This window comes from Streptomyces sp. NPDC020490, assembly GCF_044335305.1.
Classification (GTDB): Bacteria; Actinomycetota; Actinomycetes; order Streptomycetales; family Streptomycetaceae; genus Streptomyces.
Genome location: NZ_JBIRUY010000021.1, coordinates 1 through 112,727, shown reverse-complemented (window position 1 = coordinate 112,727; position 112,727 = coordinate 1). Strand labels below are relative to the sequence as shown.

Sequence of the window (112,727 nt, the reverse complement as noted above, 5' to 3'; positions counted from 1 at the left end):
GCAGGCTGGCCTACGACGACGACCCGGCCGGCTTCGCCGCGCGCTGGGCCGGCGAGGAGGCCGCCGTACGGCAGCGGATCACGGCAGCGCGGGAGTTGCTGCCGCAGGTGCGGCTGGGCGACGGGGCGCTGCGTCAGATCGCAGTGGTGTGCAGCGCGTTCGAGGTGGATGGGATGCGGGCCGACATCGTGATGGCGCGCACGGCGACCGCGCTGGCCGCGTGGGCCGGGCGGACCGACGTGCTCGCCGAGGACGTGCGGCAGGCGGCGCTGCTGGCGCTGCCGCACCGGCGCAGGCGCAATCCCTTTGACGCGCCCGGGTTGGACGAGAACAAGCTCGACGAGACGCTGGAGGAGTTCTCCCGCGACGACGATCCGGACCCCGACTCCGACCCCGACCCGGGCCCGGACGGCGGCGGCCCGGACGGGGGCGGCGGGCAGCCGGCGCCGGACGCCGGGCCGCAGGGCGGGGACACGGGCGCGCGCCCGGAGGCCGGGGAGGGCGGCGAGCCGCAGGCCTCGGGGGCCTCGGAGCAGGCCCCCGCGCGGGCCGCCGAGCCGTTCCGCGCCAAGGTGCTGAGCGTGCCGGGGATCGGTGAGGGCGCCGCCGGGCGGCGTTCGCGGGCACGGACCGAGCACGGGCGGACCACAGGGGCGCGGCGGCCGCAGGGGGCGCTGACGAAGCTGCACCTGGCGGCGACCGTGCAGGCGGCCGCCCCGCACCAGCGGGCGCGCGGGCGGTCCGGGCGCGGGCTGGTCGTGCGCCGGGACGATCTGCGGCAGGCGACGCGTGAGGGGCGTGAGGGCAACCTCGTGCTGTTCGTGGTCGACGCCTCCGGTTCCATGGCGGCGCGGCAGCGGATGAGCGCCGTGAAGGGCGCCGTGCTGTCGCTGCTGCTGGACGCCTACCAGCGGCGGGACAAGGTGGGTCTGGTGACCTTCCGCGGGTCGGCCGCGGAGGTGGCGCTGCCGCCCACGTCGTCGGTGGACGCGGCGGCGGCCCGGCTGGAGTCGCTGCCGACGGGTGGCCGTACGCCGCTCGCGGCGGGGCTGCTGAGGGCGCACGAGGTGCTGCGGGTGGAGAAGCTGCGGGATCCCGCGCGGCGGGCGCTCGTGGTGGTGGTGACCGACGGACGGGCCACCGGAGGCCCGGAGCCGGTGGCGCTCGCCGGGCGGGCGGCGCGGCTGTTCGCCGCCGACGGGGTCGCTTCGGTGGTCGTCGACTGCGAGTCGGGGCCGGTGCGGCTGGGGCTCGCCGGGCGGCTCGCCGATGAGCTGGGGGGTGCCGCGGTGACGCTGGACGAGTTGCGGGCCGACTCGATCGCCGGGCTGGTCAGGGACGTTCAGGGCAACAGGAGGGCCGCGTAATGCCGCAGGGACAGCCGAGTGTCATCCCCGACGACGGACTGACGACCCGTCAGCGGCGCAACCGGCCGCTGGTGGTCGTGCACACCGGCATCGGCAAGGGCAAGTCGACGGCCGCGTTCGGGCTCGCGCTGCGGGCCTGGAACCAGGGGTGGCCGATCGGGGTGTTCCAGTTCGTGAAGTCGGCCAAGTGGAAGGTCGGCGAGGAGAACGCGCTGCGCGTGCTCGGCGCTTCCGGCGAGGGCGGGACCGTCGCCTGGCACAAGATGGGCGAGGGCTGGTCCTGGGTCCAGCGCGACGCGCAGATGGACAACGAGGAGAAGGCCCGCGAGGGCTGGGAGCAGGTCAAGCGGGACCTGGCCGCCGAGACGTACAAGCTGTACGTGCTCGACGAGTTCGCGTACCCGATGCACTGGGGGTGGGTCGACACCGACGAGGTGGTGGAGGTGCTGCGCGGCCGGCCCGGCACCCAGCACGTCGTGATCACCGGGCGGAACGCGCCGGAGAAGCTGGTGGACCTCGCCGACCTCGTCACCGACATGTCGAAGGTGAAGCACCCCATGGACGTGGGCCAGAAGGGCCAGCGGGGCATCGAGTGGTGACATCCTCGTCCGTGCCCTCGTCCGTGCCCCGGCTGGTCGTCGCCGCGCCGTCCTCCGGCAGCGGCAAGACCACCGTCGCCACGGGGCTGATGGCCGCGTTCGCCGCGCGGGGGCTCGCCGTGTCCCCGCACAAGGTCGGACCCGACTACATCGACCCCGGGTACCACGCGCTCGCCACCGGGCGCGTGGGGCGCAACCTCGACGCCTACCTGTGCGGGCCGGAGCTGGTCGGCCCGCTGTTCGCGCACGGTGCGCGCGGGTGCGACATCGCCGTCGTCGAGGGTGTGATGGGCCTGTACGACGGGGCCGCGGGCGAGGGTGAGCTGGCGTCCACCGCGCAGGTGGCGAAGGTGCTGCGGGCGCCGGTGGTGCTGGTCGTGGACGCGTCGTCGCAGTCCCGGTCGGTGGCGGCGCTGGTGCACGGGTTCGCCTCCTGGGACCCGGAGGTGCGCGTCGGGGGCGTGATCCTGAACAAGGTGGCCTCCGACCGGCACGAGGAACTGCTGCGGGACGCGATGGACTCGGCCGGGGTGCCGGTGCTGGGGGTGCTGCGGCGGGCGGCGCAGGTGGAGACGCCGTCGCGGCATCTGGGGCTGGTGCCGGTCGCCGAACGGCAGACGGCGGCGGTGCAGGCCGTCGCGGCGATGGGCGCGCAGGTCGCCGACGGATGCGACCTTCAGGCGCTGCTGGCGCTGGCGCGCGGTGCGGGAGCGCTGTCGTGTGCGGCGTGGGACGCGGCCGAGGTGCTGGGCGCCGCGTCCCCGGATCCGCGTCGGTCCGCAGGGCCTCGCCCTCGGACGCCGGTCGGGCAGGCCGGCGCCGGACCGGGGCGCGGGGCCCCCGTGGTCGCCGTCGCCGGCGGTCCCGCCTTCACGTTCTCCTACGCCGAGCACACCGAACTGCTGACCGCGGCCGGCGCCGACGTCGTGCCCTTCGATCCGCTGCACGACGAGCGGCTGCCGGACGGCACGAGCGGGCTGGTCATCGGCGGCGGCTTCCCGGAGGTGTACGCCGAGGGGCTGTCCGCCAACGAGCCGCTGCGCAAGGCGGTGGCGGACCTCGCCCTGGGCGGCGCGCCCGTCGCCGCCGAGTGCGCCGGGCTGCTGTACCTGTGCCGGGAGCTGGACGGGCAGCCCATGTGCGGGGTGCTGGACGCGACCGCCCGGATGAGCGAGCGGCTCACCCTGGGCTACCGGGACGCCGTGGCCGTCGGCGACAGTGTGCTCGCCGTCGCGGGGACGCGGATGCGCGGGCACGAGTTCCACCGCACGGTCGTCGAACCCGGCGCGGGGGCGGCTCCCGCCTGGGGTGTGCGCGCCCCCGTCCGGCGGGTCGAAGGTTTTGTACAGCGAGGTGTGCACGCGAGTTATCTGCACACGCACTGGGCGGCCGAGCCCGGTGTCGCCCGTAGGTTCGTGGAGAGGTGCCGGACGTCATGAGCAGGCTGATCGGGGTCGGGGTCGGGCCGGGCGACCCGGAGCTGGTGACCGTCAAGGGCGTCAACGCGCTGCGCGCCGCCGACGTGGTGGTCGTGCCGGTGATGGACACCCTGGAGCGCGGGCGCGCCGAGGCGACCGTGCTGCACTACGTGCCCGCGGAGAAGATCGTCCGGGTGGTGTTCGCGCTGAACGAGCGGACCGACCGGGCGCGGCGCGAGGCCGCCTGGGACGTGGCCGGCGAGCGGGTCGCCCAGCTGCTGCGGGAGAGCGGCCGCGTCGCCTTCGCGACCATCGGCGATCCCAACGTGTACTCGACGTTCACCTACCTCGCGCAGACCGTGGCCGAGCTGGTGCCTGGCACCGTCGTGGAGACCGTGCCGGGGATCACCGCCATGCAGGACCTGGCGGCCCGGTCGGGCGCCGTGCTCACCGAGGGGACCGAGCCGCTGACGCTGGTGCCCGTCACGGCCGGGAGCGCCGTGCTCAAGGAAGCGCTGAGCGGGCCGGGCACGGTCGTCGCCTACAAGTTCGGGCGGCAGGCCCGTGAGGTCGCCGAGGCGCTGCGGGAGACCGGGCGGATCGGTGATGCCGTGTGGGGTTCGGCGCTCGGTCTGGAGAGCGAGTCGATCCGGCCGGCCGCCGAGCTCGACGGCGGTGAGCTGCCGTACCTGTCGACGCTGATCGCGCCGCCGCGGCGCGACGGCGGGCGGGGCGGCAAGCTGTGAGATCCCCCGGATCACGCAGTTCACGCAGTTCACGCGGCGATGCCGACCACCAGCCAGATGAACGCCGCGCCCGCGACCGTGCACAGCACGGTCGAGCGGGCGGGGTGCTCGTGGTGCGCCTCGGGGAGGATCTCGGCCGCCGCGAGGTAGAGCAGTACGCCGCCGAAGAGGCCGAGGTAGCCGCCGAGCAGCGTCTCGGGGATGGTGAGGAAGGCGGTGGAGGCCGCGCCGGCGACGGGCGCCGCCGCGTCCGCGAACAGCATGGTCAGGGCCTTGCGGCGGGCGTTGCCGTACAGGCTGGTGATCGTGTACGTGTTGAAGCCGTCGGCGAAGTCGTGGGCGATGACGGCGAGCGCGACGGCCAGGCCCATGCCGCCGCCGACCTGGAAGGCCGCGCCGATCGCCAGGCCGTCCATGGCGCTGTGGCCGACCATCGCCGCGGCCGCGGTCAGGCCCACCTCGGGCGTCCGGTGGGCGTGCTCCTCGGCGCCGTGCGCGGCCTTGCGCGTGGCCAGCAGGCGTTCCACGAGGTGGGCCAGCAGGAACCCGGCGACGAACAGCAGCAGGGCCGCCGGGACGCCGAACACCTCCCGGTCCGCCGCCCTCAGCGCCTCCGGCAGCAGGTCCAGGCCGACCACGCCGAGCATCAGGCCCCCGGCCAGGCCCAGCACCAGGTGGCGACGGTCGGTCACGCGCTGTGCCGTCCATCCGCCGACCAGCGTCATCAGGAACGCGCCGAGCGCGACGAAGACCGCCATGGGGCCTTGTTATCCGATCGGCGCCCCTTCGCGCACATCCGACGACCGATCACGTACTGAATGCCTGATTCCTGAATGCCTGATTCCTGTAGGAGAGGACCGATCCCCATGGCCGATGCCCCCGCCGGCAAGGTGACCTTCGTCGGTGCCGGCCCCGGCGCCGCCGACCTGCTGACGTTCCGTGCCGCGCGCGCCATCGCCGAGGCCGACGTCGTGATCTGGGCGGCCAGCCTGGTGCAGGCGGAGGTCCTCGGGCACGCGCGCGAGGACGCGGAGATCCTCGACTCGGCGACGATGTCGCTGGAGGACGTCGTCGCCGTCTACGAGCGCGCCCACCGGGACGGGCTGCGGGTCGCCCGCATCCACTCCGGCGACCCGGCGCTGTGGGGTGGCACCCAGGAACAGCTCGACCGGTGCGCCCGGATCGGCATCGCGACGGAGGTCGTGCCCGGGGTGTCGGCGTTCTCCGCGGTCGCCGCGCTCGCGCAGCGGGAGCTGACCATCCCGGAGGTCGCCCAGTCCGTCGTGCTCACCCGGCTGGGCGGCGGCAAGACGCCGATGCCGCCCGGCGAGGAGGTGCGCGAGTTCGCGCGGCACGGCACCACGATGGCGGTCTTCCTGTCGGCGGCGCGCAGCGGGCAGCTGGTACGGGAGCTGCTGGAGGGCGGATACCCCACCGACACGCCCGTCGTCGTCGCCTACCAGGCGACCTGGCCGGAGGAACTGCTCGTGCGGTGCACGATCGGCACGCTGGAGGAGACGGTCAAGGAGCACAAGCTCTGGAAGCACACCCTGTTCCTGGTCGGCCCGGCCCTCGACGCGCACGGCACGCGCTCGCACCTGTACCACCCCGGTCACTTCCACGGCTTCCGCAAGGCCGACCCGGAGGCCCGCAAGGCCCTGCGCGCGCGGGGTGCGAGCACGTGATCACCGTCGTCGGCACGGGGACCGGGGCGCCGGTGCCGCCGGACGTGCTGGCCGGGGCCCGGCTGGTGGTCGGCGGGCGGCGGCATCTGGAGTCCGCGCCGGTGCCAGCCGGCGCCGAGCAGGTGGTGCTCGGTCCGCTGGCGCCGGCCATGGATGCCGTCGAACGGCAGCTGGGCGAGGGCGGCCGGGTCGTCGTGCTGGCCTCCGGCGATCCCGGGTTCTTCGGGATCGTGCGGGCGCTGGCCGAACGGTTCGGGGCGGAGCGGCTGGACGTGCGGGCCGGGGTGTCCTCGGTCGCCGCCGCGTTCGCCCGCGTCGGGCTGCCGTGGGACGACGCCGTGGTGGTCTCCGCGCACGGGCGGGCGCTGCGGACGGCGGTCAACGTGTGCCGGGCGCGGCCGAAGGTCGCCGTGCTGACGGGGCCGGGCAGCGGGCCCGCGGAGCTGGGGGCCGCGCTGCGGTCCGAGCCGCGGGTCCTCGTGGTGGCGTCGGCGCTCGGCTCCGCGGAGGAGCGGGTGGAGCGGGTGACGCCCGCCGAGGCCGCCGCCCGGGACTGGGGCGACGCGGTCAGTGTGGTGCTGTGCCTGGACGAGGCGCGGGCGCTCGGCGGGGTGCGCACGGTCGCCGGGGCGCCGGCCGGGCCCGCCGGGTGGGCGCTGGAGGAGTCCGCGTTCGCCCACCGCGACTCGATGATCACCAAGTTCGAGGTGCGGGCGCTGGCGCTGGCCCGGCTCGGGCCCCGGCTCGGCGACCTGGTCTGGGACGTCGGCGCGGGCTCCGGCTCGGTGGCGGTGGAGTGCGCGCGGCTCGGCGCGGCCGTCACCGCGGTCGAGAAGACCCGGGACGGCGTCGAGCGGATCCGCGCCAATGCGGCCGCGCACGGCGTGGACGTACGGGCCGTGCACGGGTCGGCGCCCGGCGTGCTGGACGGCCTCGATTCCCCGCACGACCCCGACGCCGTGTTCGTCGGCGGCGGCGGGCGGGACCTGCCCGCCGTGGTCACCGCGTGCGCGCGGCGCGCCCGGCGGACGGTGGTGGTGGCGATGGCCGCGCTCGACCGGGTGCCGGCCGCCCGCGAGGCGCTCACCGGCGCCGGGCTCGACTGCGACGGGGTGCTGTTGCAGTCGTCGCGGCTGGCGCCGCTGCCGGGGGATGTGACCCGGCTGGCGGCGGCCAATCCCGTGTTCCTGCTGTGGGGTGTCAGAACCCCGTTCTCTCGTGAAGGAGTTGCTCTGTGATCGGCCTCATTTCCGCCACCGCGGCGGGGGCGGCGGCACGCGACCGGCTGGCCGCGGCGTGGCCGGACCGCACGCGCGTGTACGAGGGTCCCGTCGGGGACGCCGTACGGGCCGCGTTCGCGGAGTGCGAGCAGCTCGTGTGCTTCCTCGCCACGGGCGCCGTGGTGCGGCTGGTGGCGCCGCTGCTGGACGACAAGCGGACCGACCCGGGCGTGGTGTGCGTCGACGAGGGCGGCCGGTTCGCCGTGCCGCTGGTCGGCGGCCACGGCGGCGGCGCCAACGAACTCGCCCGAGCGGTCGGGGAGTTGCTGGGCGCCGAGCCGGTGGTGACGACGGCGACGGACGCGGTGGGGCTGCCGGGCCTCGACACGCTCGGCCTGCCCTGCGAGGGCGCCGTGGCGGCGGTCTCCCGCGCCCTGCTCGACGGCGAGCCGGTCGTGCTGGAGGCGGAGGTGCCGTGGCCGCTGCCCGCGCTGCCGACGGCGGCGCACGGCTCGTACACCGTCCGGCTGACGGACCGGGCCGTGTCGGCGGGCGAGCGTGAGGTGCTGCTGCGGCCGCCGTCCCTGGTGGTCGGCGTGGGCGCGTCGAAGGGCGCACCGGCCGAGGAGGTGCTCGGGCTGGTCGAGGAGGCGCTGCGGGAGGCGGGGCTGTCCGCGCGCAGCGTCGCGGAACTCGCCACCGTCGACGCGAAGGCCGGCGAACCCGGCATCGTCGCGGCGGCCGGACGGCTCGGGGTGCCGCTGGTGACGTACCCCGCCGGGGAGCTGGCGGCCGTCGACGTGCCCAACCCGTCCGCCGCGCCGCTGGCCGCCGTCGGCACGCCGTCCGTCGCGGAGGCGGCGGCCCTGCTGGGGGGCGGTGAACTCCTCGTCCCCAAGCGGAAGTCGGCGATGGCGACGTGTGCCGTGGTACGGCGTCCGGGACGCGGCCGGCTCGCGGTGGTCGGGCTCGGTCCCGGCGCCCGGGACCTGCTCACCCCGCGCGCGAAGGCCGAACTGCGGCGCGCGTCGGTGCTCGTCGGGCTCGACCAGTACGTCGACCAGATCCGCGACCTGTTGCGGCCCGGCACCCGGATCCTGGCGTCCGGGCTCGGCGCCGAGGAGGAGCGGGCCCGCACGGCCGTCGCCGAGGCCCGCGAGGGGCGGGCCGTCGCGCTGATCGGCAGCGGGGACGCCGGCGTGTACGCCATGGCCTCCCCCGCGCTCGCCGAGGCGTCCGACGACATCGACGTGGTCGGTGTGCCGGGGGTGACGGCGGCGCTGGCGGCCGCGGCGATCCTGGGCGCGCCGCTCGGCCACGACCACGTGTCGATCAGCCTGTCCGACCTGCACACGCCGTGGGAGGTCATCGAGCGGCGGGTGCGCGCGGCGGCCGAGGCGGACCTCGTGGTCACCTTCTACAACCCCCGTTCCCGCGGCCGTGACTGGCAGTTGCCGAAGGCGCTGGCGATCCTCTCCGGACACCGGGAGCCGGCCACCCCGGTGGGCGTCGTGCGCAACGCCTCCCGGCCGGACGAGGCCGGCCGGGTGACCACGCTGGCCGGACTGGACCCGGCGACGGTCGACATGATGACGGTCGTGACCGTGGGCAACACCGCGACCCGTGAGATCGCCGGGCGCATGGTGACGCCGCGCGGCTACCGCTGGCAGGAGGAGGCGCAGTGAACCGGGCGACCCGGGTGGTGCACCCCATCGAGCAGGAGTCCTTCCGGCGGCTGCGCGCCCGTCTGGACACCTCGCACTTCCCGCCGCTGACCCGGGCGGTCGTGGAGCGGGTGATCCACTCCGCGGCCGACCTCGACTACGCGGCCGACCTCGTGATGGACGAGGACGAACTGACCGCGGCGCACGCCGCGCTGCACGCCGGGGCGCCCGTCGTGGTGGACGTGGAGATGGTCGCGGCCGGGATCACCCGGCGGGAGACCGTCTGCCGGCTGAAGGACGCGAAGGCCGGCGAGGGGCTGACGCGTTCGGCGCACGCGGTGCGGCTGGCCTACGAGCAGGTCGGCCCGGGGGCCCTGTGGGTGATCGGCTGCGCGCCGACCGCCCTGGAGGAACTGCTGACGCTGGACGCGTCCCCCGCGCTCGTCATCGGCCTGCCCGTCGGCTTCGTCGGCGCGGCCGAGTCCAAGGCCGCGCTGCGCGCGAGCGGGCTGCCCGCCGTGAGCAACGTGTCCGAGAAGGGCGGGTCGGCGGTCGCCGCGGCCGCGCTGAACGCCCTGCTGTACCAACCCGTTCCGCTTTCCGAGGAGACATCGTGACCACCCCGCCGCCCGCCCTGCTCATCGCCGGACACGGCACCCGGGACGACGCCGGTGCCGAGGCGTTCCGTGACTTCGTGCGGCAGTTGGGCCGCCGCCACCCCGAACTGCCCGTCGCCGGCGGCTTCATCGAGCTGTCCCCGCCGCCGCTCGGCGACGCGGTCGCCGAGCTGGTGGAGCGGGGCGTGCGCCGCTTCGCCGCCGTGCCGCTGATGCTGGTGTCCGCCGGGCACGCCAAGGGCGACATCCCGGCGGCGCTGGCCCGCGAGAAGGAACGGCACCCGGGGATCTCGTACACCTACGGCCGTCCGCTGGGCCCGCACCCGGCGCTGCTGAACGTGCTGGAGCGCCGGCTGGAGGAGGCGCTGGGCGCGGCCGGGGACCCGTCCGGCGACCACCCGTCCGGCGACCGGTCGGACGTGACGGTGCTGCTGGTCGGGCGCGGCTCGACCGACCCCGACGCGAACGCCGAGGTGTTCAAGGCGGCGCGGCTGCTGTGGGAGGGCCGCGGGTACGCCGGGGTGGAGACGGCGTTCGTGTCGCTGGCCGCGCCGGACGTGCCGAGCGGCCTCGACCGGTGCGCGAAACTGGGCGCGCGGCGGATCGTCGTGCTGCCGTACTTCCTGTTCACGGGGATCCTGCCGGACCGGGTGCGGCAGCAGACCGAGCAGTGGGCGGCCGCGCACCCGGAGCTGGAGGTGCGTTCGGCGGACGTCATCGGCCCCGAACCGGAGCTGCTCGACCTGGTGATGGAGCGGTACGAGGAGGCCGTCAAGGGCGATCTGCGGATGAACTGCGACAGTTGCGTGTACCGCATCGCGCTGCCCGGCTTCGAGGACAAGGTGGGCGCGCCGCAGCAGCCGCACTTCCACCCGGACGACGACGGCCACCATCACCACCACGGGCACCACCACGGCGGACACGCCCATGCCCACTGAGGACGCCGCCGGACCGGACCTGCGCCACCACGGGGACGCCGAGGTCCGCGACGACGGCTCGGCGCTGGTGGACCTGGCCGTGAACGTCCGGACCGGCACGCCGCCCGTCTGGCTGCGCGAGCACATCGCCCGGTCCCTGGACGGGCTGGCCGCCTATCCCGACGGGCGGGCCGCGCGGGCGGCGGTGGCGGCGCGGCACGGACTGCCGCCGGACCGGGTGCTGCTGACGGCCGGCGCGGCGGAGGCGTTCGTGCTGCTGGCGCGGGCACTGAAGGTGCGCCGGCCGGTGGTGGTGCATCCGCAGTTCACGGAGCCGGAGGCGGCGCTGCGGGACGCGGGCCACACGGTCGACCGGGTGCTGCTGCGGGCGGCGGACGGGTTCCGGCTGGACGCCGGCGCGGTTCCGGAGGACGCCGACCTGGTGGTGATCGGCAACCCGACGAACCCGACGTCGGTGCTGCACCCGGCCGGGTCGGTCGCCGCGCTCGCCCGTCCCGGGCGGACGCTGGTGGTGGACGAGGCGTTCATGGACGCGGTGCCGGGCGAGCGGGAGGCCCTGGCCGGGCGGACCGACGTGCCGGGGCTCGTCGTGCTGCGGAGCCTGACGAAGACGTGGGGTCTTGCGGGGCTGCGGATCGGGTACGTGCTGGCCGCCCCGGAGACCGTCGCCGAGCTGGAGCGCGCCCAGCCGCTGTGGCCGGTGTCCACGCCCGCGCTGGCCGCCGCCGAGGCCTGCGTCGGGCCGCGGGCGCTGGCGGAGGCGGCCCACGCGGCACACCGCGTCGCCGCCGACCGGGCCCATCTGGTGGCGGGGCTCCGCGCGTTCGCCTCGCGGGGACTGCGGGTGGCGGAGCCCGCCGAGGGCCCCTTCGTCCTGATCCGGCTGCCCCACGCCACCGAGGTGCGCCGACGGCTGCGCGAGCTGGGGTTCGCGGTGCGGCGCGGGGACACGTTCCCCGGGCTGGGCGACCAGTGGCTGCGGCTGGCGGTGCGGGACCGGCCGACGACCGACTCGTTCCTGCGAGCCCTGGAACGGGCGTTGCAGCGGGGCCTGTAACGAGCCCTGTGACGGACACCCCGGAACCGGGCGGCGACGCGGGAGGCCGGGGCGGCAGGCGCGCCGCCGACCGCGTGACGGCGCCCCTCCGGGCCGGGACCTCACGGACCCCGGGAGGGCCGGCTCGCACGCCGCCCGGCCGCCGTCACCCCGTCCGGGCAGGGTGACCGCCCCGCCCACGGCACCACCACGCGGCCCCGGGAAGCACGCACCCCCGGCCCCCTCCCGGCCGGCGCACCCGTACCCGCACCCGCACCCGCACCCGACACCACCGGAGCGGTCCGCTCCCGCGCCCGGCCACACGCCCCGGCCCGGGAAGCCGGGCCCGCCCCCCGGCCCAGGGCATCGGGCCCGCGCCCGCCGCCCGCGCCCCCGCGGGTCCCGGGGCGGTCAGCTCCTGCGTCGGCAGGCCAGTGCGAGGGCGCCGCCGCCCGCCGCGACCAGGACGAGCGCGCCGCCCGCGACGTACGGGGTCGCCGAACTGCCGCCGGTCTCGGCCAGCCCCGCCTCCTTGGCGGGCGCGCCCTGCGGCCTGATGTCACCGGCCGGGTCCGCGCTCTGGCGTGCGGGCGCGGGCGGGGCCTCGCAGGTCGCCTCCGCCAGGGTGAGCGTGCCCTCCACCTCGGCGACGTTGAGCTTCAGCGGGTTGACGGAGACCTTCAGCCGGAGGGCGGTCGCGGCCGCCGTGCGCGAGGTGGTCCGCTTCTGCGACAGGTCCAGGCGCACCTCGCCGACGCCGGGCACCTCGACGTTCGTCGGACCGGCGGGGGTGAGCGTGACCTTCTTGCCGAGGACCGTGACCGAGCCGAGCAGGCTCGCGGAGGCGATCGGCGCCTTCCCGGCCTCGCAGGTCGCCTTCGCGGTGACCTGCCGCACCTCGACGAGTGAGAGCAGCGGCAGGCCGGGCACGTGCAGCCTGGCGTGGGCGAGGGTGGTGGAGCCCTCGGCCCGGCCGGCGGTGACCGTCGCCTGCGCGTCCGCCACCTCCGCGCTCAGCACGCTGAACGGCTTCCCGCCGTTCACACCGTCCAGCCGGGCGGTCAGCGCGGTCTTCCGGGCGCTCTGCGGCGCCTCGACCTGGTTGAGGGAGACCGTGAGCGGGACGTGAACGGTCTTGTCGAGCAGGCCGACGTCGAGCCCGGTGCGCAGGACGACGGCGCTCGCGCGGCCGTGGTCGGCGGTCGCGTGGGCAGGGCCGGAGCCGGCCAGGGCCGCGGGACCGGCGGCCAGGGCGGTGACCGCCGTGACGGTGGCGAGCCGGCGCGCGGGCATGCGGAAGCTGTTGCCGTTCAAGGTGGTGGGACCCCCAGAAGAGACGAGCTCGGGACCCGGCAAGAATTACGCTCGTCGGGGTGAACTGGCTTCCCTACGGCACCAGTTCACCCCAACGAGCGTTCCCCGTGAACGCTTTCGATTACGGCCGGGACTCCCCCGCGGCCGGGCAGGGCGCTCAGCCGACGACCCGCCCCTCCAGCACCACCCGCCGCGGGGCCGCCAGCACGCGCACGTCCGCCCGTGGGTCGGCCTCGTACACCACGAGGTCGGCCGGCGCGCCCTCCTCCAGGCCGGGACGCCCGAGCCAGGCGCGCGCGCCCCAGGTCGTCGCGGACAGGGCCTGTACGGCCGGGATGCCGGCGGTGACCAGTTCCGCCACCTCGCCCGCCACCAGGCCGTGGGCGAGGTGACCGCCGGCGTCGGTGCCGACGTAGACGGGGATGCCGGCGTCGTAGGCGCCGCGCACCGTGTCGTAGCGGCGTTCGTACAGCCGGCGCATGTGGGCCGACCACTGCGGGTACCTCGCCTCGCCGCCCGCGGCGAGTTGCGGGAACGTCGCGATGTTGACCAGCGTCGGGACGATGGCGACGCCCCGCTCGGCGAACAGCGGGATCAGGTCGTCGGTGAGGCCGGTGGCGTGCTCGATGCAGTCGATGCCCGCCTCGACCAGGTCGCGCAGGGAGTTCTCGGCGAAGCAGTGGGCGGTGACGCGGGCGCCGAGCCGGTGGGCCTCGGCGATGGCGGCCCGGGCCGCGTCGGCCGGCCAGCTCGGGGCCAGGTCGCCGAGGTCGCGGTCGATCCAGTCGCCGACCAGCTTCACCCAGCCGTCGCCGCGGCGCGCCTCCCGCGCGACATGGGCGACCAGGTCGTCGGGCTCGATCTCCCAGGCGTAGCCGCGCATGTAGCGGCGGGTGCGGGCGATGTGCCGGCCCGCCCGGATGATCTTCGGGAGGTCGTCGCGGTCGTCGATCCAGCGGGTGTCGGAGGGCGAGCCGGCGTCGCGGATCAGCAGGGTGCCCGCGTCCCGGTCGGTCAGGGCCTGCTTCTCGGCCACGTCCTCGTCGACCGGGCCGTGCGGGCCGAGCCCGACGTGGCAGTGCGCGTCGACGAGGCCGGGCAGGGCCCAGCCCTCGACGCTGCGGACGTCGCGCGCCCCGGCGGGACGGTCGTAGGAGATCCGCCCGCCGACGACCCACAGCTCGTCGCGGACGTCGTCGGGCCCGGCCAGGACCCGGCCCTTCACGTGCAGCACCGCCTGATCGCTCATGCACGGCACTCTAGTGACCGGTCATCCGCCCGCACCCGCCTGGTCCGGGGTTCCCTCCTCCACGTCCGCCATCGCCGGGTCCAGCAGGCGGGAGAGGAAGTGGCGGGTGCGGTCGTGGCGGGGGCTGCCGATGACCTGGCCCGGCGTGCCGTCCTCGACGATCACGCCGCCGTCCATGAAGACGACCCGGTCGGCGACCTCGCGGGCGAAGGTCATCTCGTGGGTGACGACCATCATGGTCATGCCCTCGTCGGCGAGCATGCGCATCACCGCGAGCACGTCCCCGACCAGCTCGGGGTCGAGCGCCGAGGTCGGCTCGTCGAACAGCATCACCTCCGGTCCCATCGACAGCGCGCGGGCGATGGCCACGCGCTGCTGCTGGCCGCCGGAGAGGGAGGCGGGGTAGGCGCCGGCCTTCTCCGACAGGCCCACCCGCCGGAGGTTCTCGGCGGCCACCCGCGCGGCCGTGGCCTTGTCCCGCCGCAGCACCCGGCGCTGCGGCAGGGTGAGGTTCTCCGTGACGGTGAGGTGCGGGAAGAGGTTGAACTGCTGGAAGACCATGCCGATACGGCGGCGTGCGGCGTCGATGTCGACGTCGGGGTCGGTGAGTTCGACGCCGCCGACGAAGACCTGGCCGCGGGTGGGCTCCTCCAGCAGGTTGACGCAGCGCAGCAGGGTCGACTTGCCGGAGCCGGACGGTCCGATGACGCACACCACCTCGCCCCGGGCGATCTCCAGGTCGATGCCGCGCAGCACCTCGTTGTCGCCGAAGGACTTGTGCAGCCCCTGGAGGCGGATCTCTGCGGTACTGCTCACTTGACGGCCTCCTGGGCCTTCGCCTCCAGGCGGCGGACGACGAAGCCGAGCGGGATGGTCACCAGCAGGTAGCACAGGCCGGCGACGAGGATCGGCGTGGAGTTGGCGGTCGTACTGGCCAGGTCGCGGCCGTACTTGGACAGTTCGCGCTCCTCCAGGGTGACGCCGAGGAACAGCACCAGCGAGGAGTCCTTGAACAGCAGCACCAGTTCGTTGGTCAGCGGCGGGATGATGATGCGGAACGCCTGCGGGACGATGACGGAGACCATGGCCCGGGCGGGCGAGAAGCCCAGCGAACGGGCCGCCTCCATCTGGCCCTTGGGCACCGCCTGGATGCCCGCGCGGATCGTCTCGGCCATGTACGCGGCGGCCACCAGGCCCAGCGCGAGGGCGACCTTGCCGTACGTGCCGCCGACGATCTCCGTGCCGGGGAAGGCCAGCGGCACGGCGACGCCGATGAAGATGAAGATCAGCAGCGCGGGCAGGCCGCGGAAGATCTCGATGTAGACGCCGGCCAGCCAGCGGTAGGGGCCGACCGACGACAGCCGCATCAGCGCGACGACCATGCCGAGGGCCAGCCCGACGACGAAGCCGGACACCGTGTACAGGACGGTGTTCTTCAGCGCCAGCGTGATGATCTCGGGGAACATCTGCCGCGCGATGTCCTGCTGCGCGAACTGGTTGCGCAGCCGTCCCCAGTCGGCCGAGGCCGCGAAGGCGGCCACGGCGGCGACGAAGACGACGTACTGCGCACCGCGCGACAGACGGCGCTTCTGCCTCCGGGTCAGCCCCTTCCTGCGGGGCGGGGCCGGGGTGCGGAGGTCCGTGCCGGTCATGAGGCGGAGGGCGACGCGGCGGACGCGTCGTAGGGGCCGATCCACTTCTCGTACAGCTTCTTGTACGTGCCGTCGGCCTTCGCGTCCTCGATCGCCTTGTTGACGGCGGCGAGGAGCTTCGTGTTGCCCTTCTTCACCGTGAAGCCGTACTGCTCGCCGGTGTTGAGGTTGTCGACGACCTCGAAGGCGGCGGCGTTGGCCTTGTCCTTCAGCCAGCCCTGCACGACGGGGTAGTCGATGATGACGGCCTTGACCTGCCCGGTGCGCAGGCCGTTGAGGACGGCGTCGGAGGACTCGAAGGAGACCGGGTCGAAGCCCTTGCTCTTGGCGTAGTCCTCGCCGGTGGTCTGCGCCTGGGCGCCGAGCTTGACGCCCTTGGCCTTGACGTCGGCGAGCGAGCGGACGCCGCTGCCGCGGGCGGCGAGGACGGCCTGGGTGGCGTCGAAGTAGGGATCGGAGAAGTCGACGTTCTTCTTGCGCTCCTCGGTGATGGTCATGCCGGCCGCGGCCAGGTCGCACTGGCCGGAGTTGAGGAACGCGCCGGTCTTGAAGTTCTCGAACGGCGTGTCGACGATCTGCTGCTTCACGCCCAGGTCCTCGGCGACCAGGTCGACGAGGGAGACGTCGAAGCCCTGCACCTTGCCGTCGATCTCCGACTGGAACGGCGGGTACGGCAGGTGGGTGCAGGTGGTGAGCTGTCCGGCCTTCACCAGTTCGACCCCGCCGGCCGCGGTCCTGCCGCCGCTGCCGCCGCTGTCGCTCGAGGTGCAGCCGGCCACGAGGACCAGCCCGGCCGTCGCGGTGGTGGCGGCCAGAACGCGGATCCGGCGCCCGGGGACGGTGTTCACGGGGGACCTCCTGTGGGTGAACTGTGGGTTCCGATTATAAGGAGATCTTTGAGTATCTCAAATCAAATCCATGGTCGCGGGGCCATCCGGCCTAGGAAGTGCCGGTCAGGGGCGGTGCGGAGGCACCGATTACCCTCGACTTCGTCCACCGCGTCCGCCCCGTCGGCGAGAAGAGAGCACTGCCGTGACCCACCCCTTTCTGGACCTCGCGCCGCTGAGCGCCGCACGTTTCGCCTCCATCGAGGACCGCGTGGCACGGCTGCTCGGCACCGGCCAGGACGTCGTGATCACGCAGGGCGAGGCCCTGCTGCCCCTGGAGGGCGCGATCCGCGCGACGGCGGGGCCGGGGACGACCGCGCTGAACGTCATCACCGGCCCGTACGGGCAGACCTTCGGCGACTGGCTGCGGGACTGCGGCGCCACGGTCGTCGACCTGGCGGTGCCCTTCCACACGGCCGTGCACGCCGAGCAGGTCCGGGAGGCCTTCGAGGCGCATCCGGAGATCGACTTCGTGTCCCTGGTGCACGCGGAGGCGGCGACCGGCAACACCAACCCGGTCGCGGAGATCGGCGAGGTGGTGCGGGAGCGGGGCGCGCTGTTCTACCTGGACGCCGTCGCGTCGGTCGGCGCGGAGCCGGTGCTGCCGGACGCTTGGGGCGTGGACCTGTGCGTCATCGGGGCGCAGAAGGCGATGGGCGGGCCGGCCGGCGTCTCGGCGGTGTCGGTGAGCGCGCGGGCGTGGGCGCGGATGGCCGCGAACCCGCGGGCCCCGCGCCGGTCGTACCTGTCACTGCTGGACTGGAAGGAGCGCTGGATCGACGGCGGGCGCAAGGCGCTGCTGCACGCCCCGGCGCAGCTGGAGATGCTCGCGCTGGAGGCGTGCCTGGAGCGGATCGAGGCGTCGGGCCTGGAGACGGTGACGGCCCGGCACGCGTCGGCCGCCGCCGCGGCCCGGGCGGGCGCCCTCGCGATGGGCGGCGGGCTCGAGCCGTACGTGCACCAGGCCCGGGAGGCGGCGCCGGTCGCCACCACGCTGCGGGCGCCCGCGGAGACGGTCGCCTCGGAGCTGGTGGCGCGCGCCCTGGAGACCGACCCCGCGCTGCCGCTGGCCGCGGGCGGGGGCGCGCTGGCCAAGGAGATGATCCGGGTCAACCACTACGGGCCGGACGCGTCCGTGGCGACGGTACGGCGCTGTCTGGCGGCGCTCGGCACCGCGCTGGCGGAGCGGGGCCTGCCGGTGGACACGGAGGCGGCGGACCGGGCGGCGCAGGGTGCGGTATCGCGTCAGCAGGATCAGCAGCACCTAATTCAGGGATAATTCACGAGTTTATCCGGGAGCAGTTTCCCTTCGTCTTCTGCCCGCTTTCTTTCGGCCTAAACGCGAAGATTCCGCGAACGCCGACCGGCGTGATCCGAGCAGATTCCGTGGGGGTCGCATGGGTGTGACGCGTTACACAACCCGACCGATTTGTCACTGTTCATGGCGATCAAAACGGTGCATTCAGGGCGACTCCCCCGCAGCCGCACGCGCCGCGCGCGATAACACAGGACCCCTGCGCAGGTAACCCCCTCGCGCGATGCATTTTTGGAATTCCCTCGGTAAGTTCAATTTGCATGACTGCCGCACAAGCAGAACTGCAAATAGACCGTCCGTCGGTCACGGACGGCGCCGCGCTGTGGCGTATCGCGAAGGATTCGAAGACCCTCGACGTCAACTCGTCCTACAGCTATCTGCTGTGGTGCCGTGACTTCGCCGGCACCACGGCCGTGGCCCGCGACGAGCACGGGGAACCGGTCGGCTTCGTCACCGGCTACGTACGGCCGGACCGTCCGCGCACCCTGCTGGTCTGGCAGGTGGCGGTGGACGAGGCGTACCGCGGGCGGGGGCTCGCGGCCGCGCTGCTCGACGCCCTGGCGGCGCGGGCCGTCACGGAGCACGGGCTGACCGCGCTCGAGACGACCATCACCCCGGGCAACACCGCCTCCGAGCGCCTGTTCGCCTCGTTCGCCGAGCGGCACGGCGCACGGGTGGAGCGCGAGGTGCTGTTCGGCGCGGACCTGTTCCCCGACGGTCCGCACGAGGCCGAGGTCCTCCACCGCATCGGCCCCCTCTCCCACTGACGCCGCCACTCCCCCGCACCCCCGCACCCCCACGCCCCCACGCCCCCACGCCCCCAGCACTCCCGCACACACTCCCCACGCACTCCCCCCACGCCACGAGGAGCGATTCGCCGTGACCATCACCCAGCCCGACCTGAGCGTCTTCGAGACCGTCGAGTCCGAGGTGCGCAGCTACTGCCGCGGCTGGCCCACCGTCTTCGACCGCGCGCAGGGCAGCCGCATGTACGACGAGGACGGCCACGAGTACCTGGACTTCTTCGCCGGCGCCGGCTCGCTGAACTACGGGCACAACAACCCGGTCCTGAAACGGGCGCTGATCGACTACCTGGAGCGCGACGGCGTCACCCACGGGCTCGACATGTCGACCACCGCCAAGCGCGCCTTCCTGGAGTCCTTCCAGAACCTGGTGCTCAGGCCGCGCGACCTGCCGTACAAGGTCATGTTCCCGGGGCCGACCGGCACCAACGCCGTGGAGTCGGCGCTGAAGCTGGCGCGGAAGGTGAAGGGCCGCGAGGCGATCGTGTCGTTCACCAACGCCTTCCACGGCATGTCGCTGGGCTCGCTCGCGGTCACCGGGAACGCCTTCAAGCGGGCCGGGGCCGGCGTCCCGCTGGTGCACGGCACGCCGATGCCGTTCGACAACTACTTCGACGGGCAGGTCCCGGACTTCCTGTGGTTCGAGCGGCTGCTGGAGGACCAGGGCTCCGGGCTCGACAAGCCCGCCGCGGTCATCGTCGAGACCGTGCAGGGCGAGGGCGGCATCAACGTCGCGCGCCCCGAGTGGCTGCGCGCGCTCGCCGGGCTGTGCGAGCGGCAGGACATGCTGCTGATCGTCGACGACATCCAGATGGGCTGCGGCCGCACCGGCGCCTTCTTCTCCTTCGAGGAGGCGGGGATCGTGCCGGACGTCGTCACCGTGTCCAAGTCGATCAGCGGCTACGGCCTGCCGATGTCGCTGTGCCTGTTCAAGCCGGAGCTGGACATCTGGGAGCCGGGCGAGCACAACGGCACCTTCCGCGGCAACAACCCCGCGTTCGTGACGGCCACCGCCGCCCTGGAGGCGTACTGGGCGGACGGCTCCGCGATGGAGAAGCAGACCCGGACCCGCGGCGAACAGGTCGAGCGGGGACTGATCGCCGTCGCCGAGGAGAACCTCGCCGACGTCAAGGAGTACCGGGGCCGCGGGCTGGTGTGGGGCCTGGAGTTGCACGACAAGGGGCGCGCGGAGAAGGTCGCGCGGCGCGCGTTCGAACTCGGGCTGCTGATCGAGACGTCCGGCCCGGAGAGCGAGGTCGTCAAGCTGCTCCCGGCGCTCACCGTCAGCCCCGACGAACTGGACGAGGGCCTGAGCGTCCTCGCCCGGTCGGTCCGCGAGACCGCCTGACCGTCCGGCCCGTTCCGGCCGTTCCGACCGTTCCGGTCACCCACCTAGGAGGCATCGCAGCACCGTGATCGTCCGTTCGTTCAAGGACATCGAAGGCACCGACCGGCATGTGAGGGCCGCGTCCGGCACCTGGGAGAGCAAGCGCATCGTCCTCGCCAGGGAGAGGGTCGGCTTCTCCCTGCACGAGACGATCCTGTACGCCGGGACCGAGACGTCGATGTGGTACGCCAACCACATCGAGGCCGTCGTCTGCACCAGGGGCGAGGCCGAACTCACCGACCACGAGACCGGGAGGACGTACACGATCACTCCCGGCACCATGTACCTCCTCGACGGCCACGAGCGGCACACGCTGAAGGTCAGGGAGGACTTCCACTGCCTCTGCGTGTTCGACCCGCCCGTCACCGGCCGGGAGGACCACGACGAGAACGGCGTGTACCCGCTGCTCACCGAGCCCGAGGAGGTGTGAGGAGCCATGACCACCGCCACCGTGAAGGACCTCTACCCGACGCGCGGCACCGGCGAGGTGACCGTCCCGCGCCAGGACCCGGTCGTCTGGGGCTCCCCGGACACGCCGGGGCCGATCTCCACCACCGACCTCCAGGAGTACGAACGCGACGGCTTCCTCACCGTCGACCGGCTCATCACCCCGGACGAGGTGGAGGTCTGCCGGCGTGAGCTGGAGCGGCTGGTCTCCGACCCGGCGGTGCGCGCCGACGAGCGGTCCGTCGTCGAGCCGAGGTCGAAGGAGATCCGGTCCGTCTTCGAAGTGCACCGGATCAGCGAGGTGTTCGCGAACCTGGTGCGCGACGAGCGGGTCGTCGGGCGGGCGCGGCAGATCCTCGGCTCGGACGTGTACGTCCACCAGTCGCGGATCAACGTCAAGCCCGGTTTCGGGGCGAGCGGCTTCTACTGGCACTCGGACTTCGAGACCTGGCACGCCGAGGACGGCCTGCCGAACATGCGGACGGTGTCGGTCTCGATCGCGCTGACCGAGAACCACGACACCAACGGCGGGCTCATGATCATGCCGGGCTCGCACAGGACGTTCCTGGGCTGTGCCGGGGCCACGCCCGAGGACAACTACAGGAAGTCGCTGCGGATGCAGGACGCGGGCACGCCGTCCGACGAGGCACTGACCGCGCTGGCCTCGCGGTACGGCATCCGGCTGTTCACCGGCACGGCGGGCTCGGCGACCTGGTTCGACTGCAACTGCATGCACGGGTCCGGCGACAACATCACGCCGTTCCCGCGCAGCAACGTCTTCATCGTGTTCAACAGCGTGGAGAACGCGGCCGTCGAGCCGTTCGCGGCGCCCGTGCGGCGGCCGGAGTTCATCGGCGCGCGGGACTTCACACCCGTGAGGTGACCCGCACACCGGTGAGGTGACCCGCACACCGGTGAGGTGCCCCGCCCCCGCGCCGCCGGCACCCCCGCCGCCGCGGCCGGTCAGCCGGACAGGACGTCCAGCAGCCGGTCGACGTCGGCGGGGGTGTTGTACAGGTGGAAGGAGGCCCGCAGGTTGCCCGCGCGGTCGGAGACCTCGATGCCCGCGTCGCTCAACCCGGGCTGCCGGTGGCCGAGTCCGGGCACCGACACGATCGCCGAGCCGGGCGCCGGGAGCGGTTCGTGGCCCAGTGCGGCCAGTCCCGCGCGGAAGCGGTCGGCGAGGGCGAGGTCGTGGGCGCGTACGGTGTCCACGCCGAGTTCCTCGATCAGCTCCAGGGAGCGGCGCAGCCCGGCGAACGTGAACAGGGCCGGGCTGAGGTCGAACCGCCGTGCGGAGCGGGCGAGTTCGGTCACCGGCCCGTAGCAGCTCTGCCAGGGTTCCTCGCCCGCGACCCATCCGGCCAGGACCGGCGTCAGCCCGCCGAAGTCCTCCGGGACGACGAGGAAGGCCGCCCCGTGCGGGCCGAGCAGCCACTTGTAGGAGACCGTGGCCGCGAAGTCGTGGGCGCCGGCCTCCACCGGAAGCCAGCCGGCGGTCTGGGAGAAGTCGACGTACGTACGGGCCCCGTGCCGCCGGGCCGCCTCGCGCAGCGCGGGCAGGTCGGCGACCCGGCCGTCGGCGGACTGGGCGGCGCTGACCGCGACGAGCGCGGTGCCCGGCCGGACGGACTCGGCGATCCGCTCCAGCGGGACGGTGCGCACCTTCAGGTCGCCGCGCACGTGGAACGGGTTCAGCACGGAGGTGAAGTCGTCCTCGGCGGTGAGGACTTCGGCGCCGGCCGGCAGCGACGCGGCGATCACCCCGGTGTGCGCGGCCACCGACGCCCCGGCCGCCACCCGGCCGGCCGGGACACCGGCCAGCCGGGCGAAGGCGGCGCGGGCCCCCTCCACGTCCGCGTGCAGCGGGCCCAGCGGCCGGCCCTCGGCGCGCAGCAGCGCCGCCTCGTGCAGCGCGGCCACGGTACGGGCGGGCAGCAGTCCGTTGCTCGCGGTGTTCAGGTAGGTGTTCTTCGGGGCGAACTCGGAACGGACGAGGCTCTCGAAGGTCTCCATGGGTCCACTCTGAGCCCCGCGCAGCCCGCCGTCCATGGCGGTTTTCCGTGTGACCGCCCCAAGCGGTGCTTATGAATGCGCTCCGGCCTGCGTCTTTTCGTGCTCGGCCCAGGCCTGGGCCAGCGCCTGCGCGAAGACCTCGGCGGGCTGGGCGCCGGAGACGCCGTACCGCCGGTCGAGGACGAAGAAGGGGACGCCGGTCGCGCCGAGCTGCGCGGCCTCGCGCTCGTCGGCGCGGACGGCGTCGGCGTAGGCGTCCGGGTCGGCGAGCACCCGGCGGGCGTAGCCGGCGTCCAGACCGGCGGCGACGGCGAGTTCCACCAGCCGCTCGTCGTCGGCGTAGACGGAGCGCTCCTCGGCGAAGTTGGCGGTGTAGAGGATCTGCAGCAGTTCGCCCTGCCTGCCGTGCTCCTCGGCGAGGTGCAGCAGGCGGTGCATGTCGAAGGTGCTGCCGTGGTCGCGGCCCCGGGTGCGGTAGGCCAGGCCCTCGGCGGCGGCCTGTGCGGCCAGGTTCTCCTCACCGGCCTGCGCCTGCGCCTCGCTCATGCCGTACTTCTTCGTCAGCATCGTGAGAACGGGCTGGACGTCGTCCTTGGCGCGGCCCGGGTCCAGTTCGAAGGACCGGTGCACCACTTCGACCCGGTCGCGGTGCGGGAAGTCCGCGAGCGCCCTCTCGAAGCGGGCCTTGCCCACGTAGCACCAGGGGCAGGCGATGTCGCTCCAGATCTCGACGCGCATGGTTCGGCTTCCTGTCGGTTCGCACGGTACGGAGACTCCCTCCGCCGCATGCGTGAACGTTCAACCAGCCGAGGTCATTCCCCGGCCACGGTGAGGCGCAGGAGCAGGTGGTGGTCGTCCTCGGCCGGGGGCTGCCGGGGGTCCGGGGCCCAGCCCCGGCCGGCGTAGAAGGCCTGGGCGCGCAGGTTGCCGACGTGCACGGCGAGCACGGCCGTCCGTCTGCCGTCGGCCTGCCACTCCTCGACGCAGGCCCTGTGCAGGGCGGTTCCGACGCCCCGGCCCCAGTGGCCGGGGTCGGTGTGCAGCTGCAGCAGCTCGACGGGCTCCGCGGACGCGCCCTGCGGGGTGCGGAAGGAGGCGATGCCCACCAGGCGGCCGTCGAGCACCGCGCACAGCACGCGGCGGTCGGCGCGCCCGATGGCCTCCGCCCACCTGGCGGGCCAGTCGGTTCCGTCGTCGGGCAGGCCGTCCGGGTAGTAGGTCGACCGGGCGCGGGCGTGCAGCGCGGCGACGGCGGCGGCCTCGGCGGGCAGGGCGGTCCTGACCACCGGGGGGTCGACGGTCCGGTGTGTTCTGGTCACGCAGCGGAGGACGTGCCCGGCGCGAGCGCGGTTCCCTGCCGGACCGGGCGCGGCAGTTCCCCGGCGCGTTCGCCGCGCCGGCGCGGCAGCCGCTGCGGGGGCTGCCCCGCCCCCGGCGTGGCGGCGGGTGAGGGTGCGCAGGGAGACGCCCGCGTGCCGGGGCGGTGAGGGTGCGCGGCTTGCCGAGGTGGCGCGTGGCCCAGCCGCGGGGGCCGCGCGAGCGGTGCCCGCCCGGGCGGCAGCGGGGTGTGGGTGAACCGGGTCTGCCCCCGGGGCGTACTGGCGCCATGAGGGCCGGGCGCGCGGCCTCCCGGCGACCGCGACGGCGTGGTCGCCGGGAGGCGGCTGAGCCCGGGGGCCGGCGCAGCATTGCCGGCGGTGACCGGGACGCTCAGCTTCCGTCCCGCAGGTCGCGCGGCCAGCTGGGCCGGAACTCTATGTGGTCGTAGGTCACCACGCAGCCCTCGCCCATCGGCGACTGCGCCAGGAAGCCGACCAGGGCCGCGCCCGTCTCCTTCTCGCCGCCCAGCGTGAACAGCCGGACGAAGGTCCAGCGTTCGCCGTCGCGGGAGGCGTGGAAGGCGAGCGCGCGGCCGGTGCGGCTCACCCGGAGCCACACCGAACTGCCGTGCACGGTGAAGGAGTTCGCGTCGTCGGAGTGGCCGCGGGTGACCACCGTGCACACCGTGGGCACGTCCGGGGAGTACTCCAGGCAGAGCTTGGCCCAGGCCCGTTCGCCGACGTGGACGTAGAGCGCGCCCGCGTCGAAGGCGCCGGCGAAGCCGACCGTGACCCGCGCGATCAGCTGGAAGTCGCCCTCCGGCGCCCCGAGCAGCCGGGGCGCGTCGGAGGCGGGGTCCAGCGCCTCGCCGGTGGGCGGTACGAACCGGTCCTGCCGGGCACCGGCCCAGCCGGTGAGGACCCCGTCCTCGTAGGACCAGTGGCCGTCGGGGCCGTAGGTGCGCAGCGGGAAGGGCAGGGGCGGCAGTTCGACGTCCATCCGGCGAGTGTGCCAGGCGGGTGACGGCGCGGGCCCGGCGGGGGTGCTCAGTGCTCGAGGCGGCCGTTGAAGCGGCGGGGCAGGCCCAGCGGGTTGTCGTCCCGCAGCTCCGGCGGCAGCAGCGCCTCGGGAGCGCCCTGGTAGGCCACCGGCCGCATCCACCGCTCGATGGCCGTGCCACCCACGGACGTCGACGTGGAGGTCGTCGCCGGGTAGGGGCCGCCGTGGTGCTGGGCCGGGGCGACCGCGACTCCGGTCGGCCACCCGTTGACCAGCACCCGGCCCGCGATCGGCGTCAGCTCCGCCAGGATCTCCGCGCCGCGTCCCTCGCCCGCGGCCTCCTCGGCGGACAGGTGGACGGTGGCGGTGAGGTTGCCGGGCAGCCGCGACAGCACCTCGCGCACGTCGGCCTCGTCCTCGTAGCGGGCCACCACGGTGACCGGTCCGAAGCACTCCTCCAGGAGCACGTCGTAGGCGCCCTCCTCGGCCAGCTTGTCCGCCGACACCACCAGGAAGCCCGCGCTCACGGTGTGCTCGCTGCCCGCGCCGGGCGTCACCGGGGACTCCACCTCGGGCAGCGCGCTGCGCTCGGCGATGCCGGCGAGGAAGTTGTCCCGCATCCGGTGGTCGAGGAGGACACCGGCGTCGGTGTCGCTCACGGCGTCGGTGAGCGACTTCAGGAATCGGTCGCCCGCCGCGCCGGACGGCGCCAGCACCAGACCCGGCTTGACGCAGAACTGCCCGACGCCGAGTGTCATCGACCCGGCGAGGCCCGCGCCGATGGCCTCCGCCCGCTCGGCCGCGGCGGCCTCGGTGACGACGACCGGGTTCAGCGAGCCCAGCTCGCCGTGGAACGGGATCGGCACCGGCCGCGCCGCCGCCGCGTCGAACAGCGCCCGGCCGCCCCGGACGGAGCCGGTGAAGCCCGCGGCGGCCACCAGCGGGTGCTTGACCAGCTCGACGCCCGCCTCGAAGCCGTGCACCAGGCCGAGCACCCCGTCCGGGATGCCGTGCGCGGCGGCCGCCCGGCGCAGCACCTTGGCGACCAGCTCGGACAGGGCGGGGTGGTCCGGGTGGGCCTTGACGACGACCGGGCAGCCGGCCGCGAGGGCGCTCGCGGTGTCGCCGCCGGCGACGGAGAAGGCGAAGGGGAAGTTGGACGCGGAGTAGACCGCGACGACGCCGAGCGGCACCTTGTAGCGGCGCAGGTCGGGGATCGGCGGGGTGGCGGTGTCGTCGGGGTGGTTGATGATCACGTCGAGGAAGGCGCCCTCGTCGACGATGTCCGCGAAGGCCCTCAGCTGGTAGCAGGTGCGGGCGAGTTCGCCGGTGAGCCGGACCGGGCCGAGCGCGCTCTCGGCGTCGGCGGTCTCCACGAGCCCGTCCTTGGCCGCCTCCAGCTGCTCGGCGGCGGTGCGCAGGAAGGCGGAGCGCACGGCGCGGTCGGCGAGGGCCCCGCGGGCGGCGTGCGCGGCGCGGACGGCGGCGTCCACCTCCTGGGCTGTGGCCTCCACCGCAACCTGCTCGCGCTGCTTCCCGGTACGGGGGTCGACACTCCAGACTGGTGCTGCTGCCACCGCGGTCCCTCCACGTATCTCCTGCGCCGTATCGCCGCAGTTTCTGGGTCATCCACCAGGGTGTTCGATATGCTGAACGGTGTCTCTGATGATGAATGGCTGTTGGAGACTATAGCTTCACAGTTCCGTCCGACGAAGGGGTAGAGGGCGATGGCGGCAGGCGAGACAGGCGGCGGCGGATCGCAGGTCAAGTCCGCGGTGCGGACCGTTGAATTGCTCGAGTACTTCGCCGGCCGCCCCGGCATGCACTCCCTCGCCTCGGTCCAGGAGGCCGTCGGCTACCCCAAGTCCAGCCTGTACATGCTGCTGCGCACGCTCGTGGAGCTGGGCTGGGTGGAGACGGACGCGACGGGCACGCGGTACGGGATCGGGGTGCGGGCGCTGCTCGTCGGCACGTCGTACATCGACGGCGACGAGGTGGTCGCGGTGGCCCGGCCGACGCTGGACCGGCTGTCGGACGACACCACGGAGACCATCCACCTCGCCCGCCTGGACGGCACCAACGTCGTCTACCTCGCCACCCGCCAGTCGCAGCACTACCTGCGCCCCTTCACCCGGGTCGGCCGCCGGCTGCCCGCCCACTCCACCTCCCTCGGCAAGGCGCTGCTGAGCACGTACACCGACGAGCAGGTCCGCAAGCTGCTCCCGGAGACGCTGCCCGCCCTCACCGAGCACACCATCACGGACCGCGAGCAGCTCATCGAGGAGCTGCACCAGGTCCGCGAGCAGGGCTTCGCGGTGGACCGCGAGGAGAACACGCTGGGGCTGCGCTGCTTCGGCGTGGCGATCCCGTACCGCACCCCGGCCCGGGACGCGATCAGCTGCTCGGTGCCGGTGGCGCGGCTGACCCCCGCGCACGAACAGATGGTGAAGGACGCGCTGTTCGACGCGCGCGACCGGCTGACCCTGGCGACCCGGAGGCTTTGAGGGATGGACGTCGTACTGCGCGAGGTGCACGACAGCGACCTGCCGGTGTTCTTCCGGCAGATGAACGACCCGGAGGCGCTGCGCATGGCGGCCTTCACCGCGAAGGACCCCGCCGACCGGGCCGCGTTCGACGACCGGTGGCGGCGGATCCGGGCCTCGGACGCCGTCACCCGGACCATCCTGGCCGACGGTGACGTGGTGGGCAGCGCGGCGGTGTACGGGGAGCCGGGCGAGCGCGAGGTGACGTACTGGGTGGACCGGGCCTACTGGGGGCGGGGCGTGGCCACGGCGGCGCTGCGCGCACTGCTGGCCGAGGTGCCGGAGCGCCCGCTGTACGCCCGCGCGGCGGCGGACAACACCGGCTCGCGGCGGGTGCTGGAGAAGTGCGGCTTCCGCGAGACGGCCCGGGCGACCGGGTACGCGCCGGCCCGCGGCGAGGAGATCGACGAGGTCGTGCTGAACCTGCCGGGGTGAGCACCGCCCGGCCCGCGCCGGCCCCGGCGTTCGCGGACGCCGGGGCGGCGGGCGTCACTTCACGCCGAGGATCTGCTCCACCGGGTCGATCGCGAAGTACACCAGGAACAGCGCCGAGACGCCCCACAGCAGCGGGTGCACCTCCCTGGCCTTGCCGAGGACCGACTTGATGACGACGTAGGCGAGGAAGCCCGCTCCGATGCCGTCCGTGATCGAGTACGTGAACGGCATCGCGGCGATGGTGAGGAACGCCGGGATGGCGATCTCGTACCTGTCCCACTCGATGTGCTTGACGTGGGTCATCATCAGGAAGCCCACCGCGATCAGGGCGGGCGCCGCCGCCTGCAGCGGGACGATGGTCAGCAGCGGGGTGAGGAACAGCGCCAGCCCGAACAGGCCGCCGGTGACCAGGTTGGCCAGCCCGGTGCGCGCGCCCTCGCCGACCCCGGCCGCCGACTCGATGTAGGCGGTGTTGGAGGAGGCCGAGCCCATGCCGCCGGCGACCGCGGCGGCGCCGTCGATGAACAGCACGCGGCCGATCCCGGGCACCTGACCCCGGTCGTCGAGCAGTCCGGCCTCGGCGCTGATGCCGACGATGGTGCCCATGGCGTCGAAGAAGTCCGACAGGACCAGGGTGAAGACCAGCAGGACGGCGGTGAGGACGCCGGCCTCCGCGAAGCCGCCGAACAGGCTGAAGTGGCCGACGAGTCCGAAGTCGGGGGCGTCCACGATCCGGTCCGGAACCTTGGGCGTGGTCAGGCCCCAGCTCTTGATGTCGGCGACGGCGTCGATGACGATCGCGACGACCGTCATGGTGACGATGCTGATCAGGATCGCGCCCTTCACCTTGCGGGCGAGCAGCGCGATGGTGAGCAGCACGCCGACGCAGAACACCAGCACCGGCCAGCCGGTGAGCCGGCCGACCGCGCCCAGCTGCACCGGCACGGTCGTGTTCGCGGCGTCCGGGATGCGGCTGACGAACCCGGCGTCGACGAAGCCGATGAAGGCGATGAACAGGCCGATGCCGACGCCGATGGCCTGCTTGAGCTGCTGCGGGATGGCGTTCATGATGGCCTCGCGCAGGCCGGTGAGCACCAGCACGCAGATCAGCACGCCCTCCAGGACCACCAGGCCCATCGCGTCGTCCCAGCTCATCAGCGGGGCCAGCTGGAAGGCGACGACGGCGTTGAGGCCGAGCCCGGCGGCGATGGCGAGCGGGAGGTTGCCGCCGACGCCCATGATCACCGTCATCACGCAGGCCACCAGGGCGGTGGCGGTGACGAGTTGGCCGGTGTCGAGCGAGTGGCCGAACTTGTCCTTGGCGCTGCCCAGGATGATGGGATTCAGGACAAGGATGTAGGCCATGGTGAAGAACGTGGCGAAGCCGCCGCGTATCTCCCTGCCGAAGGTGGACCCCCGTTCGGAGATCTTGAAGAACCGGTCCAGGCCGTTCGCCGGGGGTGGCGCGGCGTCGGACCGGTCGGCCGCCTTCTGGGTCTCGGACATGCGGGTGCTCCCTGCCTGCTGGTGATCGATGCGGATGCTGGCTGGATTGTTCCCGCGGTGAGGCGGTTTCAGGTTTTCACCGTGTTACGGAATCAGCCGGTCCGTCAGACTCTGTTCGAAGGCGCGTACGAGCGCCATGATCAGCCGCTGCTACGCTTCCGGATCCCGCCGGGCCTTCCCCGGATCCACACACGTCTTTCGCAGGACACGCGCAGAGAGGTCGCCCGTGGGCACTGTCGTCGACGACGCAGCCTCGGTGGAGTTCCATGCCTTCTTCGAACGGCACTACGCCGAACTCGCCCGTCTCGCCCACCTGCTGACCGGCGAGGCGGACGCCGCCGACGACCTGGCGGCGGACGCGCTGCTCGCGCTGTGGCACCGCTGGGACCGGGTCCGCGAGGCCGACCACCCGGTGGCCTACGCCCGCGGGGTGGTCGCCAACCTGGCGCGCACCCGCATCCGCAGCGCCGTCCGCGAACGCCGACGGATCTCCCTGTTCTGGTCGCAGCGCGAGGAGAAGACGGAGAACCCCGACGTCGCGGGCGTGGTCGACGTGCAGGAGGCCCTGCGCAGGCTGCCGTTCCGCAAACGGGCGTGCGTGGTGCTGCGGCACGCGTTCGACCTGTCGGAGAAGGACACCGCTCTCGCCCTGGGAGTGTCCGTGGGTACCGTGAAGAGCCAGACGTCCAAAGGCATGGCCGAACTGCAGAAGCTGCTCGGCTCCCGGGGCGATCCACAGAAGGTGCACGCGGCGATGGTGCGCGGCGGCGAGAGCGGAGGACGGACCCGATGAGGCAGCAGGACGTGCACGTGGAGCTGCGCGCCCGGCTGCACGAGGCGGCCGAGGCGCACCAGCCGGACCGGGCCCGCATCCTGGCCCGCGTCGAGCGGGGCATGAGCGAACACGGCCGCACCGGCCACCGGGCGGTCCGGCCGCCGGTGTGGAGCTGGGCGCGCGTGGTGGGCGCCACCGCCGCGGTCGCGGGCATGCTCGCGGTCGGCGGCTACGCGGTGGCGTCCGCCGTGAAGGACGACACGCCCGCGCCGCAGACGGTCGCCGTCTCGCCGACCCCGACCCCGTCGCCCGACGCGACGAGCCGCGCGCCGCTGCCGCCCGTGGACCCGACGCCGAGCGGGGCACCGCCGTCCCGCACGCCGAGCGCGTCCCCCTCCGGCAGGCCCTCCGCGTCCGCCTCCGCGCTGCCGTCCGCCGGCACCGAGTCGGACGGCCCGCTGTGGTCCGACGGCTCGGTGGACCCGCACAGCAACGACTTCTGGGCGCAGAGCGATGTCACCCTGAAGACCACCCGGGAACTGACCGCGCTCACCGTGCAGTTGAAGGTCGCACAGACCGGCGGGGTGTCCTCGGCGGGCGCCTGGCGGTCCCTGCCGGAGCAGGACTTCACCCTCACCGTCGACGAGCGGGGCGGCTTCCTCGTCTACACCTGGGTGCTCAAGGAGGGCCGTACGGTCCCCAAGGGCGAGTGGGTGTTCGCCGGGCAGTACGACCACGCGCGCGGCGGCCGGGACGCCAAGGACGACGGCTACACGATCCGGGGCACGGCCGACGGCCGGCAGCGCACGGTGGGCGGCGGTTTCGCGGCCCACACGGACGGCGAGGGCGACTCGTAGAAAAATCTTCCCGACGCGGCAACCCTTTCCGTGCGGGCGGCGACCAGGAAGCGCAAGGTCCCCCTCTCACGCAAGGATTGGCATGACTGCACGAGCAGAACAGCGCGTCCGCCACCGCCGCCGGGTCACCAGGCGGCGGGCCGTGATCAGCGGTGCCGCCGCGTTCGGCATCACCGGCGCGGCGATCGTCACCACGACGCTGCTGTCCTCCGCCGGCGCCGCGACCGCCTGGCCGACGGCCACCGGCAGCAAGGCCGTGTCCTCGACGATCGAGGTGTCGGGCACGTACGACGGCGCGCTGAAGAAGTTCTACGGTTCCGGCGCTCTCGGCACCTCCGGCCAGGACGAGGACCAGGGACCGATCTTCGAGCTCGCCGACGGCGCCACGCTGAAGAACGTCATCATCGGCACCCCCGCCGCGGACGGCGTCCACTGCCTGGGCAGCTGCACGCTGCAGAACGTGTGGTGGCTGGACGTCGGCGAGGACGCGGCCTCCTTCAAGGGCAAGTCGTCCTCGGCCGTCTACAAGGTGACCGGCGGCGGCGCGAAGAACGCCGACGACAAGGTGCTGCAGTTCAACGGCGCGGGCAAGCTGACCGTGACCGGCTTCCAGGTGGAGAACTTCGGCAAGCTGGTGCGCTCCTGCGGCAACTGCAAGACGCAGTACAAGCGGACCGTCGTGCTCAGCGACATCGACGTCACCGCGCCCGGCGAGGCGATCGTCGGCGTCAACTCCAACTACGGCGACACCGCCACGCTGTCGAAGATCCGCATCCACGGCGACAGCAGGAAGAAGATCAAGACCTGCGTCCGCTTCAAGGGCAACAACACCGGCAAGGAGCCGGCCGAGCTCGGCACCGGCGCGGACGGGACGACGTGCAAGTTCTCGTCGTCCGACATCACATACGACTGATCGGGGACAACCACACGCCCGTTTCGGACGTCTCTTCCAGTGTGGTGCCGCATGGACCTGCCGGCCTGAGCCCCCCTCGGCCGGCGGAAGGAACGCCCCGCCGGTGACGACCGGCGGGGCGTTCGCCTGTCGGCGCCCGGCCGCGGGCGGTCAGTCCATGGTCGCGCCGATCGTGGCGGACCCGGTCGTCAGGAAGGCGGTCGCCGGCAGTGACCCGTCCGATGCCCGGGCGCCGTAGGCGGTCGTCGCGTCCGTCGACCTGAACGACAAGGTGGCCACCCCGCTGTCCCAGTTGTTCGCCGCGGACGCCGTCGACGGGCCCAGCTTCGCCGGGCCGCCCTTGTCGCCCACCGCCAGGTTCCGGGCGAGCCGCGCCCTGCCCGTGGCGAACCAGAAGCCGGCCTCGGCGTTGGCGTAGGCGGTGTTGCGGTTCAGCGCGATCGCGCCGGTGTTGGAGTTCTCGGTGAAGCCGTTGCCGGTGTTGTCCCAGGCCGCGTCGTCGTTGACGAGGTGCGCGACCGCGACGCCCCCGCCGCCCAGCTTGAAACCGTTGCCGTTGCCCTCGAAGGCGGAGTCGTTCCAGCGGTTCCCGCCGTTGCCGAAGGCCCAGGAGTGCTCGACGGTGACCGGCGAGGAGAACTGCCAGAGGTCGAGCCCGTCGTCGGAGTTGTCGAACAGACGGGCGCCGGTGATCCTGTTGCCGGTGCCCGAGCCGAACTTGACGGCGATGCCGTCGGCGTTCCGACCGTGGCCGCCGACGTCGTAGTTGCCGTGACTGTCCAGGTTCCGCACGAGGTTGTCCACGGTGCCGTCCCCGCGCAGGGTGAACCCGGAGTCGCCGTTGTTCGCGGTGACGAGGTTGTCGAAGATCCCGCCGGTGGAGGAGGTGACGACGAAGCCCTGGGCCGGGGAGTTCTGGAAGGTGAGGTTCCGCACGGTCCAGTAGCTGCCGTGGACGGCGGCGAGCCAGGACCCGTCGGGCAGCCTGGAGCCGTCGATCTTCACCTTCTCGCCGCCGTACGCCTTCAGCGTGATCCGGTGCGCCGCGGTGCCGCCGGCCGTGGACCTGAGGGTGGCCGTCGGGTGGTACGTGCCGGCGCGCACCTGGATGACGGTGCCGGCGGCCGCGTTCCTGACGGCCGACTCCAACTGGGCGGTGGTGGACACGGTGACCGTCCTGGTGGCGGCCTGGGCGCCGCCGCCCGACAGGCCGAGGTGGACGCCGCCGGCTCCCGCGGCGAGGGCCACCGTCGCCGCGATCGAGAGGGTGCGCGTCCTGCGGTGGCGTCCGGTGCTGTGACGCACTGGGCGCTCCTTTCCTTGGGGGAGGTTACGCGTCCCAGTCGCCGCCGTGGCCGCGGGAGGTTGCCGGGGCCGTCCGGAAACGCACGGCGGGGCCGGTCCGCACCGGTTCGTCCACCGGTGCGGACCGGCCCCGCTCCACGAGGACCGGCCGGAGCCGTCAGCTGACGAAGTACGTGGGGTTCGGCAGCTTGTACGTCCTGTCGGCGTAGCCGCCGTCGAGGTCGGAGTACTGGTCGCCGAAGTTGGCGATGATCTCGTACCCGAGGTCGTCCTCGATGTGCTTGCGGGTGCCGGACTTGTACTGGACCGTCGTGCAGGTCCAGGTGCCCGGGGTGGCGCAGGCGCTCAGGTAGGACGGCGGGTTGGCCTTGTCCTTGAGGAACACGTGCGCGGTGTCGAGGTTCACGTCCGCGCCGACCTTCTTCAGGTTCTCGACGGCGGCGGAGCGCTGGGCCTCGCTCAGACCCGAGTTGTAGAAGACCTCGACGCCCTTGGCCTCGGCGTACTGGACCAGCTCGGGGCTGCCGAAGACGGCCGGGCGGTCGGCCCGGTTGACGTAGTCGGCCCACGAGGCGGAGTTGTAGGTGTAGTTGTAGCGCTTCTCGTAGTCGAGGCTGAGCAGCAGCGTGTCGTCGATGTCGAAGACGACCGCGGGCTTCTCGTGCTGGTGGCGGGCCTTGCGGGCGGCCTGGTCGATGTACTTCCGGGCGGCCGCGTCGATGCGCGCCAGGTCCTCGGCGTACGGGCTGTCCGCGGACGCCTGGTAGACGCCGTTCGCGTCGAGCGTGGTGCCGTAGTAGGTGTCGATGTCCTTCACCAGGAGCCCGATGTTGTAGGGCTCGTGCGTGGAGTTGGCCGTGGACTGGCCGGCGGTGGCCGCGCCGGCGCCGTAGAGGGCGGCGCCGGTCAGGGCGCACGCCGCGGCGACGGCCGCGATACGCAGTGGCTTATGCATGACAGGTTTTCTACGCGCGTCACCACGGTGGGCGCGAGACCCGTTGCCCGATCGAGACTCTTCCACGGGCAAAAAACGGGTCAAGCGCCCCGGACGGCGTCCTTCCGGTGGGCGGCGGGATCAGTTCATGGTCGCGCCGATGGTGGTGCTGCCCGTGGTGAGGAAGGTGGTGACGGGCAACGAGCCGTCCGACTGGCGGGAGTTGTACGTCGTCGAGGCGTCGGTCGACCTGAACGCCGGGGTGGCGGTCCCGGAGTCCCAGTTGTTGCCGGCCGAGACCACCGAGGAGCCCTTGCCGACCAGGCCGCTGCCGTTGCTCACGGCGAGGTTCTTGCCGAGCCGGGCCGAGCTCGTCGCGAAGTAGTAGCCCCACTTGCCGTTGGCGTAGGCGGTGGTGCGGTTGATGACGATGGCGCCGGTGTTGGAGTTCTCGGTGAAGCCGTTGCCGGTGTTGCCCCAGGCGGCGGAGTTGTTGACGACGTGGGCGACCGTGACGCCGTTGCCGCCCAGCTTGTAGCCGTTGCCGTTGCCCTGGAAGGCGGAGTCGCCCCAGCGGTTGACGCCGTTGCCGAAGGACCAGGTGTGCTCGATGGTGACGGGCGAGGAGAAGGACCAGAGGTCGATGCCGTCGTCCGAGTTGTTGTAGAGGCGGGCGCCGGTGACCAGGTTGCCGGTGCCGGAGCCGAACTTGATGGCTACCCCGTCGGCGTTCTGGCCGTGGGTGGCGGCGTCGTAGTTGCCGTAACTGTCGAGGTTCTTCACGGTGTTGTTCACCGTGCCGTCGCCGGTGAGGGTGAAGCCGGAGTCGCCGCCGTTGATGGTCTTGATGTTGTTCCAGTTGGTGCCGGTGCAGGACTGGCAGACGACCGCGCTGTCCGGGGAGTTCTGGAAGGTGATGTTGGAGACGTTCCAGTAGTCGGCGGTCAGCTTGAAGATCCAGGAGCCGGAGGGGAGAGACGACCCGTCGATCTTCACGGTCTCCGAGCCGTACGCGGTCAGCGTGACGGGCGCGGAGGAGGTGCCGTTGGCGGTGGACTGCAGGGTGGCCGTCGGGTAGTAGGTGCCGCCGCGGACCTGGATGACCGTGCCGGCGGTGGCGTTCTTGATGGCGTTGGACAGGTCGGTGGAGTTGCTGACGACGACGGTGGCCGCCTGCGCCTGGGTGGGCAGGGCGGCGAGCGAGGCGCCCAGCGCCAGGGCGGACAGGGCGGTGAGAGCGGTACGACGGGACATGGAGTGCGGGTCCTTTCGTCGTGCGGGGACGGTGGGGGGAGAGCAGAGGACGATCACCGGGCGGTCACAGGACGCGGTCCAGCCAGGCGAAGACCTCGTCCTGCATGCGGTCGACGAAGACATGGCCGAGGTCGGGCCAGGTCTTCAGGTGCAACCGCTCCTCGGCGTGGCGGGAACGCCAGACGGTGCGCAGCCTGTCGTGGGCGGCGCGGACGCCGTCGGCGGGGAACAGCGGGTCCAGCCCGCCGTCGAAGAACAGCATCGGCCTGGGTGCGGCGATGCTCGCCACGTCGGGGAAGTCGAGGAACCGGGGAAGCCCGGGGTGCAGCATGTAGTAGGAGGACTGCCCGCGCAGGGTGTTGTTGCCGGGGACCATCATCTCCTTCAGCCCGGTCATCCAGCAGACGGCGGCCGCGGCGGCGACGTCGTCGCTGAGCACGGCGGTCTGCCAGGCACGGAAGGCGCCCATGGAGAATCCGACGGCCGCGGTCCGCCGCCGGTCCACCCGCTCCAGGCTCGCGAGGAAGCCGGCGGCGCGGGCGTCCTCGCGGGCCATGAGACCGGCCAGCGAGGAGCCGAGGTTGAAGAAGTTGCTCGCCAGCGCCTGCTGCTGGTCGTAGCCGAGCGGTCCGCGGTCGCCCCAGCCGAGGGCGTCGGCGACGAGCACGACGTAGCCGCGCCGGGCCAGCTCGTCGCCGACGAACCGGCCGCTGAAGTACTTGTCGGCCCACCCCTGCGCGGACGCGAGCCGGGTGTCGTCGTACCAGGGCCGGACCAGTTTCTCCTTGCCGATGTCGAACTTCGCCCCGTGGTCGTGCAGCAGCAGGACGGCCGGGAAGGGGCCGGCGCCGTGCGGGGTGAGCAGGAGGGCGCGGACGCGCTCGTAGCGGGTGAGGGAGAGGGTGACCGACTCCCCGGTGTACCCGTCGCCCTCGCGGCGGTCGGCGAACCGCGGGTCGTACGGGGTGTGTTCGTCCCGGCCGACGATCAGCAGTTCCTCGACCTTGGCGCGGGCGGCGCGGCGCCAGGCGCGGAAGTCGCGGACCGGTGAGGTGCCCCAGGCGAGCGGGAAGGTCAGTTCCCGCGTCAGCAGGGGGTGGAAGTCGGGCAGCGACCCGTCCGTGACGGCCGCCCGCGCCGGTCCGCCGGCCCCCGCCGCGAGCAGCGCCGCGCCCGTGCCGGTGACGAACGCCCGCCGCCCCAGCGCGTCATGGCCGGTCATACGGCCTCCAGTCGCCGAGGTACGTCCGCCGGGTGTGCCCGGCGGCCTCCTCGCCGGTCAGCTGCGGCCGGTTCTCCGGCACGGAGACCACCGCGCCCGGACCGGAGTTGGCGTACTCGCGAAAGCGCATGGACTGCCAGGGGTAGGCGTCGCGCATGTTGGTGTACGGGGCGACGGCGTCGATCCCCGGCCCCAGCCAGGTGTCCCGCACGACCAGCGAGGGCCGGGCGGTGGTCTCGTACGACGGCACCCACGGCCGGGCGATCTTGTACGCGCCGTCCTCCGCGCCGGAGGTCACCCGCCCGCGCACGGCCAGGAAGCCGTGCGGATTGGCGCGGGCGGTGGAGGGGGCGAAGACCATGCCCTTGGGGACGAAGTCCACGTCCCGCCGGAGCGTGTGGAAGCGGCACTCCTCGAACACCGCCGTCGCCCGGCCGAAGACGAAGTCGACGTCCCCCTCGATGTGGCAGCGGCGGAAGTACATCCGGTCGAAGGCGTCGAGCGCGGTCGTGTCGGCGAAGAGGGTGTCCTGGTGGGCGAGCAGGCGGACGTTGTCGAAGTGGGTGCGGTCACCGGTGACGTACGCGGCGACGGCCTGCGTGCCGGTGATGTCGGGGTGGTCGGCGCGCAGCCAGTCGTTGGCCAGGGTGAGGTCGCGGACGGTCAGTCCGGCCGCCGCGGAGGTGAAGGTGGCGGAGCCGGCGGTGCCGTAGGTGGTGCCGTCGGGTTTCTTGGTGCCGTTGGCGCGGTCGAAGACGACGACCGTGTCGCGCGGGTCGCGAGTGGCGCCGCGGATCGTCAGCCCGGCCTTGTCGGCGGGGACCTGGACGACCTCGCGATAGGTCCCCGGGTGCACGACGATCGTCCGGTCCGGTCCGTCCACCGCGTCCACGGCCGCCTGCAGCGAGTCGCCGGGGCGGACGTGCAGGACACGGCGGTCACCGGTGAGGGCGGGACCGGCGGCGAGGGCGGGACCGGCGGCGAGGGCGGGACCGGCGGCGAGGGCGGGACCGGCGGCGAGGGAGGCCGGCACGCCGGCCAGGGCCGCCAGCAGAGTGCGGCGGCGCACGTCAGCAGCCCTCCCGCCACGGCGTCCAGTCGCCGAGGTAAGCCGCGCGGGTCGCCGACTCGGCTTGTTCGTCGGTGAGTTGAGGACGGGCGGCGGGGTCGGTGATCTCGGCGCCGGGGCCGGTGTTGCGGTACTCGGCGAACCGCTGGTTCTGCCACGGGTAGGCGTCCGACATGTTGGTGTAGGGCGCGACCGCGTCGATGCCGGCGCCGAGGAAGGTGTCCCGGACGGTGAGCATCGGGTGGGCGGTGGGGTCGGAGCCGGGCACCCAGGGGCGGGCCAGCTTGTAGAAGCCGTCCGGGGCCTCGCTGCTCACACGGCCCCGGGTCACCAGGTAGCCGCGCGGGTTGGCGGCCGCCGTGGAGGGCGCGAAGACGAAGCCGTACGGGGCGGCGGCCAGGTCGGTGCGGTTCAGGGTGCGGAAGTGGCAGTGGTCGTAGACGGCGGTGGCCCGGCCGAAGACGAAGTCGACGTCGCCCTCGACGTAGCAGTGCGCGTAGTACTGGCGGGCGAAGGCGGTGAGGGCCATGGAGTCGGCGTACAGGGTGTCCTGGTGGCCGAGGAACCGGCAGTGCGAGAAAGCGCTGCGGTCGCCCTGCACCTTGACGGCCACCGCCTGGGTGCCGGTGATGTCCGGGTGGTCGGCGCGCAGCCAGTCGTTGGCGAAGGTGATCCAGCGGGCGGTGAAGCCGTCCGCCTGGAGGGTCGTGGTGGCCGAGCCGGTGGTGCCGTAGGTGCCGCCGCCGGGCTTGGGCGTGCCGCCCGCGCGGTCGAAGACGATCACGACGTCGCGGGGGTCCTCGGAGGCGCCGATCCAGGTGGCCTCGGTGCGGGTGGCGTCGAGCACGACGGTCTCGCGGTAGGTGCCGGGCGCGATGACCAGCGTCCGGCCGCTGCCGGTGGCGGCGGTCACCGCGGCCTGGACGGAGGTGAAGTCGCCGCGGCCGTACGGGTCGACGTACAGGGTCAGGGGCGTCAGACGGCGGTCCGGCGCACCGTAGCGGCCGAACGGGCGGGTGCCGCCCGCGGCCCGCGCGGGGACCGACGCGAGACCGAGCGCGGCGGCCGCCCCGGCGCCCGCGGCGAGGAAACGCCTTCTGGACGGCATGGACAGCGGGAGACGGACATGGGGCGAGGGCATGCGGGTGCTCCTTCGCGGTGCGGCTCAGGGGGGAGGGGCGGGCCGGGGCCGGATGCGGCGGGTCAGCCGAGACGGCCGGCGCCCGCGCAGTGGTCGACGATGCCCGGGACCGCCTTCGGCGGGTCGATCCTGGTGCGCAGGGTCGGCGTCCAGCCGGCGCCGGACTGGAGGGTCTCGGCGGGGATCTCGGCGTTGTGGACGGCGATCAGGTCGGTGAGCGTGCCGTTGACGTAGTTGTCGGCGGCGGTGACCGGCGCCTCCTTCCACTTCTTCAGCACCTTGGCGGCGCTGACCCCGGCGGGCAGCGTGAAGGCGTTGTGCTCGGCGACGAGCTGGGACTCCATGCCGATGCCGTAGCTGTAGGAGTAGTCGTCGCCCCCGACGAAGTGGTTGTTGTAGGAGTCGACCTGGCCGAAGCGGACCCGGGGGGCGCGCTCGACGAGGTTCGAGAACAGGTTGTGGTGGAGGGTGACCTTCAGGTGGCCGCGGTCGACGGCGGCCGTGGCGGCGCTGTCGCTGTTGCCGATCAGGATCGTCTTGTCGTGGTCGGCGAAGACGTTCCAGGAGGCGGTCACGTAGTCGGCGCCCTTGACGATGTCGAGTTCGCCGTCGTGCTGTTCGAAGATCCGGCCGTAGTAGTACGGCAGGGTGCTGTCGGGGTGCTCGCCGTCGGTGAAGGTGTTGTGGTCCATCCACACGTGCGTGGAGCCGTAGACCACCGCGCTGTCGTACTCGGAGTTCCAGTTGCCGTCGGCGGTGTCGGTCGGGTCCCACTGCGGGAAGCAGTCGAGGGGGCTCTCGAAGGTGAGGTTGCGGACGATGACGTTGTCGACGCCCTTGATCTGCAGGCTGGCGCCCTTGAAGCCGGCGTCCTTGCCGAGGCCGATGATCGTGGTGTTCGCGGGCATGTTCGCCTTGATGTAGGCGTCCTGGTTGGCGGCGGAGGCGCGGCGCAGGCCCTCGGGGCTGTCGTCGGGCTCGGCGTCCAGGTTCTTGGCGCGGCCCCAGACGGCGGGGTCGTAGGTCTTCAGGTAGGTGTCGAAGTCGTAGCCGGGCGCCGCGAAGGTGGCGCAGTCCGGGCCGTCGGCGTCGATCGTCCCCTTCACCTTGATGATCTTCGGTGCGGTGCCGCCGTCGGCGAGGGCCGCCTTGAAGGCGTCCCAGGTGGTGACGGTGTGGACGTGGGCGGCGTCGGCGGCCGCGCCGCCGGTGGTGCCGGTGCCGTAGGCGGCCCAGCCGTCACCCGCGCCCAGCGTCTGCCGGGCGACGTCCCGGGACTGGGCCTGGGCGGCGGACGTGCCGGTGACGGCGAGCACGAGGGCGGTGCAGCCCACCAGCGCTGTTATGGCACGTCCATGACATTTCTGTGTACGCACTGTGCGGCTCTCCTTGCTCATGCGACCGAGGCGTCCGTCGCCTCGGGCCAGGTGATCCAGGACGGGGGGATGTCGTCGTCCAGCCGGACGACGTCCCGCGGCGCGAGCACCCGCGTGCGCAGCAGCTCCCGCGCCACGAGGCGCGCCACGGCGATCGCGCCCGGCGGGTTGAAGTGCGTGTTGTCCTGCTCGGTCGCGGTCCAGTTGAAGTAGGTCTTGGTCGCCTCGACACCGAGTTCCTGCCACAGCGCGAGCGACAGGGCCTGGACGTCGAGCAGCGGCACGCTCTCCCGCGCGGCGAGCGCGCGCATCGCCGCCGGATAGTCGCCGTGGGTCGGCACGGCGTTGCCGTCCGCGTCGAACCTGCGGCGCTCGACCGGGGTGGCGAGCACGGGCCGGGCCCCGCGGGCACGGGCGCCGTCCAGGTACCGGCGCAGGTAGTCCTGGTACGTGGTCCACGGCTCGGTGTGGCGGGTGGGGTCGGCCGCCTTCTCGTCGTTGTGCGCGAACTGGACGAGGAGGAGGTCACCGGGCCGGATCGCCGAGAGGATCGCGTCCAGCCGGCCCTCGTCGACGAAGCTCTTGGAACTGCGCCCGTTCACCGCGTGGTTGGCGACCGGGAGGTCCTTGCGCAGGAAGAACGGCAGCGCCATGCCCCACCCGGTCTCGGGGGCGGCGTCGGCGTACTTCTGCGCCGCGGTGGAGTCACCGGCGATGTACAGGGTGCGGGTGGCGCGGCCGGCCGCCCGTGCGGTTCCGTTCGCCGCCAGGGCGAGGGGAACGGCGGCCAGGGCGACCGCGGTGATCTGTCTGCGGGTAAGGGACACGGGGTGCCTTTCGGACAGAGGTGCCTTTCGGACGGGGGTGAGTCGACCGACCGGGGCACGGGGAACCACGCGACCGGCCGAAGCCGGACCCGCGGTCCCCCGCCCGCCGGGACCACCAGGGCCCTCAGTGGTTCTTCTTCCAGTCCGCCTGGGCGGCGTTCAGCTGCTGCGCCAGCGTGTCCAGGAAGTCCTTCGCGCTCATCTTCCCGAGCAGCACCTTCTGGAAGTTGGGCTCGTTGTCGGCCTTGGAGATGGTGTTCCAGTCCGGCAGGTAGTACGGAAGCTGGACGATCTTCGTGCCGTCGCCGTTGAGCGCCTCGGCGGCCAGCTTCGTCGGCTCGGCCTTCTGGATCCACGCGTCCTGCGCGGCCTCGGTGTTCGCCGGGATCTGCCCCGCGGACTCGTTCAACTTCGAGTTCTCCTCGTGCGAGACGGCGAACTCGATGAACTTCCAGGCGGCCGCCTTGTTCTTGCTGGACTTGAACACGCTCAGTCCGTCGACCGGGTTGGAGATCTGCACCCGGGTGCCGTCGTCCTGCGTCGGGTTGGGCAGACCCCGGAACTTGTCGGCGCCCAGCGCCTTCAGGTGGTCCTGGTAGGAGCCGAGGTTGTGGCTCAGCATCCCGATGCTGCCGCTGTCCCACTGGGCGACCATCTTGGTGAAGTCGTTGTTGACGTCGGCGGACGGGGTGTCCTTCTTGTACAGGGCGACGTACTTCTCCAGGGCCGCCACCATCCTGGGGTCGTTGACGGTGGTCTTGTCGCCGTTCCAGAACGAGGTGATGCCGGTCTGGCTGTACGCCGCGTCCAGGGCCGGCGCGATGGAGCCCTCGCCGCCGCGGATGGTGAACCCGAACTGGTTCTTGCCCTTGTCCGTGAGCTTGTCGGCGGCCTTGTAGAACTTCGACCAGGTGGTCGGCGCCTCCAGGCCCGCCTTCTCGAACAGGTCGGTGCGGTACCACAGGGTGCCGTTGTTGGACGAGGTCGGGATCTGGTACAGCTTGTCGCCGCCGCCCGCGGCCCGGCTGCTGTCCAGCAGGTTCTGGCTCAGCTTGCCGTTCAGCGAGCTCTTCGCCAGCCGGCTGTCCAGCGGCTCCAGCGCGCCCTGCACCGCGACCTCGGCGAGCATCGCGGTGCCCACCCCGCCGACGTCGGGCAGGCCGCCGCCCTGGATGGCGGTGTCGTACTTGGACTGGGCGTTCGCGGCGGGGATGCCGACGTACTTGACCTCGATGTCCGGGTACTTCTTCTCGAAGTCGGCGATGATCTCCTTCCAGATGTCGGTACGGACACCGCCGTTGTTGTCCCAGAAGGTGATCTCGCCCTTGCCCGAGCCCTCGTCGCCCTTGTCGCCGGCGGCGCCACTGCCGTCGTCGCCGCAGGCGGTGGCGGTCAGCGCGAGCACGGATCCCAGGGCGACGGCGATGGCGGCGCGCCTGCTTCTGCGAATGCTGATCTTCATTGGTCGGCTCTCTTCTTCTGGATCCAACTGAGGGGTGAACGTGTGGGGGGACGGTCACCGGTCCGCGTCGCCCGCGGACCGGGTAAGCGCTTGCCGAACGGGTACGTCACGACCGCTCCCGGCCGGCTCACGGGTGCGGTGCCTTACCGGGGGGTGATGCGGAACCGGGTGAAGCCCGCCGCGCCGGCGTGTCCCGCGCCGACGGGCGCGAGGGCGAACAGGCCGAGCAGGGCGCCCACCCAGCGCCAGGGGGTGGCGGCGAAGACCTGCCCGGAGGGGCGCAGACCGTCACCGGTGTCGTAGTGGAAGCGGCAGCGGGCGCCCGCGCCGGTCTCGATCCGCAGCCGCGCGCGTCCGCCGGGCGCGAGCCGCGGGTGGTCGGCGTCCCGTTCGGCCTCGGCGACCGTCTCGGCGAACCGGTGCACGAGGTGGACGGTCCCGTCGCTCCCCCGCTGCAGCCCGATCCAGCCGAACGCGTCCCCGAGGACCGCCAGCCCGGCCCGCGCGCCCGGCTCCTCGCTGTGCAGCCTGAGCTCCACCTCGACCACCGAGGGGACGCCGGGCAGCCGCTGGGTGAGCACGTTCGGCACCTTGCGCAGGTCGTGCGCGTCGGCCGAGCGGACGCAGGTCAGCCGCAGCCCGTCACCGGAGTGCTGGGTGGCCCAGCCGTCGTGGGGGTTGGCGGTCCACTGCCACTGGCGGCCGAACCGCCCGCCGGGGAAGTCGTCGTCGGTGGCGGGCGCGGCGGCCGGCTGCGGCGGCAGGGCGGGCCGCTCGTGCACGGCGACGGGGGCGCCGTCGTCCCCGATCACCGGCCAGCCTCCCCCGCCGCCGGCTCCGCCCGAGCGGGAGGCGCCCCCGTCCGGCCAGCGCATGGGCTGCAGGTGCACGACCCTGCCGTAGGCGCCGCGCTGCTGGAAGTGCAGGAACCAGTCCTCGCCGGCACAGGTGCGCACCCAGCCGCCCTGGTGCGGCCCGTTGACGTCGGTGTCCTTCTGCTCCAGGACGACCCGCTCCTCGTACGGCCCGAAGAAGCCGCGCGAGCGGAACGCGCCCTGCCAGCCGGTCTCCACTCCCCCGGCGGGCGCGAGGATCCAGAACCAGCCGTCGTGCTGGTAGAGCTTGGGGCCCTCGATGGTGAACCAGCCCGGTATGCGGTCCCCGTCGACGATCACCCTGCCCGCGTCGAGGAGTCCGGTGCCCTCGGGGTGCATGCGGTGCCCGGTGAGACGGTTCTTGACGCCCGCGCGTGACTTGGCCCAGGCGTGCACGAGATAGGCCTCGCCCGTCTCGTCGTCCCACAGGGGGCAGGGGTCGATCAGGCCCTTGCCCTCCTTGACCAGGTGCGGGCGGGTCCACGGGCCGCGGATCTCGGGGGCGTTGACCTGGAAGATGCCCTGGTCGGGGTCGCCCCAGAAGATCCAGAAGCGGTCGTCGTGGTGCCGCAGGGACGGGGCCCAGACCCCGCAGTCGTGCCGCGGTACGGCGAACTCCCGCGCCGGTTCCAGCCGTTGCAGCGCGTGGCCGACGAGGGTCCAGTTCACCAGGTCGCGCGAGTGCAGCAGGGGCAGTCCGGGGACCCGGCCGAAGCTGGAGGCGGTGAGGTAGAAGTCGTCGCCGACGCGGACGACGTCCGGGTCGGACCAGTCGGCGTTCAGGACCGGGTTGGTGTACGTCGTCACTGGCTGACCGCCTTCCGCGCCAGCGCCCCCGCCTCGTCGCGGCTCAGCCGGCCGTCGGCGACCACGGTCACGATGCGCCGTACGACGGTGTCGCCCGGCTCGATCGGCAGGCGCCGCTCGGACGCCAGCGACGAGCCCACGCCCGGGTACTCGGCGGCGCGCACGAACCACGGGTCCTGCCGGGTCCGCCCGGTGGCGCCCGCCAGCACCAGCGTCCAGCCTCCCCCGCCCCCGGCCCCGCCCGCGCGAGGGGACCCGTGTCCGGACAGGGCCACCCAGTCGGCGCGGGTGCCGTGGATCTCCGGCTCGCCGTCCCGGTCGGCGGTGAACACCTCCGGGGCCTCGGGCTCCTTGCGGGCGCGCCAGAAGAAACCGCCGTAGGCCGCGCCGGGACGTCCGTTGGTGGCCGGGCTGCCGATCGACAGCATCCCCGCGGTGACGTTGGTGAGGGAGAAGGTGAAGTCCAGCGCCCAGGCCGTGTCGGACAGTTCGGTGGCCGCCACGGTGCGGCGCTCGCGCAGCAGCTCGGCTCCCGCGGCCACCCAGCGCAGCTCCTCCACGAAGCCGTCCGGGTCGCGCAGCTGGAAGGCGACGTGGCGCTGGGCGCCGTGGTTGTCCAGCTCGGTGGGGCCCTGGCCGCGCACGAAGGTGCGGCCGCCCCAGAAGTTGTGCCCCTCGACGTCGGGAACGGCGACACCGACGCCGAGGTGGTGCAGGTGGTCGGCCGGCGCGAGCTCGGTGACCGCGGTGCCGGCCAGGGTGGTGACGGGGTGCAGGTACGGGCGCGGGGCCTGCCGGGGCGGCAGCTGGGGCCGGGTGACGTACCGGCCGACCGGGCGGCCCGCGACGCGCAGGACGGGGCATTCGTCGGTCGTCGTCATGGGGTGCTCACCTCTTTCGGAGGGGCCCAGGGGGCGCCCAGCTCGGAGTAGAGGGCGAGGGTGTCGGCGCAGGCCGCGACGAGTCCGTCGACGCCCGGCACGGCCCGGCGGTCCTCCCCGGGCAGCCGGTGCCAGGCGCCGGCGGGCAGCGGGGCCGGGTCGGGGGCCTGCCGGATCGCCTCGACCACCTTCATGAAGGCGCCGGTCGCGTCCGGCGGGACCAGCAGGGGGGTGCCGTCGGTGAGGTGGTCGACGAGGTTCTCCAGCAGGTCCGTGCGGCCGAACTCGTACTCCTGCGGGCCGTGGTCGGCGCGCTGGAGCAGTACGCGGTCCTGCTTGTACCAGAAGGTGATCCGGCCGCGGGTGCCGTGCACCAGGACGTAGGGATCGTCGGGCCGCTCGGCGCACAGGGTCGCGGCGACGGTGACCCGGCGGCCGGCGGTCGTGCTGACGCGGACGCAGGAGGTGTCGTCGGACTCGATGTCGTTGGCGCGCAGCAGCTCGGTCTCGATGCCGGTGACGTCCTCGGCGCGGGTGGTGCCGTTGAGCGCGAGGGCGGTGGCGACGGCGTGCGCGAGCGGGTTGGTCAGCGCGCCGTCGACGACGTCCACGCCGTTCAGCCGCCGCCGGCCGGCCCACGGGGCGCGCCGGTAGTAGCTCTCCGGCCGCGCCCAGGCGCCGGCCCCGCCGACCCCGACGAGTTCGCCGATCGCGCCCTCGGCGACCATCTCCCGGATCGCCGGCACGGCGTGCGAGCCGAGCGACTGGAAGCCGATCTGGCAGGCCGTTCCGGCCGCGGCGACCCCGTCGGCCATCCGGCGGAACTCGGCGTACGACGGCGCGGGCGGCTTCTCCAGCAGCAGGTGCACGCCCTTGCCCGCGGCCGTGAGCGCGAGGTCGGTGTGGGTGGGGATCGGCGTGCACACCACGGCGATCCGGGCGCCGGTGGAGTCCAGGAGGGCGCCGAAGTCGGCGGACTGCTCGGGCGTGCCGAGGCCGTCCGGGATCTCGTCGGCGGTCAGCGGGGTCAGCTCGCAGATGCCCGCCAGGTGGACGATCCCCTTGTCCTGGAGCCGGCGGATGTTGTCCAGGTGCCAGCGGCCGTGGCCGCGCGCGCCCGCCAGGACGATCCTCATCCCTTCACCGCCCCCGCGCTGAAGCCGGTGATCAGCCACTTCTGGATGAACGCGAACACGACCACGACGGGCACGGCCGCGATGATGCCGCCCGCGGCGAGGGCGCCGAGGTCGACGCTGTCCGAGCTCATCAGGGTGTTGAGGCCGACGGGGATGGTCTGCTTGCCCTGGTCGGACAGGAACATCAGGGCGAACAGGAAGTGGTTCCAGGCGTGCACGAAGGCGAAGGAGCCGACGGCGATCAGTCCGGGCCGCAGCATCGGCAGGACGACGATGCGGAAGGCGGTCATCCGGTTGCAGCCGTCGACCCAGGCGGCCTCCTCCAGGGAGTACGGCACGTTCCGGATGAAGCCGCTGATCAGGATGATCGACAGCGGCAGCTGGAAGACGGTCTCGGCGATGACCACGCTGGCCAGCGAGTTGATCATCCGCAGGTTGGCGAAGATCTCGAAGAGCGGCACCAGCAGCAGCGCGCCCGGGACGAACTGGGTGCACAGCAGGGCGAGCATGAAGCCCCGCTTGACCCTGAAGTCGAACCGCGCGAGGGCGTAGCCGCCGGCCAGCGCGACGACCGTGGTGAGCACCAGGGTGCAGACGCCGACGAGCACGCTGTTCTGGAAGTAGGTGCCGAAGGCCCGCTCGTTCCACACCTTCTCGAAGTGGTCGGTGGTCATCGGCCAGGGCACGAGGGAGGTCGAGCCGGCCGGACGCAGCGCGAACAGCAGGATCCAGTAGAAGGGGATGAGGGTGAACAGCAGGTACAGCGACAGCGGGAGGTAGATGTGCCGGCGCGGGACCTCGTCCCAGGCGCGGCGCTTCTTCCCCGGCCGCGCGGGCTCGGATTCCACGCGCTGCGGCGCGGGCGCGATCTCGGTGATCACTTCTGGCCACCTCCGAACTTGCTCAGCCGCAGATAGACGATCGAGCAGAAGAGCAGGATCACGAACGCGACGGTGGTGAGGGCCGACGCGTAGCCGAAGTTGTGCGCGTCGACGCTGGTGTTGGCGACGTACAGCGGCAGCGTCGTGGTCTCGCCCGCCGGTCCGCCGCCGGTGAGGGTGTAGAGCAGGTCGACGTTGTTGAACTCCCAGACCGCGCGCAGCAGCGTGGACAGCACGATGGCGTCCTTCAGGTGCGGCAGGGTGATGTGCCAGAACTGCTTCAGGCGGCTCGCGCCGTCGACCTCGGCGGCCTCGTACAGGTCCTTGGAGACGGACTGCAGGTCGGCGAGGATGAGGATGGCGAAGAAGGGGACCCCGCGCCACAGGTCGGCGACGATCGCCGCCGGGAAGACGGTGGAGGTGTCCGACAGCCAGCTGGTGCCGTAGGAGCCGATGCCCACGTCGGCGAGGTAACGGGTGATGCCGGTCTGGGAGTTGTAGAGCAGCACCCAGATCGCGGAGGTCAGCACGCCGGAGACGGCCCACGGCGAGAACACCAGCGCGCGGCCGAGTCCCCGGCCCACGAAGGTCTGGTTGACGATGAGCGCCAGCGCCAGCCCGAACAGCAGCTGCAGTCCGACCTCGACGACGACCCACTTGGCGCTGAAGGTCAGCGTGTCCCAGAACTGCGGGTCGTCGGTGAAGGCGTGGACGAAGTTGTCGAAGCCCGCGTAGCCGTTCCGCCACGGCTTGGTGGGGTTGTAGTTCTGCAGGCTGTAGTAGAAGACGCTGATGACCGGGTAGGCGATGAAGCCCAGCATCAACAGGGCCGCCGGCGCGATCAGCAGGTACGGCAGCCTGTGGGGCGTGGCGGAGGCACGGCGCCGCCGGGGTGGCGCGGGCGGTTTCGCCACGGCTGCGGCTTGGGCCATGACTGTTCTCCGTTCTCGGTACGTCGTGCGTGGGTGGTGCATGGGTGGTGCTCGGGTGATGCGTGGATGGTGCCTGGGTGATGCGTGGGTGGTGCCTGGGTGATGCGTGGGTGGTGCCTGGGTGATGCGTGCGTCGTACAGGAAGCGCTTTCTGCGGGTATATGACGCACCCTTGGCCGCGCCGGAGGTGGTGGGGTGGTTCAGCCCGCGTACGGGTCGGCGACCCGGCCCGGACGGGCGAGGAACTCGAAGTCGCAGCCGGTGTCGGCCTGCGTGATCTGCTCGTTGTAGAGCGCGCCGTAGCCGCGCTCGTAGCGGGTGGGCGGCGGCGTCCACGCCGCCCGGCGCCGGGCCAGCTCCTCGTCGTCCACGTGGAGATGGAGGGTGCGCGCCTCGACGTCGAGGGTGATCGGGTCCCCGGTCCGCACCAGGGCCAGCGGCCCGCCGACGTACGACTCGGGTGCCACGTGCAGCACGCAGGCGCCGTAACTGGTGCCGCTCATGCGGGCGTCGGAGATCCGCACCATGTCCCGCACGCCCTGCTTCAGCAGGTGGTCCGGGATCGGCAGCATCCCGTACTCGGGCATGCCCGGGCCGCCCTTGGGGCCGGCGTTGCGCAGCACCAGCACGCTGTCGGCGGTGATGCCCAGCGACGGGTCGTCGATGGTGCGCTGCATCGTCCGGTAGTCGTCGAAGACGACCGCGGGACCGGTGTGCTTCAGCAGGTGCGGCTCGGCGGCGATGTGCTTGATGACGGCGCCGTCCGGGCAGAGGTTGCCGCGCAGTACGGCGACTCCGCCCTCGTTCGCGACGGGGTTGTCGCGGGGCCGGATGACGTCGTCGTCGTGGACCCGCGCCCCGGCGAGCTGCTCGCGCAGGGTGTCGTGCGACACCGTCGGCCGGTCCAGGTGGAGCAGGTCGGGGATGCGGGAGAGGAACCCGGGCAGACCGCCGGCGAAGTGGAAGTCCTCCATGAGGTACTTCTGGCCGCCGGGCCGGATGTTGGCCAGGACCGGCACGGTGCGGGCGATGCGGTCGAAGTCGTCGAGGGTGAGGCGCACCCCGGCGCGTCCGGCCATGGCGATCAGGTGGATGACGGCGTTGGTGGAGCCGCCGAGGCCGAGGACGGTGGTGACGGCGTCCTCGAAGGCGTCCCGGGTGAGGATGTCGCTCAGCTTGCGGTCCTTGCGGACCAGGTCGACGATCGTCATCCCGGCCCTGGCGGCCATCCGGTCGTGCCCGGAGTCGACGGCCGGGATGCTGGAGGCGCCGGGGACGGTGACGCCGAGGGCCTCGGCGGCGGCGGTGAGCGTGGAGGCGGTGCCCATCGTCATGCAGTGGCCGGGCGAACGGGCGAGGCCGCTCTCCAGTTCCTGCATCTCGCAGTCGCCGATCAGGCCGGCCCGCTTGTCGTCCCAGCACTTCCACATGTCGGTGCCGGAGCCGAGGACCTCGCCGCGCCAGTGGCCGGGCAGCATGGGACCGGCGGGCACGAACACGGTGGGCAGGTCCACGGAGGCCGCCCCCATCAGGAGCGCGGGGGTGGACTTGTCGCAGCCGCCCATCAGCACGGCACCGTCGACGGGGTACGACCGCAGCAGCTCCTCGGTCTCCATCGCGAGCAGGTTGCGGTAGAGCATCGGGGTCGGCTTCTGGAAGGTCTCGCTGAGCGTGGCGACCGGGAACTCCAGCGGGAAACCGCCCGCCTGCCACACGCCCCGCTTCACGGCCTGCGCGCGGTCGCGCAGGTGGACGTGGCAGGGGTTGATGTCGGACCAGGTGTTGAGGATCGCGACGACGGGCTTGCCGAGGTGCTCCTCGGGCAGGTAGCCGAGCTGGCGGGTGCGGGCGCGGTGACTGAACGACCGGAGGCCGTCGGTCCCGTACCACTGGTGGCTTCTGAGTTCCTCGGGGCGCTTCATATGGACCATCCGGAGGCGATGGCGGCGACCTCCGCGCGCTCGGCCTCGGGCAGCGGCCTGCTCGGCGGGCGGACGTCGCGGCGGCACAGGCCGAGGGAGGCGAGGGCCTCCTTGACGACGGTGACGTTGTTGGCGGAGCCGTTGGCGGCGCGCAGTTCCTCGAAACGGCGGATCTGCTCCCACACCTTCATGGCGGCCGGGTAGTCGCCGGAGCGCAGCGCCTCGATCATGTTCATCGAGACGGACGGGACGACGTTGACGAGCCCGGAGGTGAAGCCGGTGGCGCCTGCGGAGAAGTACGAGGGCGCGTACGGTTCGGCGAGTCCGGCGATCCACACGAAGCGCTCCAGGCCCGCGTCCCGGGCGAAGGCGGCGAACTTGGCGGCGTCCGGGACCGCGTACTTCACGCCGATGACGTTGGGGCAGGCGTCGGCGAGTTCGGCGAGGCGGAAGCCGCTGAGCTGGGCGTTGCGGATGTAGGGGACGACGCCCAGCTCGGGAACCGCCTCGGCGATCGCGCGGTGGTAGTCGACCCAGCCGTTCTGGGAGACGTAGGGGTGGACCGGCTGGTGGACCATCACCATCTGGGCGCCCAGGTCGCGGGCGTGGCGGGCGGACGCGACGGCGGTGGGAACGTCGTGGCCGACGCCGACGAGGATCGCGGCGCGGTCGCCGGCCTCGTCGACCGTCAGCTCGGTGACGAGGCGGCGCTCCTCGGGGGTGAGGGCGTAGAACTCGCCGGTGTTGCCGTTGGGGGTGAGGATCTTCACCCCGCCGTCGAGCATCCGACGCAGCAGGGCCCGGTGGACGCCGGCGTCGACGGAGCCGTCCTCGGCGAACGGGGTCACCAGGATCGCCACCACGTCGGCCAGGGCCGCCCGCTGGGACTCGAACGTCACGCTGCTCATTCCGTGCCTTCCTGATTCACTGCCTGGTCCGCTGCCTGGTCCGCTGCCTGGTCCGCTGTCCGGGGGAACGCGCGCTCGACGAACTGCGCGATGTGGGCGTGCAGGGCGCGGGCCGCGCCGTCCGCGTCGCCGTCCAGCGCCAGCCGCAGGATGTCCCGGTGCTCCGCGGCCTCCCGTTCCCAGGAGGGCGATGCCGCCCAGGCCACGGCCGAGACGAGGGCGGCCTGGTCGCGGACCTCGTCGAGCATCCGGCCGAGCAGCGGGTTGCCGCACGGCAGGTACAGGGCGCGGTGGAACTCCCGGTTGGCGAGGGAGCGTTCGGCGGTGTCGGTGGCCGCGTCGGCGCGGGTCAGCGCGTCGCGCGCGGCGTCGAGGGAGGCGCCGCGGCGCACCGCCCGCCGCAGCGCCTCGGGCTCGAGCAGCAGCCGCACGTCGTAGACCTCGCGCGCCATGTCCGCGTCCACCATGCGCACCGTGACGCCCTTGTACTGGTTCATCACGACGAGCCCGGTGCCGGCCAGGGTCTTGAGCGCCTCCCGCACCGGGGTCTTGGACACCCCGAACCGTGCGGCGAGCTCGGTCTCGACCAGGGCCTGTCCCGGCGTCAACTGCCCGGTGAGGATGCGGCGTTTGATCTCCTCCTGCACGTACTGCGTGCGGGAGGGGATCGGGGTGGGCACAGAGGTCATGCGCGCCTCTCGGATCTCGCGTATCGGATCTCACGTATCGCGTCTCATATATGACGTACGAAGTACGACGCGTTGAAGGTAGGAGCGGGCCGGTGTTTCGTCAATGCTTCTGACAAGAGAAGTTGCGGTTGCCCAGGTGACTGGTGGTGCGGCCGGATCGGGCTCGTTCGGCGGGCCGAGGGCGCGGGCCGGGTCCCAGCCGTGCGTCACCGGCTCGACGGCGACGACGGCGCCGACGACCGCGCCGGGCAGGTCCGGACCCTCGGCGCTGGTCACGCCGGTCCACGCGGCCGGATCGCGCCAGGTGTCGGCGACCGCGCCGAGGGCCGGCGCCGGCTCGGCGCACCGGCCGGGGCCGATGTCGCAGGCCACGGCGTCCGGCGCGGTGCCGGTCAGGGACACCCGGGTGCTTGCGGGAGGCGTCGCGGAAGGCGAGGGCCGACCCGGTCAGGTGGACCGGGCCGGCATGTTCCGCACCGCTCAGCCCGAACAGGGCGGCGTCGGGCGGGCGGGCCGGTCCCCGCGCACACCGTCCACGAGCAGCATCACGATCCGCGCCTGCGCCCGGAGGTCAAGAGCGGTACCGGCCATGGTGCGGCTCCTCGGAGGAGAGCCTGAAAGGCAGCCGCGCACGCCGGGCGCCGCTCACCGGGCGCCGGAGGTATGCGGCAGCCGACGGCCCGCCCGCAGCCGCTTCCGCCGCGCGGCAACCGCGGACCCGGTCGCCGGACCCCACCCGCTCGAAGACCGCGAACACCCCGTCCCCAGGGTCGCCCGTCCGCACGCCGCACCGTCATGTCACGCCACCCCGCCGTGCGGGCACCGCGCACCGTGCACGCACCGCCTGCCGGGCGCCGAAGGCGCACGACACCGGCCGCCCGCCCGCGGCCGCACCCGCCGCGCGGCAACCGCCGGCCCGGCACCTGCACCCACCGCCTCCGCCGCCTCCGCCGCCTTCCAGGGCCGCCGTCCCGCACCACCCCGTGCGCACGCCACGGGGGCGCGCCGCGGGGGCGCGCCGTCTGCCGGGCGCAAGGCATGCGGCAGGCGGCGGCCCGCCCGCGGCCGCGGCCGCCGCGGGGCAATCGCCGCCCCGGCCGGTGCGGAGCTCGCCCGTTCAGAGGGCGGCGAGCGCCTCCCGTACTGCCGTCAGGTCGGTGTCCGAGGCCAGGCCCGCGTGGTAGAGGCGCAGTTCCGTCGCGCCGAGGTCGCGGGCCCGGGCCGCGTCCGCGCCGAGCGTGTGCGGGCTGCCGCCCATGCCGGACACGACGGTGAGGTTGGCGGCCAGGACGGCGTCCCGCCCTCCCTGCTCCGCGAAGGGCGTGAGCAGGGACGGCCCGCCCGTGCAGGGGACGACCACGCCGTCCGCGACGGTCAGGACGTGCGCGGGGTCCACGCCCGCGTTGGCGCCGCAGTGGTACGTCACCGGGTCCGCGTGCAGGAGCACCCGGAAGCCGTCGGGGGCCGCCGCGCGCACCGCCCCGACCGCCGCCTCCTGGAGCGTGCGGGCCTGCTCGTCGCGCCACGCGCGGGTGGCCGCCGCGTTCGCCTCGCCGAGCAGTTTCTCCACGCCCGCCCAGCCTCCGTCGTCGGGCGCCCCCCGCCACAGCGGCTCCAGCGCGGCGCGCACGGCGGCCGCCAGCGCGTCGGCGTCCAGGCCCCGGGCGCCGTAGCCCTCCCGGCAGGCGGGGCAGAAGCAGAGCGACATCAGGTACTGCCCGGCCTCGCCGAGCGCGACCCCGCCGGTCTTGTCGTGGGCGTGCAGGTGCTGCAGCCCGTACCAGCCGAGGGACTCCAGTTCGGTGCCGCGCGCCCCGGGGCGTACGGCGGCCTCGGCGGCGAGGTCGACGAGGTACGCGCGCGTGGCGGGCTGCGCGATGCACGGGGCCCACGGGTAGCGGTCGCCGTAGGCGTTGACGACGGAGGTGTCCGGATGTTCCGCGCCCAGGCGGGAGTTGTGGGCGAGGACGACCCAGGTGTGGACCTCCAGGCCGGCGTCCGCGAGCGCCGACGCCGCCTCGCCGTAGGCGTCGCCGGGCGACCAGTCGCCGGCCGGGTGGGGGCGCAGGGCGCGGCCCGCCCAGCGGCGGTCGTCCGGCGGGTAGAGGACGGCGGCGTGTTCGGCGGTGACGACGCGGTGGCGCGGGTGACGGGGCGTCAGCGCGCGCGTGGAGTGGTAGGCGGCGGCGAGCGTCACCTGCGCCACGCCGAGCCCGGCGACGAGCCCGGCGGCCGCCGGGTCCCCGTTGACGTCCCAGGGGTAGACGAACGCCGATGCCCTCACTTGTCCTCCTCCAGCAGCGCGTACCCGCGCTCGATCAGCCGGGCGAGCTGCTTGACGTGGTCCTCGGCCGGTTCGTCCAGCGGGGGCCGGACCTCGCCGACGTCGATTCCGCGCAGCCGCACGCCGGCCTTGACGAGGGAGACGGCGTAGCCGCGGCCCTGCGCGCGCAGTTCGACGAGGGGCCGGTAGAAGCCGTCGAGGAGGCGGTGCGCGGTGGTGTCGTCGCCGGTCCGCAGGGCCGTGTGGAAGGCCAGGGCGATCTCCGGGGCGAAGCAGAAGACGGCGGAGGAGTACAGGCCGACGCCGATGCCGCGGTAGGCGAGCTGGGTCTGTTCGGCGGTGGGCAGGCCGTTGAAGTAGAGGAAGCCGTCCGGGACCTCGGTGCGCACGGCGCTGACGACGCGCTGCATCAGGTCGAGGTCGCCGAGCCCGTCCTTGAAGCCGATGATCCCGTCCGTGCGGGCCAGTTCGACGACCGTGCGCGGGGCGAACACGGCGTTGTCGCGCTGGTAGACGATCACGGGCAGCGCGGTCGCGGCGGCGATCTCGCGGTAGTGCCGCAGCAGCCCCTCCTGCCCGGCGACCACCAGGTACGGCGGCATGGCCAGCAGGCCGTCCGCGCCGGCCGTCTCGGCGAGCCCCGCGTACCGCACGGCCAGCGCGGTGCCGTAGCCCACGCCGGCGACGACCGGCACCCGGCCCGCCGTCGCCTCGACGGCCGCCCGCACGCACGTCTCGAACTCCTCGGGGGTGAGCGCGTGGAACTCGCCGGTGCCGCAGCAGGCGAAGACCGCGGCGGCTCCGGCCTCGACCCCGGCGCGCACATGCGTGCGGTAGGCGTCGAGGTCGAGGCCGCCGTCGGGGGCGAAGGCGGTGACGGGGAAGAACAGCGGCCCGCTGGGGATGCTGAGTCGAGCGGCGAGAGGGGCAGGCGTCACGGGCTCTCCCTGAGGCAGGCGCGTACGTAATTCTGATCAGCGTCCATATTTCTGAACGATGCCACCCTAGGGAGCCCTCTCCGGGCCGGTCAAGCGCACAAACCGGCAACACGACACCGGAAGACGGACAGAAGCCCCGGTGCCGCGCCACACTTGACGGACTGCGGCACCGATCCCTAGCGTGTCCATGAATGTGAATACCGTCCACGCATGCGGCCACCTGTCAGAGGCGGCGGACCAAGGAGAACCGAGGATGCCCGCTCCCCGCACCGTTCTGCTCACCGGCGCAGCCGGCGGACTCGGCACCCTGATGCGGAACCTGCTCCCGGCCTTCGGCTACGAGCTGCGCCTTCTCGACCTGCTCCCCATCGAGGGCGACCCGGACGCGATCACCGCCGACCTGGCCGACAAGGACGCCGTGCGCGAGGCCGTGCGGGGCGTCGACGCGATCATCCACCTCGCCGGCATCTCCCTGGAAGCCCCCTTCGACAAGATCCTCAGGGCGAACATCGAGGGCACCTACAACGTCTACGAGGCCGCCCGCGAGGAGGGCGTGGGCCGCGTCGTCTTCGCCTCCTCCAACCATGCCGTGGGCTTCACCCCGCGCCCGCAGGGCGACGACCCGCTGATCCCGGTCGACACCCCGCACCGCCCGGACACCTTCTACGGCCTGTCCAAGTCCTTCGGCGAGGACCTGGCCCAGTTCTACTGGGACAAGTACGCCCTGGAGACGGTGTCGGTGCGCATCGGCTCCTGCTTCCCCGAGCCGACCAGCGTCCGGATGCTGTCGGTGTGGATGAGCCCGGCCGACGGCGCCCGCCTCTTCCACGCGGCCCTGACCGCCGAGAACGTCGGGCACACCGTCGTCTACGGCTCCTCCGCCAACACCCGGCTGTGGTGGGACCTGTCCAGCGCGCGGGCGCTCGGCTACGAACCGCAGGACGACTCCGAGCCGTTCGCCGAGAAGCTCATCGCCGAACAGGGCGAGCTGGACCCGGAGAACGTGGCGCACGCCTGCCTCGGCGGCCACTTCGTGAGCGACCCGCCTATCTGGCCGTACTGATCCGGTACGCCGCGCCATCCGGCCGTACTGATACTGATCCGGTACGGCCGTATCCATCCGGCCGTTACTGATCCAGCCGTACTGATCCAGCCGTACTGATCCGGCTGACGAGGCGGAAGACGGACGTTCGCGCGGGCGGGCGGGCACCGAACGGGCCCGCCCGCCCGCGCATTCGGGCACCGCGGCTGCCCGATCCCACGCCCCGGCCCACGCCCGCGCAGGTCCGAGACGGGCACCCGCTCCGCCAAGCGGGCACAAACGGTCATCATCCGATCCGCGACAAGCCTGTCCGGCGCGGAAACGCCGCTGTACAACTTCCCCCATGGGCCCGACCGGGCCCGAACGGGCAGTCCGGCCCGACGCCGGGGAGGCGAACGGGCCGCCGGTACAGCGGCACGCGGGAAGCAGGTGTGGGATGACGACGGCGAAGGCGACGAGGACGGCCGAGGAGCGCCAGCGCGAGATCGTGCGGGTCGCCCGCGCCACCGGCTCGGTCGACGTCACCGCGCTCGCCGGCGACCTGGGCGTGGCCAAGGAGACCGTACGCCGGGACCTGCGCGCCCTGGAGGACCACGGTCTGGTCCGCCGCACCCACGGCGGCGCCTACCCCGTGGAGAGCGCGGGGTTCGAGACCACGCTCGCCTTCCGCGCCACCAGCCACGTCCCCGAGAAGCGCCGGATCGCGGCCGCCGCGGCCGAACTGCTCGGGGACGCGGAGACGGTCTTCGTCGACGAGGGGTTCACACCGCAGCTCATCGCCGAGGCGCTGCCCCGGGACCGGCCGCTGACCGTGGTCACCGCCTCCCTGCCGGTCGCGGGCTCGCTCGCGGAGGCGGAGAACGTCTCGGTGCTGCTGCTCGGCGGCCGGGTGCGCTCCGGCACGCTGGCGACCGTCGACCACTGGACGACGAAGATGCTGGCCGGCTTCGTCGTCGACCTCGCCTACATCGGCGCCAACGGCATCTCCCGCGAGCACGGACTGACCACTCCCGACCCGGCCGTCAGCGAGGTCAAGGCGCAGGCGATCCGGTCGGCCCGGCGCACCGTGTTCGCGGGCGTCCACACCAAGTTCGGGGCGGTGAGCTTCTGCCGCTTCGCCGAGGTCGGCGCGCTGGAGGCCATCGTCACCAGCACCCTGCTCCCCGCCGCCGAGGCCCACCGCTACTCCCTGCTGGGGCCGCAGGTCGTCCGCGTCTGACACCGGGCCGCCCCTTCCCCTACCCGGGGCTCCGGCGCACCACCCACCACCCGTCCTGCGGGCCCCCGTTCCCGCAGGAGTCCCCTTTGCGCACCTACGTTCACATACGTCCAGGAGTACCGCATGCGAACCCAGAGCCGACGCGTGCCACGCACCCTCTTCGCCGTGGCCACCATAGGGACGCTGATCACTCCGCTCGCCGCCTGCTCGGGCGCGGGCGGGTCCGCCTCCTCCGGGGGCCGCTCCATCAACGTGCTGATGGTGAACAACCCGCAGATGGTGGAGTTGCAGAAGCTGACCGCCGCGCACTTCACCAAGGACACCGGCATCGAGGTCAACTTCACCGTCCTGCCGGAGAACGACGTCCGCGACAAGATCAGCCAGGACTTCGCCAACCAGGCCGGCCAGTACGACGTCGCCACGCTCAGCAACTACGAGATCCCGATCTACGCCAGGAACGGCTGGCTGCACCCGCTGGACACGTACGTGAAGAAGGACACCGCCTTCGACCAGGACGACATCCTCGCCCCGATGACGCAGGCCCTCACCGCGAAGGACGGCAAGCTCTACGGCGAGCCCTTCTACGGCGAGTCCTCGTTCCTGATGTACCGCAAGGACGTGTTCGCGAAGGCGGGCCTGACCATGCCCGCCAAGCCCACCTGGAAGCAGGTGGCCGCCCTCGCCGCGAAGGCGGACGGCGCCGAGTCCGGCATGAAGGGCATCTGCCTGCGCGGCCTGCCCGGCTGGGGCGAGGTCATGGCGCCGCTGACCACGGTCGTCAACACCTTCGGCGGCACCTGGTTCGACAAGGACTGGAACGCGCGGCTGGACTCGAAGGAGTTCAAGGAGGCCACGCGGTTCTACGTCGACCTGGTCCGCAAGCACGGTGAGGCGGGCGCCGCGCAGTCCGGCTACGCCGAGTGCCTGAACAACATGACCCAGGGCAAGACGGCCATGTGGTACGACGCCACCGCCGGCGCCGGCTCCCTCGAGGCCGCCGGCTCCCCGGTCAAGGGCAGGATCGGCTACGTCCCGGCGCCGGTCGAGAAGACCGGCAGCTCCGGCTGGCTCTACACCTGGGCGTGGGGCGTCCAGAAGGCGTCCAAGCACGCCGGCGACGCCTGGAAGTTCATCTCCTGGGCCTCCGGCAAGGACTACGAGAAGCTCGTCGGCAGGTCCATCGGCTGGGCGAACGTGCCCGCGGGCAAGCGGACCTCCACCTACGACATCCCGCAGTACCGCGAGGAGGCGGCCGCCTTCGCGGACGTCACCCGGGACGCCATCGCGGGCGCGAAGCCGGAGGACCCGGGCGTGCAGCCGCGGCCCGCGCCCGGCATCCAGTTCGTCGGCATCCCCGAGTTCACCGACCTCGGCACCAAGGTCTCGCAGGAGATCAGCTCGGCCATCGCCGGACGGCAGTCCGTGGACAGCGCGCTGAGGAAGGCCCAGGTTCTCGCCGAACCCGTCGGAGAGAAGTACCGCGGATGACCGTCACCACACCCTCCCCCCGGGTCGCCGCCGCCCCCGCGCGGCCGGCGCCCCGGCGGCCGGACCGTCTGCGCGCCTGGGTCACCCGGGCCCCGCTGCTGCCATCCCTGGTCTTCATGATCGTCGTCACGCAGCTGCCGTTCGTCGCCACGCTGGTGATCTCGTTCTTCGACTGGAACGCGCTCTACCCGGACGACCGCCGCTTCGTCGGCTTCGCCAACTTCTCCGAGGTGCTGAGCACGCCCGCGCTGCGCAGGTCGGTGTGGACGACCGTCCTGCTGACCGCGACCGTGGTCCTCGTCAGCCTGGCGCTGGGACTGGTGCTGGCGCTGCTCCTTGACCGGAGGTTCCGCGGCCGGGCCGCCGTGCGCACCATGCTCATCGCCCCCTTCCTGCTGGTGCCGATCGCGGCGGCGCTGCTGTGGAAGCACGTGCTGTTCAACCCCGAGTACGGCCTGTTCAACGGCGTCCTGCACTGGATCGGCGGGGACGGCGCGGCCCAGCCGGACTGGATCTCCGAGATGCCGCTGGCGGCGGTCGAGGCGTCGCTGATCTGGCAGTGGACCCCGTTCATGACGCTGATCCTGCTCGCCGGGCTGCAGAGCCGCGACCCGGAGCTGATCGAGGCGGCCCGGATGGACGGCGCGAACGACCGGCAGGTGTTCCTGCACATCACCCTGCCGCACATGCGCCGCTACATCGAACTGAGCGTGCTGCTCGGTTCGATCTACATCGTGCAGAACTTCGACGCGGTGTACACCATCACCTCCGGCGGCCTGGGCACCGCGAACCTGCCGTACACCGTCTACCAGACGTTCTACCAGGCGGACGAGAACGGGCTGGCCTCCGCGGCCGGCGTGATCGTCGTCATCGGCTCGCTGGTCCTCGCGACGTTGGCGCTGCGCGTCGTGTCGTCCCTGTTCCGTGCGGAGGTGTCGCACTGATGGCCGCCGTCACCACTCCCGTCACCACCACTGTCGCCACCACCGCCCCGCGGCGCACCCGCGGCAGGCTGCGGGGGGCCGCCCTGGGGTTCGCCGCCTGGCTGGCCGGCCTGCTGTTCGTGCTTCCCCTGCTGTGGATGGTCCTGACGTCCTTCCACTCCGAGGCGGACGCGGCGACCAACCCGCCGTCCCTGACCGCCTCGCTCACCCTGGACGGCTACCGCGCGTTCTTCGGGGTGGGCGGCGGGGCGAGCCCCTGGCCGTCGCTGATCAACTCGACGACGGCCGCGGTGGCCTCCACGCTGCTGACGCTGTGCCTCGCACTGCCCGCCGCGTACGCGCTGTCCATCCGGCCGGTGCGGAAGTGGACCGACGTCCTGTTCTTCTTCCTGTCCACCAAGATGCTGCCGGCGGTGGCGGGGCTGCTGCCGGTCTACCTGTTCGCGAAGAACGCCGGCCTGCTGGACAACGTCTGGACGCTGGTCGTGCTGTACACGGCGATGAACCTGCCGATCGCGGTGTGGATGATGCAGTCCTTCCTCTCCGAGGTGCCCGCCGCGATCGTCGAGGCGGCGCAGATCGACGGTGCGAGGCTGCCGACGATCCTGTGGCGCGTGGTGACCCCCATCGCGCTGCCCGGCATCGCGGCCACCGCCCTGATCTGCTTCATCTTCAGCTGGAACGAGCTGCTGTTCGCCCGGGTGCTCACCGGCGTGGTCGCCGAGACCGCCCCCGTCTTCCTGACCGGCTTCATCACCAGCCAGGGCCTGTTCCTGGCGAAGGTGTGCGCCGCGTCGCTCGTCATCTCCCTGCCGGTGCTCGCCGCGGGATTCGCCGCCCAGGACAAGCTGGTCCAGGGCCTGTCGTTGGGAGCCGTCAAATGAAGGCCGCCGTCATCGAGTCCGTGGGCCGTGCCGTCGTCGCCGAGGTCCCCGACCCGACGCCGGGCCCCCGCGAGGTCGTCGTCGAGGTCGCCGCGTGCGGGCTGTGCGGCACCGACCTGCACATCCTGCGGGGCGAGTTCGCCCCGAAGCTGCCGATCGTGCCGGGGCACGAGTTCGCGGGCGAGGTGGTCGGGGTGGGCACCCGGGTCACCGAGGTGTCGGCCGGCGACCGGGTGGCGGTGGACCCCTCCCTGTACTGCCACGAGTGCCGCTACTGCCGGGCCGGCCACAACAACCTGTGCGAGCGCTGGGCGGCGATCGGGGTCACCACGGCCGGCGGGGCGGCCCGGTACGCGGTGGCGCCGGTGGCCAACTGCGTGAAGCTGCCCGAGCACGTCCGCACCCAGGACGCGGCGCTGGTGGAACCGCTGTCCTGCGCGGTGCGCGGCTACGACGTCCTCAGCTCCCGGCTGGGCGCGCACGTCCTGATCTACGGCTCGGGGACGATGGGCCTGATGATGCTGGAGCTGGCGAAGCGGACGGGCGCGGCGAGCGTCGACGTGGTGGACGTCAACCCGGCCCGCCTGGAGACGGCGCGCGGGCTCGGCGTCTCGGCCGCGGCGGGCAGCGCCGACGAACTGGACCGGCCGCAGGGCTGGGACGTCGTGGTCGACGCGACCGGCAACGCGGCGGCGATCCAGGACGGGCTGGACCGGGTGGCGAAGGCGGGCACGTTCCTGCAGTTCGGGGTCGCGGACTACGCGGCCCGGGTGACCATCGACCCGTACCGGATCTACAACCAGGAGATCACCATCACCGGGTCCATGGCCGTGCTGCACAGCTTCGAGCGGGCGGCGGAGCTGTTCGCGAACGGGGTGCTGGACCCGGAGGTGTTCATCAGCGACCGGGTGCCGCTGGAGCGTTACCCGCAGGCGCTGGAGCAGTTCGCGGCGGGGATCGGGCGGAAGATCGTGGTGGTGCCGTAGGACGGCCGCCCGCGCGGCCGGCGCCGAGCGGGGCGGCGCGGCGCGGGAGGGGTGGCCGGGGCGGCGCGGGAGGGGGGTGGCCGGGGCGGCGCGGGAGGGGGAGTAAGGGAACGGCAAAACGCCTCCGCTCGTTCACCCGGCATGACAGCTATGACCCCCGGCTCGAACATCCCGCTCTCCGCCGCCCGCGTGACGGTGGACGTCGCCGCCCCGGTGCGGCTCGACGTTTCGGGCCTGCTGCTCACCGCCGACGGCAAGGTGCGCTCCGACGACGACTTCATCTTCTACAACCAGCCCGCCGGACCGGGCGTGACCTACCGTTCCGGCGGCGGCACGGCGCCCGACGCGATCACGGTCGACACGACCGCGCTCCCGCCGGGCATCGAGAAGGTCGTCGTCACGGCCAGCCCGGACGCGGCCGGGCAGACCTTCCAGGGCATCGAGCCGACGGCCACCCTCCGCAACGCGGACGACCACAGCGTGCTGGCCACGTTCACGCCCCCGCGGCTGGGCACCGAGACGGCGCTGGTGGTCATGGAGATCTACCTGCGGGGCGGCGCGTGGAAGGCGCGGGCGGTCGGCCAGGGGTACGCGAACGGTCTGGCCGGCATCGCCACCGACTTCGGCGTGACGGTGGAGGAACCGGCCCCCGCGCCGCAGCCGGCCGCTCCCCCGATGCCCGCGCCGCAGGCGCCGGTGACGCCCCCGGCCGCTCCGTTCGGCGCTCCCCCGGTCCCGCCGGCGCCGCCCGCCCCGCCCGCCCCCGGCGCCGGGAAGATCAACCTCGACAAGGGCCGCGTCAGCCTGCAGAAGAACCAGACCGTCTCCCTCGTCAAGGGCGGCCGCCCGCTGCTGTCGCAGGTCAAGATGGGCCTCGGCTGGGAGCCGGCGTACCGCGGCAAGTCCATCGACCTGGACGCTTCGGTGATCGCCTACGGCCCGCAGCGCAACCACATCGACAGCTGCTACTTCGGCAAGCTGCAGATCCTGAGCGGCGCGGTCAAGCACTCCGGCGACAACCTCACCGGCGAGGGCGCCGGCGACGACGAGGTCATCGTCGTCGACCTCGGCCGCCTCCCCCAGGAGGTCACCGGGCTGGTGTTCACGGTGAACTCCTTCTCCGGGCAGAAGTTCACCGAGGTCGCCAAGGCCTACTGCCGCCTGCTGGACGGCACGACCGGCGAGGAGCTGGTCCGCTTCGACCTCACCAACGCCGAGGCGCAGACCGGCGTGATGATGGCGAAGCTGATCCGCCAGTTCTCCGGCGAGTGGGACATGACGGCCATGGGCGACTTCGTCAAGGCGCGCACGGTCCGGGGCATGGTCAAGCCGGCCGCCCAGGCGCTGTAGGCGTCCGTACGACGCCCGGGGCGCCCCCCCGGACCGGGGGCGCCCGGCGGTCACCTCCCGGCCGCGGGCCGCAGTCCGTCCATGAGCAGCGACAGGTACCGGCGGACCTGCCCGACCCCGCCGCTCGCGAGTTCCGAGGCGGTGCTGATGCCGTGGGTCAGGCGCAGCACGTCGATCGGCTCGACGTCACTCCGCAGGGTCTCCTCCCGCTGCGCCGCCGCCACCAGCCTCGCCGCCGCCTGCTTCAGGCTGGCCGCGCAGGCGGTGAGCGTGACGTTGCTGCCGTCCGTGACGGCCGAGCCCAGCAGGGACTTCAGGCCGCGGACCTCGATTGTGCCCAGGCACACCTCGTACAGCCACTCCCCCAGCGCCTCGCCGGGCGGCAGCCGCTGCGCCAGCTCGCCGGCCCGTGCGGCGAGCGCCTCGATCGCGTCGACGTACACCGCCTCCAGCAGCGCCTGCCGGGTCGGGAAGTGCCGGTACAGGGTGCCCGAGCCGACCCCCGCCCGCTTCGCGATGTCGTCGAGGGACGCGCTCTCCCCGTGCTCGGCGAACGCCTCGGCCGCAGCCTTCAGCAGCTTGTCGTAGTTGCGCCGGGCATCCGCCCGCATGGGCTTGACCTGCGTCATCCAGCAACTCCTTGCGAACCGGGGACGCTCTCCGTATCGTACCGAGAGTTAAACGGAGACAGTCCCCGGTTATCGCTGTCATCTCCACGAGCGCGGCTCTCGCCTGCCCGCACATCTCTGCTTCGCGCTGCCCGCACGCCTGTCGCCGGGGACATCACAACGGGAGAATTCCATGTCCACCCCGCCCACGGCCACCGCCGGAGCACGTTCGACAGCGCAGCGGCCCGCCCGGCTCGGCACCGTCCTCCTCGTCGTCGTCACCGCCTACCTGATGGTCGGCGTCGACTCCACCGTCGTCAACGTCGCGCTGCCCGGCATCCAGGCCGACCTCGGTTTCAGCCCCACCGGCCTGTCCTGGGTCCTGAACGCCTACACCCTCGCCTTCGGCGGACTGCTGCTGCTCGGCGGGCGCGTCGGCGACATCGCCGGCCGCCGCCGCACCCTCACCACCGGCGTGCTCGTCTTCGCCGTCGCCTCCCTGCTCGGCGGGCTCGCCGTCGACGGCGGCTGGCTGCTCGCGGCCCGCGCCCTGCAGGGCGCGGGCGCCGCCCTCATCGCGCCCAGCACCCTCGCCCTGATCACCACCACCTTCCCCGAGGGCCCCCGCCGCCACCACGCCCTCGGCGTCTACGCGTCCATGGCCGGCATCGGCGCCTCCGTCGGCCTGGTCCTCGGCGGCATGCTCACCTCGTGGGCCTCCTGGCGCTGGGCCCTGCTCATCAACGTGCCCATGGGCGCCGGCGTGGCCTGGGCCCTCCCCCGCCTGGTCACCGAGACGACGCGGCACGCGGGCCGGTTCGACGCGGCCGGCGCGCTCACCGGCACCGCCGGGACGACATCGCTGGTGTACGCCTTCATCCGGGTCTCCGAGAAGGGCTGGAGCGCTCCCGGCGCACTGCTCGGCTTCAGCACGGCGGCGGCCCTGCTGGCGGCCTTCGTCCTGGTCGAGTCGCGGGCCGCGCAGCCGATCATGCCGCTGCGCCTGTTCGCCGACCGCGACCGGGCGGGCGGCTACGCGGGCGTCCTGCTGCTGCCCGCCGGGATGTTCGGCGCCTTCTACTTCCTCACCCTGGTCAGCCAACGCGTCCTGGACTACAGCCCGTTGCGGGCCGGCTTCGCCTTCCTGCCGATGACGCTGGCGATGTTCGGCACCGTCCGCCTCACACCGCGGCTGCTGGGGCGCTTCGGCGCCAAGCCGGTGCTCCTGACCGGCATGACGCTGCTCGTCGGCGCGGCGGGCTGGCTGTCCCGACTGGCGCCCGGCGACGGCTACCGGACCGGGCTGCTCGGCCCCTTGCTGCTCCTGGGCGTGGGCGTCGGCCTGAGCTTCATGCCGCTCAACGTGACGATCCTCGCGCGGGTCGAGCCGCGCGAGGCCGGCGCCGCCTCCGGGCTGCTGCAGACCATGCAGTGGCTCGGCGGCACGCTGGGCCTGTCCGTCCTGGTCACCGTCTTCGGCACGACGACCCGGCACGCGACCGGGTCGCCGTCCGTCATCCTCACCCAGGGCTCGGCCCGCGCCTTCGGCGCCGGCGCGCTGATCGCCCTGTGCGCCCTGCTGGTGTCGGCGCTCGTGATCACCGGACGCCGCGAGGCGTGAGCGCTCCGCCGGAGTGCGGGCGGTGTCGGGCCGCGGCCGGCCCTGCCCGACCCCGCCCGGCCGCGCCGGACCGTGCCGTGCCGTGCCGGGACGTGCCGGGACGTGCCGGGACGTGCCGGGACGTGCCGGGACGTGCCGTGCCGTGCCGGGACGTGCCGGGACGTCGGTCAGCCGCCGCGCCGTCGTGGCCGGTCGCGCAGTTCCCCGACCCCCTTCAGGGCGCTGTCGAACCGCCCTCCGACGGCACCCCGCCCGATCACAACAGGGCACTGCAGGCGCTGAGCGCGCCGTGCCGTGCCAGGACGTCCATCAGCCGCCGCGCCGTCGTGGCCGGTCGCGCAGTTCCCCGACCCCCTTCAGGGCGCTGTCGAACCGCCTGCGGACAGCGCACGGCCCGCTCAGTACAGCGCGCTGTAGTGCTGAGCGCACCGGGCCCCGCCGCACCGGGCCAGGCCGTCCATCAGCCGCTGCGGACGGTGCGCGGGTCGGTCAGAACAGGGCGCTGTAGGCGTTGAGCGCGGGCTGTCCGCCCAGGTGGGCGTAGAGGACGGTGGCGTCCCGGCCGATTTCCCCGCGCGCGACCAGGTCGACCATCCCGGCCATCGACTTCCCCTCGTACACCGGGTCGGTGACCATCCCCTCGGTGCGGGCGGCGAGCCGCATCGCCTCCAGCGTGGCCTCGTCCGGGATGCCGTACGTGCCCGCGTGGTAGCGCTCGTCCAGCTCGACGTCCTTCTCGGTCAACTCCCTCTCCACGCCGATGAGTCGACCGGTGTTGTGGGCGATCCGGGCGATCTGCGCGCGGGTCGCGGCCGGCTTCGCCGACGCGTCGATGCCGATCACCCGCCGCGGCCGCCCGCCCGCCTGCTCCAGGGCCGCGAACCCGGCGACCATGCCCGCCTGCGTCGACCCGGTCACCGAACACACCACCACGGTGTCGAAGAAGACGCCCAGCTCCCGCTCCTGCTCGGCGACCTCCTGCGCCCACCCGGCGAACCCGAGGCCGCCGAGCGGGTGGTCGGACGCCCCGGCCGGGATGGCGTACGGCTTCCCGCCCGACTCCTCGACCTCCCTGAGCGCCTGCTCCCAGCTCTCCTTGAACCCGATCCCGAACCCGGCGCGCACCAGCCGCACGTCGGCCCCGGCGAGGCGGCTGACCAGGATGTTGCCGACCTTGTCGTACACGGAGTCCGGCCAGTCCACCCAGCTCTCCTGCACCAGCACGCACTTCAGCCCGGCGCGGGCGGCGCAGGCGGCGACCTGGCGGGTGTGGTTGGACTGCACCCCGCCGATCGACACGAGCGTGTCGCAGCCCTTCGCCAGCGCGTCGGCGACCAGGTACTCCAGTTTGCGGGTCTTGTTGCCGCCGTAGGCGATGCCGGAGTTGCAGTCCTCACGCTTGGCCCACAGGGAGGCCCCGCCGAGGTGTGCGGTCAGCCGCTCCAGGGGGTGCACGGGCGACGGCCCGAAGAGCAGCGGGTAACGGTCGTACGAGGAAAGGGACATGCGTCCTCCCGGGGTCGGGGTCAGTCGCCGTCGGCGAGTTCGGCCAGGCCGCGCCAGATCTCCGCGGTGACCCGGACGGCGGTGTCCGCGTCACCGGCCGCGCAGGCCGCGATCAACTGCTCGTGCAGGCCCGCCGAACGGCAGGTGCCGCCCTGGCCGAAGCGGCGTCGCTCCAGCCGGCGGATGAGCGGGGTGTAGCGGGCGACGGTGGCGGCGGCCGCGCGGTTGCCGGCGACGCGGACCAGGACGTCGTGCAGGTCGTCGTCGGCGCGCACCGCCGCGTCCACGTCGCCCGAGCCGACGGCGGCGGCGAACCGCTCGTTGGCCGCGCGCATCGCCGCCACGTCCGCCGCGGACAGCCGGGGCACCGCGACCCGCGCCACCAGTTCGTGCATCGCGCCGACCACGGCCGCCGCGTCCCGCACCTCGGCGGCGACGACCGGGGTCACCCGCGTGTAGCTCTGCGGCTTGCTCTCCAGCAGCCCCTCGTCCACGAGCCGGGAGAACGCCTCCCGCACCGGCGCCCGGGACAGTCCCAGCCGCTCGGCGAGATCGGCGTCCCGCACCACCGTGCCGGGCTCGATCTCCCCGGCCACGATGGCGTCCCGGATCACTTCGTACGCCCGGTCCCTGAGCAGGGTGCGCCGGACGGGTCGAATGGCCTCCACGACTGAAATGTTAGATGTCAGTAGCCCGGCGGACAAGGCCGTGGCCCGCACCTGCGGTGAGGTGCGGGCCACGGCCCGGTGCGCCGGGGACGGCGCGGTGCCCGCGGGGAAGGGCGGGCCGGCGGGTCAGCCGCGCTTCTGCCGCTTCCACGGCCCCGTGACGGCGAGCATGATGCCCGGGGTCTGGATGTTGGCGAACAGGGTCTTTCCGTCGGGAGAGAAGGTGACGCCGGTGAACTCGCTGTACTCGGGCTCCGCCGCGGTGCCGATGTTCAGTTCGTTGCGGGCGATGGGGTACGTGCGGCCGCTGTCGGTGGCGCCGAACAGGTGCTGCACGCCCTCGCCGTCCTCGGCGATGACGAGCCCTCCGTACGGCGAGACGGTGATGTTGTCGGGGCCGTCGAAGGCGCCGTCGGCGGAGGGGTCGGTGTTGACGCCGAGCAGGACCTTCAGGGTGAGGGTGCGGCGCTTGGGGTCGTAGAACCAGACCTGGCCGTCGTGCGCGGTGCCGGGGCTCTCGGCGCGGGCGTAGGAGGCCACGATGTAGGCGCCGCCGTCGCCCCACCACATGCCCTCCAGCTTGCGGGAGCGGGTGACCTGGCCGTCGGTGAACTGCTTGCGCACCGACACCGTCTTCGCGTCGCGGTCGGGGACGTCCACCCAGTCGACGCCGTACACCGTGCCGATCCTGGTGGCGCGGGAGAGGTCGTCGACGAACTTGCCGCCGGAGTCGAAGCACTTGAACGCCTGCAGCACGCCCGCGTCGTCGGCGAGGGTGCGCAGCTTGCCGCGGCCGTGGCGGAAGCCCTCCGGCGGGGTCCAGCGGTACAGCAGGCCGTTGGGGCCGGACGCGTCCTCCGTCAGGTACAGGTGGCCGCGCTTGGGGTCGACGACGACGGCCTCGTGGGCGTACCGGCCCAGCGCCTTGACGGGCCTCGGGTCGCGGTTGGCCCGGCGGTCCTCGGGGTCGACCTCGAAGACGTAGCCGTGGTCCTTGGTCATGCCGTTCTGGCCGGCCTTGTCCTCGGTCTCCTCGCAGGTCAGCCAGGTTCCCCAAGGGGTGTTGCCGCCCGCGCAGTTGGTGGAGGTGCCGGCGATGCCGACCCACTCGGCGACGTGGTCGCGGCGCACCTCCACGACCGTGCAGCCGCCGGACGCGGCGGGGTCGTAGACCAGGCCGTCGGCGAGCGGGACGGGGTACGTCCAGTTGGCCCGCGGGCCCTTGAGCTCGTGGTTGTTGACCAGGAGGGTCGCGCCGCGGGGGCCGTCGAAGGCGGAGGTGCCGTCGTGGTTGGACGGGGTGAACTCACCGGACTCCAGCCTGGTCCTGCCGCTGTAGGTGACGATCCGGTACGAGAAGCCGGCGGGCAGCGCGAGGATGCCGTCCGGGTCGGGGACGAGGGGACCGTAGCCGACGCCGCCGTGCGCGTCGGCCGGCTCCTCCCCGGCGCGCTCGGTCTCCGTGGACGCGAGGGCGCCCGGCGCGGTGGCGAGTGCGCCGACGCTGCCCGCCAGCGCGACACCGGCGCCGGTGATCGCGGATTTCGCGGCGAAGTCCCTGCGGGTGAGCGACATGGAGTCTCCTGTGACAGTGGGTGCCGTGGAGGGTGGCGAACCTCGGGTCGGCGCCACCGTCCCGCCCGCGCCTGAACGCGGTCTGAACACCGGGCGACGTCACCGCGCACGCTTCCATGCGTCCGTGGGCACCGTTCACAGGAACCGGGCGTGACCCGATCCCCCGAGGCGTCAGTCCCCGCGCTGCGAGCGGGCCTTGAAGGCGGCCTTGCGGGCCTGCTTGGCTATCTTCTTGTCCGGGTGCAGGCGCCCCATCGCCTCCAGGACGTCGGCCGTCGCCGGGTGGTCCACCCGCCAGGCGGCCTCGAAGAAACCGCCGTGCTGAGCCGCCAACCCCTGTACCAGCGCCCGCAGTTCCTCGGAGTTGCCCTCGGCCGCGAGCTGGGCGGCCACCGTGTCGATGGTCAGCCAGAAGATCATCTTCTCGGAGGGCGCCGGCACGTCGGCGGCCTGCCGTTCGGTCAGCCAGACCCGGGCGAGCCCGCCCAGTTCGGCGTCGTCGAGCACCTCCCGCAGCGCCGGCTCGGCCTCCGCGCCGACCAGCGACAGCGCCTGCTGGCAGCGCAGCCGCCGCAGCGGCGCCCCGGCGTCCCCGCCCCGCGCGGCCGCCAGCAACTCCCTTGCCGCGGCCAGCGGTTCGCGGCGGGCGAGCCACTGCTCGATCTCGGCCTGCGCCGCCGTGTGCCCGAACGACGCCGCGCCGTCCAGGAGTGCGTCGGCGCCCTTGTCCGCCAGGTCGCCGACGGCGGGCGCCTGGAACCCGGCCTCCAGCAGCCTGGCCCGCACGCCGTACAGGCCGAGGGGGGTCAGCCGCACCATCCCGTAGCGGGACACGTCCGTCTCGTCGACGGGCACGGCGGGCTCCTCGTCGGCGTCCGTCATCAGCGCCTCGTCCACCGGCTGGTACTCCACCAGCCCCACCGGTTCGAGCAGCCGGAACTGGTCGTCGAGGCGCATCATCGCCTCGGAGACCTCTTCCAGCACGTCGTTGCTGGGCTCGGTCATGTCGGTGGGCACGAGCATCGACGCGGCGAGCGCCGGCAGCGGCACCGGCGACCCGCCCGGCCCGTCCTCGCTGACCGTCAGCAGGTAGAGGTTGCCGAGGACGCCGTCCAGGAACTCGGCCTCCGCCTCGGGGTCCCAGTCCAGCTCGGAGAGGTCGACCCGCCCGCCGTCGTCCATGGCCTCGACCAGCCCGTCCAGGTCCGGCACGCTCGCGTCGGCCAGCAGCGTCTCCAGCGCCCCGAGCCACACCCCGAGCACGTCGCGCGGCGAGCCGCCGGTGAGCAGCGCCAGGTCCTCGCCGGCCGCGACGGTGCCCGCCTCCTCGTCGGCGATCTCGACGAGGCCGGTGTCCACGGCGACCCGCCAGGCCTCGCTCGCGCAGGCGGCGGCGTCGTCCCCGCTCAGCCCGAGGGCCGCGGCGGCCGCGGGCAGTTGCTCGTCGACCAGCCCGCCGGCGGCGTCGACACGCGTGTCCGGGCCAGCCCAGCGGGCGAGCCGCGCGGCCCGGGACAGCAACGGCGTGGACAGTGCGTCCCGCGCCAGCTCCGCTTCGGGATGCAGCCGTACCGGCGGCAGGGGGGAGCTGTCTGACATCGGCTGGTTCTCCTAGAACGGCTCGGGGCCGTACGACCACCTGGACGACGTACGACTCAGGTCGAAGCCTAGACGGATTTCCACCCATGCCGCCCGGTTCATCTCCCCGCCAGGGTCCGTACATGGCCGAAACCTTGACAACTGGCGCGAGCAGGCAGGAGATTGACGCGCGTAGAAACCGAGGACAACTGTTCACCGGTTTCTACGCGCGTCACCTTCGCAGCCAGCTCCACCCTCGTCCCGGCGCTCACGTATGTCCCCGGAGGGATCCCGTTGCCGAGCAAGTCTTCCGCGCGCCTCGCCGCGCTCACCGTCGCCGCCGTCTGTTCCGCGGCCTCCGCCGTCGTGCTGACCTCTCCCGCGCACGCCGACTCCGTGCGCATCCATGACATCCAGGGGACCACCCGCATATCCCCGTACGCCGGCCAGAAGGTCGCGGACGTGGCCGGAATCGTCACCGGCGTGCGCACCTACGGCTCTTCCAAGGGCTTCTGGATCCAGGACCCGAACCCCGACGCCGACCCGGCCACCAGCGATGGCGTGTTCGTCTTCACCAGCTCCACCCCGAAGGTCGCCGTCGGCGACTCCGTGACGGTCGGCGGCACGGTCTCGGAGTACGTGCCCGGCGGCACCTCGAGCGGCAACCAGTCGGTCACGGAGATCACCAAGCCGACGATCACGGTCGTCTCCAGCGGCAACGCGGTGCCCGCGGCCACGGTGATCGACGCGGACTCGGTGCCGGACGCCTACACCGCGGCCGGCGACACCGCCGCGAACGGCTCGATCAACGGTCTGGCGCTGGACCCGTCGGCGTACGCCCTGGACTACTACGAGTCCCTGGAGGGCATGAACGTCCAGGTCGCCGACACCCGCGTGGTCACCGCCACCGACGCCTACACCGAGCTGTGGGTCACGGTGAAGCCGCGCGAGCACGCCAACCGCCGCGGCGGCACGGTCTACGGCTCCTACGACTCCCAGAACACCGGCCGACTGCAGATCCAGTCGCTGGGCTCGACCGCCGCCTTCCCGAAGGCGAACGTCGGCGACACCCTCACCGGCACGACGGACGGCCCGCTGGACTACAACCAGTACGGCGGCTACACGCTCGTCGCGAACCGGATCGGCGCCCTCGAAAGCGCCGGACTGCAGCGGGAGTCGACCGAGAAGCAGCGGCACGGCGAGCTGGCGGTGGCCACGTACAACGTCGAGAACCTCGACCCGTCCGACGCCACCTTCGAGGAGCACGCCTCCGCGATCGTGAACAACCTCAAGTCGCCCGACATCGTGTCCCTGGAGGAGATCCAGGACAACACCGGCGCGACGGACGACGGCACCACCGCCGCGGACGTGACGGTGAACAAGCTGATCGACGCGATCGTCGCGGCGGGCGGCCCGCGCTACGACTGGCGCTCCGTCGACCCGGTGAACGACGAGGACGGCGGCCAGCCGGGCGGCAACATCCGCCAGGTGTTCCTGTTCAACCCGGAGCGGGTTTCCTTCACCGACCGCGCGGGCGGCGACGCCACCACCGCCGTCGGTGTCACCAAGGAGCATGGCAAGGCGGCCCTGACCGCTTCCCCGGGCCGGATCGACCCGACGAACGCCGCCTGGGAGGACAGCCGCAAGCCGCTGGCCGGCGAGTTCGTCTTCCGCGGCCGGACGGTCTTCGTGATCGCCAACCACTTCAACTCCAAGGGCGGCGACCAGGGCCTGACCGCGCAGTACCAGCCGCCGGTGCGCAAGTCGGAGGTGCAGCGCCACCAGCAGGCGACGCTCGTCAACGCCTTCGTCAAGAGCATCCTCGACGTGCAGAAGAACGCGGACGTCATCGCGCTCGGCGACATCAACGACTTCGAGTTCTCCGACACCGCGAAGATCCTCGAGGGTGACGGCGAACTGTGGTCGGCGATCAAGTCGCTGCCGAGGAGCGAGCGGTACACCTACGACTACCAGGGCAACCAGCAGGTCCTGGACCAGATCCTGATCAGCCCGTCGATCCGGCGCGGCTGCGACTTCGAGTACGACAGCGTGCACATCAACTCGGAGTTCAACGACCAGATCAGCGACCACGACCCGCAGGTGCTGCGGTTCCACCCGTAACCCCGCGGTTCGGGTGCCGGTGCCGGACGGGATCCCCGCGATCGGGCGAGGATCCCGCCCGGCCGGATACTCCCGGCCCGGCCCGATGCTCCCGTGCGGGCGGATGCTCCCGTCCGGCCGGAGGATTCGGGCCGCGGCCGCGATTCGCCGGGCGTATCCGGGCAACACGCTGGTCATGGACGAGGACGAGAACGACGAGGGCGGCAAGGACAGTCCCGCCCGGCTGCCCGCACGGTCCTGGCGGGCGGTGGCGCGGCGCACGGCGAAGGAACTGCTGGACGACGAACTCGGCGACCGGGCAGCCGCGTTGACGTACTACGGCGTGCTCTCGCTGTTTCCCGCGCTGCTGGTGCTGGTGTCCCTGCTGGGCGTGGTGGGGCAGCGCGCGACGGACAGGCTCCTGGACAACATCGGCGACCTGGCGCCCGGTCCCGCCCGGGACATCCTGCGGGACGCCGTCGTCCAGCTCGGCGACAGCGGCGGCACGGGCGGGGTAATCGCCGTGGCCGGGCTGCTCTTCGCCCTGTGGTCCGCGTCCGGGTACGTCGCCGCGTTCATCCGCACCTCCAACGCCGTGTACGACCTGCCGGAGGGGCGGCCGGTGTGGAAGCTGACGCCGCTGCGGCTGGCGCTGACCGTGGCGCTGATGGTGCTGCTGGCCGCGAGCGCGGTCATCGTCGTCTTCACCGGGCCGCTGGCCGAACGGGCGGGCACGGCGATCGGGCTGGGGCGGGCGGCGATCGCCGTGTGGGGCGTGGCGAAGTGGCCGGTGCTGCTGCTCCTGGTGGTCATGATGATCGGCCTGCTGTACTGGGCCGCGCCCAACGTCCGCGGCCGCGGCTTCCGGTGGATCAGCCCCGGCAGCGTCCTCGCCACGCTGATCTGGCTGGTGGCGTCCGCGGGGTTCGCGGTCTACGCGGCCAACTTCGGCTCGTACAACAGGACGTACGGCACCCTCTCCGGCGCCATCGTCTTCCTGGTCTGGCTGTGGCTGACCAACCTGGCGATCCTGCTGGGGCTGGAGTTCGACGCCGAACTCTCGCGCGAGCGGGCCATCGTCTGCGAGGGGCGGCCGCCGTCGGAGGAGCCGTACGTGGAACCCCGCGACACGCGGAAGTGGCCGCCGAGGCTTCGGGCGGCCCGGCGCCGCCGACGCCCGGCACAGCCGCCCACCGCCGGCCCACCCCCGGGCACACTCCCCGACCCGGCACACCCGGGCGCATAACCCCGACCACCCGGCCACCGCGGCACGGAGGCACGGCGCAGGCGCGCGCCGCCCACCGAGGCCCCCGCCGGCCCGGACACGGCGAAGCCACCAGCGGACCGCCACGGACCGAGCCCACGACACCCGCCGGGACCGCCCGGCCCCCGCTCGATCTCGTGCCGCGCGCAAAGGCCGCCCGGTGCGGCACGACCCGACGCGGCACGACCCGACGCGGCACGACCCGACGCGGCACAGCCGACGCGGCACAGCCCGGCCAGGCCCGACGTGGCACGACCCGATGCGGACGCCGGCCCGGTGCCGCACGGCACGGCGTGACACGACACAGCAAGGCCCAGCACGGTCCGGTGCCGCGCGGCGGGCGTCTGACGGTTGACGGAGCCGAGGGGGACGGGCGCCCGTAGCACCGCGAAGCCGACGCGATACGTGGCACCAGCCGAAGCGTCCGCGGACCCGGCCGCAGAGCGCCAGCGCGCAGCGCGGCGCCTGCCGCGCCCGCCGCACACCGGGTCGGGCGATGGCCTCGGCCGGCGCGGATCCGGCCGGGCCGACCGGCCCGAAGGCGGGTTCCCGGTCGCCGCGCCGCGCAATCGCGGACAGGCACCGCACGGAGGGACACCACGCGGACGGACGCCACGCAGGCGGGGACCACATGGCCGGGAGGCACCTGGGCGGAGACCACCTGGGCCGACACCACACGGACAGACGCCACACGGACGGGGACCACACAGGCGGGGACCACATGGCCGGGAGGCACCTGGGCGGAGACCACCTGGGCCGACACCGCAGGACGGACGCCGCGTGGGCAGGGACCGCACAGACGGACGCCGCGTGGGCCGGCACCACCCATGCGGCCACCGCGTGGGCCGGCGCCGCGCAGGCGGCCACCGGCGTGAGCGGGCGCCCGGATGTCCCGGGTGCCCGCCCGCGTCGGCCGTGCCGTCGGCTCCTGCCCAGGCCGTCGGCCGGCTAGCGCTTCCTGGGGTACCGCCACGCGACCACCGCGGCGAAGACCAGTGCCGCGCCGATGGCCAGCGCCGGACGCGGATGCCGGACCGCCGCCGTGACCACGGGCCGGGCGGGCCACGGCACGCCGCGCTCCACCTTGCGCTCCAGCGCGTGCCCCGTCTCCGCCGTCCTCTCCTGAGCCGTGTGACCCGCCCGCAGCGCCCGTTCCTGTGCCGTGTGCCCCGTCCGTACCGCTCGTTCCTGCGCCGTGTGGCCCGCCTGGAGCGCCCGGTCGTGGACCCGGTGCCCGGCCTTCGTCGCCGTGTCGTGGACCTTGTGCCCGGCCTGCGCCGCGGTGCTGCGCAGTTGCACGGTCATCGCGCCCGCCTTGTCCCGGAGGTCGGCCGCGCGGGCCTGCGCGCGGCCCTTGACGTCGATCCTGCCCGCCAGCTCCGCGACCGTGTCGCCGAGCTGGCCGCGGGTCTCCTCGATCTGCCGCCGCAGCTCCTCGGGGCCATGGGACCCCGAGCCCGGCACTCCTGCCCTGTCCGTCATCGGTGCGCCCTTTCCCTGATCACCTCGACGTCGGCCCTGACGCTGTCGAGGGTCCGCTCCGGGGTGGGCGGTCCGGCCCGGCGCAACTGGGCGCGGCCGGTCACGGCGAGCACGCCCGCGATCGCGAACAGCGCGCCCGTCACGATCAGCGCCGCGGCCCAGACCGGCAGCACCAGCGAGAGGGCGGCGGCCCCGGTGGCGGCCAGGGCGAGCAGGCCGGCGTAGGCGACCGCCCCGGCGGCGCCGAGCAGTCCGCCGCCGCGCCCGGCCCGGCGGCCTTTCACGGCCAGCTCCTCCTTGGCGAGGGCCAGCTCCTGTCGTACGAGCCGCGAGAGCTGCTCGGTGGCCCGGTTGACGAGCTCGCCCACCGAGCGCTGCCCGTCCAGCCTGGTTTCCGTGGTCCCGCTCACGGTGTCCCGCCTCCTCTCATACCGCCTCTCCTGCCGGAGGCACCCGGGTACCCGCACCGGGCTGCGGTTACCGTTCCTGGTCAGTGAGCAGGAGTGAGTCTTGGACCCAGACCTGGTCACTGCGGACATCCCGAACGGTTTTGGGTGTCCTGGTCGCCCGCGTTCGCTCCGCGTCCGGTGGCACGCATCGGGTGCGTGGTCCGGGAACGCGGGGGCGGGTTTCCTCACGCCCTCGGTCACCATGTCCGGCCTGGACGGTCCGATGCCCACGACGATCACTCCGGTCGTCGCGGGGCGGTGCCGTCCGTCGCCGGATACCGTGCCCGAGGGCGCGTCGTCCGATCGCCACGGCGGCTGCGTCGTGGCGGGTGGTGGTGCGGTTCTTCGAGGTGAGGGGCTTCTGCCAGTGCTCGGCGCCCCAGCGGGAGGTGTAGGCGGGGTCGACGGCGACGATGGTGATGCCGAGTTCGGCCGCCATCGACACCAGGCGGGCCCGCAGCCTGGCGACGGGCATGCCGGAGACGAGGTTGCGGAACCGCTTGCGGCGGCCGTGCTTCTCCCGGGTCTTCTCCGCGGTGAAGTCGAGGTCTTCGACCGCGATCGCGAGGCGGTGGCGTTCGGCCCAGTGCAGCAGGCGGATCAGCGCGTGCCGGACCTGGGCGTCCCGGTGGGCGGCGTTGCCGGTCAGGTCGTAGAAGAAGCGGAGGGGTGCGCCGACGGGGTTGCCGTGGGTGTCCAGGCGCCAGGCGGCCAGGTGATCGGCGTTGGTGTCGACGCCGATCAGTCCGTTCGTGCGGGCCGCGGCCAGGGGCACGATCTTCACCGGGGGGATCGTCCACGAGGCGGTCAGGTACCAGCGCCCGCGTGCGGTGTCTTCGTGGATGCGGTAGGCGACGGCCCGGTTCGCCAGGATACGGTCGGCCCACTGCTCGCCCCGGTGCGCGAACGCCACCTTCGCGGCGAGCACGTACCGGCCGTGCGGCGCGTTCGCCAGATGTGCCAAAGGGGCGGGGAGCTTGAGGGAGATCTCGCCGCCGGGAGTGACGCGGACGGTCTCGTTGCCGAAGCGTTTGCCGGACTCGCCGTCGGCCTGGAGGAACCGGCGCCCGGCCTGCCACCGGATGCGCCACTGCTCCTCGGTGAGCTGCGCGGCGTCCAGGTGGTGGCGGGTGTTCAGCAGCCGCTTGCCGCCCCGCACCACGTGCACGACTCCGGCCTGCCAGTCCGCCTGCACCGCTTTGAGCCGGTCGGTGAGCACGTGCAGCCGGCGGGCCTTGGCATGCCACTCCCGCCTGCTGCGGTAGCCGCCCGGAACCCGCCCGGCTCCCTTCTCCCCGACCGGCAGCGACAGCCGGTGCGCGATCACGGCCACACCGGCTTCCAGGCTCTGGAGGTGCGCGAGCTGCCCGCGCCGGGCCAGCGCCCACTGATCGTGGGTGGCCTTGGTGATTGACCCGGCCCAGCGGGAGGAAGACGCCTCCGTCAAGGCACGCTTGCGCGCGGCCCACTGCTCGCTGTCATGGTCCAGCCCGGCCGCGCACCGCGCCTTCAGGTCCCTCGAGGCGAGTGTGCCCAGATGGTCACCGACCAGACGAAGAACCCGCTCGTCCTCGGCACTCAGGCGCTTGAGCCGGTCACGGACCGCCACACCCGACGGACCGGGGACGACGAACGGCGCCGCCAACTCCCGCAACCCACCCACCCCCGATCACCCCCATCCCCCCGCCGGCCGACCCCTCACCACGCTCAACGACCACCCACCGGCAAAGGTCACACATTCGACCAGGGAACCTCCGTTCCCGCCCATGAGGTGCACCTGCCACAGCCCGGACACTCACTCACGCAGGCCAGAACACGCCTGTGCGCAGTCAGCCACCAGCAGTTCACAACCCCTCGCGCCCGCCGTCCGGCCCGGGCTCGCCCAGCCGGGCCAGCTGCGTCTGGAACCAGTCCAGGCGCGCCTGCAACAGGGCCGCCTCGGCGACGAGTTCCGGTACTCCCAGCCCGTCGGCGGCGGCACCGTCCCCGGGCGGCGCGGCACCCGCGCCCGCAAGCGCCCCCGCACCGGCGGTCGCCCCCGCAACCACCCGCAGCCCGTCCCCGGCCAGCCGCGCGAACCCGGCGAGCGACACCGCCGTACGGCCGCGCAGGCAGCCCGCGCAGGACGGCGCGAGGGCCCGCCAGCCGGGGCGGCCCCAGCCCGCGTCGGCCAGCGCCGTGGCGGGCCGGCCGCACCCGCACGGGCCGACCGTGGCGGTGCGGACCCGCTGGCGGGCGTAGCGGAAGCCGCGTTCGAAGCGGATGTAGGCGCCGAGGACCGACACCTCGAGCAGCGCGGCCGCGCGGTGCTCGGCGGTGCAGAGCAGTCCCTCGGCCGTGGCGCGGTCGTGCACGCAGTGGAAGCCGCAGTCGCAGCGGCGGTGCGGAGCCCGGTGGCGCAGGCCGTAGACGCAGGACGCGTCGGCCACGACGCCGTACGGCAGCGCGCCACCCAGCGACACACCGGTGAACCCGGCCCGGGTGCCGTCCTGGGACAGCACCGGGTGGGCGATCTTGTATCCGGTCGGCGGCTCCGTCGGGCGTTCCTCCGGAAGCCGCAGTCTCATCGGGCCGCCGGGACCTCTTCGGGGGCCTTCAGTTCCTCGGTCTCCCTTGGGGTCTCGAGGTCCTGCTCCTCATGGGCCTGCGGCTGTTCCTCCGCGACTCCGGTGGCGAGTGCCTTGCCGAGCTTCATGACGCCTCCCATGACCGTGTCCGGTGTCCGTCCTGGCCATGGTGACCCATGAAGGGCCGAATTGGACACAGGGCCCAGCGCATCCTTCAGTTCTCCTAAGAGATATGCCGCAGAAGAATTAAGTGGAGCTACGCGGACAACTGTGTCGAGACTGCCTTCATGAAGCCTCCCGCGACCGCCCTCACCGCTCCTCCCTTCGGCCGTGCCCTGTGCGCGATGATCACGCCCTTCACCGAGGAGGGCGCGCTCGACCTGGACGGCGCGCAGCGGCTCGCGGACCGCCTGGTCTCCGCGGGCTGCGACGGCCTGGTGTTGTCGGGGACGACGGGCGAGTCGCCGACCACCACCGACGCGGAGAAGGCGGCGCTCGTCTCGGCGGTGCGCGAGGCGGTGGGCGCACGCGCGTCGATCGTGGCGGGCGTCGGCACCTTCGACACCCGGCACAGCGTCGAACTCGCCCGGCAGGCCGAAAAGGCCGGCGCGGACGGCCTGTTGGTGGTCAGCCCGTACTACAGCAGGCCCCCGCAGGACGCGTTGGAGGCGCACTTCCGGGCGGTCGCGGACGCGGTGGGTGTGCCGGTGGTGCTGTACGACATCCCGGGCCGCACCGGCACCCGCATCGAGCCCGAGACGATGATCCGCCTCGCCGAGCACCCCCGGATCGTGGCGGTCAAGGACTGCTCCTACGACTTCCTCGCCGCCCAGAAGGTGCTGCTGCGCACGGACCTCGCCTACTACGCGGGCTGCGAGGAACACCACCTCGCCCTGTACGCGGTGGGCGGCGCCGGCTACATCAGCACGGTCGCCAACGTCGTCCCGTCCGGGCTCCGCGCGGTCCTGGACACGTTCGACGCGGGTGACGCTCCGGGGGCCGCGCGCCTCCAGCAGCGCGCCACGCCCCTCATCGAGGCGATGATGTCGGCGGGCCTGCCCGGCACGGTCACGGCCAAGGCCCTCCTGAACGAACTCGGACTGCCCGCGGGCCCGGTCCGCCCCCCGCTCCTGCCCGCAAGCCGCGAGGCAGCCGAGCGACTGCTGAAGGCCTTCGAGGAATACACGGCCGACTGACCCCGTGCACGGCCCGCTCGCCCCCTGGGCGGCGAAGCGGAAGCGCCGCCCCGAGGGCCGCACGACCCGGACCTGAACAGGCGCCCCGCCGGCGAGGGTGACGGGGCGCCGTGCGCGGGTGTGCGGTCCGGGAGCCGGCGGATCAGTTGTGGTTGTGCAGGATCTCGTTCAGGCCGCCCCAGACCGCGTTGTTCGGGCGGGCCTCCACCGTGCCGGTGACCGAGTTGCGGCGGAAGAGGATGTTGGAGGCGCCGGAGAGTTCGCGGGCCTTGACGATCTGACCGTCGGGCATGGTGACGCGGGTGCCCGCGGTGACGTACAGGCCCGCCTCGACCACGCACTCGTCGCCGAGCGCGATGCCGACGCCCGCCTCGGCGCCGATCAGGCAGCGCTCGCCGATGGAGATGATCACGTTGCCGCCGCCGGACAGCGTGCCCATGGTCGAGGCGCCGCCGCCGATGTCCGACCCGTCGCCGATGACGACACCGGCGGAGATGCGGCCCTCGACCATCGACGTGCCGAGGGTGCCGGCGTTGAAGTTGACGAAGCCCTCGTGCATGACGGTCGTGCCCGCGGCGAGGTGCGCGCCGAGCCGGACCCGGTCGGCGTCGGCGATGCGGACGCCCTTCGGGACGACGTAGTCCGTCATCCGCGGGAACTTGTCGACCGAGGTCACCTGGAGGTGCAGGCCTTCGGCACGGGCGTTGAGCCGCACCTTCTCGACGTCGTCGACGGCGACCGGACCGAGGGAGGTCCAGGCGACGTTGGCGAGGAAGCCGAACATGCCGTCCAGGCTCTGGCCGTGCGGCCTGACCAGGCGGTGCGAGAGCAGGTGCAGGCGCAGGTAGACGTCGTGGGCGTCGAGGGGCTTCTCGTCCAGGGAGGAGATGACCGTGCGGACCGCGACCACCTCGACGCCCCGGCGCGCGTCCGGGCCGACCGCCTTCGCGGCGCCCTCGCCGAGCAGTTCCACGGCCCGCTCGGCGGACAGCCGCTCGGTGCCGGACGGGCCGGGCTCGGCGGCGAGCTCCGGCGCGGGGAACCAGGTGTCGAGGACGGTGCCGTCGGCGGCGATCGTGGCGAGGCCGGCGGCCACCGCCCCGGTGGTGCTGGGTGCAGTCGTGTCGGTCATGACGGAAACCTAACCGGCCGGGCCGCACCGAGGCCAACCCGCACGCGCCGCGTCTCAGCGGGCGAGCCGCGGGGACGAGCGCAGGCGGGCGACGGGCAGGTGGGCGGGCCGCGGAAGGGCGGGCGAGGACGGGCGGGCGGACGGACGACCGGCGGACGACGGCGGAAGGGCGGGCCGCGGAAGGGCCGCGGGCGGGCGGCAGCGCTCGGCGCGGCGCCGTGACCGCGAGGACGGCACGGGCGTCGCGATGCGCGGGGACCGTGCGGCGCGTCCCGTGTACGGCGCCTGCCGCGGGCGACGTGGCGCCGGAGCGGGAAGCGCCGGGTACGGCCAACGGCCCACGCTCGCACCGGAGTAGGCGGCGGCGCGCCCCGTGAACGGCCCCGCGGAACGCGCCTCGGACGACCCCGGGAAGCGATGTGGAAACGCACTTGTTCAAACGGCTGCTCCCCCGCCCCACGGTCCACTAGTGTTTCACCGTTCACATACCGGGTCATCGCCGCCGCGGCCGTGCGTCGCCGTGGTGCGCCGCTGGAGGAACAGCGCATGCACGACAACAGGTCCCGGCCCCCTCATGAGCCCTGGGCGAACGGCTGGGCGCAGGACACCTCCCGCGCACCGGGCACCCGGCGGCTCTGGCTGGCCGGTGCCCTCGCCCTGGCCACCGTCGTCGCCTGTGTGACGACGATCGCCGTCAACAGGGAGGGCACGCGCGACACGGCACGGACGGCGGTCGCCTCGCCGGAGGCCACCGTGCCCGGGCTGATCTCCTTCGCCGCCCCGTCCGCGGGCACGGCCTCCCCCGTCCGGCACCAAAAGGCCCCGTCCTCGCCCGGGCCCACGACGGCCCGGCCCCGGCCGGGCGTCTCGGCGGACGCGGCCTCGCCCGCTCCCGTGCGGTCCGGCTCGCCGTCGGCCGGGCCCGGTTCGGCCTCGCCGCGGCCGGCGGACGTCCGGCGGTCGGTCCGCTCGGTCAACTATCCCGACCGCTACTGGCACGTCAGCGACGGTTACGTGCGGCTCGACCCGGTGCGCGGCCCGGGCGACCGTGAGGACTCCACGTTCAAGCTGGTCAAGGGGCTGGCGGACGCGTCCTGCTACTCCTTCGCCACGCACGACGGCGGCTACCTGCGCCACCGCGGCTTCCTGCTGCGCGCCGAACGCAACGACGGTTCCGCCCTGTTCCGGCAGGACGCCACCTTCTGCCCCCGCGCCTCGGCGTTCCCGGGCGCGGTCATGCTGGAGTCGGTGAACTACCCCGGGCGCTTCCTGCGCCACCAGAACTTCGGGCTGAAGCTGGACCCCTGGCAGAACAGCGACCTGTACCGGCAGGACTCCGCGTTCCGGCTGGTGGACGGGCTCGCCTGAGCGCAGGCGTACCGGCAACGGACAGACAGGCGGGGGGGGGGGCCCCCCGGGGGGGGCCCCCCCCCCCGGGGGGGGGGGGGGGGGGGGGGGTATACACACCCGCCCCCCCCGCCGCCCCCCCGCGCGCGCGGGGTATTGGGGGGGCCCCCCCCGCCCCCACCCCGGCCCGCCCCCCGGGGGGGGGGGGGGGCGGGGGCGCGCCGGCGCCCCGCCCCCCCCCCCCCGCCCCCCCGGGGGGGGGGCGCCCCCCGGGGCCCCCCCCCCCCCGCCTGTGTCGGGGGAGCTGTCAGACGTTGAACCCGAGCGCCCGCAGCTGCTCGCGTCCGTCGTCCGTGATCTTGTCCGGGCCCCACGGCGGCATCCAGACCCAGTTGATGCGCAGCTCGTTGACGAGGCCGTCGGTGGCGGACTTGGCCTGGTCCTCGATGACGTCGGTCAGCGGGCAGGCCGCCGAGGTCAGGGTCATGTCGACGGTCGCGATGTTCGCGTCGTCGATGTGGATGCCGTAGATCAGGCCCAGGTTGACGACGTCGATGCCCAGTTCGGGGTCGACGACGTCCATCAGGGCCTCGCGGAGCTCCTCCTCCGAGGCCGGCTTCATCTCAGCGGTGTCGGTCATGCCGTCTTCCTTTCGGCGTCGGCCGCGCCGCCCAGCGCCTGGGCCGTCGCGTCCTTCCACGCCATCCAGCTCAGGAGGGCGCACTTGACCCGGGCCGGGTACTTGGAGACACCGGCGAACGCGACCGCGTCCTCCAGGACGTCCTCCATCGCGTCGTCGGGTTCGATCCGGCCCTTGGACTGCATCAGCTCCAGGAAGGTCTCCTGGATCTTCTGCGCCTCGGCCAGGTCCTTGCCGACGAGGAGCTCGTTCAGCACGGAGGCCGAGGCCTGGCTGATGGAACAGCCCTGGCCCTCGTAGCTGACGTCCTCGATCTTCGTGCCGTCGTACTTCACGCGGAGGGTGATCTCGTCGCCGCACGTCGGGTTGACGTGGTGCACCTCGGCGTCGCCGTCCCGCAAGCCCCGCCCGTGCGGATTCTTGTAGTGGTCCAGGATGACTTCCTGGTACATCGAGTCCAGCTTCATGCGATCGCTCGTCCCGTCAGCCGAAGAAGTTCCGTACGTGCTCCAGTCCGTCGACCAGAGCGTCGATCTCGGCCGGCGTGGAGTACAGGTAGAACGACGCTCGCGTGGTCGCGGGAATTCCGTACCGCAGGCAGACCGGCCGGGCGCAGTGGTGGCCGACCCGGACCGCGATGCCCTGCTCGTCGAGGACCTGGCCCACGTCGTGCGGGTGGATGTCGCCGAGCGTGAAGGAGATCGCCGCGCCCCGGTCCTCGGCCGTGGTCGGGCCGATGATCCGCAGGTCGGGGACCTGAGCCAGACGCTGGACGGCGTACTCGGTCAGCGCGTGCTCATGGGCGAGGATCTTGTCCATGCCGATCGCGTCGAGGTAGTCGATCGCCGCGCCCAGGCCGACCGCCTGCGCGATCGGGGGCGTGCCCGCCTCGAACTTGTGCGGCGCCGGAGCGTAGGTCGAGGAGTGCATCGACACCGTCTCGATCATCTCGCCGCCGCCGAGGAACGGGGGCAGGTCCTCGAGCAGCTCCTGCCGGCCCCACAGCACGCCGATGCCGGTCGGGCCGCACATCTTGTGGCCGGTGAAGGCCACGAAGTCGGCCTGCAGCGCCTGCACGTCCAGCGGCATGTGCGGGGCGGCCTGCGAGGCGTCGACGCAGACCAGGGCGCCGACCTCCTGGGCGCGGCGGACGATCGCCTCGACCGGGTTGACCGTGCCCAGGATGTTGGACACCAGCACGAAGGAGACGATCTTCGTCTTCTCGGTGATGACCTCGTCGATGTTGGACAGGTCGAGGCGGCCGTCGTCGGTGAGGCCGAACCACTTCAGCTTCGCGCCCGTACGCTGCGCCAGCAGCTGCCACGGCACGATGTTGGAGTGGTGCTCCATCTCCGTGATGACGATCTCGGTCTCGTGGTCCACGCGGTAGGGCTCGTCGGCCCAGCCGAGCATGTTCGCCACGAGGTTGAGCGACTCGGAGGCGTTCTTGGTGAAGATCACCTCGTCGCGGCTGGGCGCGTTGATGAACGCGGCGACCTTGTCGCGCGCGCCCTCGTACAGCGCCGTGGCCTCCTCGGCGAGGACGTGCACACCGCGGTGGACGTTGGCGTTGCAGCGCTCGTAGTACTCGTTCAGGGCGTCGAGCACCTGGCGCGGCTTCTGCGAGGTCGCCGCGTTGTCCAGGTAGACGAGCTTGCGGCCGTCGTGGACCTGGCGGTCCAGGATCGGGAAGTCCTTGCGGAGCGCCTCGGCGTCGAGGAGGCCCGGCAGTTGTGTCATGCGACAGTCTCCTTCGGGTTCGCTCCGCTCGTCACGTACGCCTCGTAGCCCTCGTTCTCCAGCTTGTCCGCGAGCTCCGGACCGCCGGACTCGACGATGCGGCCGCCGGCGAACACGTGGACGTGGTCGGGCTTGATGTAGCGCAGGATGCGCGTGTAGTGCGTGATCAGCAGGGTGCCGACCTCGCCGGACTCGCGGACGCGGTTGACGCCCTCGGAGACGATGCGCAGCGCGTCGACGTCCAGGCCGGAGTCGGTCTCGTCGAGGATCGCGACCTTCGGCTTGAGCAGCTCCAGCTGGAGGATCTCGTGGCGCTTCTTCTCACCGCCGGAGAAGCCCTCGTTGACGTTGCGCTCGGCGAAGGAGGAGTCCATGTGGAGGCGCTCCATGGCCTCCTTGACCTCCTTGACCCAGGTGCGCAGCTTGGGGGCCTCGCCGCGGATGGCGGTGGCGGAGGTGCGCAGGAAGTTGGAGACGGAGACGCCGGGCACCTCGACCGGGTACTGCATCGCCAGGAACAGGCCGGCGCGGGCGCGCTCGTCGACGGACATCGCCAGGACGTCCTCGCCGTCGAGGGTGACGGTGCCGCCGGTGACCGTGTACTTGGGATGCCCCGCGAGGGAGTAGGCGAGGGTCGACTTGCCGGAGCCGTTGGGGCCCATGATGGCGTGCGTCTCGCCCTGCTTCACGGTGAGGTCGACGCCCTTGAGGATCTCCTTCGTGGCGTTGTCGGCCTCGACGGTGACGTGCAGGTCTCGGATTTCAAGCGTTGCCATGGGTGCCTCAGGACTCCTGGGTGAGGGAGACGAGAACGTCGTCCCCTTCGATCTTGACGGGGTATACGGGGACGGGGCGCGTCGCGGGGAGGCCGGAGGGCTTGCCGGTGCGCAGGTCGAAGCTGGAACCGTGCAGCCAGCACTCGATCTGGCAGTCCTCCACCTCGCCCTCGGAGAGCGAGACGTTCGCGTGCGAGCAGATGTCGTAGATCGCGAAGACCTCCCCCTCGGTGTGCACGAGGGACACCGGCGTGCCGTCGATCTCCACCCGCTTCGGGGTGCCCTCCTCCAGCTCGCTCAGCGCGCAGGCGCGGACGAAGCCCGGTGTTCCGGTCATGCGACGGACTCCTCCAGCTCCTGGTCGATCTTGGCGATGAGGCGCTCCTCGATGTCCGGGACGCCGATCTGCTGGACCAGTTCGGCGAAGAAGCCGCGCACGACGAGGCGGCGGGCCTCGTGCTCGGGGACGCCGCGGGCCATCAGGTAGAACAGCTGCTCGTCGTCGAAGCGACCGGTGGCGGAGGCGTGACCGGCGCCGACGATCTCGCCGGTCTCGATCTCCAGGTTCGGCACCGAGTCGACCCGGGCGCCGTCCGTGAGGACGAGGTTGCGGTTCATCTCGTAGGTGTCGGTGCCCTCGGCCGCGGCCTCGATGAGCACGTCGCCGATCCACACGGCGTGCGCCTCCTCGCCCTGGAGCGCGCCCTTGTAGACGACGTTCGACTTGCAGTGCGGCGCGTTGTGGGTGACCAGGAGGCGGTGCTCGTGGTGCTGGCCGGCGTCGGTGAAGTACAGGCCCAGCAGTTCGGCCTCGCCGCCGGGGCCGGCGTAGGTCACGCGCGGGTGGATGCGCACCAGGTCGCCGCCGAAGGTGACGACGATGTGCCGGAAGCCGGCGTCCCGGCCGATCAGGGCGCCCTGCTGGGACACGTGCACGGCGGTGTCGTCCCAGTCGACCACGGTGACCACGGTGAGCTTCGCCCCGTCGCCGACGATGTACTCCACGTTCGCGGCGCGGACGGTGTCGCCGGTGTGGTCGATGACGACGGTGGCCTCGGCGAACGCCTCGAGCTCGAAGACGGTGTGGCCGTAGGTCACGCCGCCCTCGCCGTGCAGGGCGAGGCGGACCGGCTCGCTCAGCACGGTCTCCTTCGGCACGGTGACGACGGTCGCCTTCTCGAAAGAGGAGTAGGCCTGGGCCGCGACGCGGTCCACCGGCGCGCCGGCCCGGCCGAGCCGGGCGTCGTCGCGGCCGACCGTCTCGACGGTGACGCCGTCGGGCACGGAGAACTCGGCCTTGACCGAGCCGCCGGCGGCCGCGGTGCCGTCGTGCAGGCCGCGCAGGCGCTCCAGCGGGGTGAACCGCCACTCCTCCTCACGGCCGTGCGGGACGGGGAAGTCCGCCACGTCGAACGAGGGCGGCGCGCTCATGCGCGAGACGACGGTCGACTCGGCGGCGACCGCGATCGACCCGGCGGTGGTGGACCCCAGCGGTGGGGGTCCGCCCGCGCGAGCGGAGCCGGGCGTGGTGGAGTTCTGGGCCTCAGCCATGGCTGTCGTAGTGCTCTCTTTCCTGAGTAAGACGTCTGCCGGTGATGGGGCGGGTCAGCCGACCGCGCCCTCCATCTGCAGCTCGATCAGCCGGTTGAGCTCCAGCGCGTACTCCATCGGCAGTTCCTTGGCGATCGGCTCGACGAAGCCGCGCACGATCATCGCCATCGCCTCGTCCTCGGACAGGCCGCGGCTCATCAGGTAGAAGAGCTGGTCCTCGGAGACCTTGGAGACGGTCGCCTCGTGGCCCATGGACACGTCGTCCTCGCGGACGTCGACGTAGGGGTAGGTGTCCGAGCGGGAGATGGTGTCGACCAGCAGCGCGTCGCACAGCACGTTGGACTTGGACCCGGGAGCGCCCTCGCCGATCTCGATCAGACCGCGGTAGGAGGTACGGCCGCCGCCGCGCGCCACCGACTTGGAGATGATGTTGGAGGACGTGTTCGGGGCCATGTGGACCATCTTGGCGCCGGCGTCCTGGTGCTGGCCCTCGCCCGCGAAGGCGATGGACAGGGTCTCGCCCTTGGCGTGCTCGCCCATCAGGTAGACGGCCGGGTACTTCATCGTCACCTTGGAGCCGATGTTGCCGTCGACCCACTCCATGGTCGCGCCCTCGTAGGCGACGGCGCGCTTGGTGACCAGGTTGTAGACGTTGTTCGACCAGTTCTGGATGGTCGTGTAGCGGCAGCGGGCGTTCTTCTTGACGATGATCTCGACGACCGCGCTGTGCAGGGAGTCCGACTTGTAGATCGGAGCGGTACAGCCCTCGACGTAGTGCACGTAGGCGCCCTCGTCGACGATGATCAGGGTCCGCTCGAACTGGCCCATGTTCTCCGTGTTGATGCGGAAGTAGGCCTGGAGCGGGATCTCCACGTGCACGCCCTTCGGCACGTAGATGAAGGAGCCGCCGGACCACACGGCGGTGTTCAGCGCGGCGAACTTGTTGTCACCGGCCGGGATGACGGTCCCGAAGTACTCCTTGAAGAGCTCCGGGTGCTCCTTCAGGGCGGTGTCGGTGTCGAGGAAGATGACGCCCTGCTCCTCCAGGTCCTCGCGGATCTGGTGGTAGACGACCTCCGACTCGTACTGGGCGGCGACACCGGCGACGAGGCGCTGCTTCTCGGCCTCCGGGATGCCCAGCTTGTCGTAGGTGTTCTTGATGTCCTCGGGCAGGTCCTCCCAGGACTCCGCCTGCTTCTCCGTGGAGCGCACGAAGTACTTGATGTTGTCGAAGTCGATGCCCGACAGGTCCGAGCCCCAGTTCGGCATGGGCTTCTTCTCGAAGAGCTTCAGGCCCTTCAGGCGCAGCTTCGTCATCCACTCCGGCTCGGACTTCTTCGCGGAGATGTCCCGGACGACCTCTTCGCTCAGGCCGCGCTTCGCTGCGGCACCGGCCTCGTCGGAGTCGGCCCAGCCGTATTCGTACTTGCCCAGGCCTTCGAGCTCGGGGTGGGCAGTCTCCGTGGGGAGAGTCATGCGGGGTTCCTCCCGGCCGTGCTTGCAGATGCGTTGTGGGAAATCTTGGGGATGAACGTCGTGCAGACGCCGTCGCCGTGGGCGATGGTGGCCAGCCGCTGCACATGGGTCCCGAGCAGTTCGGCGAAGAACTCCGTCTCCGCCTCGCACAGCTGGGGATACTGCTCCGCGACGTGGGCCACCGGGCAGTGGTGCTGGCACAGCTGCTCACCTTGGTGCGGGAGGGGCGCGCTGCGTGCCGTAGCAGCGTACCCGTCCACGCTCAGGGCCTTGGCCAGGGCTTCGGCCCGCCGGTCGGGGGCGGCGCCCTCGACCGCCTTGCGGTACGCGCTCGCCTGCGCGGCGATCCGGGCGCGCGCGAAGGCGGCGACCGCCTCGCCGCCCTCGCGCTCGGCGATCCAGCGCAGGGCGTCCGCGGCGAGCTTGTCGTAGGACTGGTCGAAGGCGTCACGGCCGCAGTCGGTGAGCGCGAAGACCTTGGCGGGGCGGCCGCGGGTGCGGGCCCCGTAGACCCGCTGCTCGCGTGCCTCCACGACGTCGTCGGCGGCCAGCGCGTCGAGGTGCCGGCGTACGGCGGCCTGGGTCAGGCTCAGCCGCGCGGCGAGCTCGGCGACGGTCGACGGCCCGTGGTCCAGGATGGACCGCGCGACGCGGTTGCGCGTGGAACGCTCACCGGTCGCGAGTTCCTCCTGCCGGGACTCAGTCGAAGGCACGCCGTTTTTCACAACGCCATTGTTGCGTAATTCGTGAGGGGCGGGCAAGCCGCCTCCTGGCGGCCGGACGGTGCCCTGCGTCACTTAGGTATACCTAATCCCACCTGCGGAAACGATCTTCGGCGGACCGGCCGGGCGGACGCGGCCGGCCGGCCGGATCCGATCCCGCACCCGCCCGTCGGGGGCACCGGCGGCGAACCTAGACTCTGGACCCATGCGAAGTGAGCCCGCCCACCCGTCTCCCGGCCACGACCTATCGGGGAGACGCCTCGCGTCGCACCCGCTCATCGAGGTCCGGGCCCTGGTGAAGCGGTACGGCACGAAGACCGCCGTGGACGGTCTCGACCTGGTGGCCCGCGCCGGCGTGACCGCCGTGCTCGGCCCCAACGGGGCGGGCAAGACGACGACCGTCGAGACCTGCGAGGGCTACCGCAGACCGGACTCCGGCACGGTGCGCGTCCTCGGCCTCGACCCGGTGCGGCAGGCCCGGGAGCTGCACCCGCGGATCGGCGTGATGCTGCAGTCCGGCGGCGTCTACTCGGGCGCGCGGGCGGACGAGATGCTGCGCCACGTCGCCCGGCTGCACGCGCATCCGCTGGACGTGGACGCGCTGATCGAGCGGCTCGGCCTCGGCTCCTGCGGCCGCACGGCCTACCGGCGCCTGTCCGGCGGGCAGCAGCAGCGGCTGGCGCTGGCGATGGCCGTGGTGGGCCGCCCGGAGCTGGTGTTCCTGGACGAGCCGACCGCCGGCCTGGACCCGCAGGCCCGCCGCGCCACCTGGGACCTGGTGCGCGACCTGCGCGCGGACGGTGTCTCGGTGATCCTCACCACGCACTACATGGACGAGGCCGAGCAGCTCGCCGACGACGTGGCGATCATCGACGCCGGCCGGGTCGTCGCGCAGGGCTCCCCGGAGGAGCTGTGCCGCGGCGGCGCGGAGAACACGCTGCGCTTCACCGGCCGCCCGGGCCTGGACGTCGGCTCCCTGCTCAAGGCGCTGCCCGCGGACTGCTCGGCGGACGAGCTGACGCCGGGCTCGTACCGGGTCGTCGGCAAGGTCGACCCGCAGCTGCTCGCGACCGTGACCTCGTGGTGCGCCCAGCACGGGGTGATGCCGGAGAAGATCTCGGTGGAGCGGCACACCCTCGAAGACGTCTTCCTGGAGCTGACCGGCAAGGAGCTGCGCTCGTGACTGTGGGTACGTACACGCCGATGCCCGGCGCCGCCCCGCTCCCCCGCATGATCGCGGCGCAGGCCGTGCTCGAGACGAAGATGCTGCTGCGCAACGGCGAGCAGCTGCTGCTCACCGTCGTCATCCCCACGCTGCTGCTGGTGCTGTTCAGCTCGGTGGACATCGTCGACACCGGTGCGGGCGAGGCCGTCGACTTCCTCACCCCCGGCGTCCTCGCGCTGGCGGTGATGTCGACGGCGTTCACCGGCCAGGCGATCGCGACGGGCTTCGAACGCCGCTACGGCGTCCTGAAGCGGCTGGCCTCCTCGCCGCTGCCGCGCTGGGGCCTGATGACGGCGAAGACGGCGTCGGTGCTGGTCACGGAGATCCTCCAGGTGATCCTGCTGACGGTGATCGCCTTCGCGCTGGGCTGGTCGCCGCACGGCAACCCGGCCGCGGTGCTGCTCCTGCTGGTGCTGGGCACGGCCGCCTTCTCGGGGCTCGGGCTGCTGATGGCGGGCACCCTGAAGGCCGAGGCCACCCTGGGCGCCGCCAACCTGGTGTTCCTGCTGCTGCTGGTGGGCGGCGGGGTGATCGTGCCGCTGGACAAGTTCCCCGCCGGCGCCCAGGACGTGCTCGGCCTGCTGCCCGTCTCCGCCCTGTCGGACGGCCTGCGGGACGTGCTGCAGCACGGGGCCGGCCTGCCCTGGGCCGACCTGGGGATCCTGGCCGGGTGGGCGGTCGTGGGCCTCGCGGCCGCGGGGACGTTCTTCCGCTGGGAGTAGGCGCACCGTGGACCCTCGTGAAAGCGTGCACAAGCGGCGGCCTACCATGGGGCTCGTGCCAAACCTCTCCCGCGCCGACGCCCAGGCCGCCGCGCGCAACCCGCTCGCCTTCGTCGCCGAACGCTGGACCCCGGCTCCCCGGACGGTTCAGCGGGCGGCTCTCTCCGCGCTCGTGATGTCGGTGGTCATCGTGGTCACCGGCGGTGCGGTGCGGCTGACCGGTTCCGGGCTCGGCTGCCCGACCTGGCCCAAGTGCACGGCCGACTCGCTCACCACCACCGGCGCGATGGGCCTGCACGGCGTCATCGAGTTCGGCAACCGGCTGCTGACGTACGTGCTGTGCGCGGCGGTCGGCTGGGCGATCGTCGCGGCGCGCGCCGCGAAGCCGTTCCGGCGCAGCCTCACCCGGCTGGGCTGGGCGCAGTTCTGGCTGGTGATGGGCAACGCGATCCTCGGCGGCATCGTGGTCCTGGTCGGCCTGAACCCGTACACGGTCGCGGCCCACTTCCTGCTCTCCACGGCCCTGATCGCGGTCGCCACGGTGATGTGGCAGCGCACCCGGGAGGGGGACGGCGCGCCCCGGCCGCTGGTCGGCCCGGCCGTGCAGCAGCTGGTGTGGTTCCTGGTCGCCGCGTCGGTCGTGCTGATCGCGGTCGGCACGGTGGTGACCGGCTCCGGTCCGCACGCGGGCGACTCCAGCGAGGTGGAGCGCATGCCGCTGGACTGGGAGACGGTCAGCAAGCTGCACGCCGTGCTGGCCTGGATCGTGGTGACGCTGACGTTCGCCCTGTGGTTCGTCCTGAAGGCGGTCGACGCCCCCAAGGGCCCGCTGGACCGCACCCGCGAGCTGTTCGTCGTACTCCTGCTGCAGGGCGCCATCGGCTACGTCCAGTACTTCACGAAGCTTCCCGAGGTGCTGGTCGCCCTGCACATGTTCGGCTCGTGCCTGATGTGGATCGGCGTCCTCAGGGTCCTCCTGGCCCTGCGTGAACGCCCCGACGTCACGGCCGACCTGCCGGGGCCCTCGGCCGAGCTGAAGGCCGGCACCTCCGCGTAACCCTGCCGACGCCGCGGACCGCCCATCCCCGGGTCGGTCCGGGCGGTACAGCCGGTGGGCGGTGCCGGCCCCGAGCGTGCGCGCGACCCGGCCGGCGCCGGCATGGGACCAGACGCCCCCGGCACCCGGCACCCGGCACCCGGGCGAGCGACTCGCGGAACAGGCGGGCGGCCACCACGTGCAGCTCGGGCAGGCCGTGGGCGTCGCCGGAGAAGAGGATCTCCCCGAAGGACGCCGGTTCCAGGACCTCGGCGCGGACGGTCGCGGCGCGGGCGCCGGTACGGACCCGCGGGCGCCGGTACGGACCAGGGCGGCTGCGATCAGCCGGACTTCCCGCCAGACGCCGCCTCGCAGGGCCTGACGGGTGAACCGGGCGTGTCAGTCGCGGTCCGGTTCCCCCGGCCTTCTCCGTGCGGCCTTCTCCGTGCGGCCTTCTCCGTGCGGCCCTTTCCCGCGGCTTTCTCCGCCCGGTCTTCTCCGCAGGGTCGTTCAGCCGCCGAGCTGGATGCCGGCCATCCTCTTCCACTCGTACTCGCCCGTGCGCACCTTCGCCGCGAACTCGCCGTCGAAGGCCTCGTGGACGGTGACGCCCGCCTTCTCCACCGCCTTCTCGGCGATCCCGTACGTGGGGGCCACCAGGTCGCCCCAGCCGCCGTCCTCGCCGACCAGGACGATCCGGGCGCCGCGCTCGCCGATGTAGGCCACCTGGGCCTCGGCGCCGCCGTGGGCCTTGGAGAAGGCGTCGATCTGCTTGGCGAGCCGGGCTGCCTTCTGCTCGGCCTTCGCGTCAACCTGCTGCGTGTCTGCCATGGCCAGGATGCTACTCACCGGTAGATCGACTGGCGAGGGCAGGTCACTGTGACGTATGTCGGCGTGACGTACGTCAGCGCAGGAAGGGGTCGATCGCCACGGCCACGAACAGCAGGGACACGTACGTGATCGACCAGTGGAACAGGCGCATCTCCTTCAGCTTCGCGCCCGTCACCTCGGCCTTGGCCCGGTTCTGCAGCGCGTGCGCCTCCCAGAGCCACCAGCCGCCCGCGGCGAGGGCCACGGCCGTGTAGAACCAGCCGGTGTAGCCGAGCGGCGTCAGCAGCAGCGAGACGGCCACCATCACCCAGCTGTAGATCACGATCTGCCTGGCCACCACCTTGTTGGAGGCGATGACCGGCAGCATCGGCACGCCCACGCGCGCGTAGTCCTCCTTGACCTTCATGGACAGCGGCCAGTAGTGCGGCGGCGTCCAGAAGAAGATCACCAGGAAGAGGACGACCGGCGCCCAGGAGAGCGAGTCCGTCACGGCCGACCAGCCGATCAGCACCGGCATGCAGCCCGCGATGCCGCCCCACACGATGTTCTGCGCGGTACGCCGCTTGAGCAGCATCGTGTAGACGACGACGTAGAAAAGGAGCGCTCCGAGTGACAGCCAGGCCGACAGCCAGTTGACGGTGAACCCGAACATCAGCGTCGAGACGACGGCCAGCGTGATGCCGAAGGCCAGGCACTCGCGCGGGCTGACCATGCCGGTGACCAGCGGGCGCTGCGAGGTGCGGTCCATCAGCGCGTCGATGTCGCGGTCGATGTACATGTTCAGCGAGTTGGCGCCGCCCGCGGAGAGGTAGCCGCCGACGCAGGTGAGCAGGACCAGCTTCAGGTCCGGAACGCCCTGCTGGGCGAGGAACATCACCGGAACGGTGGTGATGAGCAGGAGCTCGATGATCCGCGGCTTGGTCAGCGCCACGAACGCCTTGACACGGGCCCCGAACGGCCGGCGGCTCGACTTCTGGCTGGCATCGAGCACCACCCCCGCTGGACGGGATTCGACGGCCGTCACGCACACCCCTGACAGAGACATCCCAGCGAGCCCCCACCATGTGAACCGTAGGTAAAGGCCCGCGCGTACCACGCCACTGTAGACGTTGCCCAGACCCGGGCATCCGCGGGGGTCCGGTCGTGTCCGGCGGCGCGCCCGCACGAGCGGAACCCCGCCGCTTTGAGCGCACGGACGAGCGGCTGCGTATTCAGTTGCCGAACGCGCCACGGCGCGGCTGGGAGACGGACGCCATGGACTCCCGGCAGTCTGGAGCGACTCGAAAAGACGCACGTACCTACGGGGGTAGGCTCGACAACGGCCGGCGCCCGATGCACCGGCTATCGACATGCGTGACATGTGGAGAGGAGCCCTGACCCAGGGTGAGCACCAAGCCGACCACCACAGACCTCGAGTGGACCGAGTTGGACCAGCGGGCCGTCGACACCGCCCGCGTCCTGGCCGCCGATGCCGTACAGAAGGTCGGCAACGGCCATCCGGGTACGGCGATGAGCCTGGCGCCCGCCGCCTACACCCTCTTCCAGAAGGTGATGCGGCACGACCCGGCCGACCCGGACTGGGTCGCGCGTGACCGCTTCGTGCTGTCCGCGGGCCACTCGTCCCTGACCCTCTACACCCAGCTGTACCTGGCCGGTTTCGGTCTGGAGCTGGACGACCTGAAGTCGTTCCGCACCTGGGGCTCGAAGACCCCGGGTCACCCGGAGTACGGGCACACCAAGGGTGTGGAGACGACGACCGGCCCGCTGGGCCAGGGGGTCGCCAACGCGGTGGGCATGGCGATGGCCGCCCGCTACGAGCGCGGCCTGTTCGACCCGGAGACCCCGCAGGGCGAGTCCCCCTTCGACCACTACGTCTACTGCATCGCCGGCGACGGCTGCCTGCAGGAGGGCATCTCCGCGGAGGCGTCCTCGCTGGCCGGCCACCAGAAGCTCGGCAACCTGATCCTGCTGTGGGACGACAACCACATCTCGATCGAGGGCGACACCGAGACGGCCGTCTCCGAGGACACCGTCAAGCGGTACGAGTCCTACGGCTGGCACGTGCAGCGCGTCGCGCCGCAGGAGAACGGCGACCTCGACCCGGCCGCCATCCACGAGGCGGTCCAGCAGGCCAAGGCGGTCACCGACCGGCCGTCCTTCATCGCGATGCGCTCGATCATCGCCTGGCCGGCCCCGAACGCCCAGAACACCGAGGCCGCGCACGGCTCGGCGCTCGGCGACGACGAGGTCGCCGCCACCAAGCGGGTCCTCGGCTTCGACCCGGAGCAGAGCTTCGAGGTCTCCGACGAGGTCCTCAAGCACACCCGCCAGGCCCTGGAGCGGGGCCGTGCGGCGAAGGCCGAGTGGGAGAAGTCGTTCCAGCTGTGGCGTGAGCACAACCCCGAGCGCGCCGCCGAGTTCGACCGCGTCCAGGCGGGCGAGCTGCCCGCGGGCTGGGAGGAGAAGCTCCCGGTCTTCGAGACGGGCAAGGGCGTCGCCACGCGTGCCGCGTCCGGCAAGGTGCTGCAGGCGCTCGGCGCGGTGATCCCCGAGCTGTGGGGCGGCTCCGCCGACCTGGCCGGCTCCAACAACACCACCATCGACAAGACGTCGTCGTTCCTGCCGGCGGGCAACCCGCTGCCGGAGGCCGACCCGTACGGCCGCACGATCCACTTCGGCATCCGCGAGCACGCCATGGCCGCGGAGATGAACGGCATCGCGCTGCACGGCAACACCCGGATCTACGGCGGCACCTTCCTCGTCTTCTCCGACTACATGCGCAACGCGGTGCGGCTGTCGGCGCTGATGCACCTGCCGGTGACGTACGTGTGGACGCACGACTCCATCGGCCTCGGCGAGGACGGCCCCACCCACCAGCCCGTCGAGCACCTGGCGTCGCTGCGCGCGATCCCCGGCCTGAACGTCGTCCGCCCGGCGGACGCCAACGAGACCGCCATCGCCTGGCGCGAGATCCTCAAGCGCCACACCAAGGAGTTCGGCAAGGGCGCCCCGCACGGCCTCGCGCTGACCCGCCAGGGCGTGCCGACGTACGAGCCGAACGAGGACGCGGCCCGCGGCGGCTACGTGATGTTCGAGGCCGACGGGGGCGAGCCGCAGGTCATCCTGATCGCCACCGGTTCCGAGGTGCACGTCGCCGTCGAGGCGCGCGAGCGGCTGCAGGCCGACGGGGTGCCGACGCGGGTCGTGTCCATGCCGTCCGTGGAGTGGTTCGAGGAGCAGGACCAGGGGTACCGGGACAGCGTTCTGCCGCCGCACGTGAAGGCGCGTGTCGCGGTGGAGGCGGGCATCGGACTCACCTGGCACAAGTACGTCGGGGACGCCGGTCGCATCGTTTCGCTGGAGCACTTCGGTGCTTCCGCCGACGGCAAGGTCCTCTTCCGCGAGTTCGGTTTCACCGCCGAGAACGTGACTGCCCAGGCGCGGGAATCCATCGCCGCCGCCCAGCGCTGACGCTCACATACGACACGTAGGAGATGTATTCCATGACAGACGCACTCAAGCGCCTCTCCGAGGAAGGCGTGGCGATCTGGCTGGACGACCTGTCGCGCAAGCGGATCACGTCCGGCAACCTCGCCGAGTTGATCGACCAGCAGCACGTCGTGGGCGTCACCACCAATCCGACGATCTTCCAGAAGGCGATCTCCGAGGGCGACGGCTACGACCAGCAGCTGTCGGACCTCGCCGCCCGCAAGGTCACCGTCGAAGAGGCCATCCGCATGATCACCACGGCGGACGTCCGGGACGCCGCCGACATCCTGCGGCCGGTCTTCGACGCCACCGACGGCCAGGACGGCCGGGTCTCCATCGAGGTCGACCCGCGACTGGCGCACGACACCCGGGCGACGATCGCCGAGGCCAAGCAGCTGGCCTGGCTGGTGGACCGGCCCAACACCCTCATCAAGATCCCGGCCACCGAGGCGGGCCTGCCGGCGATCACCGAGGTCATCGGCCTCGGCATCAGCGTCAACGTCACGCTGATCTTCTCGCTGGAGCGGTACCGCAAGGTCATGGACGCCTACCTGGCGGGCCTGGAGAAGGCCAGGGAGCGCGGCCTGGACCTGTCGCGGATCCGGTCCGTGGCGTCCTTCTTCGTCTCCCGCGTGGACACCGAGATCGACAAGCGGCTCGACGCCCTGGGCACCGACGAGGCCAAGGCGCTGCGCGGCCGGTCGGCGCTCGCCAACGCGCGGCTGGCCTACCAGGCGTACGAGGAGGTCTTCGCCTCCGACCGCTGGCAGCCGCTGGAGAACGCGGGCGCCCACAAGCAGCGTCCGCTGTGGGCGTCGACGGGCGTGAAGGACCCGGCGTACAAGGACACCCTGTACGTCGTCGACCTGGTGGCGCCGAACACGGTGAACACCATGCCGGAGGCCACGCTGCTGGCCACCGAGGACCACGGCGAGATCACCGGCGACACCGTCGCCGGCACCTACGAGCAGGCCCGCGCCGACCTCGACGCGGTGGAGAAGCTCGGCATCTCCTACGACGACGTGGTCCAGGTCCTGGAGGACGAGGGCGTCGAGAAGTTCGAGGCGTCCTGGAACGACCTGCTCAAGTCCACCGAGGCGGAGCTGGAGCGCCTCGCCCCCGCGGAGGGCTGAGATCTTGACACCTGTACACGGAGCGAACCCGCTTCGTGACCCCGCAGACCGACGGCTCCCGCGCATCGCGGGGCCGTCGGGTCTGGTCATCTTCGGCGTCACGGGCGATCTGTCGCGGAAGAAGCTCATGCCGGCCGTGTACGACCTCGCCAACCGGGGTCTGCTGCCGCCCGGCTTCTCGCTGGTCGGCTTCGCGCGCCGGGAGTGGCAGCACGAGGACTTCGCGCAGGAGGTCCACGACGCCGTCAAGGAGCACGCGCGGACGCCGTTCCGCGAGGAGGTCTGGCAGCAGCTCATCCAGGGGATGCGCTTCGTCCAGGGCACCTTCGACGACGACGACGCGTTCGAGCGGCTGCGTGCCACCATCGACGAGCTCGACAAGGCGCAGGGCACGGGCGGCAACTTCGCGTTCTACCTGTCGGTGCCGCCGCGGTCGTTCCCGGTGGTCATCCAGCAGCTGAAGAAGCACGGTCTGGCCGACCAGGAGAACGGCTCGTGGCGGCGGGCGGTCATCGAGAAGCCCTTCGGCCACGACCTGGAGTCCGCCAAGGAGCTCAACCAGGTCGTGCACGAGGTCTTCGCGCCCGACCAGGTGTTCCGCATCGACCACTACCTGGGCAAGGAGACCGTCCAGAACATCCTGGCGCTGCGCTTCGCCAACACCATGTTCGAGCCGATCTGGAACCGGTCCTTCGTGGACCACGTGCAGATCACCATGGCCGAGGACATCGGCATCGGCGGCCGGGCCGGCTACTACGACGGCATCGGCGCGGCCCGTGACGTCATCCAGAACCACCTGTTGCAGCTGATGGCCCTGACCGCCATGGAGGAGCCCGCCTCCTTCGACGCGGACGCGCTGGCCGCGGAGAAGACCAAGGTGCTCGGTGCGGTGCGGCTGCCGAAGGACCTGGGCCGCGACACCGTGCGCGGGCAGTACGCGGCCGGCTGGCAGGGCGGTGAGAAGGCGGTCGGGTACCTCCAGGAGGAGGGCATCGACCCGCAGTCGAAGACCGACACCTACGCGGCCCTGCGGCTGAACATCGACAACCGCCGCTGGGCGGGTGTCCCCTTCTACCTGCGCACCGGCAAGCGGCTGGGCCGCCGGGTCACCGAGATCGCGGTGGTCTTCCAGCGGGCGCCGCACTCCCCGTTCGACACCACGGCGACGGAGGAGCTGGGCCAGAACGCGATCGTCATCCGCGTCCAGCCGGACGAGGGCGTCACCGTCCGCTTCGGCTCGAAGGTGCCGGGCACGTCGATGGAGATCCGGGACGTGTCGATGGACTTCGCCTACGGCGAGTCGTTCACCGAGTCCAGCCCGGAGGCGTACGAGCGGCTGATCCTGGACGTGCTGCTGGGCGACTCGAACCTCTTCCCGCGCACCGAGGAGGTCGAGCTGTCCTGGAAGATCCTCGACCCGATCGAGCGGTACTGGGACACGCACGGCAAGCCGGCCCAGTACCCGTCGGGGACGTGGGGGCCCGTCGAGGCGGACGAAATGCTCGCACGAGAGGGACGGAGCTGGCGCCGGCCATGAAGACAGACCTCACGGACACCACGGCCAGCAAGATCAACAAGGCGCTGGTGCAGGGCCGCCGGGCCATCGGCACACCCGCCGTCGGCATGGTGCTCACGCTGGTCATCGTCACGGACGAGGAGAACGCCTACGACGCCCTGAAGGCGGCCGGCGACGCCTCGCACGAGCACCCCTCGCGCACCCTGGTGGTCATCAAGCGCGTCTCGCGCACACCCCGCGACCGCACGTCGTCCCGGCTGGACGCCGAGGTGCGGGTGGGCGCGGACGCGGGCACCGGCGAGACGGTCATCCTGCGGCTGTACGGCGAGGTCGTCGACCACGCCCAGTCGGTGGTGCTGCCGCTGCTGCTGCCGGACGCCCCGGTGGTGGTGTGGTGGCCGGTGAACGCGCCGCTCGACCCGGCGAACGACCCGCTGGGCGCGCTGGCCCAGCGCCGGGTGACGGACACCTACGCCGCGGAGCAGCCGGTGAGCGAGCTGGCCGCCCGCGCCGACACCTACACCCCCGGTGACACGGACCTGTCGTGGACCCGCATCACGCCGTGGCGTTCGATGCTGGCGGCGGCCCTGGACCAGGTCACCTGCGAGGTGAAGGCGGTCGAGGTGGAGGGCGAGGAGTTCAACCCGAGCTGCGAGCTGCTGGCGATGTGGCTCGCGGACCGGCTGGACGTCCCGGTCCGGCGCTCGCTGTCGAGCGGGCCGGGGCTGACGGCGGTCCGCATGTCCACCGACTGCGGTCCGATCGTCCTGGACCGGGCCGACGGCTCGCTCGCGACGCTGTCCATACAGGGCCAGCCGGACCGTGCGGTGGCGCTGAAGCGCCGCGACACGGCCGAGCTGATCGCGGAGGAGCTGCGCCGGCTCGACCCGGACGACACCTACGCGTCGGCGCTGCGGTACGGGGTGGAGCGGCTGAACGCGGTGGCGGCCGCGACGGCGGCGTTCGCCCCGGACGCGCCTGGGACGGATGCCGGGCGCTCCGGCGCCGGGGACCCCAAGGGCGCCGGTAACGCCGGTAACGCCGAGGACGCCGGTAACGCCGGGGACTCGGCCGCCGCCGACTCCGGTGCCGGCCGGCCGGCCAAAGGAGAACCGGTCGCCGTCGGGACCCCCGTCGAGGACGCCGCGAAAGGTCCCGCGAAGGAAGCGGCGGCGCAGGCACCGGTGACCAGGGCGGCGGTGAAGTGAGCGCTCCGCAGCTGGTCGTGCACCGCGACAAGGAACTGATGGCGCAGGCCGCCGCGGCCCGCCTGGTCACGAAGATCGTCGACGCGCAGGCCTCCCGGGGCTACGCGTCCGTGGTCCTGACCGGCGGCCGCAACGGCAACGGACTGCTGGCCGCCCTCGCGGCCGAGCCCGCCCGGGACGCCGTCGACTGGAGCCGGCTGGACCTGTGGTGGGGGGACGAGCGCTTCCTGCCGGAGGGCGATCCGGAGCGCAACGTCACGCAGGCCCGCGAGGCCCTGCTGGACGCGGTGCCGCTGGACCCGAAGCGGGTGCACGCCATGCCGGCCTCGGACGGCCCCTGCGGCACCGACGTGGACGCCGCCGCGGCCGCGTACGCCGAGGAGCTGGCCCGGGCGGCGGCCCCCGAGAACCACGCGCCGGTGCCCGCCTTCGACGTGCTGATGCTGGGCGTCGGCCCGGACACCCACGTGGCCTCGCTGTTCCCCGAACTCCCCGCGGTACGGGAGACGGAGCGCACGGTGGTCGGCGTCCACGGCGCGCCGAAGCCGCCGCCGACCCGGGTGACGCTGACGCTCCCGGCGATCCGCTCCGCCCGCGAGGTGTGGCTGCTCGCGGCGGGTGAGGACAAGGCAGAGGCCGCGGCGATGGCCCTGTCCGGCGCGGGCGAGATCCAGGCCCCGGCGGCGGGCGCCCGCGGCCGTGCCCGCACCCTGTGGCTGCTGGACGCCGCGGCGGCCTCCCAGCTGCCGCGGTCGCTGTACCCGCCGGCGCTCGCCTGAGAGCGGACCTACCGGCGGACGTACCCGGACGGGGTGCGGTGAGGATGTCCTCGCCGCACCCCGTCTCATTTCACCGACCCGGCCATCACGCCCTGCACGAAGTGCCGCTGGAAGGCGAAGAACACCACCACCGGGACCACCAGGGACACGAACGCGCCTGGCGCCAGGACGTCGATGTTGCTGCCGAACTGCCGTATCTGGGACTGGAGTTCCACCGTCAGCGGCTGCGAGGAGCTGTCCGCGAACAGCAGCGCCACCAGCATGTCGTTCCACACCCACAGGAACTGGAAGATGGCCAGGCTCGCGAGCGCCGGCCGGCCCACGGGCAGCACCAGGCGGGTGAAGATGCGCCATTCGCCGCCGCCGTCCATCCGGGCCGCCTCCAGCATCTCCTTCGGCATCTCGGCGAAGTAGTTGCGCAGCAGGAACACCGCGAACGGCAGCCCGTAGGCCACGTGGAAGAGGACGACTCCCGGGATGGTGCCGAACAGGCCCAGCTCGCCGAAGAGTTTGGCGACCGGCAGCAGTCCGATCTGCACCGGCACCACCAACAGGGCCACCACCAGCAGGAAGAGCGGATCCCGCAGCGGGAAGTCCAGCCAGGCGAAGGCGTATCCGGCGAGGGCCGCGATGCCGACGACGAGCACCGTCGTCGGCACCGAGATCAGCACGGTGTTCCAGAACGCCTGGGTGATCCCCGCGTTCTTCAGCAGCGCCGTGTAGTTGTCGAAGGACAGCTCACCGGGGCTCGCCAGGGCCGTCCACCAGCCGCCCTTCGCGGTGTCCCGGGCCGAGCGCAGGGAGGAGAGGAACAGGCCGGCCAGCGGGGTCAGCCAGACCAGGCCGATCAGCACCAGGAAGGCCTGCACGAGGCCGTTGCTCACAGAGCGCCGCAGGGCGTTCATCGCTGGCTCCTTCGGAAGCGGCGGACGTTGAAGACCATGGCGGGGATCACCAGGAGCAGCAGCAGGACGCCCAGCGCGCTGCCCAGCCCCTGGTCGTTGCCGCCGCCGAAGGACACCAGCCACATCTGGGTGGCGAGCACGGTCGCGTCCTCCTGCACCGGCCCGGGCGCGATGACGTAGACGAGGTCGAAGACCTTCATCACGTTGATGACGAGGGTCACGAAGACGACCGTCAGCACGGGCGCCAGCAGCGGCACCGTGATGCGCCGGAAGATCTGCCACTCGTTCGCGCCGTCCATCCGGGCCGCCTCCAGCGCGTCCCTCGGCAGCGTCGCGAGGCCCGCGCCGATCAGCACCATCGCGAACCCGGTCCAGATCCACAGGTAAGCCCCGATGATCGCCGGCGTGACGAGCGCCGGGCCGAGCCAGGACACTCCGTCGTAGGGCGGCGCGAAGTTGGCGGCGGGCAGCCGCACGGCGTACGGGCCCTCGTCCAGGCCCGCGAAGCGGAAGGATCCGTCGGAGGCGGTGGTCGCCGACGCGACCGTCCTGCCGTCGCGCACCGCGTCGACCCGCATCCCCGGCAGCCCGCTCTCGCGCCGGTCGACCTTGCCCTGTTCCCCTCCCCCGCCGGGCGTGAAGTCCAGGTAGACGACGCCGCGCAGGTCGCCGGGTGCTGCCTGGCGCCCGGCCGCCGGGTACGCGGGCCGCGCCCCGCCGGGGACGTCGGCGGGGCGTACCCCGACGAGGCCCAGCGTCACCGTGTCCCCCGGCGAGACGCTCGCGCTCGTCCGGTAGGAGCCGTCCGCCTCCTTGGTCAGCCCCTGGCCCTCACGCGCCCGCGCCGTCGGGTAGGACGACGTGCCGGTGAAGGCGTCGTGCACGGAGACCACGGCCGCGTTCAGCACGCCCTTGTCCGGGTCCTCGTCGTAGGCGAGGCGGAAGATGATGCCGGCGGCGAGGAAGGACACGGCCATCGGCATGAACAGCAGCAGTTTGAAGGCGGTGGCCCAGCGGACCTTCTCCACCAGCACCGCGAGGATCAGGCCGAGGCCGGTCAGCAGGGCCGGGGCCACGACGACCCAGACGGCCGTGTTCCGTACGGCTTTGAGGGTCGCCGGGTCGCGGAACATCTCGGTGTAGTTCTCGCCGCCGACGAAGCGGGTGCCGGAGGCGTCGAAGAAGCTGCGGCCGACCGAGAACAGCACCGGGTAGACGACGAGCGCGCCCAGCAGGAGCAGCGCCGGGAAGGCGAACAGCAGGGCGACGGCGCGGGCCCGCCGCCGTGCGCGCCGGACGCGCTCGGCGCGGGCGGCGGGCGGCCGCGGACTCGCGGTCTCTTTCACCAGGGTCGCGGTCATGGCGGGTCAGTCCCGGTAGGCCTTGGCCGCCGCGGCTTCCAGCTTCGCCGCGGTCCCCTTCGGGTCCGACGGGTCGCGCAGGAAGTCCTGCAGCAGCTTCCACTCGCCGGCGCCCTTGGTGCCGCCGAAGGCGGCGGGCGCCTGGTCGGACATGTCGAAGCGGACCGAGTCACCGGCCGCGACCAGGGACTTGGCGGTGGCGCGCGTGACGTCGTCGCCGTACTCGGCGAGGTCGAGCTTCTTGTTCGGGGAGAGGAAGCCGCCCGCCTTCGCCCACACGGCCGCGGCCTCGGGGGTGGCCAGGTACTCCAGGAGCTTCATGCCGGCGTCGGCGTTCTTGCCGTCCTTCAGGACGACGGCCGCGTCGCCGCCGCTGACCACCGGGGCCTTGCCGCCGCCGACGGCCGGGAAGGGGAAGAAGTCGGCGTCCTCGCCGATCGCCTTGCCGAACTGGTCCTTGGCCACGCCGGCGACGAAGTCGCCCTCGTAGACCATGCCGGCGTCGGGCTCGGGGCCGAAGACCTTCTCCACCGAGCCGGGGAAGTCGGTGTTGAGGGCCTCCTTCTGCCCGCCCGCCACCAGCTGCTTGTCCTTGAAGAGCTTGCCGAGCGTACCGAGCGCCTCGACGACCGAGGGGTCGGTCCACTTCAGCTCGTGCGCGGCGAGGGCGTCGTACTTCTCCGGTCCGGCCTGGGAGAGGTAGACGTTCTCGAACCAGTCGGTGAGGGTCCAGCCGTCCTGCCCGGCGACCGAGAAGGCGGCGAGACCCGAGTCGGAGACGGTGTGCCCGGCCTTGAGCATCCCTTCGAAGGTGGTCGGCGGCTCGACGCCGGCCTGGGCGAGGGCGTCGGGGCTGTACCAGACCGTCGACTTGTGGGCGGCCTTGAAGTACAGGCCGTAGAGGCGGCCGTCCACGCTGCCGTACTCCTTCCAGATCGGGGCGTAGCCCGCGTCGACCGCCTTCTCGGTGGTGGCGGACAGCGGCCTGAGCCAGCCCTCCTTCGCGAACTGCTGGACCACGCCGAGCTGCGGGACCATCACCACGTCCGGGGCGTTGCCGCCCTCGATCTTGCTGCCGACGACGGTGGAGACGTTGTCCCCGGTGGACACGAACTGGGTCTTGGCGCCGGTCTTCTCGCTGAACGCGTCCAGCACCTTCTGGAAGTTCTTCTGCTCGTTGCCGGACCAGACGCCGGCCACGGTGACCGTCTGGCCGCTGAGCGCCTTGTCCCCGCCGCCCGCCGAGACCGGTCCGCCGCCTCCGCAGGCGGTCGCGCCGAGCGCCAGGGCGAGGGCGGTGCAGCTCGTGAGCAGGGTGGTACGTCGTCGCATCATCATCGATGTTCCTTCGTGGGTGGAGTGGTGACGGTGGGTCAGAGGTCGCCGAGCCACCAGGCCGCTGTCGAGCCGGACAGCACGCCGGCCGGACAGGGGCTGCTGGACAGCAGGGGGGTGCCGGGGACCGGCGCGGGGGTGGGCGCCGTGCCGAAGTTGACGGCGCAGACGAGGCCGTCGCCACGGCCGAAGGCGAGGACGCCGGGCGGACTGTCCAGCCAGCGCAGCGTGCCCTCGCCCAACTGCGGCAGCCGTGACCGCAGGTGCAGGCCGTCGCGGTACAGGTGCCAGAAGGAGCGGGTGTCGGCGAGGGCGCGGTCGGTGGCGTACTCGGCGAAGTACTCCGGCTGCGGCAGCCAGGGCCGCGCGTCCTCGGCGCCGGAGGTGAAGCCGAACGGCGATGCCTGCCCGGACCACGGCAGCGGCACCCGGCAGCCGTCGCGTACCCGGGCGCGGCTGCCGGTGCGGCGGAAGATCGGGTCGGTGAGCACGTCGTCCGGCAGGTCGACGACCTCCGGCAGGCCCAGCTCCTCGCCCTGGTAGACGTACGCGGCGCCGGGCAGCGCCAGCATCAGCAGCGCGGCGGCGCGGGCGCGTGCGGCGCCGAGGCCGCTGCCCTGCGGGGTGGGTTCGCCGTAGCGGGTGACGGTGCGGACCTGGTCGTGGTTGTTGAGGACCCAGGTGACCGTGGAGCCGGTGCCGGCGATGTCCCGCATGGCCTCGGCGATGACCTTGCGGAAGGCGTCGGCGTCCCAGGGGGCGCTGAGCAGGTCGAAGAAGAACGCCTGGTGCAGCTCGTCCGCGCGGACGTACCGCGCGTGTTCGCGCGCGGTCGGCACGGAGACCTCGCCGACCAGCAGCCGCTCGCTGCCGTCCCGTGCCGCGTACTCCTCGCACAGTGACCGCCAGCGGCGCCACACGCCGTGCACCTCGGGCTGGTTCCAGGCGAGCGGGTTGACCGAGTCGCGGGTGCGGGCGTCGGCCTCGGGGTCCGGGGAGTCGGGCAGCTCGGGGTGCTTGAAGAGGCCGGCGGCCACGTCGATGCGGAAGCCGTCGACGCCCCGGTCCAGCCAGAAGCGCAGAACCCGGTCGAACTCGGCGGGGACGTGGGGGTGGCGCCAGTTCCAGTCGGGCTGCTCGGGCGTGAACATGTGCAGGTACCACTGCCCGGGGCGGCCGTCCGCCTCGGTCACCCGGGTCCAGGCCGGGCCGCCGAACATGGCGTGCCAGTTGTTGGGCGGCTCGGCGCCGTCCGGGCCGCGGCCGTCGGCGAAGTGGAACCGTGCGCGGGCCCGGCTGCCGGGCGGCGAGGCGAGCGCCTCGCGGAACCAGGGGTGCTCGCTGGAGCAGTGGTTGGGGACGATGTCCAGCAGCACCTTGACGCCGAGCCGCCGGGCGGCCGCCACCAGCCGGTCGAACTCGGCGAGGTCGCCGAAGACCGGGTCGACGTCGCAGTAGTCGGCCACGTCGTAGCCGTGGTCGTGCTGCGGGGAGGGATAGAAGGGGCTCAGCCAGATCCCGTCGACACCGAGCTTCTTCAGGTACGGCAGTCCGGCCCGGACGCCGGCCAGGTCGCCGACGCCGTCGCCGGTGCTGTCCAGGAAGCTGCGGACGTACACCTGGTAGATCACCGCGTCACGCCACCAACGATGCCTGTTCAACCCATTGGCCTGTCTCTGCGGAGGGGGAGGGGTAGTCGTTATGCATGCATGTTAGGTAGCGATGCCGCAGCGATGTCAACGAAAAGTCGTAAGCTACCGAAGAGTCAGCCCTGCATATGGGCATAAATCAGACCAGAAGGGCCGCAAGAAAATCGGGTTCGATACTTAACAAGTATCTAGCGATCGCGGATGGCGGCGAGTTCGCGCGCCAGCCGTCGCACCGCGGCCTCGGGCGTCATGTGCCCGGTCATCGCGTCGTGCACGACGGCCTGCACCACCAGGCTCACCTGGTCGTAGCGCGGGCTCTTGGGGCGGGCCTTGGCGGCGAGCACGCTCTCCCGCAGGGTCGGCAGGTACGGGAACCGCCGCACCAGTCCGGGGTCCTCGTACAGCGCGGCGCGCACCGGCGGCAGGGCGCCGCGGGTGAGGACCTGGCGCTGGACGGGCTCGCTGGTGAGGTACGCGATCAGCCGGGCGGCCGAGTCGGGGTGGCGGGCATGCGTGCTGACGGCGAGGTTGGAGCCGCCGAGGACGCCGGCCCCCGGCCCGTCCGGCCCGGGCAGCGGCACGGCGCCGACCTTCCCGGCGACCGGCGAGCCGGCGGCCGACGCGACGACGTACGCGTAGGGCCAGTTGCGCAGGAAGAGCAGCCGGCCGTCCTGGAACGCCTGCTTGGACTCCTCCTCCTTGTACGTGAGCGCCTCTTTCGGTATCCAGCCCTCGCGGACGCCGCGGGCCAGGAACCCGATCCCCTCGCGGGCCGCCGCCGAGTCCACCGTGACGCGTGCGCCCTCGTCGCCGAGGATGGTGCCGCCCGCCGAGTAGACGGCCTCGGCCGCGTTGACGGTGAGCCCCTCGTACGGCAGGAACTGGCCCGCGTAGCCGTCGAGGCCGTGCCGCGGCGCGATGGTCTTCGCGTCGTGCTCCAGCTCGGCCCAGGTGCGCGGCGGCGGGACGCCCTCCGCGGCGAGGACGTCCTTGCGGTACAGCAGCAGGCCGGCGTTGGTGACGTACGGGACGGCGTACAGCTGCCCGTCGTAGGTCGCCGTGTCCTGCACCGGCCGCAGGAAGGTCTTCAGCGGGAAGCGGTCGCGCGGCAGCGGGCGGATCCAGCCGGCGGCCGCGAACTCCGGGGTCCAGTTGACGTCGATGTTGAGGACGTCGAACCGGCTGCGGCCGCCGCCGCGCAGGTCGGTGGCCATCTGCGCGTGCGTCTCGTCGGCGGAGTCCGGAAGCTCGACGAGCGTGACCTTCTCGCCGGGGTGGGTGCGGTTCCAGCCCTCCAGGAGGGGACCGAGATACCCGGTGAGGTCCCCGGCGGTGGCGAACGTCAGGGGCCCGCGGCCCGCGCTCTCCTCGCCGGCCCGCGCGCCCCCGGCGGCGTAACCGGCCACGACCACGACGAGAACGAGGAGGCCCCTACCCGCGGCACGCGCCCACCGCATAGGTTCCTCCTTGCACACCCGGCTCCGGCCGCCCTCGCCCGCAGTCAGAGGCCATGTATACCTGTTAGGTATGCGCGATACTAGAGCCTGGCCCACATTCACCAGGACAGGAGGACAGCACACGTGCGCCTGCACCTCCTGGCACTCCTGGCGCGTGGTCCGGCCCATGGTTACGAGCTCAAGCAGGACCTTGAGCAGATGCTGGGCTCCGCGTACCCTCAGCCGAACGTCGGCCAGATCTACGTCACCCTCGGCCGCCTCGAGAAGCAGGGACTGATCGAGGGCGAGGACGTCGAGCAGTCGAGCCGGCCCAACAAGAAGGTCTACCACCTCACCGACACCGGGCGGGAAGCGCTGCGCGCCTGGTTCGAGGAGCCCGAGGACGAGCCGCGGGTGCGGGACGAGTTCTTCATGAAGCTGGCGCTCGCCCCGCGGACCGGACTCGCCGACCAGGTCGCCCTGATCAACAAGCAGCGGCGCCAGTACCTGAACACCATGCGCCGACTGTCGAAACTGGCCGCCGCGGAAGACCGGGACAACCGCATCGCCCACCTCCTGATCGAGGGCGCGATGCTGCACCTGCAGGCCGACCTCGACTGGCTGGAGCGGTGCCAGGAGGAGCTGGAGGAGCTGGAATGAACGACGGTCCCGCTCCCGTGCTGCGCGCCGAGGGGCTGGTGAAGACGCATCACGGCGAGGGCGCGCCCGCACACGCGGTGCGCGGGGTCGACCTGCGCGTGCGCCGGGGCGAGTTCGTGGCGGTCACCGGCCCGTCCGGTGCGGGCAAGTCCACGCTGCTGCACCTGCTCGGCGGACTCCAGCGCCCGGACAGCGGCAGCATCTGGCTGGACGGCGAGTGCACGGACGCCTACAGCGAGGCGCGCTGGGCCGTGGAGCGCCGGAGGCGCATCGGGATCGTCTTCCAGTTCTTCAACCTGGTCTCCGGCCTGTCGGTCGCCGACAACGTGGAACTGCCGGCCCTGCTGGCCGGCGTCCCGCCGAAGCAGGCGCGCGCCGCGCGGGAGGAACTGCTGGCCGAACTGGGACTCGCCGGCAAGGAGCGCAGCATGCCGGGCGAGCTGTCCGGCGGCGAGCAGCAGCGGGTCGCGCTGGCCCGGGCGCTCGTCAACCGTCCGCCGCTGCTGCTCGCCGACGAGCCCGCCGGCAGCCTGGACAGCAGGGGCACCCGCGAGGTGATGCGGCTGCTGTCCCGCTTCCACCAGCGCGGCCAGACGATCGTGCTGGTCACCCATGACGCCCGGCTGGCGAGCGCCGCGGACCGCGTGATCAGCTTCTTCGACGGGCGGATAGCCGACGACGCCGAACTGGACGGGACGCCCGCCCCCGGCACCGGCATCTCCGGCGTGCTGGAGCTCAGGGACTGACATGCGGGCCGACGACGACCGGCGAAGGGGCTGAGGCCGCGTGCGAGCCACACTGCGCTGGGCGCACTCCGATCTGCGCACGCACCGCGGCGAGGCACTGTTCCTCGTCCTCGCCACCGCCGGGATCGTGACGTCCCTGCTGCTGGCCACGGCCCTGTTCGGGTACGCCACCAACCCCTGGCAGCGCGTCTTCACGCAGGCGCGCGGCGCGCATGTGTGGATCCACACCGGCGAGTCCGCAGCGCTGCGCGAACTGGCCCGCCTGGACGGCGTCGAGTCCGTCGCCGGCCCGTACACCACCGAGTCCGCCACCCTCGCCTCGCGCGGCGCCCGCGCCTCCGTCGAACTGCGCGCCACCCCGGCACGCCCCGCCGTCGGCCGCCCCCTGCTCGTCTCCGGCCGCTGGCTGCGGCCCGCCCAGCCCGACGGCGTGGTCCTGGAGACCCGCCTCGCCCGTGCCCTGCTGGCCGGCCCCGGCGACACCCTCACCCTGCCCGGCACCGCGCGGACGCTGACCGTGCTGGGGGTGGCCGACAGCGCCGAGCCGCGCTACCGGCCGGGTGAGCAGCCCGGCCTCGTCTGGGCGCCGCCCTCCGCCGTGCGCGCCCCGACCGGCCAGGTCATCGGGCTGCGCCTGACCGACCCCGGCGACACGGACTACGCCGTCCAGCGCGCCGTCACCGTCCTCGGCGCCGGCGCCATCGGCGAGGTGTCCACCTGGCAGCAGGCACGCGCCGAGGCGCAGGGCGACAGCCGGCTGCTGGGACAGGTGCTGGCGCTGTTCGGCCTGGGCGCGCTGGTCGCCGCCGGGCTCGCCGTGCACGGGGCGATCGCCACCCGCATCCACGGCCACCTGCGGGACATCTCGGTGCTCAAGGCGATCGGCTTCACTCCGGGCCAGGTCGTCCGCGTCTTCCTGCTCCAGCACGTCGCCTACGCCCTCCTCGGCGCGGCGGCCGCGGCCGCGCTCACCCAGGCTCTGGGCAGCCGTGTCCCGGGGCGGCTCGGGGACGCGGTGGGGGTGTGGCAGGGGCTGCCGGGGCACACCGCCCTGCTGTTCGCGGTGCCGGCGGGGGCGGTGCTGTTCATCGGCGCGACCACCGGGCTCGCGGCGTGGCGGGCGGGGCGGGTGCCGCCGGTCCCGGTGCCCCGGCCCGCCGCAGCAGGCGGGCGGCTGTCGGGCGCGGCCCGCCGGGCGCTCGGGCTGCGGCTGCCGCCGGCGCTGGTCCTGGGCTGGCACAAGGCGTTCACGCGCCGTCCGCGCTCGCTGGCGACGGTGGCCCGCCTCGCGCTGCCGCTGCTGCTGATCGTGGTGGCGATGAGCGCGTGGACCACCATCGACCGCATCCACGGCAGCCCGGAGCGGATCGGCCTCGCCGCCGCGCTCACCGTCCACGCGGACGCGGGGCTCGGGGACCGGGACGCCCGCGCCCTGCTGGACCGCGATCCACAGGTCGCCGCCGCCTACCCGGGCGTGGAGGTGGCCGCCCTGGTCCCGGGCCAGACCGCGACGATCGCCCTGCGCGGCCTCGGCACCCGCCGGGAGCCGTACCCGTTCGCGCTGGCCGAGGGCCGCGCCGCGCGCGGCGACGACGAGGCGGTGGCCGGGCAGGGGCTGCTCGACCTGCTGGACGTCCACGTCGGCGACTGGGTGCGGATGACCGTGGGCGACCAGCCGCAGATCCTGCACATCGTCGGCCGCAGCATCGAACCGGAGAACGCCGGCCGGGTCATCTCCACCTCCCTCGACACCCTCCGCGAGAACGACCCCCGTCTCGCCCCCTCCCTGTACCAGGTACGGCTGCACCCCGGCGCCGACCCGCGCGAGGTCGCCAGCCGCCTCACCGCCGCCGGGCACGGGCACCTGGAGGTGCACGCCGTGACCAACCCGGCCGACGGTCTGTCGGCGTTGCGCGGGGTCGTCGTCGGGCTGGTCGCCGTGCTGGCCCTGATCGGCCTGATCGAGCTGCTGACCGCGATCGGCGGCACCGTGCGGGAGGGTGAGCGCGACCTGCTGGCGCTCAAGGCGATCGGCCTGTCACCGCGTCAGATCACCGCCGTCACCGTGACGGCCACGGGCTGCACCGCCCTGGCCGCCGTCGTCGCCGGTACGCTCCTCGGCGCGCCGCTGGCGCACTGGCTGATCGACCGGCAGGGCCGGTCGAGCGGCATCGGCGCCGGTGTCGCGCAGGCGCCCTCGCCGCTGCTGCTGGTGCTGTTCGGTACCGGCGCCGTGCTGGGCGCGGTCGCGGTCGCCGCGTTGCCGGCCTCCCGCGCGGCCCGGCGGCGGCTGGCGGACACGCTCGCCGCGGTGGCCTGAGCCAGGCCCCGCCGCGGCCCGCCGCGCCCCACCGCGCCGGTCAACCGCCGTGCGGACGCCGCGGGTCGTGCGGTCAACCGCCGTGCGGACGCCGCGGGTCGTGCGGTCGGCCGGGGGCGTACGGGTTGCGCGGGCCCGGCGAGTAGGGGCTCCGCGGGTGGCCGGGGGCGTACGGGTTGCCCCAGCCCGGCGTCGGGCCGCCGGGCGCGTGCGGCGGTCGTGGGGGCAGCGGCGGCAGGGTCGCCGGGTGGGCCGTGAGCCGGATGCCGTACCGCTGCCGCAGCCGGCGCAGTTCCAGCAGGGAGATGGCCGTGACCGTCACGGGGGCGCCCAGGACGAAGACCACGCCCAGGGTGAGGCTCATGCCGTGCAGGTTGCCGGTGAGGAGGTCCGGGACGGCCATCAGCCAGGTCGTCACGGTCGCCAGCAGCGGCGGCAGGCAGCGGTGCACGGCGGCGGTGCCGAAGAAGTTGCCGGTGAGCCGGACCGCCCCCGCCATGACGAAGAGAGCCGTCCACAGCCCGGCCAGGGTCAGCAGCAGCTTCGCGACGATCCCGAACGCGTCGCCCAGCTTGAACAGCAGCAGCGTCAGCAGGAGCGAGCCGACGAACAGCAGCAGCAGTTTCAGCGAGTTGACCAGCGGCACCCGCAGTTGCCCCACCGAGCCGGTGCGCCGCCAGACGAAGAGCATCGCGCCGACGGTCAGGGGCGTGAGGAAGAACAGCACCGCGGAGGCGGTCGCCGCGTTGTCCAGCATCTCGTCGACGGCGAAGCCGCCCTGGACGTAGGTGTAGACGCCGAGGGCCGCGACCGCACCGGCGATCACCCGCACCCGCTTGAGGCGCTCCACCGTGGGGTCGAGCGCCTCCGGTATCCACGTCGGATGGAACACCGCACGCGCCACGCCGTGCGGCTTCAGGAACGACCGGGCGGTCAGCGTGCTTCCGGTCCAACTCCCTTGTGCTCGGCTCACGTTGCACTCCCCCGGGCGACCGTCGTGGTGATCGCCCGGGAGTCTACGGGAACCGGAAGCGGGCGCGCCGCACGCTCACCGGCGCCGCGGCGCCGGTGCCGGCCGCGCCCGCCCGGCCGCTGTCACCCGCGCCCGCGCAGCCGGCGGTAGGTGGCGGCCAGGGCCTTGCTGGACGCGTCCAGCCCCGGCACCTCGGCGCCTTCGGTGAGCGCGGGTTCGACGCGCTTGGCGAGCACCTTGCCGAGCTCGACGCCCCACTGGTCGAAGGAGTCGATGTTCCATACGGCGCCCTGGACGAACACCTTGTGCTCGTAGAGGGCGATGAGCTGGCCGAGCACGGACGGGGTCAGTTCGCGCGCCAGGATCGTGGTCGTCGGGTGGTTGCCCCGGAACGTCTTGTGCGCGACCAGGTCCTCCGGCACGCCCTCCGCGCGGACCTCGTCCGGCGTCTTGCCGAAGGCGAGGGCCTGCGTCTGCGCGAAGAAGTTCGCCATCAGCAGGTCGTGCTGCGCCTTCAGCTCGTCGCCGAGCTCGGCGACCGGCTCGGCGAAGCCGATGAAGTCCGCCGGGATCAGCTTCGTGCCCTGGTGGATCAGCTGGTAGTAGGCGTGCTGCCCGTTGGTGCCCGGCGTGCCCCACACCACCGGCCCGGTCTGCCAGTCGACCGGCTCGCCGTCGCGCTGCACCGACTTGCCGTTGGACTCCATGTCCAGCTGCTGGAGGTAGGCGGTGAACTTCGACAGGTAGTGGCTGTAGGGCAGGACGGCGTGCGACTGGGCGTCGAGGAAGTTGCCGTACCAGATGCCCAGCAGGCCGAGCAGCAGCGGGACGTTGGACTCGGCGGGCGCGGTGCGGAAGTGCTCGTCGACGATGCGGAAGCCGTCGAGCATCTCGCGGAAGCGGTCCGGGCCGATGGCGATCATCAGGGACAGGCCGATGGC

102 protein-coding genes and 2 pseudogenes (1 of these 104 running past the window's edge) are annotated in these 112,727 nt (G+C 72.7%); 43 read left to right on the top strand and 61 right to left on the bottom strand.

Annotation, left to right across the window (positions count from 1 at the left end; genetic code table 11):
- The 4 genes in view from ACH4ZX_RS22370 to cobI are tightly spaced (each overlapping or abutting the next) and all read left to right on the top strand, a layout consistent with a single transcriptional unit that may run on beyond the window.
- Nucleotides 1-1,367, top strand: the 3' portion of a protein-coding gene (locus tag ACH4ZX_RS22370; RefSeq protein WP_398275397.1) for a putative cobaltochelatase. The gene continues 646 nt to the left of window position 1, outside the view; only the last 1,367 of its 2,013 coding nucleotides appear in the window; its start codon lies off the left edge, out of view; its stop codon occupies nt 1,365-1,367.
- On the top strand, nt 1,367-1,966 hold the full coding sequence (gene cobO / locus ACH4ZX_RS22365; RefSeq protein ID WP_398275394.1) for a cob(I)yrinic acid a,c-diamide adenosyltransferase: 600 nt from the start codon (nt 1,367-1,369) through the stop codon (nt 1,964-1,966). Before ACH4ZX_RS22370 ends, cobO begins: the two co-directional genes overlap by 1 nt.
- Complete coding sequence (locus ACH4ZX_RS22360) at nt 1,963-3,405, top strand: cobyrinate a,c-diamide synthase (protein WP_398275391.1); 1,443 nt, start codon at nt 1,963-1,965, stop codon at nt 3,403-3,405. Before cobO ends, ACH4ZX_RS22360 begins: the two co-directional genes overlap by 4 nt.
- Nucleotides 3,390-4,130 carry a precorrin-2 C(20)-methyltransferase gene (gene cobI / locus ACH4ZX_RS22355; RefSeq protein ID WP_398275388.1) on the top strand — a complete coding sequence of 247 codons (741 nt, stop codon included), beginning with the start codon at nt 3,390-3,392 and terminating at the stop codon, nt 4,128-4,130. The genes ACH4ZX_RS22360 and cobI overlap by 16 nt, the downstream gene beginning before the upstream one ends.
- Nucleotides 4,131-4,159: 29 nt before the next feature.
- Here the strand turns inward: cobI and ACH4ZX_RS22350 are convergent, their stop codons facing one another.
- Nucleotides 4,160-4,888, bottom strand: coding sequence for a ZIP family metal transporter (locus ACH4ZX_RS22350; RefSeq protein ID WP_398275385.1), 729 nt, complete (start codon nt 4,886-4,888; stop codon nt 4,160-4,162).
- A gap of 108 nt (nt 4,889-4,996) precedes the next feature.
- Here ACH4ZX_RS22350 and cobM point away from each other — a divergent pair, with 108 nt between their 5' ends.
- Genes cobM through cobC form a run of 6 tightly spaced genes read left to right on the top strand, consistent with a single transcriptional unit; the run spans nt 4,997 to nt 11,311 of the window.
- The gene (cobM, locus tag ACH4ZX_RS22345; RefSeq protein ID WP_398275382.1) at nt 4,997-5,815 is read left to right on the top strand and encodes a precorrin-4 C(11)-methyltransferase; all 819 of its coding nucleotides are present in this window, start codon (nt 4,997-4,999) and stop codon (nt 5,813-5,815) included.
- Nucleotides 5,812-7,053 (top strand): precorrin-6y C5,15-methyltransferase (decarboxylating) subunit CbiE, encoded by a 1,242-nt coding sequence (cbiE, locus tag ACH4ZX_RS22340; RefSeq protein WP_398275379.1) that lies wholly within the window; start codon nt 5,812-5,814, stop codon nt 7,051-7,053. Before cobM ends, cbiE begins: the two co-directional genes overlap by 4 nt.
- On the top strand, nt 7,050-8,720 hold the full coding sequence (gene cobJ, locus ACH4ZX_RS22335) for a precorrin-3B C(17)-methyltransferase (RefSeq protein ID WP_398275376.1): 1,671 nt from the start codon (nt 7,050-7,052) through the stop codon (nt 8,718-8,720). The genes cbiE and cobJ overlap by 4 nt, the downstream gene beginning before the upstream one ends.
- Nucleotides 8,717-9,316 (top strand): precorrin-8X methylmutase, encoded by a 600-nt coding sequence (locus ACH4ZX_RS22330; protein WP_398275373.1) that lies wholly within the window; start codon nt 8,717-8,719, stop codon nt 9,314-9,316. The genes cobJ and ACH4ZX_RS22330 overlap by 4 nt, the downstream gene beginning before the upstream one ends.
- Nucleotides 9,313-10,254, top strand: coding sequence for a sirohydrochlorin chelatase (locus tag ACH4ZX_RS22325; protein WP_398275370.1), 942 nt, complete (start codon nt 9,313-9,315; stop codon nt 10,252-10,254). Before ACH4ZX_RS22330 ends, ACH4ZX_RS22325 begins: the two co-directional genes overlap by 4 nt.
- The gene (gene cobC, locus ACH4ZX_RS22320) at nt 10,244-11,311 is read left to right on the top strand and encodes an Rv2231c family pyridoxal phosphate-dependent protein CobC (RefSeq protein WP_398275367.1); all 1,068 of its coding nucleotides are present in this window, start codon (nt 10,244-10,246) and stop codon (nt 11,309-11,311) included. The genes ACH4ZX_RS22325 and cobC overlap by 11 nt, the downstream gene beginning before the upstream one ends.
- A 390-nt stretch (nt 11,312-11,701) precedes the next feature.
- On the opposite strand, the gene ACH4ZX_RS22315 is transcribed toward cobC, so the two are convergent.
- From ACH4ZX_RS22315 to ACH4ZX_RS22295, 5 genes are all read right to left on the bottom strand, one after another.
- Nucleotides 11,702-12,604 (bottom strand): SCO1860 family LAETG-anchored protein, encoded by a 903-nt coding sequence (locus tag ACH4ZX_RS22315; protein ID WP_398275364.1) that lies wholly within the window; start codon nt 12,602-12,604, stop codon nt 11,702-11,704.
- 157 nt (nt 12,605-12,761) lie between these two features.
- Nucleotides 12,762-13,853 (bottom strand): amidohydrolase family protein, encoded by a 1,092-nt coding sequence (locus tag ACH4ZX_RS22310; protein WP_398275361.1) that lies wholly within the window; start codon nt 13,851-13,853, stop codon nt 12,762-12,764.
- 21 nt (nt 13,854-13,874) lie between these two features.
- The gene (locus ACH4ZX_RS22305; protein WP_398275358.1) at nt 13,875-14,669 is read right to left on the bottom strand and encodes an amino acid ABC transporter ATP-binding protein; all 795 of its coding nucleotides are present in this window, start codon (nt 14,667-14,669) and stop codon (nt 13,875-13,877) included.
- Nucleotides 14,666-15,505: an amino acid ABC transporter permease gene (locus ACH4ZX_RS22300; RefSeq protein WP_398275355.1), complete on the bottom strand. Its 840-nt coding sequence runs from the start codon at nt 15,503-15,505 to the stop codon at nt 14,666-14,668. Before ACH4ZX_RS22300 ends, ACH4ZX_RS22305 begins: the two co-directional genes overlap by 4 nt.
- Nucleotides 15,502-16,353: an ABC transporter substrate-binding protein gene (locus tag ACH4ZX_RS22295; protein ID WP_398275352.1), complete on the bottom strand. Its 852-nt coding sequence runs from the start codon at nt 16,351-16,353 to the stop codon at nt 15,502-15,504. Before ACH4ZX_RS22295 ends, ACH4ZX_RS22300 begins: the two co-directional genes overlap by 4 nt.
- Before the next feature lie 184 nt (nt 16,354-16,537).
- Between ACH4ZX_RS22295 and ACH4ZX_RS22290 the strand changes: the two genes are divergently transcribed.
- From ACH4ZX_RS22290 to thpD, 5 genes are all read left to right on the top strand, one after another.
- Complete coding sequence (locus ACH4ZX_RS22290; RefSeq protein ID WP_398275349.1) at nt 16,538-17,671, top strand: pyridoxal-phosphate-dependent aminotransferase family protein; 1,134 nt, start codon at nt 16,538-16,540, stop codon at nt 17,669-17,671.
- Between the two features lie 296 nt (nt 17,672-17,967).
- Complete coding sequence (gene ectA / locus ACH4ZX_RS22285) at nt 17,968-18,474, top strand: diaminobutyrate acetyltransferase (protein ID WP_398275346.1); 507 nt, start codon at nt 17,968-17,970, stop codon at nt 18,472-18,474.
- A gap of 112 nt (nt 18,475-18,586) precedes the next feature.
- On the top strand, nt 18,587-19,858 hold the full coding sequence (gene ectB / locus ACH4ZX_RS22280) for a diaminobutyrate--2-oxoglutarate transaminase (RefSeq protein ID WP_398275343.1): 1,272 nt from the start codon (nt 18,587-18,589) through the stop codon (nt 19,856-19,858).
- 64 nt (nt 19,859-19,922) lie between these two features.
- A complete protein-coding gene (locus tag ACH4ZX_RS22275; RefSeq protein WP_398275340.1) occupies nt 19,923-20,327 on the top strand; it encodes an ectoine synthase in 405 nt (134 codons plus the stop codon).
- 6 nt (nt 20,328-20,333) lie between these two features.
- Nucleotides 20,334-21,227, top strand: a complete 894-nt coding sequence (gene thpD / locus ACH4ZX_RS22270) for an ectoine hydroxylase (protein ID WP_398275337.1) — start codon at nt 20,334-20,336, stop codon at nt 21,225-21,227.
- A gap of 80 nt (nt 21,228-21,307) precedes the next feature.
- Here thpD and ACH4ZX_RS22265 read toward each other — a convergent pair whose 3' ends face one another.
- The 5 genes from ACH4ZX_RS22265 to ACH4ZX_RS22245 all read right to left on the bottom strand — a co-directional run bounded on the left by ACH4ZX_RS22265 (nt 21,308) and on the right by ACH4ZX_RS22245 (nt 26,256).
- Complete coding sequence (locus ACH4ZX_RS22265; RefSeq protein WP_398275334.1) at nt 21,308-22,360, bottom strand: aminotransferase class V-fold PLP-dependent enzyme; 1,053 nt, start codon at nt 22,358-22,360, stop codon at nt 21,308-21,310.
- 69 nt (nt 22,361-22,429) lie between these two features.
- Nucleotides 22,430-23,098, bottom strand: coding sequence for a DsbA family oxidoreductase (locus tag ACH4ZX_RS22260; protein WP_398275331.1), 669 nt, complete (start codon nt 23,096-23,098; stop codon nt 22,430-22,432).
- A 74-nt stretch (nt 23,099-23,172) separates the two neighbouring features.
- Nucleotides 23,173-23,679 carry a GNAT family N-acetyltransferase gene (locus ACH4ZX_RS22255; RefSeq protein ID WP_398275328.1) on the bottom strand — a complete coding sequence of 169 codons (507 nt, stop codon included), beginning with the start codon at nt 23,677-23,679 and terminating at the stop codon, nt 23,173-23,175.
- A 391-nt stretch (nt 23,680-24,070) separates the two neighbouring features.
- Nucleotides 24,071-24,679: a DUF1349 domain-containing protein gene (locus ACH4ZX_RS22250; protein ID WP_398275326.1), complete on the bottom strand. Its 609-nt coding sequence runs from the start codon at nt 24,677-24,679 to the stop codon at nt 24,071-24,073.
- Between the two features lie 47 nt (nt 24,680-24,726).
- Entirely contained in the window at nt 24,727-26,256 is a 1,530-nt protein-coding gene (locus ACH4ZX_RS22245; RefSeq protein ID WP_398275324.1) for an aldehyde dehydrogenase (NADP(+)), read from the bottom strand.
- A 150-nt stretch (nt 26,257-26,406) separates the two neighbouring features.
- Here ACH4ZX_RS22245 and ACH4ZX_RS22240 point away from each other — a divergent pair, with 150 nt between their 5' ends.
- A complete protein-coding gene (locus ACH4ZX_RS22240; protein ID WP_398275321.1) occupies nt 26,407-27,183 on the top strand; it encodes an IclR family transcriptional regulator in 777 nt (258 codons plus the stop codon).
- Between the two features lie 3 nt (nt 27,184-27,186).
- A complete protein-coding gene (locus ACH4ZX_RS22235; protein ID WP_398275318.1) occupies nt 27,187-27,657 on the top strand; it encodes a GNAT family N-acetyltransferase in 471 nt (156 codons plus the stop codon).
- Nucleotides 27,658-27,711: 54 nt separating this feature from the next.
- Here ACH4ZX_RS22235 and ACH4ZX_RS22230 read toward each other — a convergent pair whose 3' ends face one another.
- The gene (locus ACH4ZX_RS22230) at nt 27,712-29,163 is read right to left on the bottom strand and encodes an NCS2 family permease (protein WP_398275315.1); all 1,452 of its coding nucleotides are present in this window, start codon (nt 29,161-29,163) and stop codon (nt 27,712-27,714) included.
- A gap of 226 nt (nt 29,164-29,389) precedes the next feature.
- Here ACH4ZX_RS22230 and ACH4ZX_RS22225 point away from each other — a divergent pair, with 226 nt between their 5' ends.
- The 3 genes from ACH4ZX_RS22225 (at nt 29,390) to ACH4ZX_RS22215 (ending at nt 31,708) form a co-directional block, all read left to right on the top strand.
- Nucleotides 29,390-29,956, top strand: a complete 567-nt coding sequence (locus tag ACH4ZX_RS22225) for a SigE family RNA polymerase sigma factor (protein WP_360753005.1) — start codon at nt 29,390-29,392, stop codon at nt 29,954-29,956.
- On the top strand, nt 29,953-30,795 hold the full coding sequence (locus tag ACH4ZX_RS22220; RefSeq protein ID WP_398275312.1) for a hypothetical protein: 843 nt from the start codon (nt 29,953-29,955) through the stop codon (nt 30,793-30,795). The genes ACH4ZX_RS22225 and ACH4ZX_RS22220 overlap by 4 nt, the downstream gene beginning before the upstream one ends.
- An 82-nt stretch (nt 30,796-30,877) precedes the next feature.
- Complete coding sequence (locus tag ACH4ZX_RS22215; protein WP_398275309.1) at nt 30,878-31,708, top strand: pectate lyase; 831 nt, start codon at nt 30,878-30,880, stop codon at nt 31,706-31,708.
- Nucleotides 31,709-31,858: 150 nt separating this feature from the next.
- On the opposite strand, the gene ACH4ZX_RS22210 is transcribed toward ACH4ZX_RS22215, so the two are convergent.
- The 20 genes from ACH4ZX_RS22210 to ACH4ZX_RS22115 all read right to left on the bottom strand — a co-directional run bounded on the left by ACH4ZX_RS22210 (nt 31,859) and on the right by ACH4ZX_RS22115 (nt 54,551).
- Entirely contained in the window at nt 31,859-33,013 is a 1,155-nt protein-coding gene (locus ACH4ZX_RS22210; RefSeq protein WP_398275306.1) for a right-handed parallel beta-helix repeat-containing protein, read from the bottom strand.
- Nucleotides 33,014-33,170: 157 nt separating this feature from the next.
- Entirely contained in the window at nt 33,171-33,968 is a 798-nt protein-coding gene (locus ACH4ZX_RS22205) for an HAD family acid phosphatase (protein WP_398275303.1), read from the bottom strand.
- A 120-nt stretch (nt 33,969-34,088) separates the two neighbouring features.
- Nucleotides 34,089-35,201: a chondroitinase-B domain-containing protein gene (locus tag ACH4ZX_RS22200; protein ID WP_398275300.1), complete on the bottom strand. Its 1,113-nt coding sequence runs from the start codon at nt 35,199-35,201 to the stop codon at nt 34,089-34,091.
- A gap of 64 nt (nt 35,202-35,265) precedes the next feature.
- Nucleotides 35,266-36,423, bottom strand: coding sequence for a dienelactone hydrolase family protein (locus ACH4ZX_RS22195; RefSeq protein ID WP_398275297.1), 1,158 nt, complete (start codon nt 36,421-36,423; stop codon nt 35,266-35,268).
- Nucleotides 36,410-37,492: a pectinesterase family protein gene (locus ACH4ZX_RS22190; protein ID WP_398275294.1), complete on the bottom strand. Its 1,083-nt coding sequence runs from the start codon at nt 37,490-37,492 to the stop codon at nt 36,410-36,412. Before ACH4ZX_RS22190 ends, ACH4ZX_RS22195 begins: the two co-directional genes overlap by 14 nt.
- A 1-nt stretch (nt 37,493) precedes the next feature.
- Nucleotides 37,494-38,633 (bottom strand): pectinesterase family protein, encoded by a 1,140-nt coding sequence (locus ACH4ZX_RS22185; RefSeq protein ID WP_398275291.1) that lies wholly within the window; start codon nt 38,631-38,633, stop codon nt 37,494-37,496.
- A 62-nt stretch (nt 38,634-38,695) separates the two neighbouring features.
- Complete coding sequence (locus tag ACH4ZX_RS22180) at nt 38,696-40,030, bottom strand: polysaccharide lyase family 1 protein (protein WP_398275288.1); 1,335 nt, start codon at nt 40,028-40,030, stop codon at nt 38,696-38,698.
- On the bottom strand, nt 40,027-40,836 hold the full coding sequence (locus ACH4ZX_RS22175; RefSeq protein WP_398275285.1) for a rhamnogalacturonan acetylesterase: 810 nt from the start codon (nt 40,834-40,836) through the stop codon (nt 40,027-40,029). Before ACH4ZX_RS22175 ends, ACH4ZX_RS22180 begins: the two co-directional genes overlap by 4 nt.
- 124 nt (nt 40,837-40,960) lie before the next feature.
- On the bottom strand, nt 40,961-42,298 hold the full coding sequence (locus ACH4ZX_RS22170) for an ABC transporter substrate-binding protein (protein ID WP_398275282.1): 1,338 nt from the start codon (nt 42,296-42,298) through the stop codon (nt 40,961-40,963).
- Nucleotides 42,299-42,441: 143 nt separating this feature from the next.
- The gene (locus ACH4ZX_RS22165) at nt 42,442-43,980 is read right to left on the bottom strand and encodes a family 43 glycosylhydrolase (protein WP_398275279.1); all 1,539 of its coding nucleotides are present in this window, start codon (nt 43,978-43,980) and stop codon (nt 42,442-42,444) included.
- Nucleotides 43,977-44,861: a PmoA family protein gene (locus ACH4ZX_RS22160; protein ID WP_398275276.1), complete on the bottom strand. Its 885-nt coding sequence runs from the start codon at nt 44,859-44,861 to the stop codon at nt 43,977-43,979. The genes ACH4ZX_RS22165 and ACH4ZX_RS22160 overlap by 4 nt, the downstream gene beginning before the upstream one ends.
- Nucleotides 44,858-45,997, bottom strand: coding sequence for a Gfo/Idh/MocA family protein (locus ACH4ZX_RS22155; RefSeq protein WP_398275273.1), 1,140 nt, complete (start codon nt 45,995-45,997; stop codon nt 44,858-44,860). The genes ACH4ZX_RS22160 and ACH4ZX_RS22155 overlap by 4 nt, the downstream gene beginning before the upstream one ends.
- A complete protein-coding gene (locus tag ACH4ZX_RS22150; protein ID WP_398275270.1) occupies nt 45,994-46,878 on the bottom strand; it encodes a carbohydrate ABC transporter permease in 885 nt (294 codons plus the stop codon). The genes ACH4ZX_RS22155 and ACH4ZX_RS22150 overlap by 4 nt, the downstream gene beginning before the upstream one ends.
- A complete protein-coding gene (locus tag ACH4ZX_RS22145) occupies nt 46,875-47,810 on the bottom strand; it encodes a sugar ABC transporter permease (protein ID WP_351889701.1) in 936 nt (311 codons plus the stop codon). Before ACH4ZX_RS22145 ends, ACH4ZX_RS22150 begins: the two co-directional genes overlap by 4 nt.
- A 200-nt stretch (nt 47,811-48,010) precedes the next feature.
- On the bottom strand, nt 48,011-49,741 hold the full coding sequence (araD, locus tag ACH4ZX_RS22140) for an L-arabinonate dehydratase (RefSeq protein WP_398275267.1): 1,731 nt from the start codon (nt 49,739-49,741) through the stop codon (nt 48,011-48,013).
- Nucleotides 49,729-50,640, bottom strand: coding sequence for a dihydrodipicolinate synthase family protein (locus tag ACH4ZX_RS22135; RefSeq protein WP_398275264.1), 912 nt, complete (start codon nt 50,638-50,640; stop codon nt 49,729-49,731). Before ACH4ZX_RS22135 ends, araD begins: the two co-directional genes overlap by 13 nt.
- Nucleotides 50,637-51,329, bottom strand: coding sequence for a GntR family transcriptional regulator (locus ACH4ZX_RS22130; RefSeq protein WP_398275261.1), 693 nt, complete (start codon nt 51,327-51,329; stop codon nt 50,637-50,639). The genes ACH4ZX_RS22135 and ACH4ZX_RS22130 overlap by 4 nt, the downstream gene beginning before the upstream one ends.
- Before the next feature lie 30 nt (nt 51,330-51,359).
- A complete protein-coding gene (locus ACH4ZX_RS22125) occupies nt 51,360-51,731 on the bottom strand; it encodes a hypothetical protein (RefSeq protein ID WP_398275259.1) in 372 nt (123 codons plus the stop codon).
- Nucleotides 51,732-52,446: 715 nt separating this feature from the next.
- On the bottom strand, nt 52,447-53,613 hold the full coding sequence (locus ACH4ZX_RS22120; RefSeq protein WP_398275256.1) for a hypothetical protein: 1,167 nt from the start codon (nt 53,611-53,613) through the stop codon (nt 52,447-52,449).
- Nucleotides 53,610-54,551 (bottom strand): 5-dehydro-4-deoxyglucarate dehydratase, encoded by a 942-nt coding sequence (locus ACH4ZX_RS22115; RefSeq protein ID WP_398275254.1) that lies wholly within the window; start codon nt 54,549-54,551, stop codon nt 53,610-53,612. The genes ACH4ZX_RS22120 and ACH4ZX_RS22115 overlap by 4 nt, the downstream gene beginning before the upstream one ends.
- A 253-nt stretch (nt 54,552-54,804) precedes the next feature.
- Between ACH4ZX_RS22115 and ACH4ZX_RS22110 the strand changes: the two genes are divergently transcribed.
- The 7 genes from ACH4ZX_RS22110 (at nt 54,805) to ACH4ZX_RS22080 (ending at nt 62,464) form a co-directional block, all read left to right on the top strand.
- Complete coding sequence (locus tag ACH4ZX_RS22110; RefSeq protein WP_398275251.1) at nt 54,805-55,614, top strand: NAD-dependent epimerase/dehydratase family protein; 810 nt, start codon at nt 54,805-54,807, stop codon at nt 55,612-55,614.
- Between the two features lie 415 nt (nt 55,615-56,029).
- Nucleotides 56,030-56,812 carry a DeoR/GlpR family DNA-binding transcription regulator gene (locus ACH4ZX_RS22105; protein ID WP_398275248.1) on the top strand — a complete coding sequence of 261 codons (783 nt, stop codon included), beginning with the start codon at nt 56,030-56,032 and terminating at the stop codon, nt 56,810-56,812.
- A 123-nt stretch (nt 56,813-56,935) separates the two neighbouring features.
- Nucleotides 56,936-58,300, top strand: a complete 1,365-nt coding sequence (locus tag ACH4ZX_RS22100) for an ABC transporter substrate-binding protein (protein WP_398275245.1) — start codon at nt 56,936-56,938, stop codon at nt 58,298-58,300.
- Nucleotides 58,297-59,244, top strand: a complete 948-nt coding sequence (locus tag ACH4ZX_RS22095) for a carbohydrate ABC transporter permease (RefSeq protein ID WP_398275242.1) — start codon at nt 58,297-58,299, stop codon at nt 59,242-59,244. The genes ACH4ZX_RS22100 and ACH4ZX_RS22095 overlap by 4 nt, the downstream gene beginning before the upstream one ends.
- Nucleotides 59,244-60,128, top strand: coding sequence for a carbohydrate ABC transporter permease (locus ACH4ZX_RS22090; RefSeq protein ID WP_398275239.1), 885 nt, complete (start codon nt 59,244-59,246; stop codon nt 60,126-60,128). Before ACH4ZX_RS22095 ends, ACH4ZX_RS22090 begins: the two co-directional genes overlap by 1 nt.
- Nucleotides 60,125-61,114, top strand: a complete 990-nt coding sequence (locus ACH4ZX_RS22085; protein WP_398275236.1) for a zinc-dependent alcohol dehydrogenase family protein — start codon at nt 60,125-60,127, stop codon at nt 61,112-61,114. The genes ACH4ZX_RS22090 and ACH4ZX_RS22085 overlap by 4 nt, the downstream gene beginning before the upstream one ends.
- A 150-nt stretch (nt 61,115-61,264) precedes the next feature.
- A complete protein-coding gene (locus ACH4ZX_RS22080) occupies nt 61,265-62,464 on the top strand; it encodes a TerD family protein (protein ID WP_398275500.1) in 1,200 nt (399 codons plus the stop codon).
- 50 nt (nt 62,465-62,514) lie between these two features.
- Here ACH4ZX_RS22080 and ACH4ZX_RS22075 read toward each other — a convergent pair whose 3' ends face one another.
- Nucleotides 62,515-63,093 carry a TetR/AcrR family transcriptional regulator gene (locus ACH4ZX_RS22075; RefSeq protein ID WP_398275233.1) on the bottom strand — a complete coding sequence of 193 codons (579 nt, stop codon included), beginning with the start codon at nt 63,091-63,093 and terminating at the stop codon, nt 62,515-62,517.
- Nucleotides 63,094-63,265: 172 nt separating this feature from the next.
- Here ACH4ZX_RS22075 and ACH4ZX_RS22070 point away from each other — a divergent pair, with 172 nt between their 5' ends.
- Nucleotides 63,266-64,693: an MFS transporter gene (locus ACH4ZX_RS22070; protein WP_398275230.1), complete on the top strand. Its 1,428-nt coding sequence runs from the start codon at nt 63,266-63,268 to the stop codon at nt 64,691-64,693.
- A gap of 489 nt (nt 64,694-65,182) precedes the next feature.
- On the opposite strand, the gene ACH4ZX_RS22065 is transcribed toward ACH4ZX_RS22070, so the two are convergent.
- The 4 genes from ACH4ZX_RS22065 to ACH4ZX_RS22050 all read right to left on the bottom strand — a co-directional run bounded on the left by ACH4ZX_RS22065 (nt 65,183) and on the right by ACH4ZX_RS22050 (nt 70,041).
- Nucleotides 65,183-66,199 carry a 1-aminocyclopropane-1-carboxylate deaminase gene (locus ACH4ZX_RS22065; protein WP_398275227.1) on the bottom strand — a complete coding sequence of 339 codons (1,017 nt, stop codon included), beginning with the start codon at nt 66,197-66,199 and terminating at the stop codon, nt 65,183-65,185.
- A 20-nt stretch (nt 66,200-66,219) separates the two neighbouring features.
- Entirely contained in the window at nt 66,220-66,867 is a 648-nt protein-coding gene (locus ACH4ZX_RS22060) for a GntR family transcriptional regulator (RefSeq protein ID WP_398275224.1), read from the bottom strand.
- Nucleotides 66,868-66,993: 126 nt separating this feature from the next.
- Nucleotides 66,994-68,442, bottom strand: coding sequence for an alkaline phosphatase PhoX (locus ACH4ZX_RS22055; RefSeq protein WP_398275221.1), 1,449 nt, complete (start codon nt 68,440-68,442; stop codon nt 66,994-66,996).
- 171 nt (nt 68,443-68,613) lie between these two features.
- Nucleotides 68,614-70,041, bottom strand: coding sequence for a hypothetical protein (locus ACH4ZX_RS22050; RefSeq protein WP_398275218.1), 1,428 nt, complete (start codon nt 70,039-70,041; stop codon nt 68,614-68,616).
- 273 nt (nt 70,042-70,314) lie between these two features.
- Here ACH4ZX_RS22050 and ACH4ZX_RS22045 point away from each other — a divergent pair, with 273 nt between their 5' ends.
- Nucleotides 70,315-72,141 (top strand): endonuclease/exonuclease/phosphatase family protein, encoded by a 1,827-nt coding sequence (locus tag ACH4ZX_RS22045; protein ID WP_398275216.1) that lies wholly within the window; start codon nt 70,315-70,317, stop codon nt 72,139-72,141.
- Between the two features lie 175 nt (nt 72,142-72,316).
- The gene (locus ACH4ZX_RS22040) at nt 72,317-73,366 is read left to right on the top strand and encodes a YihY/virulence factor BrkB family protein (protein ID WP_398275213.1); all 1,050 of its coding nucleotides are present in this window, start codon (nt 72,317-72,319) and stop codon (nt 73,364-73,366) included.
- Between the two features lie 966 nt (nt 73,367-74,332).
- Here the strand turns inward: ACH4ZX_RS22040 and ACH4ZX_RS22035 are convergent.
- The 5 genes from ACH4ZX_RS22035 to ACH4ZX_RS22015 form a co-directional block, all read right to left on the bottom strand.
- Nucleotides 74,333-74,866 (bottom strand): DUF3618 domain-containing protein, encoded by a 534-nt coding sequence (locus ACH4ZX_RS22035; protein ID WP_398275210.1) that lies wholly within the window; start codon nt 74,864-74,866, stop codon nt 74,333-74,335.
- A complete protein-coding gene (locus ACH4ZX_RS22030) occupies nt 74,863-75,276 on the bottom strand; it encodes a phage holin family protein (RefSeq protein ID WP_398275207.1) in 414 nt (137 codons plus the stop codon). The genes ACH4ZX_RS22035 and ACH4ZX_RS22030 overlap by 4 nt, the downstream gene beginning before the upstream one ends.
- 67 nt (nt 75,277-75,343) lie before the next feature.
- Nucleotides 75,344-76,978 carry an IS200/IS605 family accessory protein TnpB-related protein gene (locus ACH4ZX_RS22025; protein WP_398275204.1) on the bottom strand — a complete coding sequence of 545 codons (1,635 nt, stop codon included), beginning with the start codon at nt 76,976-76,978 and terminating at the stop codon, nt 75,344-75,346.
- A gap of 181 nt (nt 76,979-77,159) precedes the next feature.
- Nucleotides 77,160-77,882 carry a hypothetical protein gene (locus tag ACH4ZX_RS22020; RefSeq protein WP_398275201.1) on the bottom strand — a complete coding sequence of 241 codons (723 nt, stop codon included), beginning with the start codon at nt 77,880-77,882 and terminating at the stop codon, nt 77,160-77,162.
- Nucleotides 77,879-78,010 (bottom strand): hypothetical protein, encoded by a 132-nt coding sequence (locus tag ACH4ZX_RS22015; RefSeq protein ID WP_398275198.1) that lies wholly within the window; start codon nt 78,008-78,010, stop codon nt 77,879-77,881. Before ACH4ZX_RS22015 ends, ACH4ZX_RS22020 begins: the two co-directional genes overlap by 4 nt.
- Before the next feature lie 159 nt (nt 78,011-78,169).
- On the opposite strand from ACH4ZX_RS22015, the gene dapA reads away from it, so the two are divergent.
- A complete protein-coding gene (gene dapA, locus ACH4ZX_RS22010) occupies nt 78,170-79,078 on the top strand; it encodes a 4-hydroxy-tetrahydrodipicolinate synthase (protein ID WP_398275196.1) in 909 nt (302 codons plus the stop codon).
- Nucleotides 79,079-79,220: 142 nt separating this feature from the next.
- Here dapA and dapD read toward each other — a convergent pair whose 3' ends face one another.
- Nucleotides 79,221-80,210, bottom strand: a complete 990-nt coding sequence (gene dapD, locus ACH4ZX_RS22005) for a 2,3,4,5-tetrahydropyridine-2,6-dicarboxylate N-succinyltransferase (RefSeq protein ID WP_398275193.1) — start codon at nt 80,208-80,210, stop codon at nt 79,221-79,223.
- A gap of 546 nt (nt 80,211-80,756) precedes the next feature.
- Here dapD and ACH4ZX_RS22000 point away from each other — a divergent pair.
- A complete protein-coding gene (locus ACH4ZX_RS22000; protein WP_398275190.1) occupies nt 80,757-81,578 on the top strand; it encodes an AbfB domain-containing protein in 822 nt (273 codons plus the stop codon).
- A gap of 286 nt (nt 81,579-81,864) precedes the next feature.
- On the opposite strand, the gene ACH4ZX_RS21995 is transcribed toward ACH4ZX_RS22000, so the two are convergent.
- Genes ACH4ZX_RS21995 through ACH4ZX_RS21960 form a run of 8 tightly spaced genes read right to left on the bottom strand, consistent with a single transcriptional unit; the run spans nt 81,865 to nt 88,453 of the window.
- Nucleotides 81,865-82,197, bottom strand: coding sequence for a metal-sulfur cluster assembly factor (locus tag ACH4ZX_RS21995; protein WP_103784224.1), 333 nt, complete (start codon nt 82,195-82,197; stop codon nt 81,865-81,867).
- Nucleotides 82,194-82,664 carry a Fe-S cluster assembly sulfur transfer protein SufU gene (sufU, locus tag ACH4ZX_RS21990; RefSeq protein WP_398275186.1) on the bottom strand — a complete coding sequence of 157 codons (471 nt, stop codon included), beginning with the start codon at nt 82,662-82,664 and terminating at the stop codon, nt 82,194-82,196. The genes ACH4ZX_RS21995 and sufU overlap by 4 nt, the downstream gene beginning before the upstream one ends.
- 16 nt (nt 82,665-82,680) lie before the next feature.
- Entirely contained in the window at nt 82,681-83,937 is a 1,257-nt protein-coding gene (locus ACH4ZX_RS21985; protein ID WP_398275183.1) for a cysteine desulfurase, read from the bottom strand.
- Entirely contained in the window at nt 83,934-84,713 is a 780-nt protein-coding gene (gene sufC, locus ACH4ZX_RS21980) for a Fe-S cluster assembly ATPase SufC (protein WP_398275179.1), read from the bottom strand. The genes ACH4ZX_RS21985 and sufC overlap by 4 nt, the downstream gene beginning before the upstream one ends.
- A gap of 7 nt (nt 84,714-84,720) precedes the next feature.
- Nucleotides 84,721-85,050 (bottom strand): bifunctional 3-phenylpropionate/cinnamic acid dioxygenase ferredoxin subunit, encoded by a 330-nt coding sequence (locus tag ACH4ZX_RS21975; RefSeq protein WP_398275177.1) that lies wholly within the window; start codon nt 85,048-85,050, stop codon nt 84,721-84,723.
- The gene (sufD, locus tag ACH4ZX_RS21970) at nt 85,047-86,264 is read right to left on the bottom strand and encodes a Fe-S cluster assembly protein SufD (RefSeq protein ID WP_398275174.1); all 1,218 of its coding nucleotides are present in this window, start codon (nt 86,262-86,264) and stop codon (nt 85,047-85,049) included. The genes ACH4ZX_RS21975 and sufD overlap by 4 nt, the downstream gene beginning before the upstream one ends.
- Before the next feature lie 54 nt (nt 86,265-86,318).
- Nucleotides 86,319-87,740, bottom strand: coding sequence for a Fe-S cluster assembly protein SufB (sufB, locus tag ACH4ZX_RS21965; RefSeq protein ID WP_398275171.1), 1,422 nt, complete (start codon nt 87,738-87,740; stop codon nt 86,319-86,321).
- Nucleotides 87,737-88,453 (bottom strand): helix-turn-helix transcriptional regulator, encoded by a 717-nt coding sequence (locus ACH4ZX_RS21960; RefSeq protein WP_398275168.1) that lies wholly within the window; start codon nt 88,451-88,453, stop codon nt 87,737-87,739. The genes sufB and ACH4ZX_RS21960 overlap by 4 nt, the downstream gene beginning before the upstream one ends.
- 214 nt (nt 88,454-88,667) lie before the next feature.
- On the opposite strand from ACH4ZX_RS21960, the gene ACH4ZX_RS21955 reads away from it, so the two are divergent.
- From ACH4ZX_RS21955 to ACH4ZX_RS21945, 3 genes are read left to right on the top strand one after another with little or no spacing between them, the layout of a single operon-like run.
- Complete coding sequence (locus ACH4ZX_RS21955) at nt 88,668-89,645, top strand: ABC transporter ATP-binding protein (protein ID WP_398275165.1); 978 nt, start codon at nt 88,668-88,670, stop codon at nt 89,643-89,645.
- A gap of 20 nt (nt 89,646-89,665) precedes the next feature.
- Complete coding sequence (locus tag ACH4ZX_RS21950) at nt 89,666-90,409, top strand: ABC transporter permease (protein WP_398275497.1); 744 nt, start codon at nt 89,666-89,668, stop codon at nt 90,407-90,409.
- Nucleotides 90,410-90,455: 46 nt separating this feature from the next.
- Nucleotides 90,456-91,466, top strand: a complete 1,011-nt coding sequence (locus ACH4ZX_RS21945) for a heme A synthase (RefSeq protein WP_398275163.1) — start codon at nt 90,456-90,458, stop codon at nt 91,464-91,466.
- Between the two features lie 45 nt (nt 91,467-91,511).
- Here ACH4ZX_RS21945 and ACH4ZX_RS21940 read toward each other — a convergent pair.
- From ACH4ZX_RS21940 to ACH4ZX_RS21930, 3 genes and pseudogenes are all read right to left on the bottom strand, one after another.
- A pseudogene (locus ACH4ZX_RS21940) lies at nt 91,512-91,752 on the bottom strand (amidohydrolase); the annotation flags it as partial.
- A gap of 203 nt (nt 91,753-91,955) precedes the next feature.
- Nucleotides 91,956-92,276, bottom strand: coding sequence for a hypothetical protein (locus tag ACH4ZX_RS21935; RefSeq protein WP_360758962.1), 321 nt, complete (start codon nt 92,274-92,276; stop codon nt 91,956-91,958).
- Between the two features lie 73 nt (nt 92,277-92,349).
- Nucleotides 92,350-93,321 (bottom strand): heme o synthase, encoded by a 972-nt coding sequence (locus ACH4ZX_RS21930; protein WP_398275159.1) that lies wholly within the window; start codon nt 93,319-93,321, stop codon nt 92,350-92,352.
- 338 nt (nt 93,322-93,659) lie between these two features.
- Between ACH4ZX_RS21930 and tkt the strand changes: the two genes are divergently transcribed.
- From tkt to pgl, 5 genes are read left to right on the top strand one after another with little or no spacing between them, the layout of a single operon-like run.
- On the top strand, nt 93,660-95,747 hold the full coding sequence (tkt, locus tag ACH4ZX_RS21925) for a transketolase (protein WP_398275156.1): 2,088 nt from the start codon (nt 93,660-93,662) through the stop codon (nt 95,745-95,747).
- A gap of 32 nt (nt 95,748-95,779) precedes the next feature.
- Nucleotides 95,780-96,898 carry a transaldolase gene (tal, locus tag ACH4ZX_RS21920; RefSeq protein WP_398275153.1) on the top strand — a complete coding sequence of 373 codons (1,119 nt, stop codon included), beginning with the start codon at nt 95,780-95,782 and terminating at the stop codon, nt 96,896-96,898.
- 4 nt (nt 96,899-96,902) lie between these two features.
- Nucleotides 96,903-98,435, top strand: a complete 1,533-nt coding sequence (zwf, locus tag ACH4ZX_RS21915; protein WP_360758954.1) for a glucose-6-phosphate dehydrogenase — start codon at nt 96,903-96,905, stop codon at nt 98,433-98,435.
- A complete protein-coding gene (opcA, locus tag ACH4ZX_RS21910; protein WP_398275150.1) occupies nt 98,432-99,622 on the top strand; it encodes a glucose-6-phosphate dehydrogenase assembly protein OpcA in 1,191 nt (396 codons plus the stop codon). The genes zwf and opcA overlap by 4 nt, the downstream gene beginning before the upstream one ends.
- Nucleotides 99,619-100,401 (top strand): 6-phosphogluconolactonase, encoded by a 783-nt coding sequence (gene pgl / locus ACH4ZX_RS21905; RefSeq protein WP_398275147.1) that lies wholly within the window; start codon nt 99,619-99,621, stop codon nt 100,399-100,401. Before opcA ends, pgl begins: the two co-directional genes overlap by 4 nt.
- 65 nt (nt 100,402-100,466) lie before the next feature.
- Here the strand turns inward: pgl and ACH4ZX_RS21900 are convergent, their stop codons facing one another.
- The 5 genes from ACH4ZX_RS21900 to ACH4ZX_RS21880 all read right to left on the bottom strand — a co-directional run bounded on the left by ACH4ZX_RS21900 (nt 100,467) and on the right by ACH4ZX_RS21880 (nt 107,108).
- Nucleotides 100,467-101,306 carry a carbohydrate ABC transporter permease gene (locus ACH4ZX_RS21900; protein WP_398275144.1) on the bottom strand — a complete coding sequence of 280 codons (840 nt, stop codon included), beginning with the start codon at nt 101,304-101,306 and terminating at the stop codon, nt 100,467-100,469.
- A complete protein-coding gene (locus ACH4ZX_RS21895; protein WP_398275141.1) occupies nt 101,303-102,667 on the bottom strand; it encodes an ABC transporter permease subunit in 1,365 nt (454 codons plus the stop codon). The genes ACH4ZX_RS21900 and ACH4ZX_RS21895 overlap by 4 nt, the downstream gene beginning before the upstream one ends.
- A gap of 6 nt (nt 102,668-102,673) precedes the next feature.
- Nucleotides 102,674-104,002 (bottom strand): ABC transporter substrate-binding protein, encoded by a 1,329-nt coding sequence (locus ACH4ZX_RS21890; protein WP_398275494.1) that lies wholly within the window; start codon nt 104,000-104,002, stop codon nt 102,674-102,676.
- A 38-nt stretch (nt 104,003-104,040) separates the two neighbouring features.
- Nucleotides 104,041-105,663: a glycoside hydrolase family 13 protein gene (locus ACH4ZX_RS21885; RefSeq protein ID WP_398275138.1), complete on the bottom strand. Its 1,623-nt coding sequence runs from the start codon at nt 105,661-105,663 to the stop codon at nt 104,041-104,043.
- Nucleotides 105,664-105,839: 176 nt separating this feature from the next.
- On the bottom strand, nt 105,840-107,108 hold the full coding sequence (locus ACH4ZX_RS21880) for an ABC transporter substrate-binding protein (RefSeq protein WP_398275135.1): 1,269 nt from the start codon (nt 107,106-107,108) through the stop codon (nt 105,840-105,842).
- A 123-nt stretch (nt 107,109-107,231) separates the two neighbouring features.
- Between ACH4ZX_RS21880 and ACH4ZX_RS21875 the strand changes: the two genes are divergently transcribed.
- From ACH4ZX_RS21875 to ACH4ZX_RS21865, 3 genes are read left to right on the top strand one after another with little or no spacing between them, the layout of a single operon-like run.
- Nucleotides 107,232-107,747, top strand: coding sequence for a PadR family transcriptional regulator (locus ACH4ZX_RS21875; RefSeq protein ID WP_360758937.1), 516 nt, complete (start codon nt 107,232-107,234; stop codon nt 107,745-107,747).
- A complete protein-coding gene (locus ACH4ZX_RS21870) occupies nt 107,744-108,493 on the top strand; it encodes an ABC transporter ATP-binding protein (RefSeq protein ID WP_398275131.1) in 750 nt (249 codons plus the stop codon). Before ACH4ZX_RS21875 ends, ACH4ZX_RS21870 begins: the two co-directional genes overlap by 4 nt.
- Before the next feature lie 40 nt (nt 108,494-108,533).
- Nucleotides 108,534-110,813: an FtsX-like permease family protein gene (locus ACH4ZX_RS21865; protein ID WP_398275128.1), complete on the top strand. Its 2,280-nt coding sequence runs from the start codon at nt 108,534-108,536 to the stop codon at nt 110,811-110,813.
- A gap of 73 nt (nt 110,814-110,886) precedes the next feature.
- Here ACH4ZX_RS21865 and ACH4ZX_RS21860 read toward each other — a convergent pair whose 3' ends face one another.
- On the bottom strand, nt 110,887-111,786 hold the full coding sequence (locus tag ACH4ZX_RS21860) for a hypothetical protein (protein WP_398275125.1): 900 nt from the start codon (nt 111,784-111,786) through the stop codon (nt 110,887-110,889).
- Between the two features lie 122 nt (nt 111,787-111,908).
- Nucleotides 111,909-112,727, bottom strand: a pseudogene (locus tag ACH4ZX_RS21855) (glucose-6-phosphate isomerase); the annotation flags it as partial.

Excerpts from the sequence above, each read along its gene's own strand:
- cobO (WP_398275394.1), top strand. The coding sequence starts at position 1,367 with ATGCCGCAGGGACAGCCGAGTGTCATCCCCGACGACGGACTGACGACC.
- ACH4ZX_RS22350 (WP_398275385.1), bottom strand. The coding sequence starts at position 4,888 with ATGGCGGTCTTCGTCGCGCTCGGCGCGTTCCTGATGACGCTGGTCGGC.
- cobM (WP_398275382.1), top strand. The coding sequence starts at position 4,997 with ATGGCCGATGCCCCCGCCGGCAAGGTGACCTTCGTCGGTGCCGGCCCC.
- cobC (WP_398275367.1), top strand. The coding sequence starts at position 10,244 with ATGCCCACTGAGGACGCCGCCGGACCGGACCTGCGCCACCACGGGGAC.
- ACH4ZX_RS22310 (WP_398275361.1), bottom strand. The coding sequence starts at position 13,853 with ATGAGCGATCAGGCGGTGCTGCACGTGAAGGGCCGGGTCCTGGCCGGG.
- ACH4ZX_RS22300 (WP_398275355.1), bottom strand. The coding sequence starts at position 15,505 with ATGACCGGCACGGACCTCCGCACCCCGGCCCCGCCCCGCAGGAAGGGG.
- ectA (WP_398275346.1), top strand. The coding sequence starts at position 17,968 with ATGACTGCCGCACAAGCAGAACTGCAAATAGACCGTCCGTCGGTCACG.
- thpD (WP_398275337.1), top strand. The coding sequence starts at position 20,334 with ATGACCACCGCCACCGTGAAGGACCTCTACCCGACGCGCGGCACCGGC.
- ACH4ZX_RS22265 (WP_398275334.1), bottom strand. The coding sequence starts at position 22,360 with ATGGAGACCTTCGAGAGCCTCGTCCGTTCCGAGTTCGCCCCGAAGAAC.
- ACH4ZX_RS22260 (WP_398275331.1), bottom strand. The coding sequence starts at position 23,098 with ATGCGCGTCGAGATCTGGAGCGACATCGCCTGCCCCTGGTGCTACGTG.
- ACH4ZX_RS22250 (WP_398275326.1), bottom strand. The coding sequence starts at position 24,679 with ATGGACGTCGAACTGCCGCCCCTGCCCTTCCCGCTGCGCACCTACGGC.
- ACH4ZX_RS22240 (WP_398275321.1), top strand. The coding sequence starts at position 26,407 with ATGGCGGCAGGCGAGACAGGCGGCGGCGGATCGCAGGTCAAGTCCGCG.
- ACH4ZX_RS22235 (WP_398275318.1), top strand. The coding sequence starts at position 27,187 with ATGGACGTCGTACTGCGCGAGGTGCACGACAGCGACCTGCCGGTGTTC.
- ACH4ZX_RS22230 (WP_398275315.1), bottom strand. The coding sequence starts at position 29,163 with ATGTCCGAGACCCAGAAGGCGGCCGACCGGTCCGACGCCGCGCCACCC.
- ACH4ZX_RS22220 (WP_398275312.1), top strand. The coding sequence starts at position 29,953 with ATGAGGCAGCAGGACGTGCACGTGGAGCTGCGCGCCCGGCTGCACGAG.
- ACH4ZX_RS22215 (WP_398275309.1), top strand. The coding sequence starts at position 30,878 with ATGACTGCACGAGCAGAACAGCGCGTCCGCCACCGCCGCCGGGTCACC.
- ACH4ZX_RS22205 (WP_398275303.1), bottom strand. The coding sequence starts at position 33,968 with ATGCATAAGCCACTGCGTATCGCGGCCGTCGCCGCGGCGTGCGCCCTG.
- ACH4ZX_RS22200 (WP_398275300.1), bottom strand. The coding sequence starts at position 35,201 with ATGTCCCGTCGTACCGCTCTCACCGCCCTGTCCGCCCTGGCGCTGGGC.
- ACH4ZX_RS22195 (WP_398275297.1), bottom strand. The coding sequence starts at position 36,423 with ATGACCGGCCATGACGCGCTGGGGCGGCGGGCGTTCGTCACCGGCACG.
- ACH4ZX_RS22185 (WP_398275291.1), bottom strand. The coding sequence starts at position 38,633 with ATGCCCTCGCCCCATGTCCGTCTCCCGCTGTCCATGCCGTCCAGAAGG.
- ACH4ZX_RS22180 (WP_398275288.1), bottom strand. The coding sequence starts at position 40,030 with ATGAGCAAGGAGAGCCGCACAGTGCGTACACAGAAATGTCATGGACGT.
- ACH4ZX_RS22170 (WP_398275282.1), bottom strand. The coding sequence starts at position 42,298 with ATGAAGATCAGCATTCGCAGAAGCAGGCGCGCCGCCATCGCCGTCGCC.
- ACH4ZX_RS22160 (WP_398275276.1), bottom strand. The coding sequence starts at position 44,861 with ATGACGACGACCGACGAATGCCCCGTCCTGCGCGTCGCGGGCCGCCCG.
- ACH4ZX_RS22155 (WP_398275273.1), bottom strand. The coding sequence starts at position 45,997 with ATGAGGATCGTCCTGGCGGGCGCGCGCGGCCACGGCCGCTGGCACCTG.
- ACH4ZX_RS22145 (WP_351889701.1), bottom strand. The coding sequence starts at position 47,810 with ATGGCCCAAGCCGCAGCCGTGGCGAAACCGCCCGCGCCACCCCGGCGG.
- araD (WP_398275267.1), bottom strand. The coding sequence starts at position 49,741 with ATGGTCCATATGAAGCGCCCCGAGGAACTCAGAAGCCACCAGTGGTAC.
- ACH4ZX_RS22135 (WP_398275264.1), bottom strand. The coding sequence starts at position 50,640 with ATGAGCAGCGTGACGTTCGAGTCCCAGCGGGCGGCCCTGGCCGACGTG.
- ACH4ZX_RS22130 (WP_398275261.1), bottom strand. The coding sequence starts at position 51,329 with ATGACCTCTGTGCCCACCCCGATCCCCTCCCGCACGCAGTACGTGCAG.
- ACH4ZX_RS22110 (WP_398275251.1), top strand. The coding sequence starts at position 54,805 with ATGCCCGCTCCCCGCACCGTTCTGCTCACCGGCGCAGCCGGCGGACTC.
- ACH4ZX_RS22105 (WP_398275248.1), top strand. The coding sequence starts at position 56,030 with ATGACGACGGCGAAGGCGACGAGGACGGCCGAGGAGCGCCAGCGCGAG.
- ACH4ZX_RS22100 (WP_398275245.1), top strand. The coding sequence starts at position 56,936 with ATGCGAACCCAGAGCCGACGCGTGCCACGCACCCTCTTCGCCGTGGCC.
- ACH4ZX_RS22095 (WP_398275242.1), top strand. The coding sequence starts at position 58,297 with ATGACCGTCACCACACCCTCCCCCCGGGTCGCCGCCGCCCCCGCGCGG.
- ACH4ZX_RS22090 (WP_398275239.1), top strand. The coding sequence starts at position 59,244 with ATGGCCGCCGTCACCACTCCCGTCACCACCACTGTCGCCACCACCGCC.
- ACH4ZX_RS22085 (WP_398275236.1), top strand. The coding sequence starts at position 60,125 with ATGAAGGCCGCCGTCATCGAGTCCGTGGGCCGTGCCGTCGTCGCCGAG.
- ACH4ZX_RS22080 (WP_398275500.1), top strand. The coding sequence starts at position 61,265 with ATGACCCCCGGCTCGAACATCCCGCTCTCCGCCGCCCGCGTGACGGTG.
- ACH4ZX_RS22075 (WP_398275233.1), bottom strand. The coding sequence starts at position 63,093 with ATGACGCAGGTCAAGCCCATGCGGGCGGATGCCCGGCGCAACTACGAC.
- ACH4ZX_RS22070 (WP_398275230.1), top strand. The coding sequence starts at position 63,266 with ATGTCCACCCCGCCCACGGCCACCGCCGGAGCACGTTCGACAGCGCAG.
- ACH4ZX_RS22065 (WP_398275227.1), bottom strand. The coding sequence starts at position 66,199 with ATGTCCCTTTCCTCGTACGACCGTTACCCGCTGCTCTTCGGGCCGTCG.
- ACH4ZX_RS22055 (WP_398275221.1), bottom strand. The coding sequence starts at position 68,442 with ATGTCGCTCACCCGCAGGGACTTCGCCGCGAAATCCGCGATCACCGGC.
- ACH4ZX_RS22050 (WP_398275218.1), bottom strand. The coding sequence starts at position 70,041 with ATGTCAGACAGCTCCCCCCTGCCGCCGGTACGGCTGCATCCCGAAGCG.
- ACH4ZX_RS22040 (WP_398275213.1), top strand. The coding sequence starts at position 72,317 with ATGGACGAGGACGAGAACGACGAGGGCGGCAAGGACAGTCCCGCCCGG.
- ACH4ZX_RS22035 (WP_398275210.1), bottom strand. The coding sequence starts at position 74,866 with ATGACGGACAGGGCAGGAGTGCCGGGCTCGGGGTCCCATGGCCCCGAG.
- ACH4ZX_RS22020 (WP_398275201.1), bottom strand. The coding sequence starts at position 77,882 with ATGAGACTGCGGCTTCCGGAGGAACGCCCGACGGAGCCGCCGACCGGA.
- ACH4ZX_RS22015 (WP_398275198.1), bottom strand. The coding sequence starts at position 78,010 with ATGAAGCTCGGCAAGGCACTCGCCACCGGAGTCGCGGAGGAACAGCCG.
- dapA (WP_398275196.1), top strand. The coding sequence starts at position 78,170 with ATGAAGCCTCCCGCGACCGCCCTCACCGCTCCTCCCTTCGGCCGTGCC.
- dapD (WP_398275193.1), bottom strand. The coding sequence starts at position 80,210 with ATGACCGACACGACTGCACCCAGCACCACCGGGGCGGTGGCCGCCGGC.
- ACH4ZX_RS22000 (WP_398275190.1), top strand. The coding sequence starts at position 80,757 with ATGCACGACAACAGGTCCCGGCCCCCTCATGAGCCCTGGGCGAACGGC.
- ACH4ZX_RS21995 (WP_103784224.1), bottom strand. The coding sequence starts at position 82,197 with ATGACCGACACCGCTGAGATGAAGCCGGCCTCGGAGGAGGAGCTCCGC.
- sufU (WP_398275186.1), bottom strand. The coding sequence starts at position 82,664 with ATGAAGCTGGACTCGATGTACCAGGAAGTCATCCTGGACCACTACAAG.
- ACH4ZX_RS21985 (WP_398275183.1), bottom strand. The coding sequence starts at position 83,937 with ATGACACAACTGCCGGGCCTCCTCGACGCCGAGGCGCTCCGCAAGGAC.
- sufC (WP_398275179.1), bottom strand. The coding sequence starts at position 84,713 with ATGGCAACGCTTGAAATCCGAGACCTGCACGTCACCGTCGAGGCCGAC.
- ACH4ZX_RS21975 (WP_398275177.1), bottom strand. The coding sequence starts at position 85,050 with ATGACCGGAACACCGGGCTTCGTCCGCGCCTGCGCGCTGAGCGAGCTG.
- sufD (WP_398275174.1), bottom strand. The coding sequence starts at position 86,264 with ATGGCTGAGGCCCAGAACTCCACCACGCCCGGCTCCGCTCGCGCGGGC.
- sufB (WP_398275171.1), bottom strand. The coding sequence starts at position 87,740 with ATGACTCTCCCCACGGAGACTGCCCACCCCGAGCTCGAAGGCCTGGGC.
- ACH4ZX_RS21955 (WP_398275165.1), top strand. The coding sequence starts at position 88,668 with ATGCGAAGTGAGCCCGCCCACCCGTCTCCCGGCCACGACCTATCGGGG.
- ACH4ZX_RS21950 (WP_398275497.1), top strand. The coding sequence starts at position 89,666 with ATGCCCGGCGCCGCCCCGCTCCCCCGCATGATCGCGGCGCAGGCCGTG.
- ACH4ZX_RS21945 (WP_398275163.1), top strand. The coding sequence starts at position 90,456 with ATGGGGCTCGTGCCAAACCTCTCCCGCGCCGACGCCCAGGCCGCCGCG.
- ACH4ZX_RS21935 (WP_360758962.1), bottom strand. The coding sequence starts at position 92,276 with ATGGCAGACACGCAGCAGGTTGACGCGAAGGCCGAGCAGAAGGCAGCC.
- ACH4ZX_RS21930 (WP_398275159.1), bottom strand. The coding sequence starts at position 93,321 with ATGTCTCTGTCAGGGGTGTGCGTGACGGCCGTCGAATCCCGTCCAGCG.
- tal (WP_398275153.1), top strand. The coding sequence starts at position 95,780 with ATGACAGACGCACTCAAGCGCCTCTCCGAGGAAGGCGTGGCGATCTGG.
- opcA (WP_398275150.1), top strand. The coding sequence starts at position 98,432 with ATGAAGACAGACCTCACGGACACCACGGCCAGCAAGATCAACAAGGCG.
- ACH4ZX_RS21900 (WP_398275144.1), bottom strand. The coding sequence starts at position 101,306 with ATGAACGCCCTGCGGCGCTCTGTGAGCAACGGCCTCGTGCAGGCCTTC.
- ACH4ZX_RS21895 (WP_398275141.1), bottom strand. The coding sequence starts at position 102,667 with ATGACCGCGACCCTGGTGAAAGAGACCGCGAGTCCGCGGCCGCCCGCC.
- ACH4ZX_RS21890 (WP_398275494.1), bottom strand. The coding sequence starts at position 104,002 with ATGATGCGACGACGTACCACCCTGCTCACGAGCTGCACCGCCCTCGCC.
- ACH4ZX_RS21880 (WP_398275135.1), bottom strand. The coding sequence starts at position 107,108 with ATGCGGTGGGCGCGTGCCGCGGGTAGGGGCCTCCTCGTTCTCGTCGTG.
- ACH4ZX_RS21870 (WP_398275131.1), top strand. The coding sequence starts at position 107,744 with ATGAACGACGGTCCCGCTCCCGTGCTGCGCGCCGAGGGGCTGGTGAAG.